Raw genomic sequence first — 115,343 nt, 5'->3', positions numbered from 1 at the left:
AGCAAAATAGATAGGTATTGCTCGCCAGTTAACGCATTTACACTAATGGAAGAGGCCGCCGTTGCACCGATAAGATTTCCTCTATTTGATAGAAATGAACGAAAGAACTCCAATAACCCATCAATTAATCCGATTCGTTGAATTAGACTACCAAGCAAAAGTGCAATGATGACGAGGGAAATGGACCACATCATTGATTGTAAACCACCAGCATCTACAATCGCATTAATTGCATCGTTTCCTGTTTCTAAGATGAAGCCATGCTGTACAACAGTGAACCATTCACTAATAAGCCAATTTCCTTGAACAAGACCTACCGTTAACAAACCGGTTAAAATCCCTACCACAAGAGCTGGCACTGTCGGAAAGCGAATGAACGCGAGAATCACAACAATTAGCGGTGATAAAAGCGTTAAAAAACTAATGGAAAAAGACGCATCAAGTGTTGTTAGCATTTCTTGAATCCCTTCTATAGTAGTCGTTGAGTAAGAACGACCAATAAAAAAGAAAATAATTAAGGTAATGATGAAACTTGGAATTGTTGTCCACATCAGATGACGAATGTGAACAAAGAGGTCTACCCCTGTTACGCCAGACGCCAGATTTGTTGTATCTGATAAAGGCGACATTTTATCTCCGAAACAAGCACCACAAATGATAGCACCTGCAGCCATGGCTGGGTTTACTCCTAACGCTAAACCAATTCCCATCATCGCTACGCCAACTGAACCGATCGTTGTAAAAGAACTGCCAGTAAAGCTTGATACGATCATGCAAATCATAAGCGCACTCACAGCAAACCATTCTGGTGTTATAAATGTAAGTCCATAAAACAAAATAGTTGGAACCGTTCCACTCATCATCCAAACAGCAATGACAATCCCGACTAACGACAAAATAATAATCGCTTTTGTTCCGTCTGTCACGCCTTTTATCATGGCTTTTTCAAGTTGATCCCATTTAATATTAAGAAAAAGACCAATAATACTTACAACAACGAGACAGATTAATAGCGGAATATGTGGCTCAGCTTGAAAAGCTGTCATGCTTGTAATGATAAGCGCCATCATCAACGCTAGTAACAAAACAGATGAGCCAATCGATATCTTCTTTTCCATCTATTGTATTCCTCCTACTTCCCTATAAACACTTTATCGCTTTTATGCTTTTATGCAATAAAGTTACTAAGTGTTTATCTTAACGAACCTTTTTCCATTCGTCAATAGCCTTTCTTCGGTACAGTTTTCCGCAAAAAGAAAGAAATCCCTGCTTTTCCTTTATAATAATCTAAGGTTCTCTTACTCAATAGAGCCTAACCCGATTAAATATAAAGGACAGAGGGTATAACAATCGTTAGCACATGTAAGGAGGAAACGAATATGGCAAACAAACCAGTCATTGCGATAAGTGGCGCTAGTGGCTATATTGGAAAGAACTTAATGAATCAATTGAAAGATAAGGCCCATATTATCGCTTTGTCTCGCTCCATAGAACACAAGGAAAATACTAATGATCTCACATGGAGACAAGCCGATTTATTTTCTCTTGGCGATGCAGAATCTGCTTTAGAAGGAGTGGATTACGCTGTCTATCTTGTACATTCCATGTTGCCATCCGCACGTTTAACACAAGCAAAATTTGAAGATATGGATTTTATCCTTGCTGACAATTTCGCTCAAGCTGCTTCGAAAAATAATGTCAAACAAATTATTTATTTAAGTGGCATTCTACCTGAAAACGAAAAAGAGCTTTCACGACATTTAGAAAGTCGTCGTGAAGTAGAGATGGTTCTTAACGCTTACAATGTCCCTGTTACGACCGTACGTGCTGGCCTCATCGTTGGACCTAGTGGCTCCTCTTTTCCAATTGTGAAGAAATTGGTGAAACGGCTTCCGTTTATGGCGCTTCCAAAGTGGACAAGACAAAAAACACAGCCAGTTGCGTTACCAGATGTTCTCCATGCTTTAGATGGATCCATTGGTAACGAAGACGTTTCTGGACGTTCGTTTGACGTTGCTGGTCCTGAAGTAATGACGTACCGAGAGATGATGATCGAAACGGCTGATGTAATGGGTAAAAAACGCTCTATGCTAAATGTTCCTTTTATGTCTGTTAAGCTATCAAGATTATGGGTATCAGTAACAACAGGAACGCCAAAAGAAATGGTGTACCCGTTAATTGAAAGTTTAGTTCATCCAATGGTTGCTGAAGCGTCACGTATGCATCCAGATCTTAGTTACGGTAAAACAACTTTTCGCGATGCTGCTCTCGCTGCAATTGAAGAAGAAAATAAACAATCAAAAAAGCCTACTACGAGAAAGAAAAAAGAAGCCAAAACGATTGCCGACGTCCGATCCATTCAACGTGTACCGCTTCCAGAAGACCATAGTGCTGAGTGGTTAGGTCGTTATTATTTACAATGGCTAGAAAAACAAGGCCGCCCTTTTCTCAGCGCCAAAAGTGACCAGCCCGACAAAACATCCATTTATTTACTGAATAAAAAACTGCTTGAGTTCACTTATGCTAAAGAACGAAGCCATAAACAACGCGCCCTTTATTATATAACAGGAGGCGCCTTCGCTAATGTTAATGCTGAACCCGGTAGAGGTCGAATGGAATTTCGCAAAATTCCATATAAAAATGAATGTATGATTGCTATTCATGAATACCAACCTTCACTCCCGTGGATCCTTTATACATTGACACAGGCGAAAATGCATATTTGGGTTATGTTTTTATTTAAACGGCATTTACAACGGATGATTAGAACAAATCTACTCCTTTCAGAAACACATGAGCAGTTTCTTTTAAATCGTCCTAAATGATTGCTATACTAGAAGTATACTGATTTCGGAGGTGTTTTTATGCCGACAGAACAAGAGTTAAGAGAAACAAAAGATCGTGTGATGGCTGAGCTCGAAAACGTCATCGACCCTGAACTCGGCATTGATATCGTCAATTTAGGTCTTGTATACGATGTTCATTTAGACGAACACGTTAATGCTGAAATTGAGATGACGCTAACGGCTATGGGCTGTCCCTTAGCAGGAACGATTGTATCAGATGTTAAAAACTCTCTTAAAGAACTTCAAGAATTAGGTGAGCTTGGCGAAGTTGAAGTCAACATTGTTTGGAGCCCACCTTGGACAAAGGATAAAATGTCTCGATATGCGAAGATTGCATTAGGCGTTACCGACTAACCGAACAAGCGTAGTCTCAATTCGACTACGCTTGCTGTTTATCCCCTTCTAAAGAACCTCTATTTGTAAAATGCGAGAGAGGAAGATGATTCCATCTTCCTGCAAGAATTTCTTTTATATCTTTCATCGCAGTCGAATGAGGTACCGTCTCTCCTTCTTTTTTCGTATAAAGCTCAGCAATATAAAACGGTTGAGTAAAGAAAGCCTCCAGTCGTTCACCTTTCTTAAAATTACTCTCTTCTTCCTTAGGTAAAAACTCGAACCCTTTTTGTGAATATAAGATACGCATCTCTCGGTATCGGCGTATGTATTTTTGAACTTGCTTTTGAACACTTAAATCTTTTGACTCATTTAAACTCTCATCGGAAAATGAAAATAGTGGATGGATAGCTGGATAATATTTTTTTGCAACTAGCTCCATATCAAAACTCCATATCATATCTAATGGTCCAAATGGCAAATCTTCATCAACCGCTTCTCCTCTTAAATCCACTAACACAACCGTTAAACTTTTTAAATTTTTAGCTGTGTCATGTTCTTTAATGTAAGTTAAATCACCAGCAAGGACATGTGCTCGATCCATAAGAATAATAAGATCTTCATCAACAAGATTTTCATCTATTAATTCAACCGCACTTTCTTTAGAAGATGCTAGCATTTCAGATTCATTATGAACTTCCATTAACCCAGGAACATTATCGGAGGAATGTAAAAGCATCGTCTTAAATCCTTGCTTTTTTAAACGTAGAAAAACTTCCGCCACTAAGATAAGCTGCCCCATCTCTTTACGAGCTAAAAGCCCTATTACACTCCCTTTTTTTAGAGGAGCAAAAAAATCAATAGCTTTTATTCCAGTTTCCACCAAATTTAATTTATCATCAGATAGTACTAAATCATCTAGAAGACAGTTTACCAAACTTGCTAACTTTACAAGGGTCTGAACTTCCGCTTTTTCAAGAGGAATTTTTCCAGTACATAAGTTAGATACCGTGGCAGGCCGTAAACCGACTTCTTTTGCAGCAACTGTTAAATTCGGTACTTTTTTTCGCAATAATGCAACATTTAAACGCAAATTCATATTCTCAGTTTTATACCTTCCTCAACTTTTCCTTTATTAACGATGCGTGAACACCTTTTTTGCCGTTTACAATTTGTGTAATGCTCAAATTAACGGCTAAAGATCCCCACAAACTTGCTTCAACTTTTGTCATCGAATATAGTTCTTGCATCCATTCTAACATATCATTCAATGCTAACCACATCGCTTCTTCTAGGTCTTCGTGAAATGCTAATGTGATATACTCGTCTTTCGTTACTATCCTAGGCCTTTTTAAAGATTGGCTTTTTAGTACATTTATTTGAAGGTGAATCTTGTCCATAGGACACTCTAGTGCCGGTCCACTAATTTCACCATTACCTTGAACTGCATGACCATCTCCAACAGATAAAAGTCCACCTTCTACTTCAATTGGCAAATATAACGTACTTCCTTTTCCTAATTCTTTACAATCAATGTTTCCTCCGGTTTCTCTAGGAATAAAGGTAGAGTGAAATCCTTTTTCTTTAGGGGGCATTCCAATAATACCTATGAAAGGAGAAATGGGGATAGCCCTATCGAATAACCCAAATTGGCTTTTAGCTATCATTTTATCAAGATCTAAGTGAAAGTCATATAAAACTTCTTTTTGTTCCTCAATAGCTAAACGTTTATTCCATTCACTTTTAAAGCCCCCTGCTGAAGCCCATCCCCAATCAGATGGTTTTAACTCAATAATTTCCAGTTCAAGCACATCCCCAGGCTTCGCACCTTCAATCCATACTGGATCAGTCAATGCATGTCCAAAAAAAGGTGCTTGTTTTTCTGGTAGTAAGTCTGTCCAGCGTTTCCTTGCATCTCCAGCTGATTTACGCTTTTCTTTTCCCCAACCAGAGTCTAATGTTTTAAAAACTATCTGGTCACCTGATTGAATCGACAGCACTGTTTCCAAATCGCGATTAAATGCATTATGAAGTGATTCTTTACTCGGGTTTACATAATGAACAGTCATAATAACCTCCTTTTACTTTATAGAGTAATTTTAATTACTTATAAAGTCAAATATTTTCTGAAAATAATAAGTTTTCATTACGTTTTTTGCTTGATCTCTTAATCGATTACCATTTATTATTAAATAAGCATCAAAAAAACTTGTTAATAAAACCTCTAATGAGAGATTCTACTAACAAGCTAGTCGTTTACGTGCATGATTTAGCATGTGTTACTGTTTTTTGTAAAAACTTCGCTATTTCTAACATCCCATATTGGTCTGCTCGCTCCTCGGCTTCTCCATTGTAGTTCGTATTAGTATTAATGTCATACGTATAGAAAACACCATCTTTATCTTTGATGCATTCAATCCCTGCTATTTGAATGCCATTACGCTGAAGAACGCGTTTATAATCTTTAATAAAAGGTTCAGAAAAAGTTGGATCGATCACAAATTTTGAACTTGGCTCTTCTCCCACTGGACAGTAAAGATTTTCAATAGAGCATGCATCGGCTGGACATAGTTCAAAGCCGTCAGACGTGTTCACTTTCACAGCATAAATGAATTCACCACCAACAAATTCACATCTAGTAATATACGGCTCTTCTGATTCAATATATTGCTGCAACAATGTGATGCCATCAACAGGTTCTTCAAATGCATCACTATCAAGATACGTTCTTAATGCTGCTCTTGATTGAAACAACTGCACACCAAGTCCTTTTCCAGCTCGATTGTGCTTTGTAATAAAGGGCTCATTTTCAAATGCTTTGCTTGCTTCAAATAACGGTTCTTTTCCTACTGCCACAATTGTTTTTGGTGTTTTTATGCCTTCCTTCTCCAATTCTACATACTGAACAACTTTACTTAATTCTAATCGCAATGCACGCGAATCGTTAATGACCGTTCGACCATACTGCTCTAGCCAGACGAGTACAGCGCTAGTTAGTTCTGGTGCAAATCGATGACCTCGTGTATGGGACGATGCGCTCATACGATTATAGAAAATCCCTTCAGGTGGTTCCTCTTGCAGGTTAATGGAACCAGAAGATAAGTTCCAGTTCTCGTATGGGGCACCTAATTCTTCTAGCCGATTAAACAATGGCGCTGACCATTCTTCATTTTCATGAATGACATAAATCTTCATCTAGTAGTCCCCTTGCTATTCAGGTTTAGTTTGTATACAGTTATGATAGCAATTACAACTAAACGTGACAATAAAAAGGTGCTGTATTCCGATGAATAAACAAGAAATTAGAGAACAAGTTTGGGAACAAATGATGGATGAAAAAGTAGCACGTTTTCCTTTTCCTATTAAAGGACGTATTCCAAACTTTAAAGGCGCTGAATCTGCTGCAGAGTGGATCCGTCAAACCGATCTTTATAAACAAGCATCCATTATTAAAGTTAATCCTGATTCTCCCCAACTACCATTAAGAGCAGCCATTTTGGCTGATGGGAAGATCTTATTTGTGCCCACACCACGATTAAAAGATGGCTTTATTCAAGTGAAACCAGAATGGGTTCCACCAAATGAATACCGAAAAGCAGCTAGTTTAACGCATATAAAATCGTATGGAAAAGTCATTCCCCTCAAGGATTTACCCCAAATCGACTTGATGGTAATGGGCTCTGTTGCTGTTGATCGAAAAGGACGTCGCATTGGCAAAGGTGCCGGATATGCAGATCGAGAATATGCTATCCTAAGAGAACTTGGTCAAAAAGAAATGCCTGTTTTTACAACGATTCATTCCTCACAGTTAATAGAATCGGACCTCCCACTCAATCCATATGATGTTACGATGGACTACATCGCCACAGAAAAAGAACTTATTCCAATCCACAGCACTCATCCTAAGCCGACTGGTATCTTATGGGATCAAGTACCTGATTCTGATTTATCCGATATGCCTATTCTACAAGAATTAAAGACGCTAAAAAACAGCTGACTATCGTCGGCTGTTTAATGCTTCATACCACTCATCTAATTGTTTATTTGACGGTGCATTAACGTAAATTTCTTGATCTTGAAACTGCAAGTGTAAGTAGTCTGACTCTGTTCCTTCTTTAAAGACTAATACTCGTTCTCTGTCATGTTGTCGTCGAAAATGGCCTTTCGACACATCTAGTGTACCGATACCATTTAATCTTGTCATAGATGGGCGCTCTTTTATTTTTTCAACACTGACAAGCTCAGTAATTGGCCATTCTGAACCGTAGGGACCAGTAATTTCAATTGAATCGTCATGTATGAGTAAATCATGCGTTTGTGCTCCTATGAAAAAGACGCTCCCGGCAATGATCATCGTGACCGTTGTGATCCCACCATTTATTAAAAAAGCACGCTTACGCTTTTCTTCCACTTCATATCGTGACAAATAAGTTAATCCACCAAGGAGAGACACTAAATAAATAAGCAATTGGAATGGGAACGCTCCTGGAACAGATAGCAAAACAGGAATGAGTAAGAGCAGAAGCAGTACACTCGTCCATAGCACGAGAATGACTTGCTTTCGCGGCAAACCGTTTTCTAACAATTTCTCCTGATCTTCTTTACTTCTCGTTCCAAAGCTTGATAAATACTGATATTTTTTTGTTTTTAGTAAAACGATACTAAAAACAATCATTAGGATTCCAACAACACCCATAATCGTTCCATACACTACCAACCTTCTCACCCCTCTTTTTAAACGTCTTCTACGAACGAATAGGCTGATTTGTTTCAAAAGTACCTTACAATGGGAAGCAATAGTTGTTTTTTACATTTTTGTGCCGCAAAGTCCATTCCCTTCCATAAGAAAAAACTCGTGAACACTTCGGTTACACGAGTTTTTTTATCATTAGTAAATGGCTTAGTCTTCACGTAAAGCGACGTTATGATAGACTTGCTGAACATCTTCTAAATCATCTAATGCATCAATTAATTTTTCAAGCTGTTTCTCGTCTTCTTCCTCTAAAGATAATTCTGTTTGTGGTAGCATAGAAGTCTCAACGAGGTTAAATTCATTCACACCTGCTTGTTTTAACGCTTCTTGAACAGCTTGAAGTTGATCTGGTTCAGCATAAATGATAATAAGATTGTCCTCTTCTATAATATCTCTCGCGTCTAGGTCTGCCTCAAGTAAAAGTTCCAGTGTTTCATCTGCTGTTTTGCCTTCAAATGCTATGACTGCTGTATGGTCAAACATATAGGAAACCGAACCGCTAACGCCCATATTTCCTCCATTTTTCCCAAAAGCAGCACGTACATCAGAAGCTGTACGGTTTACATTATTTGTTAATGCGTCAACGATTAGCATCGAGCCATTTGGACCAAAGCCTTCATATCTCAACTGATCATAATTTTCATCAGCGCCACCTTTTGCTTTTTCTAGCGCTCGCTCGATTATTGCTTTCGGAACATTATAGGTTTTAGCTCGTTCAAGTACAACTTTTAACGCTTGATTGGCTTCAGGATCTGGCTCTCCTTGCTTTGCGACAACATAAATTTCGCGTCCAAACTTTGCATAAACTTTACTCGTATTGGCATCTTTTGACGCTTTTTTTTCCTTAATGTTATTCCATTTACGACCCATGACCTGTCACTCTCTTTCTTCTTAAAGTTCCTTTTTATTATAACGCAAAAGTAGAATTGTGCGTAGATTGCTTTCTTCCTCCCTTTTTATCCTCTATAATCACTTTAAGAAGATAAATGGAGGCGAGAACATGCATGATCAGTCAGAAACAGCCAATCATATTATTAAAAGTTATCAGCAAGATGAGCAGATGATGATTCTAGTTTTCTCTCAGTGGTGTATAAATAATGACTACGATCCGGCTGCCCTTTATAGTGAGGCTTATCCAGAGCAAGGAAACAATCACGAACTGAAACAAGCACTGGCTTTAACTGTATCAAAAGAGGAATCAAGCCCTATCGCAACAGAAACAGTAATCAATCTTCTACAGGTTTTTGGCAATGAAGACCTCGCTTATCTCGTCCAAACTTATAGTGAAAAAGGAAGCTAATTAGTTGCTTCCTTCTTTTAATTCTAATCCGACTGGACAATGATCACTACCCATGATTTGTGAGTAAATAACAGCATCCTTTAATTGTGGAGCGAGGGTTTCATTGATTAAAAAATAATCAATCCGCCACCCAATATTCCGCTCTCTCACTTTTGCCATATACGACCACCATGTAAACGATTCATCATCTGTTGGGTAGAAATAGCGATAGGAATCAATAAATCCGTGACTTATTAGTTCTTCTAGCTTGCCACGCTCTTCCGTTGTAAAACCTGCGTTTCCAATGTTGGCACGATCATTTTTTACATCAATTCCTTCTCTAGCAACGTTTAAGTCGCCGCACAAGATCACGGGCTTCTGCTTCTGCAGTTGATCAATATAGGCATTTACCTCTTCTTCCCATTCCATTCGATAAGAAAGCCGGCTTAAATCCCGTTTTGCGTTTGGCGAATACATGGTTATTAAGTGAAATTGCTCATATTCAAGAGTAATAACGCGCCCTTCATCGTCTTGGAAATTCTCCCCTAATCCGTAGTGAACCTTTAAGGGTTTGTGCTTTGTAAAGATAGCAGTGCCAGAATACCCTTTTCTCTCAGCGTAATTCCAGTACTGTTCATAGCCCGGTAGGTCAAGCTCTAACTGTCCTTCTTGCATTTTAATTTCTTGTAAACAAAAGAAATCCGCATCCACATGATAAAAAAAATCGAGAAACCCTTTTTTTACACATGCGCGAATACCATTCACATTCCATGAAATAAACTTCATTCCTTAACGCCTCTCCTCTTCTATGTAAAAAAGACTGCTTTATTAGCAGCCATTTTATTCTGTTAATGCAATTTCCAAATCCTCTGCCAAGTCTTCTACATCCTCTAATCCGATTGACAATCGAATAAGAGAATCTTTAATACCTAACTCTTGTCGCCGTTCTTTCGGAATAGACGCATGGGTCATTTTTGCAGGAATTGAAATTAAGCTTTCCACCGCACCTAAACTTTCTGCCAACGTAAAATAACGTGTACGCTCGACCGTCTGTAAAGCAAGCTCATTAGATGTTGTTGTGAACGACACAATCCCACCAAACCCTCGAGATTGTAAGGCATGGGTTGCATGCCCCGGATGGTTTACTAATCCAGGATAATAAATCTCATCCACATTCGGATGACGTTGAAGAAATTTCACTAGCTGGCGTGTATTCGTTTCAATTTCCTCCATACGCACACCTAATGTCTTAATACCTCTCATTAAGAGATACGCATCATGAGGTCCAAGAACAGCTCCAGTGGCATTTTGAATGTACGCAAGTTTTGCTGCAAGGGTATCCTCTTTCACAACCACTGCACCTGCAATCACATCGCTATGACCACCTAAATACTTTGTCGCGCTATGAATAACAAGATCCGCTCCGTAGCGTAACGGATTTTGAAAATAAGGCGTTGCAAACGTATTATCAATGATAAAAAGCAGGTCATGTTCGTTTGCTACTTGACCTATTTTACTAAGGTCTGTAATTTTAAGCAAAGGATTTGTTGGTGTCTCAATAAAGACGGCTTTTGTTTCCTTTCGTATCGCTTCTTCTACTGCCGTCACGTCACTTGTGTCAACGAACGTAATGGAGATCGTTTCTTTTTCAAGAAACTGCGTAAAAAAACGATACGTACCGCCATAGACATCGTCCGTAATAATGATATGATCGCCAGGTGAGAATAACTTCATGACCGCCGTAATCGCTGCCATACCTGATGCAAATGCAAAACCATGGTCGCCTTCCTCGATATCCGCTAGTAATTGTTCAAGTGCTTCCCTGGTAGGATTGCCTGTTCTTCCATACTCGTAGTGAAATGTTCCGATTTGTGTTTGCTTAAACGTGCTAGAAAGTTGAATCGCTTGATTAACAGCACCAGTTGCTTGATCAATTCCTTTACCACCGTGGATCAGTTTTGTTTTCTGTCTCAAGTCGTATCCTCCTCATAAATCCCTCTACTTAAGTATCGATCTGAGCCATCAGCAAAGATCATCACAATATTTTTCGGAGTTTTCGCTTCTCTCGCCTCTTTTAACGCAGCTTCAAAAACAGCACCTGATGAACTTCCTACTAAAATCCCTTCTTGTTTTGCTAATTCACGGACGCGAAGAAATGCTCGGTCATCTGGAATCGTATGAATACGATCAAATAATGCTGGAACCACATAGTGTGGAATAAATTCCATCCCAATTCCTTCTGTTCGATGGGGTCCGATTGAGCCGCCATCAAGAATTGATCCTTCTGGCTGAACAACAACTGTATCAATGTCTGGGTTCTGTTCTTTTAAATATGCAGCTGTTCCTTGAAACGTTCCACATGACCCTGCACCTGCAAGAAAGACGTCAATTTGACCATTTAGTTGAGCATACAATTCTGGACCAAGTGTTTTATAGTACGTTAACGGGTTTTCTGGATTTTGGAATTGAAGCGGGCAATAGGCATCGCTTATTGTTGCTTCTAATTCTTTCGCTTTTTTTATAGCCCCTTTTATTCCTTCTTCGCTAGGTGTGTTAATGACAGTTGCACCTAAGCCGCGAATAAGTTGTTGCTTCTCTAGACTAAAGGATGTTGGGATGACCGCTATTACATTTACTTCTGTTCCAATTGCTGCTAAAGCTAATGCGATGCCTGTATTCCCTGCAGTTGGTTCAATAATGGTTCCTTTTGGACTAATCTTCTTGCTCTCCAAAGCAGCATTCAGCAATTGTTTGCCTAAGCGATCTTTAATACTTCCACCAGGATTATAGCTTTCTAATTTAGCAAACAAACGCACGTTTTGAGGAATAGGAAACGAACGTAATTCAACAATCGGTGTTTTTCCAATGAGTTCGTGAATATGAAAATGAACTTCCATCCTCTCACCTCATTCGCTCTTGATACTGTATCGTATGTTGGTTGTCTGTGTATGTGCCTATTTTTTCAATTTAATTTGGTACGTGAAATTATTAATTTCATTAAAAAGAACACTTGCCTTCTAGACAAATGTTTTACAATGAGACAAGTTGTGGATAAATTTCTGTAAGTAAGCGATAAGAGTGCAGGCGATCTCGAAGCTCTGGAGCGTGTGTTACGACCATTAATTCTTCTAATTGTAAGGCCTCTGAAAGTTCATCAAGCTTTGCTTTGACTGTAGTCTTGTCCCCAACAATTGTCGTTGAATCGCTTTTCTCTATTTGTTCTCGTGTTTTCGTATCTAGCTGGTTTAACAAATAAGCCGCTTCACTTTTAGTTGGAATAGCCCCAATAGGCTGGTTCATTGAGTGAAATGCTTGCCATACTCGTACGGAACGCTGCAACAATTCGGCTTCTTCTTGGGTATCCGCACATAGAACGGATACGCAAGCAAATGCTTGTCCATCTTCTTTCTTATTCCGATAAGCGTTTAACACATGCTTTCCATTTTCATTATTCATAAAATGACCGTAAACATAATTAAGATTATGTTTACTTGCTAAGTGTGCGCTCTTTTCAGACGTGCCTAGCATAAAGACCTGTGGCTTCTCATAAGGCACAGGTGCTGCTTTTAATGTAGAAAAGCGATGTGCTTCAGGAAAATCACGTCTTAAAAAGTGCATTAACGTTTCTGTCTTTTCATCCATTTGATGAACATTTTCAATGAAATTTTCAGACAATGCTTCTGATGCTTCCGCTGATCCACCAGGCGAACGTCCTAGGCCTAAATCAATTCTGCCTGGAAACAAATTAGCAAGCATATTGAAATTTTCAGCAACTTTATACGGTTTATAATGCGGTAATAATATCGCTCCAGCGCCTAATCGGATGGAATAGGTTTTTGCACCGATGTAAGCAATTAAAATCTCAGGCGATGGCGACAGGAGCGCATCTAAATCATGATGTTCAGCGATCCAATAGCGGTGATAGCCAAGGTTTTCAGCGGCTAATGCTAAATCAGCTGTTTCTTTTAGCGCAATCTCATTAGTTGATTCAGATGAACGTGGTACTTGATCGAGGATACTAAGTTTCATCCAATGGAACCTTCTTTCTAACATAGCTTAGTATATACCGTATCGAAATTAGTCGAATTTAGCAACTAATATCCCCTCACAAACCACAATTCATACAGAACCTCGGTCTTCTTTTACATCCTTTTTCCATTTATTGAATAATTGGATGGCTTCTTTATTCTTTTTTTGTAAATTCATTGTAAAAGGAGACGAGAAAAACGCCGGTAAAATACTCTCTGTTGACTTTTTTGCTGTTTTCTTCACTTGTATCACCCACTTAAACAAGTTTGTATACTTTACGATATTCTACTTTACATCAATTGGTGAGCCTTGTTCTCATCATCTTCATTGAAGGAAAGCAAATCATAAATAGCAACAAGAGAAGCAAATAATAACGCATCGTATTCAATAATTCGTTCCTCTGACGACAACTTAATAACATAGTGCTCTCCTTTTAATATAACTGGGATAAAAATTAAACGATCTTTTTCACCGTAATACACATCTTGCCTTTCAAGCGTTGCACTGACAACCGTTCGATTAGAAAAATGAAACAAAAGGTGATCTTTTTCAGCCTTTGTCATGAAAGGAAAAAGATTCGCTTCAATATCGGTTTTCTCTGCGAACTTCATTAAAATTTCTCGCACACCTGTAATATATGCATCATGCCCACCAAAATAGACGTTAATTGTGTCACTTTTTAAAAGGCGAAAGAAAGCTTTTAATCGTTTTTCCTGTAGCTGCAAGACTTCTTGATTTGTTTCAATCAGTTGTCCCGTATCGATTGTCAATAGATTCGACCCAAATCGTTGTACGTAAGCACTTAAAAAAACAAAAGCGTCAATGACAACAAACAAACAAGCAACGATAAGGTAGTGTAGCCAGTTTTCGAATAAGCTAGTTGGGAATAATGTCCAAGATAAAGCTGCACCGACTGTGAATAAGGAGTACCAAATTTTTCGTATAAAAGGAAGTTTTCTTTTTGTTGCATCTTCCCATTTCCAAGAAGCAAACACGTAAAAAGCTAGTCCACTTACGCTAACCCATACAAGAATTTGATAAAGTAACAGCATGCGAACTGCCCCCTTTTCCTTTTTCTGTATGAATATGTCGCATAAGCAATAAAAAGAGATCTTTTTTGTTGGGAAAATACAAAAAGGCGAACAAATTTTCACAATGCCATCATCTGCTGTAAACGAATCGCTCATATGCAATAACCCGATCCGTTTGTCAGCAGCACCCTTATCACTTCTTTTAATACCATTCGTATACTAGAATAAGGGTTTCGGATTCAAAAACGCTGTATGAAGAAAGGTTTAAATGAAAAACGACCTTATCATACAGCGCTAATTTTTTTAAAGTGCTTGCCAAGCACTCATTATACGATTGTAAGAATCAATTTGCTTCTCTTCATCAAAAATAGTCGTTTGTAACATGATTTCATTTACATGCAGATTCACAGCGAAATCATAAAGCTGTTGGGCGACTTTATTGGCTTCACCAATAAAGGATCCACTTAATTGTTCCATCACAAGCTGTTCTTCATGAGGTGTCCAAATATCGTCCATGTTTTCAACTGCAGGCTGTAATGTTCCTCGTTGGTTTCGAATCATAGAAAGAAACTGTTGGTAAAGAGAGCTAGCAAGTACGTGGGCTTCTGCCTCAGTCTCGGCAGCGATAGCATTCACGGCTATCATGCTGTACGGTTCACTTAACACCGCAGAAGGTTTAAACGTATCATAATAAAGGTTCAATGCTGGTACAATTTGTTTTGGTGAAAAGTGACCAGCAAACGCAAATGGTAAGCCTAATTCACCGGCCATTTGCGCACTGTAACCACTTGAGCCAAGAAGCCAAATAGGAACCTCTTCTCCTTCACCTGGTATCGCTCGTACATGAGGTCTTGACGATACTGGTTTAAAGTAATGACGTAATTCTTCCACAAGACTAGGAAAATCTTCTGCCTTTTGTCCATGTCGTCTTAATGCTTGCGCTGTTAATTGGTCTGTTCCTGGTGCTCGGCCAAGCCCTAAATCAATCCGATTTGGATGAAGAGCTGCAAGGGTGCCAAACTGTTCTGCAATAATTAATGGCGCATGGTTTGGTAGCATTATGCCTCCTGAACCGATACGGATCTGTGTTGTTTCCTGAGCAAGTTGTCCAATTAATACAGCTGTTGCTGAGCTTGCAACACCTTCCATATTATGATGTTCAGCAACCCAAAAACGATGATAGCCAAATGATTCAACAGCTTTTGCGCTACGAATTGTATGTTGTAATGCTTCTCTTACTGTTTTTCCTTTTCGAACTGGTGCTAAATTTAATGCTGAAAGTTTGATTTGCTTTGTCATTCTAAAGCCACCTTTCTTACTTTCGTTAGTGTAGCGATTCTTTCCACTTGTTTCAAATCAAACGATTTGACTGTTTGCATTGATTTTACTAGAATGAATGATAATCAGTCATTTTAATGAAAGAGGTCGAAATCACATGAGTCAGAATCGAAAAGATGACTTAGAACTGAAGGTTGTTACAAAAGAACATACGCAAGATTCTCTTGATTTGTTGAACTACGTGTTTCAAGTAACGAATCAAGACGTTTCCCAAATTGGCGAGTCGCAAATGGCGCTCTGGAAAAAACCAATCTTTGAACAAAGTTCGATTTTAGGATGGTTTTCTAAAAACAAGTTGATTTCACAAATGGTTGTGTACCCTTTTTCAGTTAACATTCACGGTCGTGCCTATAAAATGGGTGGTGTGACCGGAGTTGGAACGTATCCTGAATATGCAGGACTTGGACTCATGAATGATTTAATGAAAGAAAGCTTAACGTTAATGCGGGAAAAAGGACAAACTATCTCTTATTTGTTCCCCTACTCGATCCCTTATTATCGAAAAAAAGGCTGGGAAATTATATCGGATGTCATTACCTACACAGTGCGTGATACACAAATTCCGAAGCCTTATGATGTACCTGGACGTATTGAGCGAGTTTCATTTCATGATAAAGATATTCGTAAAGCTTACGAACAATTTTCAAAAAAAGAAAATGGAGCTATGATTCGTAATGAGCTTGCTTGGGATGAACATTTCAAGTGGGAACGAGATGATCTAATCGCTTGTGTTTACTACGATGCAAAAGAACAGCCAACAGGTTATATGTACTATAAGGTTGAAAATGAAACCTTTTTCGTTCAAGAAATGATTTTTAACAATGAAGAAGCTCGTCGTGGACTATGGAACTTTATTGGTGCTCATTTTTCGATGGTTTATTATGTAAAAGGAAAGATTTTTGCCAATGAACCACTCTCATTCTTTCTTGAAGACGGAGAAATTGAAGAAAAAATCTCTCCCTATTACATGGCGCGAATTGTTGATGTTGAAGAATTTTTACGTGGTTTTCCCTTTACTTCTTATGCAAAGCAAGCGATTGTTTTAAAGGTTAACGATCCTATGCTTGAATGGAATCAAGACGTATTTAAACTGACGTTTGAAAATGGTCAAAAAGTGGAACGAGTGAGTGAGGATACACCTGTTGATGCATCTCTTGATATTCAGACCCTCGTCACCCTTTTGCTTAACTACAAGCGAGCGAAAGACTTGAAAGAAATCGGGCGTATCGAAGCAACGAATGCAACGATTAGCTATTTAGAAGAGTTAATTCCAGACAATCAACCTTGGTTCTCTGACTATTTTTAATCAATGATTGACACGAATATGATCGAATGATAAAGTATATTTACTGATCATATTTGACCTAAAAAGTCGATAATGGTTGAACAATATCGTTTGATCAGTTATAATAAGTCTATATAAAACAGCTACTCCTTTGCGATAGCTGTTTCTTATACACCAAATGGTCAAATATAGTCAAAGTCAAAAATATTTGGGGGTAATGGAAGATGAAATGTCAACACTGTCAAACAAATGATGCCACGGTATCATTAAACCTTGTTGTAAATCAACACAAAAAACAGATGATCTTATGTGAAACGTGTTTACAAGAGTTACGACAAGTACATGGTCAGGCTGCCCCAACGCAATCCTTTTTTCAATCATTTATGGACGGGCAAGAACAACAGCCTCATCATACACAAATAAAAGAACAACAACATGAGAAAGATAGCTTTTTAACTCAATTTGGACACAATCTGACCTATGAAGCAGAGAACGGAAACATTGACCCTGTTATCGGGCGGGACCAAGAAGTAGAACGAGTCATTCAAGTTCTCAGTCGCCGAACTAAAAACAATCCAGTACTAATCGGTGAAGCCGGTGTTGGGAAAACAGCAATTGCTGAAGGCTTAGCACTACGCATCTCAAAAGGAAATGCACCTGCCAAATTACTAAATAAACAAATCTTTTCTTTAGATTTTGCTTCTCTCGTTGCTGGAACAAGCTATCGAGGTCAATTTGAAGAACGCATGCAGCAATTAATTGATGAAGTATCTCAACGTGAAGAGATCATTCTATTTATTGATGAGCTTCATATGCTCGTTGGTGCTGGTGCTTCTGGTGAAGGGAATATGGATGCAAGCAACCTATTAAAACCAGCACTTGCACGTGGGCAAATGCAGTTAATCGGTGCTACAACATTAAATGAATACCGTAAGATTGAAAAGGATGCCGCCCTTGAACGTCGCTTCCAACCAGTAACTGTTAAAGAGCCGACAGAAGAGCAAGCATACGAGATTTTAAAAGGCTTGAAATCAGTCTACGAAGCGTATCATGGTGTAGCCTATTCAGACGAGGTACTACGTGCAACAGTAAGCCTTTCAAACCGCTATATTCAAGATCGTTTCTTGCCAGATAAAGCAATTGACTTACTTGATGAAGTTGGATCTCGCTTGTCCCTTTCTATTGAACATGAAGATAAAGCGTCACTTGAAAAGCGCTTAAATGATGTTCGCGCACGTAAACACGCCGCTACTAAAAATGAACAATACGAACAAGCAGCTACGTTACGTGATGAGGAAAATGCCATTAAAGAGAAATTGAAAGAAACGGAATCAAACTTAACACCGATTAGCGTTAAAATCGAAGACATTCAAGCATTAATTGAAAAACAAACAGGTATCCCTGTTCAGAAACTCCAAAAAGATGAGCAGCAAAAAATGCGTGATTTAACAAGCCGTCTCGCTAGTAAAGTCATTGGACAGGAAGATGCAGTTTCAAAAACAGCGAAAGCGGTCAAACGTAGCCGCGCTGGTTTGAAGCAAGGCAATCGCCCTATTAGCTTTCTCTTCGTTGGACCTACTGGAGTTGGTAAAACCGAGTTAACGAAGCAATTAGCTGAAGAAGTATATGGAAATAAAGAAAATATGATTCGCCTTGATATGAGTGAGTTTATGGAAAAACACGCAGTCTCTAAATTAATCGGCTCACCTCCAGGTTATGTAGGACATGAAGAAGGTGGTCAATTAACGGAGCAAGTTCGCCGCAATCCGTACAGTATCATCTTGTTAGACGAAATTGAAAAGGCCCATCCTGATGTGCAACATATGTTCTTGCAAATTATGGAGGATGGTCGTTTAACAGACAGTCAAGGTCGAGTCGTTTCGTTTAAAGATACTATGGTCATTATGACATCCAATGCAGGCGTTGGGTCCCCTTCTCGTTCACTTGGCTTTAACGCTGAACAAAGTAAAACGATTGGCATTCTTGAGAGTCTGCATGACTACTTTAAGCCAGAATTCCTAAACCGTTTTGATGCATTGATTGAGTTTAATCAACTAACAGAAAACGATTTAATTCAAATTGTTGATGTCATGTTAGATGACCTTCGTAGTCGCTTAGATGAGCTAAACTTGACGATTCATGTAAGTGATGACGCAAAACGAGAACTAGCGAAAAAAGGCTATCACCCTTCTTTTGGCGCAAGACCATTACGCCGCGTTATTCAAGATACAATTGAAGACGATATTACCGAACTTCTTATTGAAGATGGCGACATTACGCATATAGACGTGATACTGAAAGAAGGAATGTTACAAGTAAATGCTACACATGAATAAACTCTGGGGAATTCCCCAGAGTTTATTTTGCTTAAAACCCTTCCATTTTTGCGGCATACTTAAACGGTGACCATGCAACTCGATAATAAGCATCTTCATCAAACAGTTTAAGCCCTTTGTATCCTGGCCGAAAGTTGACCTCGATAAGAACAAAACGCTTTTGCTTTACATCAAAAGCAAGGTCAATTCCTAATTCAGCAAAATGATCATTCCGATAAATCGATTCAATTTTATCCGCTATTTCTATACACAATTGTTCAATTTCTGCTTCCATTGCTTTTGTGTGTCCACCAAAAATGTCGCTAAGCGGAAGAACTCTCCCCCCTTTTGAAAAATTGGTAATAAGCTGCTTCGCTTGAGCTTGTCGACACTCAATTCCATTCACTTGCCAATTAGCCGTTTCTTTTTGTAAAAATACCCTGACATCAAATGGTCGTGACTCCCATCTCTTTAAAGCAATCCATTCCTGTATGATATAGTCTTTTGAACGTAATTTGCGCTTATGAAAAAATCGTATTAGTGCTTTTTTGGTTAGCTTTCGTTTAATTGCTTGATCGGTCTTGGCGTAATCATAAACGAGATACTGGTTCCCCTGTTTTAATTTCGAAATCATATAAATACCCCGACCTTGGGAATTTAAAATTGGCTTTAATACAAATTTCGGCTTTTCCTGTAACCAACGTTCTAACTGATCTTCCTTTGTCCACTTTTCTGTCTTAGGCAAAACACGCTTTAACGTGCTATCTTCATTAAAGTGGGCATGAAGTTCCCATTTATCTGGTCGATTTGAATTAAAGATCGTTCCACCTTTTTGTCTTATAGTCTCTTTGAATGAATGAAATTCCTCTTGTCGCAAATGACGTCTATAAATAATCTTAGGAATTGGTACTACTTCTTCTTTCCATTTTTTTGTTTCTACACAGTACGTTAGTGCCTTTGTTTTCGCTTGTTCTAGGTTGACCCATTTGATTGAAAAAGCAGCTACTCTTACGCCGAGTTGAGTTTGTAATTTCATTCTTTCTTCATAATGTTCTTTCATGAATGCAGCGGTATAATTCAATGGTTGATCGCCTAGTAATAATCCAATATAGGGACCAATGGTTAGTTCGCCCTGCTTCACCCTCACTTGATAACGCTCTTTTTTATGAAGAGCTAATTCTTTTTGTACATTTTTATGAACGTAGATGGAAGGCGAATCATTTTCTCTCTCATCAAAATAAGAGATTGTGAGATTACGAGACGCGAGTCCATATGTTAGCTGTACTTGGTTATGACTGAACCATTTTTTCAAAAAAGACGGTACTAGAATCGTTTCTTCCTTTTGTTTTATTTTTGAACGAAATACCACAGAGAATGTGGTTGACATCATTTCTTCACCTCCATACATTCTATGTAACTACTCTATGTGAGGTGGATAGAATTCGATTAGACGTAAGGAGCGCAGGAAACGCACATATTTAACGTTCTCCGCTAATTACTACTGTTCAATTGAATAGGATTTTGATACGTTTAACTAGAGTTATACATTTTGTGAACAAGGACGTGAATAGATGGACACTTCAAAGCAGTATGCAGCGAGACTCGATGCAACTGATGCCCTAGCTCCTTATCAAAAAGAGTTTTATCTTAATAAAGACACCATCTATATGGATGGCAATTCATTAGGGCTACTAAGCAAGAGAGCTGAGCAGACGGTTCTACAAGTGCTTGAAGATTGGAAAACATATGGAATTGATGGATGGACAGATGGTCAATACCCTTGGTTCACTCTTTCTGAGAAATTAGGTTCGTCAATGGCTCCATTGATTGGTGCATCAGCAGAAGAAGTGTTAGCAATGGGCTCAACAACGATCAATCTTCATCAATTACTTGCAACGTTTTATCAACCAACAGCTGACCGTTACGTTATTGTGAGTGAAGCCCTTAGCTTTCCGACAGATCTTTACGCCATTCATTCACATCTTGATCTTCATAGCATCTCTCATAAGGAAGGACTCCGTTTAATTGAGAGTCAAGACGGTCATACATTATCTGAGGAAGAGATCATTGCCTCATTTGATAATGACGTTGCAGTAGTTATTCTTTCAAGTGTACTCTATCGAAGCGGACAGCTATTATCTCTTGAACGATTAACAAAGGCAGCCCATGATAAAGGAATTTTAATTGGCTTTGATCTTTGCCATTCTATTGGCTCTGTCCCTCATCAACTCAAGCAATGGGATGTTGATTTTGCTTTCTGGTGCACGTATAAGCATTTAAATGGCGGGCCCGGTAGTGTTGGCGGTTTATTTGTTCATGAAAAGCATCACACCGCATTGCCTGGCCTTAGAGGCTGGTTTGGTTCTGATAAGTCAAAACAATTCGATATGAGCCCGCTGTTTCATAAAAGTGCATCTGTAGGATCGTACCAGCTGGGAACGCCTCACCTTTTATCCATGGCACCACTCATTGGCTCGTTAGACATGTTTACTGAAGTTGGCATAGAGGCCATTCGAAAGAAATCCTTGGCACTCACCCATTATTTACGTTATCTATTAAACCAGCTACCAGACACTCAGTCGTTTACAATTTCGACACCTGTGCATGATAAGGAGCGCGGAGGGCATCTTCTTCTCGAGCATCCAGAAGCTGCACGCATATGTAAAGCACTTAAATCCCATGGTATTATTCCTGATTTTCGCAGTCCGAACGGTGTCCGCATTGCACCTGTTGCCCTCTATAATTCATTTACAGATGTTTATAAGACTGCACAAACCCTTGCAGCCATCATGAAAAATAAAACGTATCTACAATTTGAAAACAAACGAGGAGTGATTGCATAGATGGGTTGGATTGATATTACAATGCCACTACATAACGGTATTGCTCATTGGCCAGGCGACACACCTTTCTCCTACACATTATCGGCACCTATGGAAGAAACAGGGTCGGTGAATATAGGTGAAATTACGACTAGTACTCACACAGGTACTCATGCTGATGCACCGTTTCATTATCACGAGACAGGGGCAACCATTGATGCACTACCGTTAGAGACGTATGTAGGACCAGCTCTTATGATTACTGCCATTGGGGTACAAACCATTAATCAAGCTTTACTTAAAACGTATGATTTAACCGGTGTCAGACGCCTACTTATTAAAACAAAATCGAAAACGGATTCAACTGTTTTTCCAACAGATATTCCATACGTTACAGAAGATGGAGCAAATTATTTACTGAAGAAAGGTGTTTCTTTATTAGGCGTGGATGTCCCGAGTGTTGACCCATTAACCAGTAAAGACTTAGTCGGCCATCATAGTCTCGGCAAAGCCAATATCGCCATTATTGAAAACCTGATGCTTGATCATGTGGAGGCTGGCTTATATGAATTTATTGCCCTACCTCTTCGCATTGTTGGCGGTGATGGCAGCCCAGTACGTGCCATTATTAAACCTTTGGAGAGTGATTGACCATGACAAACAATAGCCAATCTGCTTATACAGACTTTAAAGATAAAATGACCTACAGTGATTATTTGCAGCTTGAACCGATTTTAAATAGTCAAAAGCGACTGTCTGATCATCACGATGAAATGTTGTTTATAGTGATTCATCAAGTAAGTGAATTGTGGATGAAGTTAATGCTCCACGAAATACGTGGTGCGATTACCTCCTTGCAACAAGATCAATTTCAACCTGCCTTTAAACAGCTTGCTCGCGTTTCAAAAACCCAAGCACAAATTATTCAAGCGTGGGATGTTCTCGCTACATTGACACCAAGTGAATATGTTGAATTTCGAGATAGTCTAGGACAAGCGTCTGGCTTTCAATCCTATCAACACCGTCAACTCGAGTTCCTATTGGGCAAAAAAACGCCCCATATCTTAAAAATCTATGAAAATGAGCCGACCATCTTAGCAGGGTTACAAGCAGATTACGAGAAGCCTACTCTTTACGATGAGGCCATTCAAGCCCTTGCACGGGCAGGGTTATTTTCCGATAAAACCATACTAGAAAGAGATGTAACAAAAAGCCATCAGTCAACGGATTCGGTTCGAGACGCATGGCAAATCGTTTATCAACAATCGAACCGCTATTGGAATCTTTACCAGCTCGCCGAAAAGCTCGTTGATCTCGAAGACTGGCATCAGCAATGGCGATTTCGACATTTAAAAACCGTCGAGCGAATTATTGGAATGAAGTCAGGTACAGGAGGCTCCGCAGGCGTTCATTATTTAAAAGCTGTGCTCGACGACTACTTCTTTCCAGAGCTTTGGGAATTACGCACAACCATTTAAAACTATTAAAAAACGTACAAGCTCCATTTTTATGCAAAGCTTGTACGTTTTTTTATTTGTTTTCGATAAAGCGAAAAGGGAAGTACTTTGCTTGTCCTGTGTTCTCAATCCCAATTCGCCTCGTCGCTACTGGTACTCCATTTTTTTGCCCGTTATAACCAATATAAAGCGGACCATCTATAAACGACTCTCCATAGGCGTTCATTGAAATACCCATTGCTTGTGTTAATTTTCCTGGTCCATTTGCAAACTGTTTGTCCTGAGCAGATTTCCCTCTTAAAGATTCCATTTTTTTAATTCCGCATACAGGCTCAATGCCTCGAATGAGCACGGCTTCAGGCTGACCACTTCTTTCTGCAACGACATTTAATAGACAATGCGTATGCATCGTATACGTATAAACATGTCCCGGGTCCTCGTACAAAATACGAGTACGTTTGGTTTGCTTTCTGCCGTAACTATGACAGGCTCGATCCAAAACACCTAAATATGCTTCTGTTTCGGTAATTCTACCCACCAGAAGCTCTCCATTAAGAAAATGAACTAAATAATTTCCGATAAGTGCTTTTGCTAAATCGATTGTTGACTGAGCATAAAAATGGGCTGGCATTCTTTCAACAGACATAAAACCTTCCTTTCCTATTAACTAAGTCGAATGTCTGATGTTGGGACAATTGGTAGCAATTGACCTAGCGTATAACTCACACCAATGAAGACGACCAACAACAAAAGAAATTGCCCATCGACCCAACGGTACGACATAGGATAATAAAATGTTCGTTTTTCTTGGGTAAACTGCTTTGCTTCCATCGCCACCGCTAGTTTCTGTGCTCGTCGAATCGCCTGAGTTAGTAACGGTATAACATAAAAGGATACCGCTCGATACAGACGTTTTCCTCCTGGCTTTTGTTTTGCATTTCTAATTTGATAAGCATGACGAAGCGTTTGGAACTCCCCTACCATAATCGGTAGCATTCGCACCGCCGCTAAAAAGGCATAAGCAAACGTTGGTGGTAGCTTAAGCTGCTGCATCAGAGAATAAAATAAGAGTACAGGCTTTGTCGTTAGAAGAAATAGTAAACCAAGAGTTGCAAATAAAGTTGCTCGTATGCCTAGATGAAGACCTGTATAGAAGCTTTCCTCTGTAATATGAAGTAGCCCCCATTTTACCCAAGTGGTTTCACCTTGTCCAAAGAACATCATTGTTGTTGAAGCAGAGACAAATAACAGAACAAATGATGCAACATATAAAAGTACATATCGTTTAGGATGCCCTGAAAAAAAGACTGTAACGAGAAGGCCACATACCACCATAAAGAATAATACATTTGGATTGTGAATGAGCACAATGACAAAAAACAGCGCAAGCAAACAAAGAAGTTTAACTGTTGGATTAATGCTTGTGAGAAATGTATCATGTAGCGAGTACACCTTCAAGTTGCCTCCTTTCACTCGGAATAAGTGCTCCATTTTTTACATGCCATTCTTGTGTCGCAAACAGACGAACGAGCGTTTTATCATGTGTAACCATCACGATTGTGCCACCTGATTGACGAAAGTCCTCCATTAAATCGAGCAACGCAAACGTATGGTACGCATCCTGACCAAACGTAGGTTCATCAAGAAAAAGAAATGGTTTTGAATGAACAAACGCTGTCGCTACGCTTAGTCGTCTTTTTTGACCAACAGAAAGCCTGTATGGATGAACAGTACAGTATTCAGAAAGCCCGAACCGCTGTAGAATTGTCTTTACTAGGGCTTTTTCGTCGGCATTCGTTGCTGAAAAGAGCAATTCTTCTTCCACATTGGTTGTAACAAATTGAAATTCTGGATGTTGAAATACAAAGTTAATTCGATCTGATACATGCTCTTTCCGATGTACGAGTTCACCGTTTAATGTGTATTGACCTTTATGGTGAAGTAAATTCATTAATCCATAAAGCAGCGATGATTTGCCTGCACCATTCACCCCAGTTATACAAATCCAATCGTTCTCATATACAGTCGCTTCCTTAACGGTAACAAGTGGTTTTTTTTGTCTTAAAAGCTGCCAATCGTTAAGCGCTAGCACCTCTTTTGGCTGTTTGAAACGGCGAGTAACCGTTTTTTCTCTTGCGTAGTCCTCCCACGAATGTGGATGCCAGATCCCAGCAGCTATTACTTCTTTTCGATACTCGTTAAAGAAAACACTAGCCTTTGAATCCGCTACTAGCTGCCCTCGATGATTAAAGAGTAGAACTCGATCCATATGTGGGAGTGCCTCTGTAATTCGGTGCTCAACGGCTACAACGGTCTTTCCTTCAGCATGTTTCGCCACTTCATTCCATAATTGAACTGCCCCATCAGGATCAAGCAAAGCAGAAGGCTCGTCTAACAACATACATTCTTGATCATGGAGCATGGCTGAAGCTAAAGCCAATCGCTGCTTCATTCCCATAGATAATGTTTGGATCGCTGTATGAGGCTGATCCTTTTGTAAACCAACCGTTGTGAGCATTCTTTTTATAATGGCGAGCATGTCCTCTGAAGCGACTTGCTGATTTTCCAACATAAATGCAAGCTCTTCATCTACATAAGGCATACAAAACTGTGAGTCCGGATCTTGAAAGACGTAGCTGCACGGTGGGACTTGATACAAATCAGCATTTACTTCAAACTGGTTCGTTGTCTCGAGAAGTTTAGCAATTACTTGTAACAAAGTCGATTTCCCTGCACCACTTGGCCCTACAATTAAGACCTTTTCACCTGGTTTAATTGTGCAGGAAACTCGATCTAAAATGAGTTTCCCACTCTGTTGATCTCGTACAGTGAGCTCCTTTAATACAATTGGTTGATGCGCATTCATGAAAACGGCCTTCCTTTATGATGTGATCCAAACGAATCCAGAACCCCTGTCTTTTGCAATGCTTGTACCAGTTTAGCAGCTAAAACACCTGTAATGAGAATGGCACCAATCGTTCGTAAACTTATTCGCACAACGAGCGCCCACGTTGTCAGTTGACCAATGTTGGCATATAAGAAATCTAATCCAATTGAAGCAAAACTTGCAAACACACCACCTAGCATGGCAGTCCAAATGGAGTACACTTTATAACGGAAGAGTGCAAAGGCTAACTCCATACCGATTCCTTGGAGAATGCCATAGATAAGCAATATGCCACCATACGGAGAGCCTGCGATAAATTCTCCAGATGCCGCAGCCGTTTCAGCAATTAAAGCTACAAACGGTTTTTTAATAATTAAAGCCGCTATTGTCCCTGCAATAAACCACATCCCATAGATAAGCTGCTCCAGTTGTAAACCAAATAATCCAACAACGTCTGTAACAGGACTCCATAATCGGTAAACAACCGCAAACACTGTGGCAATCATAACTGTCACAATAATATCAACTAACGTCAGCCTATTCTTCTTTTTCATTTTGACTCCTATCCACCACTATGAACACAAAAAACGTTCCATCTAAACGACGGAACGACGCATGCAAATAAACTGGCTAGACTTTTAACAACCAATTGGTTTACATATCGCACTTCCCTTCGCTAGCATTATCTAGATCAGGTAAAGGGTTAAGGATTTATCCTCTCTCAGCTTTTCGCACCCCTAGTGGATTTTATAATTTTTGTTAAGCTAATTAGATCATATTCGTGAAGCTTTATCAAGGGAATGTTTCACTTTCTCTAAACGAACTAACTCTTCCAGCGATTCAATCATATAGGTAGCATGGATACTCGTTTCATTTGCTTGGTTCTCTCGATTCAGCCACACAGATGGAATGCCACTTGCATTTGCACCTTTAATATCTGTATGAAGGTTATCACCAACCATTATGGCTTCGTGGGGTTCTAGCTCCAGTCGATGTAAGGCTTCCTCAAACATTAGAACGTCAGGTTTCCCTCTTCCAAATGACCCAGATATAAGAATATGATCAAAATAGGGCACAAGCTCGGGTGTTAATTCTAGCTTTGTATTTTGTAAATCTGGTGAGCCATTAGTCAGTAACACAAGATGAACTTTATCCTTCAAAGCATTTAATGTGGAAAACGTGTCGTCATAGACAACCGGATGTTTACGACGCTCCACCGGAAATACATTTGCTAGATGTTGGGCAAACGCTTCGTTGTCAATGCCCACTTTTTTCAACCCTTCATGCCATGCTGCTTTTTGATAAACCGGTGCAATCTCTCTTAACGCTTTAAAGCCTTTCTCTTCATCACGAAAGCTGCCCCATAATCCTTCAAATGGATTAATCCCAATGTTTACTGTGAAAGGATACGTTTCATAGGACTGATAAAGTCTTCTTGCTTCTTCCCTTACACACATCTCGAGTTCGTTTGGATCGAGTTCTTTTTCAATAGCTGCTTGTAAACACGTTTGCTTAAATGCTAAGGCGATACTTTTTTTATCCCAAAGCAATGTATCGTCTAAATCCAGAAATACAGCTTTTATCATTGGTTCCCTCGCTTTACCCATTAATCGTTATCAATTTCAACAATCCAACCGAAACGATCTTCTTCTTTTCCAACGTGTAGATCTGTTAAGTAATTGTATAGTTTTTGAGCTAAAGGACCCGTTTTATTATGATGGATGGTAATGTTTTCATCGTTCCATTCTAATTGTCCAACTGGAGAAATAACCGCAGCAGTACCGGTTCCAAACACTTCTTCTAAGATCCCATCTCGATGAGCTCGAAAGATTTCTTCTATTTCAACTTGCTGTTCTTTTACAGTTAATCCCCAGTCTTTTAGCACTTGAATGACACTATTTCGCGTAACACCATCAAGAATACTATCGTTTAACTTAGGAGTCACAATCTCGCCATTAATTTTAAAGAATACATTCATGCTTCCGACTTCTTCGACGTATTTCTTTTCACTTGCATCTAGCCATAATACTTGCGCCTTTTGCTTAGCTGTCGCGCGCTCCTGGGCTTTATATGCAGAGGAGTAGTTGCCGGCTGTTTTTGCTGTACCGGTTCCTCCAGGTGCAGCACGAGTATAGCGTTCCTCGACTAAAATACTAACTGGTGACATCCCTTCTTTGTAATAAGCACCTACTGGGGATAAAATCACCATTAGTTTATACGACTGAGAAGGAGCCACACTTAAATTCGGTTCTGTTGAAATAATAAATGGACGGATATAAAGAGAAGTCCCTTCTTTTTCAGGAATCCACTTTTTATCAATGATCAACAATTCTTTTAAATAACTTAATAATTGTTCTTCATCAACAGGTGGAATCGTTAACCTTTCACTAGAACGATTAAGACGTTTAATATTCATATCCGGTCGAAATAAACGAATGGTTCCGTCTTCTTTCGAACGATACGCTTTTAAGCCTTCAAAAACAGTTTGTCCATAATGAAATACCATTGAAGCTGGATCAAGGGTTAAAGGCTGGTATGGAATAATACGTGGGCTATACCACCCCTTCTCTTCAGAGTAATCCATAATAAACATATGATCTGTAAAAACAGTTCCGAAAACAAGAGAATCTGGATCTGGTTTTTGCTTTTCGTGGGTACATTTCATAACTTCTAGCGTATGTTCTGACATAAAAAAGCTCCCTTTCTTACTCCTTATAAAATAAGTATCTTTGTCCATACTAAATCAAAATAGGATTTTTTATCATATAACTATAACATGAATTTGTATTTTCAAACAGTTTAAACATTACAAACAAACACTAAGTATGCACTAAAGAAGGGATGAAACATGAGACGATACGAGGAATTGCGTAAAGGTGAGGGTGGGGCATGGTTAAGTATTGGCACATACCTTTTCTTGGCTAGCTTAAAACTAATCATTGGTTACCTCTTTTTGTCACAAGCCCTCGTGGCAGACGGCTACAACAATGCTGCTGACATTATTGTTTCCGTAGCTGTATTAGTTGGTTTGCGTATCTCCCAGAAGCCACCTGATCATGACCACCCATATGGTCATTTCCGAGCTGAACATATCGCAGCACTCCTAGCTTCGTTTATTATGGCGGTTATCGGTTTACAAGTCTTACTAAGTGCCGGTACAACGCTGTTTGCAAATGAACGAGTTGAAGCACCTAGTTTAATTACTGCCTGGGTAGCTGGCTTTAGTGCAATTGTTATGCTTTTTGTCTATCGCTATAACCGGAAGTTAGCAGATAAAATTAATAGCCAAGCATTAAAAGCGGCTTCACAAGATAATAAGAATGATGCCCTAGTCAGTATTGGTGTTGTCATTGGAATTGTAGGGTCTCATCTTCATTTGAGCTGGATTGATCCTTTAATGGCTTTTTTAATTGGTCTTATTATTTGTTATACGGCCTGGTCCATTTTTAAAGAAGCAAGTCACTCGTTGACAGATGGATTTAGTGAAGAAGCACTCCAACCCTTTACATCAACCGTTTTAACGATTGACGGTGTGGAAGATGTATTGAACATTAAAGCAAGACAAGTTGGTTCAACCATTTACGTTGATGTAACGATTTCCGTTATGCCATCTATGACCGTTCGCACTAGCCATGACATTGCCGACCTTATTGAAAAAACGCTTCGAGATCATCATGATGTAACAGAAACAACTGTTCATGTTGAACCAGCTGCAATGTAAATCAAAAGAAGCTGCAGTCGTTTCTGCAGCTTCTTACTTGTTTAATTTAAGACGGTCACCTGTACGTTTTGACGTCCAAATTGAAAGGCTTCATCTTTCGTTTGCACGTATAAATCAATCTTATGACCTTTTATCGCTCCGCCTGTGTCTCCTGCAATAGCCTCACCATAGCCTTCTACATAAACCCTGCTACCGAGAGGAATAACATTGGGGTCAACAGCAACTACTTTTTGGTTTGGATTCGCCCGTAAATCAATACCTGTTCTCGTAACACCTGAACATCCTTCACAATAAGCTGTATATGCTGTCGCTTCCATGGTCATAGTTTGACCTGCAGACTCGTTGACAGACGTAGTCACTTCTTCCTCCACAGTCGTTGTCTCTTCTTCTACATTCGCAGTTTCTTGCTCTTGATGGTTTACTTCTGCTTCCGTTGTAACTTCTACTTGTTCGTCCTCACTACTAGTCGTATCTTCATTTTGTTCTGCTTGTGCAATTTGTTCTTTCTGCCCCTTAGAAGTCGCCGGTGATTCAACAACATTGGCTACCTTTGTTTGATTGTAATAAAGATGCGCATGTGTTTCTGGTCCTGCGATGCCGTCTACAAGTAAATGATTTGCTTGCTGGAAAGCAATCACTGCTTGTGTGGTAAGAGGGCCGAACTGACCATCAATTGAACTACTATAATAATTTAACTCTTGTAGCTTTTTTTGCAAAGCTTCCACCAGCGATCCCTCGCTCCCCTCTTGCAATACTTCTAAAGCACCTAGCGTTTGCTTACCAACAATGCCGTCTACACTTAAGCCATGCTCTTCTTGATAGGCTTTCACCGCTTCAACAGTTGCCTCATCTAAAATGGAGGAGATATGCTCTTCTTTTAAAAAATCTTGCTCAACTAATTGGTTTTGTAGCCACTCTACTCGTTCACTTTCTTCATATGATTCAAACGTTTGCACAGCTGTTGCATATGTATGTTCTGGCAGTAAAAATAGTACCCCCATTAGGAATGTAGCAATCATACTAATCATATATTTCATTACGAACCTCTCCTTATTTGCTTTTTCCTTATTTTCCATTAATCCACTTTTGTTACGGTGGCGAAAAGCCTCTGAAGTCTTCATAAACAAATGAACGCCTCCTTCTTGTAATCTGTTCCATACCTACTCGTTGTTGTCCTAAATTAATACCTATTACAGTCCATTTAATCTTTTTGTAACGTATTTGTAACAATATAACGGTCATAAAGAGCACGAAACCACTACCGGTTCATACGATATAAAAAACAAGAGGAGGATTCGTATGACCAACTACACCGATATGCTCGCCGCCTTTGGAATTGGTAGCGCCCACCCTGGTGGTTTTAAAAAATCGATCGCTATGATTATGGATATGAACATTGATGAAAGATCGATTGTTCTTGATTGCGGGTGTGGAACTGGTCAAACTTCTGCCTACATTAAACAACAATTTGATTGCGAGATGATTGCACTTGAATGCCATCCTCTAATGATTAAAAAAGCACAACAACGGTTTACTGACAGCCTTTTATCTATTGATTTACATCAAGCCTCTATAGAAGCGATTCCATTAAAGCCAAGCTACGTTGATTACGCACTAACAGAATCCGTATTAAGCTTTGTCTCTAGTGATCATGCTTTAGCCGAACTATATCGCGTATTAAAAAAAAGCGGCAAACTTTACCTGAATGAACTCGTTTGTTTCGCGCCTTTATCAGCTGATGAGCGATTGGTACTGCAAAACGCCTATGGGTTTACTTCACTCTTTTCACAGGATCAATGGATAGATCGATTAACAAAAGCGGGTTTTAGCACTATTGAAACAATGGAGATGTACACAGCAGAATCGATGCAGAATGATGAAACAGATAAAGGAAACGATATGCGACCGTCCGAATCGATTCACTCCCACTTCTATGAAAAAATGCATCAACACCAGTCATTGATGGCAAACTATAAAGATAAAATTGGTCACATTATTATAAAAGCATCAAAAACGGCAATGTAAGAATCCCCGCTTGCTCGAAATCGCTTTCATGTGGTATGGTCATAGCGAATCTTCGAGCATGATCGCTTTTTTTTGAGAATCATGCCTTGACTACAGGTAAGCAATAGAGAAAGGACGTACGAAATGACGAAGCAAAATATCGGTGTTATTGGTGTTGGCGTTATGGGAAGAAGTTTAGCCCTTAACTTTGAAAGTAAAGGGTATCGAGTATCTTTATACGATGTTTCCGAAGAACGAATAAACCAAATTATTTCTTTAGAGAAAAAGAAAAATTTAGTAGGGACTTATTCCCTCGAGGAACTTGTTGCTTCATTAGAGACGCCACGCAAAATTATGCTCATGGTTCAAGCTGGCGAAGTAACAGATTCTGTCATTGATTCATTGCTTCCTTTACTTGATGAAAAAGACATTTTAATTGATGGAGGTAACACGTATTATACGGATACCATTCGTCGATCTGAACGCGTCGAAGCGCGTGGTGTTCATTTCATCGGTGCTGGTGTATCAGGTGGCGAGGAAGGCGCACTAAAAGGACCATCTATTATGCCAGGCGGGCAAAAACAAGCCTATGAACTCGTTCGTCCACTGTTTGAAGATATTTCTGCCAAAGTAAACGGTGAACCATGTACAACATATATTGGACCTAACGGTGCTGGTCATTATGTAAAAATGGTGCATAACGGAATCGAATACGGAGATATGCAGCTCATTTCTGAATCCTATGCGCTATTAAAAGAGATTGTTGGCCTTTCAAATGATGAACTTCATCACGTCTTTAAAGAATGGAACGAAGGCGAACTTGACAGCTATCTAATTGAAATAACCGCAGACATCTTCACCAAACAAGATGAAGAAACAGGACAAGCACTCGTTGACGTTATTCTTGATTCGGCAGGTCAAAAAGGGACCGGAAAGTGGACAAGCAAAAGTGCCTTAGATCTAGGTGTTCCTTTATCTATCATTACTGAATCGGTTTTCGCCCGCTTCTTATCAGCGATAAAAGAAGAGCGTATTCAAGCGAGTAAAGTGCTTTCTGGACCTAAAACAACGCCTTATTCAGGCGACAAACAAGAGATAATTGAAGAGATTCGAAAAGCTCTTTTCTTTAGTAAAGTGCTTTCCTATGCACAAGGTTTCGCTCAATTAAAAGCTATGTCAGATGAGCAAGATTGGAATATTCAATATGGAGAAGTTGCTCGTATTTTCCGGGGAGGCTGTATTATTCGTGCTGCGTTCCTTCATAAAATTACGGAAGCTTTCTCAAATAATCCAGAATTAGCAAATTTACTGCTTGATCCTTACTTTGAAAACGTTGCTTCTTCATACCAAAGCTCATTAAGAAAAGTCATTTCTCTTGCGGTTGAAAATGGCGTTCCTGTCCCTAGTTTTTCAAGCGCTATTGCGTATTATGATAGTTACCGAAGTGAACGTTTGCCAGCTAATTTGCTACAGGCACAACGTGATTATTTTGGCGCTCACACGTATAAGCGTATTGATAAAGACGGCATTTTCCATACAAACTGGGTATAATCAACGAAGTAAGCCTTGGAGGTTGAATGTGTCCACTGTGGTTTTCACTTATACATGAAGCATATCGCCAACATCTTTTCTCCAAGAATGACCATTTCGTTCTGTCCATTACGATTCAAGCAAAAAAGCGCCGAGGTCGGCGCTTTTTTTGCTCTACTGCTGCATACTGATTTATCTGTCAAGAGTGTTACGCATCTGGTTCTGCATAATTTCCTCTTGCGCGTTCATCTCGGTCACGATTTTCTTTCGTTTGTTCCTGGGATTCTGTAAAACTACGCTCATTATTGGAGTCTGAATCGGTATTGTCCCTTGTTCCACTTGATTCAGGATTTGTATGATCGTCTCTTTCTTCATCGTCACGATCTCGATTTTCCATGGTTTCTTCTTGAGCCTCTGTATTGCTTCGTTCATTGTTTTCTTCCGTCTTCAACTCGTTTTCTTCTCTGAGTTTTTTGAAATCTGACCGCTCACCGTGCCAAATAAGGTCAAATATTGCACGACCATTTGTCGGTTGTCCATCTGGAAGATAAACAGGAATAACATCAAAAAGCATGTAGTAGAAGCAATAAAAAATAAAGGTTGTCCAAAAGATATTAGGTGGTAAAACGCTACCAAGAACGAGGGAATTTACAAGGAACGCAAACGTTCCCGTCGTAATAATAGGTGCAGCATAGATAAAACCATGCCAAAAGCGGTTCCCTGGCTTTAATTCATCGTATTCCATCCAGCTGTACATAAAGAAATAACGTCTAACCTCTACCGTTCTTAGCTTAATTAACGTAGGACCACTACCAATAATCAGTTTTTTATTTTCACCTCTAAGGAGCGAAGCAGCCAAATAATAACCCGATTCACGTATAACCGTGACAATCGGAAGGATAAACAGAGCTGCCATAAACAAGCGTAACCAATCAGTTGGACTAAACAAATGATCTCCTTTCTTATTCCATTTCAATTTATCTACTTCTTACTATTTTTTATAGTTGTATAAAATGACGGATGGACAATGCTACAGGAATAGAAAAAAAATTACAACCGATTTATTAAAGAGGAAGCAAAATCAGGATAATGTTCTCAGTTCTATTCCATATTTAGCCGCTTGTATTACGGATAATCGTAACCACAAAAAGAGAAGGGGCTTATCGTCCCCTTCTCACCATTTTGCTTATTTGCCTACATTTCTTCAACAGGCCACCATGCGTGATTTTCACCTGCAAGTAATTGATCTGCTTCTTTTGGACCCATTGTTCCTGCTCGATAATTCACCGGTTTACGAGCAGACTCTTTCCATGCATTTGAAATAGCGTCGACGAGTGACCAAGATAAACTTACTTCATCCCAGTGAGCAAAGTTTGTTGCATCACCCATCATGCAATCATAGAGCAAACGTTCATATGCTTCCGGTGTGTTAATACGGTCTTCACTATCATGACGATATTCCAAATGAACAGGCGTTGTGTCGGCAGAGCCAATCTTTTTTCCATTCAAAACAATCGTAATGCCTTCGTCTGGCTGAATGTGAATAATAAGCAAGTTCGGCCCTGTTGCTTTATGTTCCTTTGCATAAAGATTAAGGGGCATCTCTTTAAATTCAACAACGATTTTTGTTGATTTTACAGCCATTCGTTTCCCTGTTCGAATATAAAAAGGAACACCTGCCCATACGTGGTTATCAATCATTAGTTTAGCTGCTACATAGGTTTCTGTATGAGATTGAGGATGGACATTGTCTTCCTCCACATAACCCGGTACCTGTTGACCATTAATGGTACCTTCGTCATACTGCGCGCGAACAACAGTATCATCAATATTGTCATTTGTAATAAGTCGCAGTGCACGGAGCACCTTTATTTTTTCACTTCTTATTTCGTCTGTTGTTAATTGTAACGGTACGTCCATAGCCAATAAGGAAACCATTTGGAGCATATGGTTTTGTACCATGTCGCGTAAAGCACCGGATTTTTCATAATAACCACCACGGCCCTCCACACCAAGCTTTTCACTAGAAGTTATTTGCACATTAGCAATATGACGGTTATTCCAAAGCGGGGCAAACATAGCATTTGCGAATCGTATGACTTGTATATTTTGAACCATTTCTTTTCCTAAATAATGATCAATTCGATAGATTTCATCTTCAGCAAACGCTTCACGAATTTCATTATTAAGCACTTTGGCAGTTTGTAAATCTGTTCCAAATGGCTTTTCGATGACAAGTCTTGTCCACCCATTTGTTTCCTTTAAACCATAATTATGTATCGATTGAGCAATTTGACCAAAAAATTCTGGCGCCATTGCCATGTAAAAAATGCGGTTTCCAGGTAATTGGAAATTATTTTCTTTGTTCTCGATTTCTTGCTTTAAGCCTTTATAAGAATCTTTGTTCGTTACATCGAACGACAAGTAAGAAAAATGAGTAAGAAAGGAGTCTACCTTATCCAGTTGTTGATTGGATTCTTCCAGCGCCTCTTGAACGACACCTCTTAGTGTTTCATCGTTCCACTCTCTTCTTCCTAGTCCAATGACAGCAAATTTATTTGATAGCAAGCCCTTTACATACAAATTGTATAAAGATGGAAACAATTTTCGTTTTGCAAGATCTCCAGTTGACCCAAATATAACAAAAACAGCCTCTGACTGTCTATTATCTTCCATGAGTATACCCTCTTTCTAGTTCACAACGCTGATCATTTTCTATCCTTATACTAAGGTTAGTGCTTTTCATAATACCAGTTTATCATTGTTTTAGCTACAGTTTGAACTTTGAATCCATTGGTTTGTATCTGTTTTTCATTGTAACCGCTTTTTGTAATCGCTATCCTATTTCCACGTACATCTTTTTCATATTGTTCATTCAATTTAGTGAGGTAAACGAAAAAGGGCGATTGGTCTCGGTGAATCATCCAACCTTATTTCGACTTCTGCGAATAGTCTACAGTATCCTACAAAAAGGTGGTGGATTACTTGTCTCGTTCACACGATGAGAAAAAGAATGAAAAGCGAAATGATTGTGACTGTCAGTGTCAAAATCCATGTCGGTTTCCCTTCTTTCCGTTTCCAATTTCGAGAGGTTCCAACTGTCAATCTTTAGTGGCAATTGCAAATACCGTCCTAGCTTTACCAGCTAACACACCAGTAACAATTACAACAGCTACGAGCACATTCACAGGAATATTTATTGGGTTTAACCTTGCGAATGGTACGGTTGTGTTTACAGATGGTGTACAGACACGAACATTTACACTATCTCAAATTTGTACAATCAGCTAACAGTGCAAAAGTCGAGCTCAAGAAATCGAGCTCGACTTTTTTACGCTCGCAATACATATTCAACTTCAGACTTGAATACGATGATTTAAAGGAGTTGATAGAATGTTCGGAAATGGAGAATGGGTGATTTATAAAGCCGGTCGCACGAGTATATTAGGTTGGATTAGTGAAGCCAAAGTCATTGCGTCAAGCTCTTCAAATGAACCGATTAAAACGATGTATCAATTCTACACAAAGCAACGAGTATTAAATGGCAAACAACCACTTCTTGCAAATGAAGACGATTTGCAAACGAGCAAGGCTCGTTTAAAAGAATCTGATATAAGAGCTTTACAAGAACTAGCACTACTCACTAAGGACAAGCAGTGGTTCATGGAGTTAAGCCGTTTAAGAGATAAAATAGGAATTCGAAAAAACGTATCGAATTAATTGAATTGGTTATTCCTATACTTATTTCTCTATCATTACGATTTTATACTAAAGGCAACCATTCTTCATCTTTATCAACATAGTTGAAATCTGAGTAGCTAGATGGAGTGACCGGCTGAAGCGATATTGCCCATACGGTCCTCTTTCTAATAAAACTTCATCGCCTATTCTTATTTTCATAAAAATAGGTTTACTGTTCATAGAAAGTGGGTATAGACATTAGAATTAATTTCTTACTCTTTAGGGGGCTTTCCTTTGCCAACAGATGGACTGTATTCATATATAAAATCAAAAACCAATGATCTAACCGAAGAATGGTACAAGTCTTTAGACAAATCGCAAGACGGTGTGTACAGCACTTCTGATCCTCAACAAATTGAATTGCTCAAGGACCAAAATCGAGCTTTTCACGCTCTTTTTACTGAATTATTCAATCCGAGTAAAGCCGGTATTCACGATGACGAATTTTTAGAATGGATTGAATCAATTGCGAATGATCGCGCTCATCAACGAACGCCTTTTAACAATATTTTGAGTGAGTTTTTTAGAACACAGCAACAGTATATGAATTTAATATTATCTTATGCCGAATCAATGAAACAAGAATATGTTTCACTTAAAGATGTTTATCGCTGGAACGAAATTGTCGTACAAGGAATTAACGAGGTCATTTTAGAGTTTTCTAGGCAAAACAAAAAACAATCAGACTATCAATTAAATGCTCAGAAGCAGATGATTGATGAATTAAGTTCACCTATTATTCAACTGGCACCAAAAACAGCTTTATTGCCACTTGTAGGAGAAATTGATACCCACCGGGCAAAGGTAATGTTTGATCATACACTTCAACATTGCTCGGAGCAATATATTGATACCTTATTTATTGACTTATCAGGTGTACCCATTATAGATACGATGGTGGCACAGCAAATATTCCAGCTTATTAAAGGGTTAAAGCTTATTGGTGTTCAAACGTCTTTATCAGGGTTACGCCCAGAAATAGCACAAACAGCTGTTCAGCTTGGCATCTCTTTCTCCGACGTTACGATCCATTCTACTTTGGCTCAGGCTCTTGAACGAAAACAACTGATTTTCTAAAAGTAAAGGTGCCTGCTATTTGCTATCATTCCCATTCATTTAATCCAAAAAAAGAAGTAAAATCGACGTTTGCGATTTTACTTCTACTTTTTCGTTTTGCAACACTCAAGTGGTACCCGACGACCGATCGACCGCCTTATCAGCCGCTTGTGCATTTCTCACTGCTTCTCCCCGGTTTAGCATTAATTCTTCAATCGTTTTCGGCGTAAATCTTGCTGCTCCAGTTGATCCTTTTGTTTGAATTCTAGGCTCAGTTTGTTGTCTTTGTTTTGCAGCTACAATACTTTTTTCGTATTGTGGTAGCCATCTCTCTTGGGCAATTAATAGATCGTCAACAAGCTGCCAAATTTCCGGTGGTGTACAGACGGCTCCTGTCAGCGGGTCCATCATGAAGGCTTGCCGTAAAAGCTGGTCGTCTCCTGTTATAGCTGCTTTGACAGCTAAGCGTTGAACTTGAACGCTTGCGCTGCAGACAGCGGCGCAACCGAGGGGTAAATCCCCGACAATGGTCATATTGATTCCATTGCGATCAACATAGCCTGGCGCTTCAATCACACAGTCATCTGGGAGGTTGGTAATCACACCATTGTTCATCCGATTAAAATGACCACGGTAGATACGCCCTGTTTCAAGTGCTTCAATAATGTAAGAGCCGTGCTCCTCGCCGCGCTGATCGTTCCCGTATTCAAGGACAGGCTCCTTCATCCAGTTAGGAAAATCTTCTTTAAACTAGTTTCGCCCCTCGGTACAAACTCGCAGATAACCACCTGTCTCTCCGTTTATCCATGATCCTAAATCAATCCAATCAATGATCTCATCCGAACGTTTGCGATACCACGGCACGTATTCACTCAGATGTCCGTTGGATTCAGTGCTGTAGTAACCAAATCGCTTAAGCATATCGATTCTTACTTTTTCTGTGTGCTGGTATTCGGGGTGCTGTTCAAATGCTCCTAGTAGCGAAGTCGTTAAATCCTTTCCTTCGTGTTTAATTTGAACATACCACGTCTGATGGTTAATTCCGGCACAGACAATATCGACATCTTTTTTATCTAAATCGAACACCGTTGCAATTTGCCTATGTCCGCCTTGTACACCGTGACAAAGGCCAACAGTATTTACGCCTCCGTATGTTTGACACGCCCAAGTTAACATGGCCATCGGATTGGCATAATTCAATAAGAGACAGTTGGGCTCAGCTACGTCACGAATATCTTTACAGATCGCCAGCATTTCTTGAATACCTCTTTGACCGTACATAATTCCACCAGCACTTAAAGTATCGCCAACGCACTGATCAATTCCATAATTTAGCGGTATTGAAATGTCCTGTTCAAATGCTTCTAGTCCACCAATTCGCACTACTGAAAAGATATAACGAGCGTTCGTCAGGGCCTCTCTACGATCAAGGGTTGCTTTGATTTCAATATTTAAGCCGTTTCCTTTGAGATCTCGCTGACAAAGTGCCGTTACCATCTTTAAGTTCTCGGCATTGATGTCAGTGAAGGCAATTTCAATCCCTTTGAATTCTGGAACGGAGAGCAAATCCCGTAACAGTGTTCTAGTAAAACCAATGCTTCCGGCTCCGATAAAGGCAACTTTAAATGACATGGTTTGTTTCACCCTCGCTTTTTATTCATTATGTCAAACGCAACAGCAGCAAGGAGAACAAGGCCCTTAATCGCTTGCTGCCAATCAATTCCAAGCCCTAAGATTGACATCCCGTTGTTCATTACACCCATAACAAGTCCACCAACAACCGCACCAATGACGGTTCCAACGCCTCCGTAAGCAGATGCCCCACCAATAAAAGCAGCAGCAATCGCGTCTAGTTCAAATAAATTTCCCGCACGTGGTGTTGCCGCATTTAATCGAGCAGCAAAGATCAAGCCGGACAAGGCTGCGAGCACACCCATGTTCACAAACACCATAAAGGTTACGCGCTTCGTTTTAATGCCGGAAAGAGCTGCGGCTTTTTCATTTCCACCTACTGCATAGATGTGACGACCAAAGACCGTCTTCTTCGTTAGAAAAGCGTAAAAAGCAATTAACGCAATTAACAAGATGAGGATATAAGGAATTCCACGATAGCTGGCCAAGATATAAGTAAAGCCTAGAATAACGGCTGCGATACCAACAAGCTTCAAAATGAATAATGTCGGGTTTAGCACATCCGTACCGTTGTTTTGTTTTCTCTTCCGCCCGCGCAACTCAATAAAAATGAGAATGGCACAAAGCAACACACCAATTAACAAAGATAACAGGTGCAAAGAAGATCCATTAAACACATCTGGAAGAAAACCGGAACTTAATCGTTGAAAGGATGGAGGGTATGGTGCAATTGATTGCCCTTGCAACATGATTAACGTGATTCCTCTGAAGATCAGCATTCCAGCAAGCGTCACAATAAACGCAGGAATTTTCACATAAGCAACCCAAAACCCTTGCCATGCACCAACTAACGCACCAACCAATAAGCAAATTAACACAGATAAAATGGGGTCAAGATTCATTTGTATCATTAGGATAGCAGATAGTGCTCCAATAAAAGCAGCAATCGACCCTACTGATAAATCAATATGACCTGTAATAATAATAAGCACCATACCGATAGCAAGTATAAGAATATAACTGTTTTGTAAGATCAAATTTGTGATATTTAATGGCTGTAGTAAAATACCATCTGTTAAGAGTTGAAATAAAATCATAATAAGCAACAACGCAAATGTCATACTGTATTGACGTACATTATTTTGGATGACGTTCAATAGCGCTTTCATGGGGAAACCTCTCTTGTTTTCGTCATTAATTTCATTAATCTTTCTTGTGAGAGCTCATCTTTATCGAGCTCGCCTGTAATCTGACCTTTATTCATCGCATATACACGATCACACATCCCCATCAATTCTGGTAGTTCTGAAGAAATAAGGACGATCGCTTTCCCTGTCGCTGCTAGCTCTCTGATAATCGTATAGATTTCATATTTGGCTCCAACATCAATCCCTCTAGTAGGTTCATCTAAAAACAAAACATCTGGATCAGAAAAAATCCACTTACTTAAGACAACCTTTTGTTGATTTCCTCCGCTTAATTTACCAGTCTCTTGCAAAATTGTCGGCGTCTTTATATGCAATTTCCGTTTAAATTCTTCAGCAACCCTTACTTCATTCTGCTCATCAATGATGGCGCGTGAAGATAGCTTATTTAAACTAGCCAACGAGATGTTTTCTTTAATGTCGTTCATCAAAACGAGCCCGTATGATTTCCGATCTTCCGTTGCATATGCCAAACCCTGCTTAATTGCTTCACTGACAGACTGAATGTCTATTACTTTCCCGTCTTTCTTAATCGTTCCAGTAATTTGTGTCCCGTAAGCCTTGCCGAATATGCTCATGGCAAATTCCGTTCGACCAGCACCCATTAGACCAGCGATACCAACGATTTCTCCTCGCCTTACATGAAAAGTAGCGTCGATGATAATCTGTCTTTCTCGCTGAACCGGATGATACACATTCCATTTTTCGACTGAAAATACAGTATTGCCAATCTCTGATTGGCTCGGAGGATAGCGATTCGTTAGACTTCTACCAACCATTCCTTTAATAATGTCATCTTCACTAATCTCTTTTTCTTCTAGATCATACGTTTCAATTGTCTTGCCATCGCGTAAAATCGTGACAGCATCGGCAACTTGTCTAATCTCATTCAGTTTGTGAGAAATAATAATAGAAGTAATACCTTGTTCTTTTAATTCTACAAGCAGATTTAGAAGGTTTTCACTATCGGTTTCATTTAATGAAGCAGTTGGTTCATCTAAGATGAGTAGCTTTACTTTTTTTGCTAATGCTTTCGCAATTTCTACTAATTGCTGCTTCCCTACGCCAATGTGCTTAATAAGCGAATCATGTGGCTCCTCTAAATTCACTTTATTCAGTAAGGATTTTGTTTCTTTGGCAGTCGCATCCCAATCAATGACTCCAAACTTCTTTCGCTCATTTCCTAGAAAGATATTTTCCGCGATGCTTAACTCAGGAATTAAGGCAAGCTCCTGGTGAATAATGACAATTCCTTCCGCTTCACTTTGCTTCAAATCTTTGAATTGACACGTTTCTTTATTCAAAAAGATCTCACCGTTATATGTACCAAACGGATAAACACCACTTAACACTTTCATTAATGTCGATTTACCAGCTCCATTTTCTCCACATAAAGCATGAATCTCCCCTTGTTTTACGATCAAATTCACATGATCCAACGCTTTAACACCAGGGAATTCCTTTGTTATTTGTTTCATTTCCAAAAGAACGTCCGCCATTTGCGGTCACCTCCTATATAAAGGCGGTTCTCTCTCATGAGAAAACCGCAATAGCCCTTATTGATTTAACTGATCCGCCTCGTAATAGCCACTGTCTATTAAGATTTCTTCATAGTTATCGCTCGTCACAACAACGGGAGTCTCCAGGAATGAAGGAACCACTTTGGAATTATTGTCATATGTTTCTGTATCATTTACATCAGGCTCATCACCTTGCAGAACCGCCTCTGTCATTTCAACAGCTTTCTCTGCAAGAACTCGTGTATCTTTAAAAACAGTCATCGCTTGTTCTCCTGCAATAATCGCATTCACTGAAGGGATATCTGCATCTTGCCCTGTCAAAATTGGCATATCATCGGCTGTAAATCCAGAGTTTTTTAGTGATGCTAGAATACCAATACTTAATAAATCCGCTGGTGCTAATACAGCATCAAGGTCTTCGCCACCACCATAGTTAGAACTTAACAAATTATCCATTCTACTCTGAGCAGCTGCACCGTCCCAACGAAGAATGGCAATTTGATTAAAATCGGTTTGACCACTTTGCACATTTAATTTACCTTCATCTAGATAGGGTTGAAGGATAGACATCGCTCCATTAAAGAAGAAATGGGCATTGTTGTCATCTGGTGAGCCACCAAATAACTCAATGTTAAATGGTCCTTCTTCATTCTCTAGGTCTAACTCATCAACAATGTATTGACCTTGCAGAACACCTACTTCAAAATTATCGAAAGTCGCATAGTAATCGACAAACTCTGAATTCATAATGAGACGGTCATAGGAGATGACCGGAATTTCTTGTGCATTTGCTGATTCTAATACTGTTGTTAAGGCTTCTCCGTCAACAGAAGCGATAACAAGTGCATCTACACCACGTGTGATCATATTTTCAATCTGGGAAACTTGATTTTCTACGACATCCTCAGCATATTGTAGATCCGTTTCATAGCCTAGGTCTTCAAAATACGAGACCATGTGATTGCCATCAGCAATCCAGCGTTCAGAGGATTGAGTTGGCATAGCAATTCCAATCGTTCCTTTGTCTTCCCCTGATCCTCCTCCTGATCCTTCCTCAGAACATGCTCCTGTAAAAACAACACAACCAAGTACGACGAAACTCCCAATGTATTTTTTCATACTATTCCCTCCTCATTTTATTAGTAAGCGTTTTCATATTGATGTAGATACTTTATTACCTCTTTTACCGATTCTTCCGTTCCTATTGTTCTCTTTAACGATAAGACTTCTCGTTCCAGAACAACTCTTTGCGTATTTGCTCTGTACTCGACTCTTTTCCAATTACAAGGCATTCCACACCCATTAGACTTGACCAATCAGTCAGTTGTTCTTTCGTAATCTCGTATGACAACACTGTGTGATGTGCCCCGCCAGCATAGATCCATGCCTCCGTTGCTTCTGAAAACGAAGGAAGTGGTCTCCACAAGACACTTGCTACAGGAAGCAGTGGCATCTCCTGCTGATTCTCCACCGCTTCCACTTCGTTTGCGACAATTCGAAAACGAGAACCGACATCCATTATTGCTGCATTCAGGGCGCGTCCTGCTTTGCCTTTGAAAACAAGCCTTGCCGGGTCCGCTTTGTTGCCCATGGAAAGGGGTTCTACGACAATCGTCGGCTTTTCAGCTGCGATCGTCGGGCATACTTCCAGCATATGCGAGCCTAAGATCAGTTCATTCCCTTGCTCTAAATGATTTGTGTAATCCTCCATAAACGACGTTCCACTGTTACCTGCCATCACTTTAAGTACCCGCAAAAATGCGGCCGTTTTCCAATCCCCTTCTCCAGCAAAACCATACCCTTTTGCCATTAGCCGCTGTGCCGCCAGTCCTGGTAGCTGGCTCATTCCATGTAAATCTTCGAAAGTCGTTGAAAAAGCGCGATAATTTCCTCGTGCAAGAAAGGTTTCAAGCCCAAGCTCAATTCGTGCCTGTTCTTCAATCGCGCGAACGTCCGCATCTGGATGGAATGTGTACAGGCTACGATACTCTTCCATTAACGTGGCGATCGCTTGATCGTTAACGGCTTTAATTGTTTCGACTAAATCACCAATACCGTAACCGGAAACAGACCAGCCAAGTTGAATTTGCGCCTCAACCTTATCTCCTTCTGTCACCGCTACCTCTCGCATATTGTCACCGAAACGAGCAACCTTTAATTGCTTGCTTTCTTGATAGGCGCGAACGGTTTTCATCCAATCACCGACTCGATTGGCGACATTCGGATCCTGCCAGTGTCCCGCTATTACCTTACGGTTTATTCCCATTCTTGAAACCATAAAGCCAAATTCACGATCACCGTGAGCCGACTGATTTAAATTCATAAAATCCATATCAATCGTTGACCACGGAATGTCACGATTGTACTGGGTGTGTAAGTGGAGCATCGGTTTCGTCAATTCTTTTAGTCCCGCAATCCACATCTTTGCCGGCGAAAACGTGTGCATCCACGTAATAATTCCTGCACAGTTTTCATCCATACTCGCTTCCCGCAAGAGTGCAGTAATACGTTCAGGCGAAGTTGCCACCGGTTTTAAGATAAGCTGTTCTGGCAACAACTCATTCATGCCATTGACGATCTCTTCTGCATGAGCAGCGACTTGATCAATCGTTTTTTGCCCGTATAAAGGTTGACTACCAGCAATAAACCAATAGTGTGACGTTTTTTGTTTAAGCATGAACAACCCCTCCTTTTGTTTTATCTCTCAAGCTACGAAGTGTTTTCATCACATCGTTTTCTCCTTTTCCAAAATAATCATGAAGTTTACTGTATTCCTTGTAAATTTCTTTGTAGACTTGCGCCCGTTCCGCATTAGGCTTGTAGGACCTTTCCTGTACACGCGCCATCTTTTCTGCCGCTGCAAAAATCGTTGCATAGCCACCCACCGCTTCACCTGCTGCGACGCTTGCATACATGGCTGCTCCAAGCGCTGGCGTTTGTTTGGATGCTGCCACTTTTATTTCTAGATTCGTGATATCAGCAAAAATTTGCATTAACAAGTTGTTTTTCTGCGGTAAACCACCGCAGGCGACTAGTTCATTGATTTCAACACCCGCTTTCGTAAACGCCTCGATGATTTTCTTTGTTCCAAATGCCGTAGCTTCAAGCAACGTTCGGTAAATTTCTTCTGACTTTGTTTGCAGCGTCATTCCAAGTATGATCCCTGATAAGTTTGTATCAACCAATGTTGAGCGGTTTCCGTTCCACCAATCTAATGCGAGCAAACCGGTTTCACCTGGCTGATAAGCAGCCGCTTTTTCTTCTAATAACGCATGAAGCGGAATGTTTTTCTGCTTCGCCTCCTCAACTAGATCGGACGTGACGCCATGCTCCATAAACCAGGCAAAAATGTCACCAACTGCCGATTGCCCTGCTTCATAGCCGAAGTAGCCAGGGACAATTCCGTCTTCAACTACGCCACACATTCCCTCTACTTCTTTCTCTTCTTCTGCAAGAACGAGATGACAAATGGACGTCCCCATCGCCATCACAAGCTTTCCTGGAGTTACAACCCCTGTTGCCGGTACGGAAACATGTGCATCAACATTGCCAACAGCAACAGCGATACCGGGCAAGAGTCCCATTCGCTCAGCCATTTCTTTCGTCAAATTGCCCGCTGCCTCACCTGGAGCACGAATATCACCTCGTAACTTTGTTGCTGTTAGTCTCTTTAAATCAGGATGCAACGCTTCAAAAAAAACATCCTCAGGATAGCCGTCCTGCTTGTGCCACATCGCTTTATAACCCGCGGTGCAGCTATTTCGTACAATCGTTCCGGTCATCTGTGAGGTCACCCAGTCGGTGCCTTCAAGAAATGCATCCGCTTCATCAAATAATTGCCGGTCCTCATTAAAAATTTGCCATACCTTTGCGATCATCCACTCTGATGAATACTTGCCCCCATAGCGCTGAAGAAATGCTTCTCCTCTTTCTGCGCCGATTCGATTGATCTCATTTGCTTCATCCTGAGCTGCATGGTGTTTCCATAATTTCACCCATGCATGGGGACGGTTTGCAAAAGCTGTGTGGAAGCAAAGGGGCTCCCCATCCTCATCAATTGGCAGCATTGTACATGCGGTAAAATCGATGCCAATGCCGATTACATCGCTTGGATGAACCCCCGCCTCTGCCAGCACTTTAGGAACAGATTGCTCCAACACATCGATATAATCTCGAGGATGTTGAAGGGCCCATTCAGGCTCCAGCATCACCCCTCCTTTTGGCAATTGCTTAGTCATTACACCATGGGCGTAAGGCGTAACATGCTCAGCAACTTCTGCTCCATCTGCTAAATCAATTAATACCGCTCTGCCTGACTCTGTTCCATAATCGATTCCAATTGTATAGCGCTTGCTCATTCTATATCACTTCCCTTCTTGACCGTAATAGGCGTGTTCTCCATGCTTTCGCAAGTAATGACGATCGAGTAGCGTTTGTGAAATTCCAGATGCTTGAGGGTTTAAGCCGATTGTATTAGAGGCCATTTTTGCTACCTCTTCCAAGACAACTGCATGATAAACGGCTTCTTTCGGAGTGCGTCCCCATGTAAAAGGAGCATGACCGTGAACAAGCACGGCTGGCATCTGCATCGGATTTCCTAACTCGAACGTTTCCGCGATTACGTTTCCCGTTTCCCTCTCATAGCTTCCGCGAATTTCTGCTTCCTTCATTTCCCTTGTACAAGGGATGTCACCATAAAAATAATCGGCATGTGTTGTACCAAAAGCAGGTATCCCTTTTCCAGCCTGAGCCCAACCTGTCGCCCAAGTTGAATGCGTGTGAACAATTCCTCCAATTTCAGCAAAAGCTCGGTATAGGACCAAATGTGTTTGCAGATCGGAGGAGGGGCGGAGAGAACCTTCTATTTGTTCTCCATCAAGCGAGACGAGCACCATATCGTCAGGACGCATGTCTGCATAATCCAGTCCACTAGGTTTAATCGCAACAATATTTCGACTTCTATCAATACCGCTCGCATTCCCCCATGTCATTGTTACAAGTCCGTGCTCTGGTAAAGCCATATTCGCATCATATACTTGCTGTTTTAGTTCGGTAAGCATTGCTTCTTCCTCCCCTGTAGTCGTTGTACAAGCGTAAAAGCGTGTAACGATCTCTTAGCAAATGAGCTTCCTTCAAGCTCTGTTCAATCACGCTTTGTGGAATAGGCACAAGCTCCTTTGTCCAGCCTACTTGTTCAAGTTGTGATTGAATGAATTCTATGCTCGGCAATGCTTCAATCAGTTGGCGAATCTGTTTTGCTTCTTCACCGCTCATTAAACTGTGCAGTTCTGGCATAATCGTTTCTTTATAGAACTGGGTAATCACTAAGGTGGATAAACCAACTTTGGCACCATGCAGCAGCTGTTTCTCCTCATTCTCCAGCGCCTTCATCTCCCAATAATGAGACAGATGATGCTCAGCTCCTGAGGCGGGGTGAGATTGACCAAAAAGAGCCATTGCCAGCCCTGACAGCAACAATGCCTCCATCAAGCGCTGTACGCCCTCTTCTGTTCTTGCTTCAATTTTCCCAACATGGTCAAGACAAGCATCGAGCGCTTCTTTTGTACGTTCAGCAACAAAAGCTGAATATGGTTCATTAGCAACAATGGAGCCAACGTGCCAATCTAAAAGCGACGTATATTTGCCAATCATATCCCCGAAACCCGCGGCAATTAAAGCAGGTGGCGCCTTTTGCAATATGGTTATGTCAGCAAACAAAGCAACCGGAGCTACAAGTTGGTACGTCTTTTTCTCCCCTCTCACAACAATAGGTGCTCCGAGCGATGTAAAGCCATCGACTGATGGAGCAGTAGGTATGGAGATGAATGATTTTCCTGTCTTCCCGCTTATAAAGCGAACAAGATCATGAATTGTGCCTGAGCCGACTGCTAAAAGTAGCTCGGTTTCTTCATTAACGCTTAAAAAAACATCAATTAATGATTGTTCATCAGCAAGCACATCGCCATTTTTATTCGGCTTAACGAGATGAATATCAACAAAAGTAATTGCTTCCTCCTGTAGCAAATCGGTTAATTGTTTCCCTGCTGCCGCGTACGTCTGGCGATCAGCAACCAGCAGAATTCTTCGTTTGGCCCGACTTGCAACATATACTGCGGCTTTTTTTAGTGCATTCTTTTCCACAACGATTGTTTCAAGCGGTAAAGGATTGAGCTTTTCTTCTGTTCGACTAATGCGCTCTTCTATTGATCGTACATTCATACGTACCTCCTTAGCTCAGCAATACTTACGAGTGTAGAATCTTTAGCTCGCTGTACGTCATCTCATCATGGGTCGTGATGACAACAAAATCTGCTTCTTCCGATATTTTGGTTAGGAGAACGTCCTCTCCTAACCCTTGTGTTTTTATGAAGAAAGCAGTGACCGTTGATGAAAAAATAAATGATGATGGCTCTTCTACCATTCCATGGGACGCTAATTTATGACAGTCTTCTTGCTGCGACACATTTTAACGTTTGCTTACGTAAGCAAACGTTTTTCCAGCTGTCTGAAGTGCTTTAATTTTTCCTTCGCTTCCCTATCTATTGATCACTCTGAAAGATGGTTCCGTCGATATCAAACAGGATGGCTTCAATGTCTTTAAGGATTTGGAATCCTCACCTCATTTCTCTACTGAGTGTCTATTTTCAACACCTCAGAGTGCTATTGATAGGATCGTTTAAGTGGTTTTATCATACATCTGACCATATAAAAGCGCTTTCAATAATCGAACTTATCTTTCAATTGAATGTTTAATATCCTCACTTTTTCTTCTCAATTTATCGTTATATTGATGCGTTTTTCGATATGCACTAGGCGTACATTGCTCATATTTCTTAAACGTTGTACTGAAATACTGTTGAGAATTCATGCCGATATAGTGGGGGATATCCGTAATGCTGATGTCTGTTTCCGCCAGCATTGCTTTTGCTTTCTTCATTCGATAGGAGACGAGGAATTCATGAATCGATGTGCCTGTCGATACTTTAAAGACGCGCTGTAAATAACCAGGGTGTAGATGAACGGCATCCGCAATCTCTGCTACACTCACTTCCCTATCATAATTCTGATGGATATAAGAAATGACCCTACTCGTATACTGTTGATCCGTCTCTGTGTAGTTAATTTCTGCCAAACCTGCAACACGAATAATATACTCACTTAGCAATAGTTGCACCATAAAATCAGTTTGTTGGCTTTTTTTGTCTACTTCCATAATAAGTCTTCGTAAGCATTGATAGGTATCATCAGAATCGTGTAGAAGCATATGTGGTTTCTTGTTATCGATCATGAGTCGCAAGGCTTCATTTTCTTTATAAACCTCGCAAAACGGAGGGAAAGCTGTTCTACCCTGTTGAAAGGAAATTTCAATGTTAAACATTCTGCATTTTTCTTGAACAATAAGCCGATGACTTGTATTTGCATCTAAGAAAATGATTTGTCCTTTTTTAAGCTGATAGCTATCGGTTTTTGTTTCAACTTTACAACTGCCTGATAGCACATGCATCAATTCAATTGCTTCATGTGCGTGAGGCTTCATTTCGAATTGACTCCACTCTTTGTAGTAATAGAATTTCACGACTGGATAATAAGGCTCGCTTCTTAGGTCATTGTCATAGAAACTCATCTGAACTCCTTTCAGTTTAAGCGGAGGCAAAACGCCTCCGCTACGACTTGTTACTCATAGTACAAACGAAAAACCATGTCTTGATTGTAGTTGCCAAATGAGGAACCAAATAAAGTGACGCCACCAATTTTTCCGCCGTCCTCTACTGCCACTTTAAATGTCCATACTTTGTTACGAATAGCCACATCATTAATTGTCACCCTTGACAGCTGTTTGCCATCAATAAAGGTCCCTGCTTCAGTGATTCGGATCACTTTCAATAAACCATATTGATTAATTGTCCGCGGCCACCATGCGGGTGTATACTTACCTGGTTGGTCGCCAAAATCTCCAGGGCTTCTCCATTGACCGAGATTTGTCTCATTTAAATAAAACGAAATATCAGACGGCCAATTTTCATTCGTAAAAGGTGCCTCTGACGACAGCTCTAATGAGATTTGTAACTCTTTTGGATTTTCCCCAGCATGTATAAAGTTAGACAGCTTGTATTCAACAAATCCTTTATAAAACCACAAGATTTGGGCATTTACCCTCATTGGGTCAAGGAAATACCTCGGCTCGTCAAACTCCCCAATAATTGCTTCACCAGTCGCTAGTCCACATGTTGGTTCTACTTGAAAATCAGTGAAGTGACCAACGGATACATGGCTTTCATGATAAGAACGGACAGGGGCGCCGCCCTCTGGAAATAGGATCCCTGCATGTTTCACCCGAAGTTTACACACCTTCTGCATGCCAGCTCTTCCGCGCATTTGCTCGGTTTGAATTAATCCTGCTTTTTCTAGTTTTTGTACATGTTTCGTCATAATTGCGCTACTCACTTGCTGTGATTCAGCGAGCTCACGAATATTCATTGCTCGTTCCGCCAGCAGACATAATACGTTTAAGCGCACTCGACTTGCTAGCGCTTCATAGACAGGAAGCGATTGTTCTGTTAAATCTAATTCTAATTCCATTTCTCCACCCATTCTCTACTATCTGCTCATTAGTCTCAGTATAATGAATGGACCTAGACGCAACAACCCTAGCGCATTACCAGCCCTTGTTTGCAGGACAATGTTTACCTGCCAACCTTGCTCGAAAATGAATGTAACATCCGCACAACCCACATGTATCGTCATCAATCAACTGCTCACAGCTTTCACAGATCGCTAATCGACTTGCGGCTACTTCCTCACTCACTACATTGGTTTCAAGTGCTATTTGTTCAGCAATTTGCTGCTGGATCTCGCTTTTACCCCGTTTTTCTGGGCATCTATGGCAGCTCATACGAGTGAAAAGATAGCAACTGACATGGGTGGCATTGCTGCAAAAAGCTGATTATTTTCCATCTGAAAGTCTGTAAACGGTTCAGGACTGACTCGATCAGGCTGTTCAAACGTATTATGAGCATCTCGTCTGTCACCGGTTAAAATCGTTGCTTGCCACTGCTGACCTAAATCTACCTCTCCATTAATGGCTAGTTCTAGCGACACAGAATCCCATTGAGAGAGATTACAGACACTAATATGTGTCTTGCCCAAGTGATCAGAAGATGCCGATAGATGTAATCCTTCCCCGATTAGCTCAATAGGTATGACCTTTCCACCTTGATGGACTTTATAAAGATCAAACACATGGTAAGTAGGCGTTTTAAGCATCTTGTCGCCTTCTGTTAAAACAATCGACTGAAGCACGTTTATTGTTTGTGCTAAATTAGCCATATGGACACGGTCTGCATGGTGATTAAAAATATTCAAGGTCACACCTGCAACAAGCGCATCGCGAATACTGTTTTGCTGGAACAAGAAACCCGGATTTGTTCCCGGTTCCACATCGTACCAAGTGCCCCACTCGTCTACGATTAAGCCAACACGTTTTTCTGAATCGTATTCGTCCATTATCGCGCTATGTTTTGTAATTAATTCGTCCATATGTAGTGCTTTCTGAATCGTCTCATCCCATTCTTCTTCACTGAATCCTGTGGCAGCTCCTTTGTTCTGCCATGTGCCAGGCACCGTATAGTAGTGTAAAGTCAGTCCGTCCATGTACGCTGCTGCTTGTTTCATTAACACCTCTGTCCAGTTGTAATCATCGACATTTGCACCACAGGCAATTTTATAAATTGGGTAATCACCGTATTTTCGCACATAGGTTTGATAACGTCTGAATAAATCAGCATAATACTCTGGACGCATATGACCACCACAACCCCAGCTTTCATTACCGACACCGAAGTAAGGGAGCTCCCACGGTTCAGCTCGGCCATTCTTTGCCCGCTCGTCTGCCATCGGGCTTCCCGCTGAAGCAGTTATGTATTCCACCCATTCCTGCATCTCAAGCACTTCGCCGCTACCAACATTTCCATTAATATAAGGGGCTGCTCCAATCTCTTCACATAACAGCATAAATTCATGCGTGCCAAATTCGTTCGTTTCCACTGTTCCGCCCCAATGGGTATTGACCATTTTCTTTCTTTTTGCATAGGGACCAATGCCATCTTTCCAATGATACTCATCAGCAAAACACCCTCCCGGCCAGCGTAAAACCGGGATTTTTAGTTCTTTCAACGCTGTTAATACATCCGTTCGCAGTCCCTTTTTATTCGGAATAGGAGAGCCTTCTCCAACCCAAATCCCCTCGTATATACATCTCCCCAAATGCTCAGCAAAATGCCCGTAAATAGCTGGATTAATCTCAGCTCCAGCTTTCTCTAAATCAATTGTAGCTCTTACACTGTTTGTCATATTGTTTCAGCCTCCTCCGTTGTATCGATTAATTGATTTGTACGTTCAAATGCGCGTAAGCTCACGTGTGTTGTAATCCAAGCGAATAGACTACCACCAAAGCATACTGCTGCTGGTGGAACAAGTATGAATAAAATCAAACATACGCTTAAAAAAAGTCCCATTATAAGCGCATATGACAGCGAAGCGACGGCGTACAGCATGATATTTTTTAAAAATGGATAGAGCGATTGTCTAGGGTAATGGACGAAAGCAGGACCGATAAACAGCAACATTAATCCGTACACAATTAGGCACAAAATAAGAAATGCCGCTACTGCTTGAGAGCCGGTAAACGCCAGCTGCATTACGATAACATAATCGAGAACAAGAACAGCTCCTATGCTTAAAACCGTGTAGCCAAGTTTGTTCGCCTGCCAAAAAAAGCGCTTCCATTCTGTAAAAAACAAAGGAACAAGTGAAAAATCTTCCTCATTCATGCACCATTTTCTCATGACCACAAACATCGCTCTCAGTGCTGGAAAAAAACCTAAAACCACGCCACCTAGTAAGGAAAAACCAAGCCAGAGACCATTTACATAAGCTAAGCGCACAATCCAGTCGCAAATACGCAAGGCAATTCCTCTTAAACCACCATCCTCCATAAACCATCACCCTCTTTCTTTGATTTCACCCTTTTATTCCTGAGAAACTTACCCCTTTTACAATCTGCTTCTCAAAAAAGAGGAATGCAATAATGACAGGTAGTGATGCAATGGCGTTAACAGTCATCGGCAAAATATACGTTTCTGAATAATTTGAGTTAAACATTGGTATACCGACTGGTAGCGTATAAAGCGCCTCAGAAATAATCGCTAAATATGGCCAGAGAAAATTGTTCCATGAACCGATAAAGGTTAAAATTCCTACTGCCGCCACCGCCGCTTTTGCAAGGGGCAATACAATACTCCAATATAGGCGAAAATCGCTACAGCCATCTAGCCTAGCACTTTCAATTAGCTCGTTTGGAACTCCGTCAAAGAAGCTCTTTAAGATAATGACACCTAGAGGAGCAGCAATACCAGGAAGAATTAAGCCCGCATACGTATCAAGCAAACCCATTGATCCGACTATTTCATAAAGGGGGATAATCATTGCTTCTCCCGGCACCATTAGCCCAGCAAGAAAGAATAGATAAAGTGCTTTTCGATAGCGAAAGCGCATTTTCGAAAAAGCGAATGCTGCCATTGATGTTAATACAAGCGTCAGTAAGGTCGTGACCGCGCCAACAAAGAAGCTGTTCCAAATCCATAAAAACACGTCACTCCCGGCGATGATGTTGACGTAGTTGCTAAATGTATAAGGCGGCAAAAACCAATCAATGGCTGAGCTTGCTGCCGTTCCTTCTGGCTTCATTGACACAAAAAACATCCAAACGATAGGGAATAAGAAGGCAAGCGCAGACAGAAAAGCAATAGACACCTTTAACCAGCGAAACGGATCACGTTTTGTTGTAAGCACAGACTGGCTCATAGCATTCTCCCCTCTTTTCCGCCTAAGCGCAATTGAATAACAGACAGCACCAACAACACCATAAACAACAGATAAGACATCGCTGCTGCGTATCCTAGATCATAACGTTGGAAGCCCATTTCATAGATGTACAAGATGATTGGCCGTGTTGTTGTCCCGGGTCCTCCATCGGTAATCAAAAGAATTTGTGCAAAAACTTTAAACGAAGCGAGAACTTGGAGCAATAAAATTAAGCGACCAATTGGCAGAAGCTGTGGCAGTGTAATCTGCCAAAACATCTGCTGTCTTGTTGCCCCGTCAACTTCAGCAGCTTCATATAGTTCATCAGGAATCCCTTGGAGCGCCGTTAAAAATAAAATCATATTAAAGCCGACCGTCCACCAAAGCGTGACAGCGATAATACTGACCCAAGCAAGTGAAGGTGTTGCTAGCCAAAACGGTTCAGCATTGAGACCGACGGCCTGCAAGAGATTATTGACAACGCCAGTGTAAGGCTGAAGCATGAAGATCGCGACAAACGAGATAACCGATACGCTCAAAATGCTCGGGATAAAGAAGGAGCCTCTTAAAAAGGTTTGCAACCGCGTATTTAAATTCGCCATCAACGCTAGCCCTAAAGCAAGAATGACCATTGTCGGCGTTGATAACAGAACGAATAAGGAGGTGTTGCCAAACGCTTCCCAGAAGTTTGGATCACTTAACACATTGATGTAATGGGTGAGACCAATAAACTCTTGCTGTTCAATCAACGTCCAATTAAAGAAGCTCATCTGCATTCCTTTAAAGATTGGGTAAATCGTAAAAAGCACATAAGCAACAAAGAAAGCAAGCAAAAACGGAACGGGACGAAGATCGTCTTTCCACGTTAACTTTTTCATGTCATGCCCTCCTCAGCGGGTACTTGCTACAGCTTATTGTCTTGTCGTCACAGCAAGAGCCTTTAGCATTTTATCAATTCCAGCTTCTGGCGTAAGGCGATTGCTCATAATCTCATCTAGCGCACGAATCATGTCCGTTTCAGCAGGATTTTGATAAATGGTTTTGTTTGTAAACACAACCTTTGATGCGACCTCGGCATAATCTGCACGGAACGGCTGGTCTTGGAATTCAGGTGACTCTACCACATCGGTTCGAGCAGGTATATGACCTGCCTTCGCCCACTCAGCCCCTTCATCGCTAACGAACGCAATAAACTCAGCAATCGCTTCTTTTCGCTCAGAAGATTGTTCTTCTTTAATCGGAACAATCAATGTATGTGCGTCACCTTGGGCAGCTTCAACATCAAATGATTGCGGAATCGGCATCGCCGTAAAATTTAGATCGGCAGCTTCCCAGATGCCCGTTGCCCATACGCCAGTCATCATTCCAACGGCGTTTCCAGCCTGAAAGGTTTCATAGAAATCACCAATATGCATCGGGATAACATCTCCGAAGAAATTATGAATGTATTCCGCAGCTTGAATCGCTATGTCTCGATCTAACGTAATTTCCGGTTCACGCAAATCATCTGAGAAGATTGGTGTTCCCCCCATTTGGAAGTAGACTGTCCACCACCATCGATACGTATCAACACCACCTGTAGATATGGCTAGTGGCGTCTTATCAGGCAGCGCTTCTTTTGCTGCTGCAAAATAATCCGTTAACCCCGTCGGAGTCGAATCGATCTCCGGCAGTCTTTGCCCATTTAGCAAGCCCGCTTCTTCTGCTAGATCCGTGTTGATATAGAGGATAAATGGGTGCGTATCAATTGGAACAGCATAGAGTTCATCCTCTACTTCAACGGCATCACGAATATTTTCAGGGAATCGATTAAAGTCTAACCCAGCTCCCGTCATCATCTCCTCAACCGGCTGCAACAGTCCTTGATTCATTAACTGTGGCAAGGAAGCCGCATGGGAAATGCCAATATCCGGTCCACGATCAGCTGCTACGCTCGTCACAATCTTGGTGTAATAGTCATCCCAATCCTGTAAGATGATGTCAACATAGACTTCATCTTGACTGCTGTTATACTCGTCAACAATCGCTTCCATGTAGGACAAATCCCCGCCTGACAGGAACACCCAATAATCCAGCTTCATTCTTCCATCTGCCATTGTGTCTGCTGAGCGTGTACACCCGCTCAACAGGACAACCGCACATGCTGCAACGATCCAGTACTTGGAATGCTTCATTGAAACGACCTCTTTTCTTCATCATTTAAAAAAAGATAGCGCTTACAATTAAAGAAATGCGAACGAGCTGCTACTTATGACCTTTTTTCTAGACGTATCACATGCCACGAAGCAGAAGAGAAATGAGCGGTGACCTTGCCTTGATCAACTTTAGCGTTTCCGTTCGTATGAGGCTTCACTCGATCATCATCTTTCGTATTGACTGCTTTTACATCATTGTTTTCAAGTACAATATGCTCTTTAATCTGATAGGATTCAAATCCGCGAATATCAATCGTCACAGTTAGATCATCCTCTAAATGGCGGTTCAAGCCAAAAATGGTTAGTTGCTCACTCTCTTCGTTATACACAACGGCTGTATCAAGCTGCGGAACATCCGTATACGCTTTTGTATCATAATATGGCGTCTTCACAACTGGCTGAAGGGAAACACCTCTGCCAAATACAGATACATGCATGTATGGATAAAAAATGGTTTGACGCCATGCCGGTCCGCCGTTTTCTGTCATAATGGGCGCGATAACATTGACGAGCTGAGCCAAGCAAGCCATTTTGACTCGATCTGCCCGTTTTAAAAAGCTCATTAACATTGAACCTACTAACAATGCGTCTTCAAAATTGTAGACATCTTCCAACTGTGGCGGAGCGACTGACCAAGGTTCCATTTTGCTGTCTGCCTCACGTGAATGGTACCAAACATTCCATTCATCAAAGCTGAGATACATTGTTTTTTTGCTACGCTTCTTCGCTTTTATATAGTCACATGTAGCAATAACCGTTTCAATAAAGCGATCCATTTCCAGGGTTTTTGCTAGGTAACTGGCGGAATCGTCAGTTGGATTACCATAATATTGATGTAAAGAAATATAGTCGACTTCTTCGTACGTATGTGCAAGGGTTGTTGCTTCCCACTCCGGGAACGTTGGCATATCGACATTTGAACTACCGCATGCAACCAATTCAATTGACGGATCAACCAGTCTCATTGCCTTTGCTGTTTCATTTGCGAGCCTACCATACTCTTCTGCTGTTTTATGACCAATTTGCCAAGGTCCATCCATTTCGTTTCCTAAACACCATGTTTTAATTGCGTGAGGTTGCTTGTATCCATGACTTATACGGAGATCACTGTAATAACTTCCTTCAGGATGATTGCAATATTCAAGCAAATTACGTGCGGCATCAACGCCTCGTGTTCCAAGATTTACAGCCATCATAACCTCAGCATTAGCTTGCTTTGCCCACGTGGCGAATTCATTCGTACCTACATAATTCGGCTCAAGCACACGCCAGGCAAGCTCCAGCTTTTTTGGTCGATTTTCAAGTGGTCCAACACCGTCTTCCCAGTTGTAGCCTGAAACCATATTTCCACCTGGATACCTGACAATCGGTACATTTAATTCTTTTACTAAATCCAATACATCCTGGCGAAAGCCTTCTTTCGTTGCAGAGGCATGATCAGGCTCATAAACACCTCCGTATACAGCACGACCTAAATGTTCAATAAATGAGCCATAAATCCTTGGATCAATCTTCCCTACAACAAATGAAGGATCGATTGTCATGTTGGCTTTTTTTGTTCCCATATGCACACTCCTTATAGTTAACTTTTTTGTTAATTAAGAATAGATACATTACTTATAGAGGATTATACTTCGGTGTGATTATTCAGTCAACTCATTCATGTTTAATTTTTCGAACTATTCTATCTCTATAAACCAAAAAAAGCATGCCCGTATAGAGCACGCCAATTACCAAGAGTACTTTATTTCTTTTTAAAAAAGCTCGTTTCGTTGCGAAACACACCTAGTCCATTTTCTATTGCACTGCGTTCCGTTTGTTGTTGCTTTGCTTACTCTTGAAAAGGAACTCGTTCCTTTTTACCGTATTCATCAGTCGCTTTTAAGGCTTGAATTGCGGCTGAAATATAGTTAGTGAACTGTTGCTCTTTATCTTGACCTAGTTGCTTTTCTATAGCAGCTGGAATCCGCTCAAAATTATCTATGAGTAAGTACGTCGTCATGCCGTGTTTGGTTAAAATACCATTTAACCATCTAGCATAATCAACAAACACTTGCGAATCACGAATCGCATACGCTGCTTCTAAATGACGAAAATGATGTTCATTGTCTTCAAGCGTATGCTTCCATCCCTTTTCACCATAGCGCTCCACTAAGCTTGGAAAATCACGATAAATAGATTGTGCAATCGTTTGAACGATCGGCTCATAATAGTGAGGCAGGCGCTCATTCATTGATAATCACCTCAAACTGACGCACTGTTGGAACAATGCTAGCTAGCTCTTGATCTGGGTATTTCTTTTCCAAATCATGAATGTCTTTAAACTCTTGACTCCGCACCCATTGAAGATAATCTTCTTTCGTTTCAAATTGCAGCTCTACCGTTAGCTCTCCTTGTCGCTTATGATGCTGTAGCAGACGGAAGGAAACAAACCCCTTAGCAGTATCCACTTTTCTAGAACGATTGCGGTAGATAGCAATGACTTCATCTGCCTTATTATCTGGTGCTTTGAAAGTAGAATGAACAACGTACATGTTAAATTCTCCTTTTATTCATTTAATAATGTCTTTGCAGCAAACTCAATTGTTTGATCGTCCATTGGTGGATTGTGTAAGCCAGCACGAACATTGCGATAGTACCTTGAAAGCGGTGAGGCATGGGCTAAACTTTGTGCGCCAACTACTTTCATCGAAAGATCTACCATGTTAATCGCATGTTGAACAACACTTTTCTTCGTCATCATAAAAGGCAAACGCATCGTTTTTCGTTCGTCTTTAGATGCTTCATCCCACTGCTTTGAAACACCATAGAGAATGCTTTGACTTTGTTGGTAAAGTAGCATTGCTTCACCTAATCGTTGGCGAACAGTTGGAATCGTCGCAATTGGCTTCCCTATACTATTTGGTGCATACGTACGTGCGTACGTAGCAGCCTCTTGAATGGCTGCGTAACCAATGCCTAGGTAGCATGCCGGAATGTGCAACAGCCATGCTTGGGGCAACTCCTGCCGCATTTGGACTTTTAAAAGCGCATCTTCTCGCACCTTCACACGATCCAATACTAAATCGTGACTTCCTGTTGAGCCCATTGCCATCATATCCCAAGTTGGATTGACTCTTACACCCTCTGTGCCTTTTTCTATGAGAAATAACCCTGTTGTTCCATCCTCTTCGATGGTTGCAAGTACAAGATAATAATCCAGATGCTCAGCAAGTGTGTAGAACGTTTTTTCACCATTGATCATCCAGCCTTCAGTCGTTTTCTTAGCTGATGTTTGAAAAACGCCGCCTCTCGTTGGGCTTCCTGTAGCTTTTTCAGTTGCGGCAGTATTTAATAGCATGCCCTTGTTCACAACAGCTTTAAGCACGTGCAGACGATGGCTTTTCGGCCAGCTTTTTTCTTGCGCTTCTTGATACATCGTTCCCATATGCCAGCCTATGCTTAGGGCCGTCGGACCATCTTCTCTAGCAATCAGCTCTTGGAGACGAAGCCATTCCGATAGCGGTACTTCTAAGCCACCAAATTCTTTCTCTACCGCTAAAGCAGCATAGCCAGAGTCTCGCAAAACTTGTATGTTTTCAATCGGTACCGTTTGCGTTCGATCATGCTGCGCCCCTATTTTATAAAACGGTTTTATCAGCTTTAACAATCGTCTCTCTCTTTCGACAGCTGACGTCGTGTTTAATAAGTCCACTCCTGTACACCCCTTTTCTACTCTGTTGGCAACTTCGTTTTACAAACATCCATCTACTGTTAAGAAAAAAATGATCGAATGATGTTTGATCCTCTCCATCCTCGGCTATGATCACTAAAAGGAGTGTGAAGAAAATGCCTTGGGACATGAAACAATACCCATCTGCTTTTAAACAGTTAGAAGCACCTATTAAGAAAAAAGCAATCGAAATTGGAAATGCCATGCTAGACGACGGTTATAAAGAGCATGACGCTATACCCATCGCGATTTCACAGGCAAAAAGCTGGTACGAGGATACACCGAAGAAAGATATTGAACAGTTTTACAAACACGGTCAAATGAAACCATCCAAAAACAGGGAAAAACAATCCTCTCCAACGTTAAATGAACGCAACCAGCTTGTTAAAGAACGAACGGATGGCTGGGCTGTACAAGCGGAAGGTGCACAAAAACCTAGCCACGTATATAAGACAAAAAAAGAAGCTGTTCAGCGTGCAAAAGAAATAGCTAAAAATAAAGGCACAGACGTTAAAGTTCAATGATCAAGAAATGGGAGGACTTGCTGAATTGGGATAGCAAGTCCTTCTCCATGAGTTCTCTCCTCTAAAGAGCGAGCATAAATGATACCAATGACTTCTCCTTCTTGAGAGAGAACTGGCGAACCGCTATGCCCAGGATAGACATCATTGGTTATCGACAATCGTTGGTAACTGCCTATTTCTTCAGACACGTGCCCTTCATTTGCAATAAAGGAGTGAGTCTGCGGATGACCGATGACAATCACCCGTTCATTTAAAAAGGATGTTGGTTCAGCAAGCCTTAACGGTTGAAACGATTCATTTTCAGCGTCAACACGAACGAGCGCGAGATCTTTTTCAGTGTCGTGTTTTATTGATTGTGCTGAATATCTTTTCCCATCTGCCGTCACAACCCATAAGGGACCTTGCTCGTCACTAACATGATGATTCGTTAACACCTCACCTTTTTCACTCACAAAAAAACCCGTTCCGTGACCTAAATTGGTTTCAACGACGACCACGCTGCTTTGCCAAGCTTCAATTGCTTCATCCTTAAATAGAGAATCGCTTTCTTGGATAAATTGCCAAGCGTTTAAAGAATAGTGTTCAAACAAAAAGGATACTGTTTGAACAAATAATGCTAAGGCGACTAACAAAGCAATTATTTGAAAGAAACGCCTTCTCCCTTTCTTTTCCTTTTTCGGTTCATCCTCTAAAAAATCACTCAACGGCGGCTCTTCATCATAGTTAAAAGAGTCGTTACTCAAATTGCTCAAACGCTTCTTTTAATATTTGCTTAACTGAGCTAGCTGTTTGAATGGTTTCCAATTGGTTTCCTCCTTTGAGAACCGATTGAATGGCCAGACCAGGCGCCATTCCACATAAAACAAGTTCAGCTCCAATAAGCTTTAAAACATCTCTCAATTGAAAAATTCCTTCAACAACAAATGCGTCATAATGCGTTAGTCCAGATAGATCAATGACGAGTTTTTTTATGCCTAAGCGAACGGTTTCTTGTGTGACCGTATCAAACATTAGATCAAATCGTTCTTTATTCATCTCGCCGATTAGAGGTAGAACTGCTAATCCATCCAATAATGGTACAATAGGTGTTGAAATAGACTGAATCCGTTGTACGGAACGCTCATATTCTTTTTTAGCCATAACTTGTTCCGTAATATCCCTTTGCACACCTACAAAATAAAGCTTGTCTTGGTCTTCTATATAAACTGGATCAATCGTTAGTTCATTCCAGAATAACGTTCCGTCTTTCGTATAATTGGCTACTTCAATTAAGACTGGTTTTCTATCTTTAATCGCTTCACGCAGTAAATCAATCTTGTTACGATCAGTGTCTTCGCCTTGTAAGAAACGGCAGTTCGTTCCCAAAACTTCTTCTACTTCATAACCAGTCATTTTCGTAAAACCCTCACTTACATAGACAATAGGATTGTCCTCTAGATCTGGGTCTGTAATTAAAATCCCTACTCGTGTATAGTCTAAAACCTTTACTAATAGTTCCGCTTGTTTAGCAACCTCTTCCAACATGTTCTTCATGCCTCCTACAACGCATACGTTACCACTAGTATAACATTTATCAATATGAAATTCTTTTTATAACATTTATTCAACACTTTTAAGCCACCTTCATTGAAGCAAAAGCGTGATGGGATTATAATGAATGATAGCATGTCGCTGTTACTTTACTATGGAGGCTACTTATGGAACGAATAAATAAAGAAACCGTCCAACTGCATATAAACGAATTTGCAACACAAGAGGTTTACTTACATTTAGAAACAACAAATGGTGCTTACGCTTCTCACTTTGATGAATCTTTCTTCTCGGCGAGCGCCTATATTCGAAACGCAAAAATCACGTATGAAAATGGAAAAATTGCTGGTGATGGCCCCTATCGTGTTGGCTTAAAACTTGATATTGGCTGGGTTTATGGAGAAGGCTTAACTCATTTTGAACTCGATGACGAAGGTAGACTGTTGCTTGCTGGTCACGGACAAGACGGAAAGTTAGCTATCGCTATGGAGCTATCGAAAACCCCTTTCCGCTAAAATTCATTAGGAGTGAACTATTATGAACAAACAAAGTCATGTACTCGTTGTTTTTCCTCATCCTGATGATGAGGCATTCGGCGTTTCTGGAACAATTACCAATTATATTCGCCATGACATCCCTGTCACTTATGCATGTCTTACATTAGGAGAGATGGGACGTAATTTAGGAAATCCGCCTTTTACTACAAGAGAATCACTGCCCGACATTCGGAAACAAGAATTGCAACAAGCCGCAATAGAGATGGGAATTTCTGATTTAAGAATGCTTGGTTATCGCGACAAAACGATTGAATTCGAAGCACCCGGTAAACTCAAACAAGATATTTTAGACTTGATAACAGAATTAAAGCCAACCCTTATCATTTCGTTTTACCCTGGCTATGCCGTTCATCCTGACCACGATGCTACTGGAGAGGCAGTAGTTGCGGCGTTGGAATCATTGCCTGAGAAAGATCGACCAACATTCCATGCCATTGCCTTTTCAAATGGGCATGAGGAAGCGATTGGGAAACCGGATATTTTGAATGATGTTCGTCCCTACGCTCAAATAAAACTGGATACACTGCGTGCTCATGCCTCTCAGCTTGCTTGGACATTACCGAGCTTAGAGAAGGCCTACCACGAAGGGAACAAAGAAGCGGTAGAACGTTTAACCATTGAGCGATTCTGGACCTATCCACTTAAAGCGAGTCACTCTTCATGACAGAGAAATGCCTACTCATTATTGATGGCTTTAACTTACTTAGCCGAGCCTATTTTGCCACAAGTTACAATCGACCTGTCGAATCATTAGAAAAAAACGAGAACGGCATACCCGTTAATGGAATGAATGTCTTCTTAAGAAAGCTTCATTCATTACTAAGCCAATACAATGCTACTCATTGTGTTGTAACCTGGGATATTCCGCGAGAAGAAACCTTTAGGCGTCAACTCTATCCACCTTATAAACAAACGAGAAATGAATTACCAGAACCGCTCATTCAGCAATATGAATTAGTAAAGAAAGAGTTGGATTCCTTATCCATTGCACAATTAACACTTTCACCATATGAGGCAGACGACTTAATGGGAAGTATTAGTAAAAAATGGACAGAGGAAGCCCCCCAAGCACCTGCTTATATTTATTCAAATGATAAAGACTTGTTTCAACTAATTGATAAGAAAGTATCTCAAATCATTGCTGCCAAAAAACAAGACATTGTAATGGATTATGAACGATTTATCCAAACATACGAAGTGAGACCTGAACAATGGGTTGATGTTAAAGCCTTGCTTGGTGATTCAAGTGATAATATACCCGGATGCCCTGGTGTAGGTGAAAAAACCGCTTTGCCTCTTATCCAAGCATACACCACACTTGAACTGTTGTTTCATCAACTAGATGATCTCGACCCCCGTTTTAATCGTGTGAAAAAGAAGCTAGCTACAGGCAAAGAAATGACACTGTTATCAAAAGAGCTTTCAGCCATTAAATGCGACATCGAGTCGTTACCAGCCATTTCCTCATTCGAGCGTTCTCAAGTTAGTCTTCTATAAAGCACTTACAATCAATGCTTGCACGTTGTGCTCAGCATTGATTTTTTTCTTCTATTCATTTCCATTGCAAATTACGTTCGCTTCTTCTATAATGGATCACGGATTTCCTAAGGACGAGAAGGAGTGTTTAGATGTCAGTCTCTACTCTACCAAAGGCAGATAAACGAGATATTCAATTAATTCGTATGCAACAACAGGTGAAAGAAATTGCAAAAGAAGACAAGAAGGAAGTTATAGGCATTGAGCAAATAGATGAAGAAGAATGGGTCATTGTCTCAAAGTCTTATTACAATGATGCGTTTCAAGTGATGATCAATGATTGCAGTCAACCTTATGACGGTAAATGGGATTTCGTTTTAGAAGCCGAATACAAAAAGGCCAATACGCTTTTTATTGATGATATAAAAGGAGAGCCATGCAGAGGTTATGGCTCTATCTGTATGCATTATCTCAAAGAGATTGCGTGGAAAGAAAACTGTGATATCCAAGGACATATTGTTCAACGCGACTGGGATCACGTTGACCGACTTACTCACTTCTATAAAAAACATTCTTTCTCTATTACGCTTAATAAAGAGGAAAAAAACGGAAAAATTCAGTGGTGCGGTGACGAACCTAGTTTTTAAGTAAACTAGGTTTTTGTCGTATTTTTTTTGTTTATATCTATTTTTATATGGGTACGGGAACGTTATAGAAACGATTTATATGTTGAAGGAGCGTTATGAATGATTGAACAATTGTCTGATTCCGTATTACTAGAAGCGTATAACAAAGCAAAACAAATTCAATTAGAAGAAGATTTTCTTGCTATTTTAGAAAAAGAGTTAGTGAGACGCGACATACATATAAACAAATCAACTATGTAATTCTACTCATAAACCTCTCTTATTTTCCACATTATAATCCTACAGACATGTTTAGATAGTTTATCTTAAGCACATAGCTAAGCCAAATGGGCGGTAAATCCACAACCGCCCATTCAGTATAGTAGGGAAAATCTTCTTACTCTCTATTCTTCTTCCTCTTCATCAAGTCTTGCTTCAATGGCTGCTACACGCGCACTTAACTCAATGACATAAATCACTAGAAAAGAAAAAGCAGCTACACCTAGCCACGATAAAAAATAAGCACTTCCCAATCCAGAAAGCAGCGAGAACACTGCTCCAAATACGCTTGTTAAACCGACTAAGATTGATACAAACAAGCTTATCGCATAAACTGCTAGATTCACAGAATCACCTCCATGCTTCTACGTTATGCAATGCCCGCATGACATTCTTGTTTGTTTGCCTGAAGGCTATAAAAATAGAGTAATGTACTAGTTGCTTTTTATTAATAGAGAAGCCTTCTTCTTTTTAGGCATTTCACGTATAAACAATAGATACGTTGAGAATAGTAATCGTATGAGGTGATGATAGTGACTTGGTTTGAAATCATACAGCGTAGCGCATCCATTCTCGTTATACTACTTGTTTTATTTACTTATCGCTGCATTTTTAAGCAAGATCAACAAGCAAAACAAAAAAACGAACGATAGCGCAAGCGCAGAATCGTTCGTTTTCGTTTAATCAGACTTGTTCTGCAATCGCCTTGTTCTTAATGTTCCAGTGAGATTCAGTCCAATGAACTTGGCCATTTTTTAATACAAACAGCTGAGGAGATTTATGAACGGTGTCTAAATCCTCCGCAATTTGGTTTGAAACAGGTCGTGATTCAATTACTTTTACAAACGCCGTTGCATAAGTAGGGTTATCGCTTGTGAACGCTTGAAATTCCTCAAACGCCTCTGCACTGACAGGACACTGTGTGCTATGTTTAAAAACTAATACGGTTTGTTCAGTAGCTTTCTCTTTAAACGTTTCCCACTCTTGAACGGTTTTTAATTCTTCCATTATTGTCACCTCATTTATTCTTCTCATTCCTAGTGTAACATATGCGCTCAAAACGATTTAAGCCAATTCTTAATTTAATTCCATGTGAATGAGACGATCATCTTCACTTTCTGGATTTCCTCTACCGTCAGTATTATTCGTGATAAAATAAAGATCGTTTCCTTCAATCATCACATCTCGAACACGACCATAATCTGATACATATTCTGTCCATTCTGTTGGTTCTTCAGGGTTAAACAAATAAACAGCTTCCCCTCTCAAACCTGCCGTATAAATCACGTCTTCATCTGTCGTGATTCCTGAAGGCGCCCACGTATCTTGGCCAGAATGGATAATAGGTGTCTCCATTCCTTCTTCTTCTTCATCGCCTTCAATCACAGGCCAACCGTAATTATTGCCGGCTTCAATAACGTTAAGTTCATCATGACCCGAAGCTCCGTGTTCCGAACTATACATTGTTCCATCCTGTAACCATGTTAGCCCTTGCGGATTTCGATGGCCATATGAATACACAAGTGAACCATCAAACGGATTGTCTTCAGGAATAGCACCATCTAACTCCATACGTAAAATAGACCCTGCCAAGCTCTCTTGATCCTGTGCCAAGTCTACTTCTTCCGCATCACCTGTTGTGGCATATAAATATCCATCTGGTCCAATCGCTAGCCTACCCCCATTATGCGTTGGGGCACCAGGAATCCCGTCTAACAAGACCGCGTTTTCTGTCCACTCATCTTCAGCTTCATTCCATTCCAGTCGCACAATTCGATTCTCAATCGCTGTGCCAGCACCTTCATAAGAATGATACGCATACGCGTAGCCATTCGAGGTAAAATCGGGATCTAACACCATACCAAGTAAACCAGACTCCGCTTCCTGAATAACCTCTTCATTTAGTTGTACCGTTTCTTCGGTAATCTCTTCATTCTCGTCTATTCGATAAATGGTTCCTTCTCGCTTAGGAATAAAGAAACGACTTTCATCCTTTACGATGGTCCATGGACTTTGAAGATTCTCCGCCATAACCGTCTCTTCTACTTCTACGACGCTTTCAGTCCTATCGTTATCGTCTGAGGCATCACCTGTTATATCAGTCATTTCTTCATCGTCTACCGTATTACAAGCCACTAAGAGAAAACTTCCTCCAAGTGTCATCATGATCTTCTTCAATTGAGACACCTCCATCCATTCTACCCTTTGTATAAACGATTTTCACTTTGTTAAAACCTTCTGCTTTTCCATAAGCCTTCATTTAGCGTATAATCAAGTTGAAAAAGGAGTGATAAAAATGAAAATGGTTACATTAAACAATGGCGTCGAAATGCCGCAACTTGGATTTGGTGTATGGAAAGTGAAAGATGAAGAGGCACAACCAGCCGTTTCAAAAGCACTAGAAACCGGCTATACATCAATTGATACTGCAATGATTTATCAAAATGAAGCAGGCGTGGGAAAAGCCATTGCAGAGTCGACTATTGACCGAGAAAAACTCTTTATCACAACAAAAGTATGGAATTCCGATCAAGGGTATGACCAAACACTTGCTGCTTTTGAAACGAGCATAAAGAAGCTTGGTCTTGATTACGTAGATTTGTATTTAGTCCACTGGCCAACACCCGACTTTGATCAATACATTGATACGTACAAAGCATTAGAAAAACTATACAAAGATGGTCGCGTTCGTGCCATCGGTGTCTGTAATTTTCATATTGAGCATTTAGAGCGCTTGTTAAATGAATGTGATGTTCCTCCAGTGCTGAACCAAGTTGAATGCCATCCATACCTAGCTCAAAATGAGCTCAGAGCTTTTTGTGAAAAGCACAATATTTATGTGGAAGCTTGGAGCCCTCTTGACCAAGGACAAGAGCTCTTGCAGGATGACGTAATTGTACAGATAGCGGAAGCACATCAAAAAACACCTGCTCAAGTCGTTTTAAGATGGCACCTTCAACGTGAAACCATTGTCATTCCAAAGTCCGTCACACCAAGTCGAATTGAAGAGAATTTCAATGTATTCGATTTTGAGCTCACTGATGAACAAATGAACGCAATCAATCAGCTTGACCGAAACCAACGTCGAGGCGCAGATCCGAACGAGATGCATGCTCGCTAATGAAACAGACGCTCGTTAACGCAGAATGCGGACGAGCGTTTTTTTGTTGTAAGCAAGGAAAAACCTAATTTGGCGAAAGAATTTATCTTTTGCCGTTTACACCTCTACACTTTGAAGGTAAACTAGAGAGTGGATTAAAAATCGAACATTTGTTACGACTCTTAGGAGGTTACACAATGATTACTGTTTCTAACGTCGGTTTACAGTTCGGCGGACGTAAACTATTTGAAGACGTAAATATACAATTTAACCCTGGAAACTGCTACGGCTTAATTGGCGCAAATGGTGCTGGTAAATCGACTTTTCTAAAAATCCTATCTGGAGAGATTGATTCGCAGCAAGGTCATGTTTCAATGAAACCAGGATCCCGTATGGCTGTATTAAAGCAAAATCACTTTGAATATGAAAATGAGCAAGTACTGCAAACAGTTATTATGGGTCACGCTCGTCTCTATCAAGTTATGCAAGAAAAAGACGCGATTTATATGAAAGAAGATTTCTCTGATGAAGACGGCATGAAAGCAGCCGAACTTGAAGGAGAATTTGCTGAACTAAACGGTTGGGAAGCAGAATCGGATGCTGCTGTTCTTTTAAAAGGGCTCGGTATTGGTGAAGACGCTCATTATAAAACACTTGCAGAACTATCTGAGTCAGAAAAAGTAAAAGTGTTGCTTGCACAGGCACTATTTGGTCAACCTGACGTGCTTCTTCTAGACGAGCCAACAAACGGCCTCGACTTAAAAGCCATTCAATGGTTAGAAGACTTCTTAATTAACTTTGAAAATACGGTCATTGTTGTATCCCACGATCGTCATTTCTTAAATAATGTTTGTACTCACATTGCGGATCTTGATTTTGGAAAGATTCAGCTTTACGTTGGAAACTATGATTTCTGGTATGAGTCTAGTCAATTAGCATTAAAAATGGCACAAGATCAAAATAAGAAAAAAGAAGAAAAAATTAAAGAGCTTGAAAGTTTCGTTGCACGATTTAGTGCGAACGCATCGAAATCAAAGCAAGCCACTTCCCGTAAAAAACAATTAGAAAAGATTACACTTGATGACATTAAACCATCATCTCGTAAATACCCCTATATTCATTTCACCCCTGATCGTGAAATCGGGAATGATTTGTTGTTAGTTGAAGGTTTAACAAAAACCATTGATGGGGAAAAAGTGTTAAACAATGTTTCGTTCCGCATGAGCAAAGACGATAAAATTGCGTTAGTTGGTTCAAATGATCTTGCCAAAACAACGCTATTTAAAATTTTAACAGGCGAGTTAGAAGCCGATAGTGGCTCGTTCAAGTGGGGCATTACAACAAGTCAATCGTATTTCCCGAAAGACAACGCAGAATTTTTTGAAGGCTGTGACCTAAACCTTGTTGACTGGCTACGTCAATTCTCACCTGAAGACGACAGCGAATCGTTCCTACGCGGTTTCCTAGGACGGATGCTTTTCTCTGGTGAAGAAGTATTAAAGAATGCAAGTGTTCTTTCTGGTGGAGAGAAAGTTCGTTGCATGCTCTCAAAAATGATGTTAAGTGGTGCTAACGTTTTATTACTAGACGAACCAACGAACCACCTTGACCTTGAATCCATTACTGCACTGAATAATGGACTCATTAACTTCAAAGGTTCAATGATCTTTAGCTCACATGACCAACAGTTCATTCGTACGATCTCAAATCGAGTGATTGAGCTAACGCAGGAAGGCATGATTGATAAAGATTCTTATGAAGATTATTTAAAAGCAGCTGTTAAATAAAAAAGAGTGGTCGAAAATCGACCACTCTTTTTTTGTGTTAGTTAAACCAACGTTCCGTTACAACTTTTTTCCGCGTGTAAAACTGAATGCCGTCTTTGCCATTTGTCCCTAAATCACCGAAGAAAGATGCTTTATTTCCAGCGAATGAAAAGAATGCCATCGGTGCCGGTACATTTACATTGATACCAATCATGCCAGCATCAATTGAATTCCTAAAATACTGTGCCGCTCTACCACTTGATGTATACAGAACAGCACCATTTGCGAAACGAGATTGATTCGTTAGCGCAATCCCTTCGTCTAAATCCTTCACTCGAACCACACTTAAAACAGGCGCAAAAAGCTCTTCCTGCCAAATGGTCATATCTGGTGTGACGTTGTCAAATAGGGTTGCACCAAGATAATAACCATCATCTTCAACGACTGGATCACGGCCATCAATAACAAGGTTCGCTCCTTCTTCTACACCTTTTTCAATGAAACGAACGACTCGATCTTTGTGACTCTGTCGAATGAGTGGTCCAACAAAATGTTCATCTCTACTACCGTTTCCAGCGGTTAATTTTTCGGTTTCACGTGTTAATATACTCATAAACTGATCCGCACACGACTCTTCAACTGCAACAACGGAACAAGCCATGCAACGTTCTCCGCTCGAAGCAAAAGCTGCGCCAATAACACCTTGTACGGTTTTTTCCATCTCACAATCCGCCAGAACCACAGCGTGATTTTTTGCCCCTGCTAATGCTTGGACTCGCTTTCCATTTGCTGTACCTGTTTGATAGACGTGTCTTGCAACAGGTTCTGAACCAACAAAAGAAATGGCTTCCACATTCGGATGCTCAAGCAAACCATTAACGACGTCTTTTCCACCATGAATTAAATTTAAAACACCATTTGGCAAACCGGTCTCGTGCATGATTTCAACAAGTCGTTCAGCTAAAAGTGGCGTTCGCTCCGACGTTTTTAAAACAAACGTATTACCAGCAGCAATCGCTAATGGGAACATCCATAAGGGCACCATCATCGGAAAATTAAATGGCGTAATTCCAGCTACAACCCCTAATGGATAACGCCATATTGACCCGTCAATTCCACCTGCAATATTCGGAAGTGCATCCCCCATCATCATGGACGGTGTAGACGTTGCAAGCTCCACACATTCTATACCCCGCTGTACTTCACCACGTGCATCTTTAATTGTCTTACCATTTTCTTTCGTTATAAGTTGAGCTAATTCTTCTCGATGTTCTTTTAATTTTTCTAAATAAACGAACATGTAACGTGCTCGTTCAGGAACTGGAACAACCTTCCACTCTTCATACGCACGCTTTGCCGCTACCACTGCATCATGAACATCTTCTACTGTTGAAAGAGGTACTGTCGCAATGGTTTCACCTGTCGCTGGATTCGGTACAGTCTCTTGCGTAGTTGCCCTTGAATCTACCCAACTACCATCAATCCAATTTTTTACCGTTTTCACTGTTGTCGTCATGCTTCTGACACCCCTTCTGCTTTAAAAGTGATCGTTTGATTTCCAACACGCTTAAACAGTACCGACATATCTTTCTCACCTAGGCCAGACTTTTCTGCATCCTCATATAAGTCTACAAGTGCCTGACTAATAGGTAACTCAAGACCGTGCTCTTTTGCTAAATCCATAGCAAAGCGTAAATCTTTATTTAAAAGTTTTAACGCAAAACCAGGTTCGTAATTGTCGTCTACCATAAAAGATTTATAGTTTCGCTCATAAATACGACTTTGACCATACGAAACATTCAGAACATTAAAGAGGAAATCAAGGTTTAGACCACTTTTTTCCGCTAGTTTTAACGCTTCTGCCACTCCAGCTGTATAGAAGCCAATTAATAAATTGTTAATCAATTTTGCATTCGTACCACTATCGTATTGCTCGCTTATGTGGAAAATATTGCTTCCAAGGATCGCCAAATGACTGTGAACCTCTTCTAGCAATGCTTTTGGTCCACCAACCATAAATGTTAACGTACGATTCTCTGCACCAACAACGCCCCCACTAACTGGTGCTGCGAGAAAGGACACGTCTCGCTTTTCTGCTTCTTCACCAATTCGACGTTCAAGCTCTGGTGAAACGGTGCTCGTATCGACTAACACAAGCCCAGTAGGTACTTTACGTATCAAACCATTTTCACCTAAATATACATTTTCACATGTTTCAGATGAAGGTAAGCTTGTAAAAATTAATTCAGCGTAATCAACAACATCATCAACAGTCAAAGCGGCTTTTCCGCCATTCTTTTCAAGCGTTTGTAAAGCGCTTTCATTTATATCATACCCTATTACGTCATACCCAGATTCTAGCAGATTAAGAGACATCGGTTTTCCCATATTTCCAAGACCAATAAATCCTATTTTCACTGTTAGCCCTCCTTTAGAGAAGAGCCTGCACTTTGGTAAAAGTACAGGCATGATGATGCTTTTTATTGATGTTTTGATAGCACCGTTTTTGCTACTGATTGATCTAGGTCTTCAAAATCTTGATAAGAGATGGTTTCGTAAAGCTCACTTCGTTTCTGCATATGGTCGAGGCTAGCTTTTTGTGTTCCATTCTCTAGTATATCTTGAAAAACACGCTCATATGCTTTTGCAGCAACCCGTAAAGACGTCACGGGATAGATCACCATATCATACCCCATATCTTCAAATTCAATGGCTTGATAATACGGTGTTTTACCAAATTCGGTCATATTAGCAAGGAGTGGTGCTTCAATTGCACTCGCAAACGCTCTAAACTCTTCCTCGCCTTGGAGCGCTTCTGGAAAAATAGCATCTGCTCCAGCCTCTACATAAGCTTTGGCCCGGTCAATGGCTTCATCCAGTCCTTCTACGCCTCTTGCGTCAGTCCGCGCAACGAGCAAGAGTGACGGAGCTGCTTTTTTAAGTGCCGCAATCTTTTGCACCATTTCCTCTGTAGTAACAAGCTTCTTGCCGTTTAAATGACCACATTTTTTCGGCAAATCTTGATCCTCCATTTGTACTGCTGCAACACCCGCTTCGACCATTTCAACAGCTGTACGCGCTACATTTAGAACACCGCCAAATCCTGTGTCGATGTCAACTAAAATAGGTAGATTTGTAGCACGAATAATTTCTTTAGCCCGATCCGCTACTTCTTTTGAATTCACAATTCCAAGATCAGGCAACCCAAGACTTGCTGTAAAAGCAGCACCTGAAAGATAGAGGCTTGTAAAACCTGCTTGTTTCGCCATTAAACCTGCCATGGCGTCATGAGCGCCGGGAATTTGCAAAATCCCTTTTTCCTTTACTTGCTTAAGAAACTGTTGTGCCAGTTCTTTTTGTGACAATGGTTGATCAACAATCCAAGGCATCTTCACACGCTCCTTTCTTTATTCCTGTGCAAATAAGTCTGTAAATGCAGGTACTGGAACTTTTTCTAGTTCTTTATAATCATTCGTCATGTCTAGAATCGCTTGATGCTGCTTACTAGCGTAATGAGTTGCTAGATTGTCTGTAAATTTTTGTTGGATTGCTGGAACTGCTTCTTCTCTTCTAAAACGATGACCAAGTGGATACTCCACTGCAATTTGATCTGTCGATGATCCATCTTTAAAGAAAATCTGAATAGCATTGGCGATTGAGCGCTTGTTCGGATCTAAATAGTCTTTTGAATACTGCTTGTTTTCACTAACAACCATTAAATCTCTTAACGCGTCCACTCTTGGATCATTCGCCATATCATCTTCATAGTCGTCAGCAACAATGTCACCTTTCAATAACCCTATAGCAATAATGTACTGTAAACAATGATCACGATCAGCTGGATTGTAAAGAGGTCCTTTTTTATCAATGATCCGAATGGCTGACTCATGTGTACTCACTTCAATTCGATCAATCTCGTCTAAACGATCTTTAATGGATTCGTGTAAAGTAACAGCACATTCTGCAGCTGTTTGAGCATGAAATTCTGCTGGATACGATACTTTGAATAAAATATTTTCCATTACATATGCATCAAGGTCTCTTGCTAGTGTTAGTTCTTGATTATTGAACAGCACATCTTGAAAACCCCAACCTGGAGCTGTTAGTGCTGTTTTGTATCCCATTTCTCCTTTAAGTGCTGTCATTGCAAGAAATACACCTCTGCTCGTTGCATCACCAGCTGCCCATGATTTTCTTGAGCCTGTATTCGGTGCATGACGATACGTTCGCAATGCTGAATTATCAATCCATGCATGAGAAACAGCATTAATGATTTCTTCTCTTGTGCCTCCTAGCATCCCTGCAACAACAGCAGTAGAAGCCACTTTAACAAGTAAAACGTGATCTAAGCCAACTCGATTAAAACTATTATCTAAAGCGAGCACCCCTTGAATTTCATGAGCTTTTACCATCGCAACTAATACATCTTTAACGGTTAATGGTTCTTTACCTTCAGCAATATTTGTACGACTGATATAGTCTGCTGTTGCTAAAATACCGCCTAAGTTATCTGAAGGATGTCCCCACTCAGCAGCGAGCCACGTGTCGTTGTAATCAAGCCAGCGAATCATCGTACCAATGTTAAACGCACCACGAATTGGGTCTAATACATGTGAGGTTCCTGGTACTTTCACGCCATTTGGAACGGTTGTACCTGGCACTACTGGTCCCAGCATTTTGACACATTCAGGATAGCGAAGTGCCAATACACCACAACCTAAAGTATCAATAAGAACATGAGCAGCTGTCGTTAGCGCTTCCTCACTTGTAATTTCTTTATCTAGGACATAATCTGCAATATCCTCTAGCAATTGATCTGTTTTTCTTGTATCTGTTGTTAACATAAGCGTAACCCTCCATAGTCACTATTATTTGATTGTATGTCTTGGTCCAGTATATTTCACTCTTGGGCGGAATAATTTATTGTTCTCATGTTGTTCAATTACATGGGCGCTCAAACCAACCGTTCTGGATGAAAGAAAAATAGGTGTATATAGGCCAATTGGAATACCAAGCATCCAATAAACAGGGGCTGCATAGTAATCAAGGTTCGGATAAAGCCCTTTTTCCTTTGCTATCAATGCTTCTCCTGCTTCACACATCCGCAAAAGGCGGTCGTCTCCTGCTGCAACGGATAACTCAGCCAATGCTTCTTTCATAATTTGAGCCCGAGGGTCCATTTTTTTCATGTAAACCCGATGACCGAAGCCCATAATTTTCTCTTTTTGCTTCAACTTGTTCGCAAGGAGTGTTTCGAATTCTTCTGGGGTATTCGCATCAAGAAGCATATACATGACAGCTTCATTTGCCCCACCATGAAGATGCCCTTTTAGAGACGCGACTGCTCCTGTTAATGCACCATACATATCCGATAATGTAGAAGCAATAACGCGCGCGGTAAATGTCGAATTTGGCATTTCATGTTCAGAATATAGAACGAGTGACTGATCAAAAACCCGTTCTTCAAGTTCCGTCGGTTCTTTTCCAGTAATCATATACAAGAAATTCGCGCTATAAGAAAGAGATTCTTTTGGACGCATAACGTCTTTTCCTTCTAGGACGCGATAGCTATTTGCGACGATGGTTGGTAACTTCGCAAGTAACTGATACCCTCTTTCTCGATTTACTTCTGGATCTCGGTTTAACAAGTCGTGATCATAGCTTGCTAATACAGAAATACCTGTGCGCAATGCATCCATTGGATGAGTCGAAGCAGGTAAGAGTTTAAACACATCAAGAATCACTTCTGGAACATCGTACGAATCACTTAGTCGCTTTGCCAAGTCCGTTCGTTCAGTTGACGTAGGCAATGTGCCTTGCAAAAGCAAGTGGACAATGTCTAAGTATCCGTGTGATTTTGATAGTTCAATTAAATCGTATCCATGAATCACAATTTCTCCTTGTTCTGTATCAAGAAATGATAAATCTGTTTCTGCTGCAATAACGCCATCAAGACCAGGGTAGTAGCTTTGTTCAATTGCCATTTCATCCCTCCGTTACTCGTAGTGTAAAACATGCATACTAAAGATAAAGCGCTTACAAATTTCAGCATATTCCTACAAGAGCATATACTGTGAATTCACTTCTTTTTTAGATTACCATAATTTCGTAATCGGTGCCAATGTTGATTTATTCTGTCTATTCAACCTTGTGATAGAGATTGAGAACGATTACAATGTAAAGATAGATTCGTAAAAAGGATGATTGCAATGAGACTTGACGATGATGAATTAATTGTTGCTTTAGATGCTGCTGGTACGATTCGGGGCGCCGCCAAACAACTATACTTATCACAACCAGCATTGAGTCAACGACTTAAACAAATTGAAGAAAAATGGGGTGAAGCGCTATTTATTCGCACTCATAAATCACTCATCCCCACACCAGTTGGAGAAGAAGTAATTCTATTTGCAAAAACACGTATTCGCGAAGAAAAAGAATTTATGAATCGGTTAAATACGTTAACAGGTCATGTTCGTGGTACCCTTTCTCTCGCTGTATCATCTGTTATCGCCCAATACTATCTTCCCCCACTCTTAAAGAACTATATGGAGCAATACCCTCAAGTGAAAATTGACCTACAAACTGGCTTCACCACTGCTATGTATGCTCAACGCCACAATGTGCACGTAAGCATCTTACGAGGAGAGCTTGAAGGAGAAGATGTAAAACAGAAATTATTCTCTGAAAACCTCTATTATGTTGCCAACAAGCAATATGAAGACACGAATACTTTAATTGAATTCCAAAGTGATGCTACTTTTCATGCAACACTTGATAAATGGTTTCTTACTGAACCGTTCCCTTTACCGAAACAAACGATTAAGGTCGACCAAATTGAGACTTGCAAACAGCTAATGTTAAACGGCATTGGTTCCTGTATTTTACCTGAAATTGCTACTCAAGACCTTGACGAAATGACATGCCGTTTTACACGCTTACATATGAATGGAAACGAACTACGACGAGATACATGGACGTATTATAATGAAAAAAACGCTTCTCTACCTCAAGTAAAAGCGTTTTTAGCATTGCTTCATGAAAAATCACTTTCTCATTAGTTCACGCCCTAAAAAACTGTTCAGCTTCAATCATGTGCAACTAAATGACCTTCACTGTCTGATTGCTTTGCATATGGCAAGAAGCTGAAACACTGTGCTTGCCTTTTTCATTTTTAAAAGGATATTACTTGCTTAAACAATTAAGTACGCAAACTACTTTCATTATACAAAAAGGAATAAGGATCATGCAGAACCATTGCTAAACAAAGATTTTTATACAACTTACTTTTTAATCGTTGAAGACTTGATCATTAAACAAAACTCATTTTCACGACTTCCTATGCAAAAAAAGCATGCAGAGCTTTTCACCCGCGCATACTTTTTTTGTTTATTTTATTCTTCCCAAACTTTTACTTCTTGCATAACGTCGCCTTGATTAATGCGATAGACGCTGTCAAGGCCTTCAACAACTTGTCCGAATACAGTATGAACGCCATCAAGATGTGGTTGTGGCTCATGTACGATAAAGAATTGGCTACCGCCTGTATCTTTACCAGCATGTGCCATAGATAATGTACCTGCTACGTGCTTATGTGGGTTACCAGCGGTTTCACATTTAATCGTGTAGCCAGGACCTCCTGTACCGTTTCCGTTCGGGTCGCCGCCTTGTGCTACGAAACCAGGGATAACGCGGTGGAATGTTAGTCCGTCATAAAAACCTTTTTTCGCTAGTGTTTCAAAGTTTTCAACTGTTCCTGGTGCCTCGTTCTCAAAGAAATCGATAACGATTTTTTCGCCGTTTTCAAACGTGATGCTACCTTTTTTCATCTTTATCCGTCCTCTCACTACTCGTAATTGCGCTTCCGCACTTCATCTATTGTACACACATTGTCATTAATTCTCAAATGGTGCGACTGCTTTTTGCTGATAGGGCAAATCAAGCTTTACTAAGTCTTCATAGGTTTCTCGTTTTACAACAAGCTGCGCTTCACCGTCTTCAACAAACACAATAGCCGGGCGAGGAATACGATTGTAGTTATTTGCCATTGAATAGCCATACGCACCTGTGCACGAAATCGCTAATATGTCGTTTGCGGTAACATCAGGTAAGGGCAAATCCCAAATTAACATATCGCCGCTTTCGCAACATTTTCCAGCCACAGAGAACGTATCCTCTGGCTTGTCATTTGCACGATTTGCTAACATTCCTTCATACTTTGCTTCGTATAGAGCAGGACGTAAGTTATCACCCATCCCTCCATCGACAGAAAGGTAGCGGCGTACATTCGGAATATCTTTTTGCGAACCAATAGTATAAAGGGTTGTACCAGCATCCCCAACAATGGAGCGTCCTGGTTCAATCCAAATCTCAGGCATATTCATTTCTAATTTGGTTGTATGCTTTATCGTTTCATCAACGATTTTCTCAACATATACACTCGGATGAAGTGGCGTATCTCCATCTACATAACGGATGCCAAACCCACCACCGAAGTTAAGCACGGCAGGCTCATAGTTAAACGTTTGTTTCCAGAGTGCGAGATTTTCAAATACTTTTTCTATTGCAAGTACGAAACCATCTGTTTCAAAAATTTGTGATCCAATGTGACTGTGAACGCCTAACAAATGAAGATATTCATCGGCTATGCAAATGCCTATTGCTTTTGTAGCTTGACCACTTGCTAGATCAAAGCCAAATTTAGAATCCTCTTGACCTGTTGTAATATACTCATGGGTATGAGCCTCGACATTTGGCGTTAGTCTTAATAGAACAGGAACTGTTTGTCCACGTTCTTCCGCTAAAGTCTGAATCGTTTTTAATTCGTAGAAATTATCGACAACAATGCATCCAATTTGTTCATCTAAGGCCATCTTTAATTCATCGATGCTTTTGTTGTTACCGTGAAAATGGATTGTAGATGCTGGTACACCTGCTTTTAGAGCTGTAAATAACTCACCGCCAGATACCACATCAATACTTAAACCAGCTGAATGGGCCAGTTGATACATTCCTACTGTGCTAAATGCTTTACTAGCATAAGCTACTTGGTAAGCTACTTGCTTCTTTTCAAACGCGTCTTTAAATGCATTCATTCTCTCTTTTATAAGTGCAACATCGTAAACAAATAGAGGGGTACGATAAACGTTTGCTAGTTCAACGGTATCTACACCACCAATCTCTAAATGTCCACTTGCATTGATTTCCATTGTTCCATGCAAATACACGCCACTCTCACTCCTTTAATAACAAAAGAAAAGCAACTTCAGGCGAAGCCATAAAGCTACTTTCCGCAATTGCTATCTAGTTTATCAGAAGTTAAAACGTTTGACTACTATTCACTTTTTGGTGATTGCTTAATTTTATCCACGGGGTGAACAATACTTGGTCTCCAACGAACGCTTGGAACAGATGTACGAACAAGAATTTGATACATCGCTGGTGGATCAAAAGGTAAAAACGGCCATAGATAAGGCTTTGCAAGCGGAGACAGCCGAATAAGCGAAATAAGTAGTAAAAACAACGATACAACAAATCCTACTGGTCCAAAAAGTGCAACCGCAAGAATGATAAGATAGCGGCTCATCCTTAGCGCCACACCTAACTCATAACTTGGTGTAGCAAACATTCCAATCGAACCAAGCGCCACATAAAGAATGACTTCTGTTGTGAAATAGCCTACATCGATAGCCATCTCCCCAATTAAAAGAGCGGCTACGAGACCAAGAGCTGTTGCTAATGGTGACGGGGTGTGTATAGCGGCCATCCGCAACAGCTCGATACCAGCTTCCGCAAAAATAATTTGGACCGCAATCGGGATATTGTTATTTTCTTCTACACCGACAAAATCCAAAGCTGGCGGCAGTAGTTCTTGATGTGTTGCAAGTAATAGCCAAAACGGAACAATTAATAATGAAAAGAGAATGCCGATAAACCGCATCCATCTTAAAAACGTACCAACTGCAGCAGCTTGTCGATACTCCTCAGCATGTTGAACATGGTGAAACAGTGTTGCTGGTGTAATCACAACCGATGGTGATGTATCAATAATTAGAACAATATGACCTTCTAGAATATGAGTGGCGGCAACGTCTGGACGCTCTGTATAACGCACGAGTGGAAATGGATTAATGCCTTGTTTCACAATGTATTCTTCCACCACTTTATCCGACATTGTTAGTCCATCAATATTGATAGCTTTAAGCTCTTTCTTAATAATGTCGACGAGCTTAGGGTCGACAATCCCTTCTATATAGCATAAACATACATCGGTTTTAGAACGCACGCCCACTTGCATAATTTCTTGGCGTAATCGTTCATCTCGTATTCGTCTCCTCGTTAAGCCGGTATTAAAGATAATGTTCTCTGTGTACCCGTCTCGTGAACCACGTACCACACGCTCTGTATCTGGTTCTTCCGGTCCCCGACCAGGATACGATCGAACATCTACAATTAAACTGTTTGCCTCACCATCGACCACAACACAAATTAATCCTGATAACACTTGGGTAATCGCATGATCAATGGACTCGGTTTCTTCAACTTGAATATGCGCTAAATGATTTTTCACAGATTGAAAAGGATGTTCCGCTCGCCGCATACGACTCTCGGTATCCATAAGCTCGCGCAAGATATCAATAATATATAAGTTATCAACTAATCCAGTTAAATAATAAATATAGACATCTTTACCGAATACATTGAGCTTCCTAACGCCGACATCGAAGGATTCGCCTATTCCTAAACGTTCATTCATAATATGGTCATTTTCTGCAATGCTTTTTCTAAATATCATCGGCTTCGAAGTTGGGTTCACTATAGCCACTCCTTTCTAATATAATCTCAATTGCTTTTCTCGTAATTGGCGCACCTTTTTTAACATCATCAAAGCGCGCCATTTTTCCAATATCTCCTATACCGACAACACAGGGTAAGTTCAAATCATCTAATATGGAGACTGTATCCCCATTAATTCTGCCAATTTCCATATCAATTAAGCCTTCTTTATCTACACCGTATTCGGATAAATGACCAAATCGATCAACGCTTACGTCCACATGAGTCCATTCTTTTGCATGTGTTTGCGAAGCAACAGCTACTGCACCAATAACCTCAATATCCTCTTGACTGACGATATAATGCATGGCTGTTTCACCAAAACCTACATCGCGAATGCCACAATCATCGAACATGATGATAATGGGGATATCTTCTTTTTCCAGTTTAATAAGATCGACTAATTCTTCAGGGTCAATAGTTGTTGGATTCCCATAAGATGCACTAAGAACGGTACATTGTAAGTCTTGAGCAATGTGTTCAAGTGCTTTTTTACTAGCCAAATCACCATCTGTAACAAAAATGACTTTTTTCATCACGTCACCCCTTTTGGCTTAAAAATAGCCGCTACAATCAGGCTCAAGAGAATGGAGAAAACAATGGTAGTAGACGCAAGTTCAAATACTCCATCGCTAATATAAAATAGCCCGTTTTCCCCATTTAACATGGCACCATGTACAAGTGAATAGCCAAAACCTGTAATGGGAACCGTTGCCCCCGCCCCTGCAAAATCAATGAGCTGTTCATATAAACCAAACCCATCCAATATAATGCCAATCAGTACGAGAGTTACTAACATTTGAATGGAAGTAAGCTTGACAATATCTAAAAGAAACTGTCCAAATAAGCAAATGCTTCCTCCAATAACAAACGCCCATAAATAAATCATTTAATTCCCTCTCCTCTCAAACACAACTGCATGGGCAATACAAGGAATCGTTTTATGCTGTTGAACGGTGTTCGCACTATGCAACGCCCCAGTGGCGATTACGAGCACTCGCTTTAGTCGATTAGCAAGTATTTCATTGAAAATGTGTCCAAAGACGACAGTCGCGCAACAACCTGCCCCACTGCCCCCCGCTAACACTTGTTGATTCGTTCCGTACATCATGACACCACAATCGTCGTAATTCTCGCTTACAATCACACCATGTTCACGTAAGAGTTTTTTAAAAATCTCGCTACCAGACCTTGCAAGATCTCCTGTCAAAATAAGGTCAAAGTCAGATGGTTTTTGTTCTGTTTCCTGTAAGTACGTAAGTAATGTATCTGCGGCAGCTGGGGCCATTGCTGCACCGAGTTCATAAGGATTGTTAATCCCCAAATCAATCACTTTACCGAGAAGACCTTCTGTCATTTGAATCATCGATTGATGTCTCCCGAGAATGATGGCACCTGCACCAGTAACGGTGGTCTGTGCTGTATCTGGCTTTTGTTGTGCAAACTCTATAGGAAAGCGAAACTGCTTCTCACATCCTCCAATATGACTACTTGATGCACACAATACATGTCGAGCTCCGCCACCATTAATCCACATTCCTGCAACAATACAATTTTCGATCGCTGTTGCACACGCAGAGTAGCTCCCAATAAAAGGAACGTGTAAATTTCGCGCAATCTGGCTTGATACTGTACTTTGATTTGTTAAATCACCAGCAATAAATAAATCTAAGTGATTGTCTTTTAGCCTCTGTTTATGTAGACAATAGGTAATTGCTTTTTCTGTCATCTTTTTTTCCGCTGTCTGCCAATCCTTCTCACCACATAATAAGCTAGGAAATACATAGTCAAATCCATGACCGAGAGGGCCACTTCCTTCTTTTGGACCAACAGCTGTACCTCGTTCTTCTACATATACTGGCGTCTTAAACTGAATGACCCTCTTTTTATTTACCATACCTTCCGCCTCTCCTTATTTCAGGATCATATGAATGAATAAACGTGAAAAACTAACGAGATAAGCAGCAGTGATGCCAACTATAAAGATTGGACCCACGATGCGAAACAAATGAACGCCTATCCCTGAAAGAAAGCCCTCTGAGCGATGATCAAGTGCTGTTGCTGTCATAGCATTAGCAAATCCAGTAATCGGCACAATCAATCCCGCGCCAAACAACTGTGCTCCTTTTTTATAGATTCCGAAGCCTGTACCAAACGCCGAAATTGTAAGCAAAATGACAATCATATAGCTTGTTGCCATTTGCGGATTTAATGAAAAAAAGAGCCTTAGTCCGTCATAGATCAATTGACCAGCTACACTTATAAAACCGCCTGCTAGGAATGCAAGTGTACCGTGTTTAAGAAAACGGGTTTTCGCTGTAAACAGACGAATGTTTTCTTTATAATTTTCTCTTTCCTCTTTTTTTAACATACGTCCTCCTTTTACTGCGATTTGGTAGTAGTATGCTGCAATGAGTTCCATTCAATTCGCACAAAAAAAAGACTTCCTACCTATTGGTAAAAAGTCCGGCTCCATTTATCTTCATTTTTGCTAATCAAAAACTATGTTTCTGACATGATTTCTTTCATTTGATCGAGAATTTTCTTTTCTAGACGAGAGACTTGAACTTGAGAAATCCCTAACCGCTCTGCTACTTCCGACTGTGTCTGGTCTTTATAATAGCGTAAATAAACGATTAATCGTTCGCGCTCTTCCAAATCTCGTATTGCCTCTTTTAATGCAATCTTGTCAAACCATTTTACTTGGCTAGTATCTGCAATTTGATCCATTAGCGTAATCGGGTCCCCATCATTTTCATAAACAGTTTCATGAATGGACGTTAAACTTCGATTCGCATCTCCAGCAAAGACGACTTCTTCTGGCGTAACGCCTAAGTGTATAGCAATTTCATTCACAGTCGGTGTGCGCCGGTACTCTTTTGTAAGATCATCTTTAGCTTTTCGAATTTTGTTGCTCAATTCTTTAATAGACCGACTTACTTTTACGGTGCCATCATCTCTTAAAAACCGCTGAATCTCACCAATTATCATCGGTACCGCATAAGTCGAGAACTTCACATCATAGGATAAATCGAACTTATCAACTGATTTAATTAAGCCAATACATCCTATTTGAAACAAATCTTCTGCTTCATAGCCTCGGTTCATAAATCGCTGGACAACCGACCATACGAGACGAGTGTTCTTGTTAACAATTAAATCGCGAGCTTCTGTATCACCTTGCTGACTTTTCGCGATTAAGTCTTTTAATTCTTGATCAGTCAACATCTTTTTAGTTGTTTTCTTTAGCTCAGCGCTCATTAGCAAGACCCCTTATCTGCATATGGCCTTTGATTTTGTTAATTGCTTTTTCAGATATACCGTTGTTCCTAATAACGGTTCAGAGACGACTTTCATCTCATGACAGAAGTTTTCCATTATGGTAAAACCCATCCCCGAGCGCTCAAGTTCAGGTTTTGAAGTGAATAATGGTTCGCGCGCTTCATCGATATCAAGAATGCCATTTCCTTCATCGCGAATGACAATTTCAATTTCGTTATCACGCAATACGGCTGAGATGTATACCATACCACTCTCATCATTGTCATAGCCATGAATGATTGCATTTGTCACTGCTTCTGAAACAACGGTTTTAATCTCCGTTAATTCTTCCATAGTTGGATCAAGTTGAGCTAAAAATGCGCCTACTGTTACTCTTGCAAATGATTCATTTTCACTTTTTGCACTGAATGAAAGATCCATTTTATTTTCCATTGCTTAAGCCACCCCTAACTTTTGCAAAGCAAAATCTTCATTTTCTTCAAAACGAATGATCTTAAACATCCCTGACATCTCAAATAAACGGCCTACCGCTGGAGAAATAGCGCAAACGACCATTTCTCCTCCTGCGGCTGTAATTTGTTTATAACGCCCTAAAATCACACCAAGACCCGAACTATCCATAAATGATAACCCTTCAAGATTTAACAAAATATGCTTTGTGTTCGGTAAATGAGCTTCTACTTCCGCTCTTAATGTTTTAGCTGCATGATGATCTAATTCTCCTGCCAGTCTTACAAGTAACACATTGTGTTTTTGTTCCATTTGAATTTGTAATGTCATGAAAACACCTCCATCTAAACTTACTCCATGCTATCATTCCATACCAATCTGCTGAAATCCTTGTTACTGACAAAAGTAGTGCGTATTAGCGAAAAGTTCTACTCATTCTTTATTTCCCTGCAAAAGTAGACAAGGTTCGTTTAAACAATTGCCACCACGAAGCCGTATCAATCGTTTCGGAAGCGACTAAATCTGTCGAGACAACTGTCTTTCCGTCTATTTCAACAGTTAAACTACCGACTACATCACCTTTTTGAATTGGCGCAGCAACGGACTCATCAAAGGACGTATTCACAACAGGCTCTTTTGAATCTTCGCCTTTCTTTAATAAGATTGATACTTGGTCCTCTGTTATTGCTTCTATTGTTTTTTCCGATCCTTTTACAACGGTTGCTGCACCTAAAACATCACCCTTTTTATAAAGTGTTTTAGTAGAGTAATTGTTAAATGCATGATCTAATAACGATGTGACCTCTGCATTTCGTTCCTTCGATGTCGGTGATCCCATAACAACGGTTATCACACGCATCCCGTCTTTTTCAGCAGTAGCGGTTAATCCGTATTTCGCTTCTTGAGTGAACCCTGTTTTTAACCCATCCACACCGGGATAAAAGCGTACTAATTTATTCGTATTGACTAGCCAAAACTCTTTATCTGTCCCTTTGCGTAAATAGTCTTCATAAATACCAGTGTATTCTGTTATGTTTTCGTACTTTAACAGCTCTTTTGCAATCATTGCCAAATCATGAGCAGATGAATAATGGTTTTCTATTGGCAGTCCATTCGTATTTTTAAACGACGTCTGTTCTAAATTTAGTTCACTCGCCTTTTCATTCATCATTTTGACGAATCCCTCTTCAGAACCAGCTATATGCTCTGCCATCGCTACTGCTGCATCATTTCCGGATGCTACCGCAATTCCTTTTAACAGATCATCTACACTCATTTGTTCTCCAGCTTCAAGAAAAATTTGCGATCCACCCATTGAAGCCGCGTATTCACTTACAGTTACTTGCTCATCAAACGACAGCTTTCCTTCATCAATCGCTTCCATTACGAGCAACATCGTCATGATCTTTGTCATACTTGCTGGGGGTAGCGCTTTATCGCTATTTTTCTCAAAAATAACTTCACCTGTATCCCGTTCTATAACAATAGCAGAAAGGGTTTTCTCTCCAAGTGGGGTTTTTTTCACCTCCGCTGCCTTTGCCGTAAGCGGTTGTGTTGCAAATAGCGCTAATAATAACCAAACCACGATTAAATGTAGACCTTTTTTCATACATTTCCCTCCATAACCTTTATGTAATAAGCTATCAGTTAGTCTTTCCATTCCAGATTTTTCTATACACAAGGAAAGGAGGTCAACGTAAAAAAAAGATGAATCGTGAATACCCACGACTCATCTTTCTTTAATACTTGATTTAAAACGTTTTGATTTCTTGTTGCTTGTGATACTCATCGAAAATAATAAGTCGACTTGGCTGGTTTTCTTGTGCTAGCTTCTCGCCTGCTTCAATGGCTTTCGATTGTTTATCGTATTCTTCTAATGGCGCAACATCTTCTACTTTTACAAACCACGTTGTTGCATCTTTATTTGGCGTCACTGTATATTCCTTCATCTCGATCTCTCCTTCTCTATCTGTTCTACTCTTTAAATACCCGAATGAAAAAGAGAGAAAACGTCTTTTCAAGAATACTTTACCGTTGAGGGGTTTTCTTTATAAAAAACGCCATGATAAAACTAATAAACGCTATAACCGTGGCAACAATAAAAGCATTGTTTACCCCTTGTATCATTGATTCACTTTGTTCGACTGAAGCAGATGCGGTCATAACAGAAACAAGGATTGCCGTTCCAATCGAACCTGACACTTGCCTCATTGTATTATTCATTGCCGTTCCATGGGGGATGAGTTCTCTTGGTAATACATTTAAGCCAGCAGTGGTTACTGGCATTAATACAAGCGATAACCCGAACATCCGGACCGCATAAACAATGGTTAGATACGTTAACGATGTGTCTACTGTTAAATTAGTATAAAATAACGAAGACAAGAAAATTAAGGTTAAGCCTATAATCGCCAATGTCCTTGCTCCGAATTTGTCAAAAATCCTCCCTGTTATTGGCGACATGATTCCCATCAACACGGCTCCAGGTAAAATGGTTAACCCCGTTTCAAAGGCAGAGTAGCCTTGCATGTTTTGCATATAAATTGGCAGGATTGTAGCTGGTCCAACGAGAGATACGAATACAAGCATCCCCATCACCGTTGTTAATGTAAAAACAGGATACGTAAACACACGAAACTCTAAAATCGGGTGACTGAGCTTTAATTGCCGTGTCACAAAAAGATAGAGTGTAACAACGCCAATTAGTAATGGCACATAAACAAGGGGACTACCCCAGCTTGCTTGCCCTGCATTCGAAAATGCAAATAATAAACCACCGAAACCAAAGGTGGAAAGAATGATAGACTGAAGATCTAGCTTAGGATGACGCAACGTTGTAACATTCCGCATAACAAAGATCGCCGCAACAATATCAATGACAACAATTGGCATAAGAATCCAGAATAAAATACTCCAGTGATAAGATTCTACTAACCAACCAGATAGGGTAGGTCCAATGGCAGGCGCAAACGAAATAACAAGCCCGACCATTCCCATCGCCTGTCCACGTCTTTCTTTAGGAAAAATAAGAAGAAAAACTGTTTGCATAAGGGGCATCATAATTCCTGCACCTGAAGCCTGAATGATTCGACCTACAAGCAGCATGCTAAAATTGGGAGACACTGCACAAAGCAATGTACCTAAACCAAACAGCGTCATTGCCGTCAAAAAAAGTGATCGCGCTTTAAATTTTTCAATTAAAAAAGCCGTTATAGGAATCATTATCCCATTAACTAGCATAAAAATCGTGGTAACCCACTGGGCAGCATTTTCATTAATGTCTAAGTCAGCCATTAAATGCGGCAAAGCTGTTGTTAGCAACGTTTGATTTAATATTGCTACAAACGCTCCAATTAACAGAACGGCAACCAATGGTTTTTTATTAAATTGAGGCAGTTCCTCTTTTTCCTCACTCATTGCATAACCTTCTTTTCGCCATCTATGTATGTCCCATCATTATAGCGATCTATTTTTTCATTTGTCAAAATTGTTGCCTAGTTATCCATCAATGAAAAGCGCCTCGAATGGGGTTCGAGACGCTTTCTAGAAGGAGTTAAACGACTTCTTCGTTTAGCTCTTTTATAATTTCATGTGATTTTAGTTTTGCCAAGTTACGCTTTGAAATTTTAGGATCGTGGGTTGACAATTGTTTAGCAAATTCACTCGTTTGATCAGGTGAGCCGACTAGATGCAACGTTGACCACTGCTTTTGCTTTGATTCTTTTTCAATCTTTTGAGCAATTTTCTTAAACCACCGCTGTTGATTCGCATCAAATCGATCTGCATACTGTTCACGGTGTAACGCGGCTCCTGTCTCCCCTTGCGGCCTTGCACCTACATACTCTTTCCAATCCTCAGACTCAACGTCCCAACTATATTGCTTTTCTTCAATAACTTCACCAAGACTCGTTTCAACCGTATGTACATCGGTTTTTTTAATCATAACGATCCCTGATAACGGATACTTCTCTTCTAATGTTTCAAGTTGATCAATAACAGGGTGCTTTTCCCACCGAAATTCATTCTCCACTGGGACTTGTAACTTCTGTAAATGAATGTCCCCGTTAGAGGAACCAATGAATACAAGGCTTTTTGGCATATTGGTTGATAAGGCCAAAATCTGTTGCTCCGCCTGTTTTTTCAGTTTTTTAAATGCCTGAAACTCGGTTTGATTATCACTAACCTCTAAGTATTCTTCAAGCTTCTTTAGCCCATTCTTAAGGCGAATTTTCCATTCTCCTTTTTGTTGATCCGTGCTCGTTTTACCAGTCTGCAAATAGATTGTTAAACAGCCGTTCTCACATTGAATTTGCTTAAAGCGTTCCAAATGTTTTGCTAGTGACAATGTACACCCTCCTTATTATTGTGCTTTCGCCGTTAACTTCACTTGAATATTTCCTCTAGTGGCTTTTGAATACGGGCAAAATTGATGTGCCTTTTCAACTAATTCTTCAGCGTCCTCTTGTGAAACACCATTAATTTCGACCACTAATTCTGCTCCAATTTGGAAGCCATTGTCCGATGGGTCTTTAACAAGAGAGACATGTGCTGTTGTTTTTGACTCAATCTCTTTTTTGTCGTTAGCAGCCATTAAATTTAATGCACCATCAAAACAGGAAGCATAACCTGCAGCAAATAACTGCTCTGGATTTGTCCCTTCCTTCTTTGAACCTGGTTTAACTAAATTCAAATCAAGAAATTGATCATCTGAAGTTACTTGACCTTTCTTCCACCTTGTGCCGTTGCATGCGATGTATAGACGATATCTGCCATAATCAAACACTCCTCTATAAAAACTTCTTACATTGACTATATAGACGTTTTCTCTATGAAGTAAACATGAAAAGTGGTTTTATTTTTTCACAGTGAGGAATACTACGTGTAGCTCATAAAAAGGAAGTGTTACTTATGGATGATTCGAAAGTAAAACAACAAATTTTAGCTGTGATGGAAGATCATAAGATTGGATCTCTATCAACTGTAAAAGAAAATCGCCCCCATTCTCGTTACATGACGTTTTATCACAAAGACTTCACGCTGTACACACCAACGGATATCGATACGTATAAGGCTAAAGAAGTCGAAGAAAACCCGCATGTACACGTTCTCCTAGGTTATACAGGTGAGGGCTATGATGACGCATTTATTGAATTTCAAGGAACAGCTACGATTCGGGATGATCAAGAAACGAAAAACGAATTTTGGCATGACACCCTTACCCATTATTTTGACAGTGCCACAGACCCTTCATATATTTTGCTAGAATTAAAACCAAAAACCATTCGCCTTATGAATAAAGGTGATCACACACCTTATGAGATTTCGTTTGATTGAGTTTATTCATCAAGATGAAAAAAAGACCAGTTACCGTATAGGCAACTGGTCTCTTTTATGCTTTTTCAGGATAAATTTCCTTATAAATAAGCGTCGTTGGAGCTGGTTCTCCTTCTTGCATATGGTAACTCTTTTGAACGAGGTCTTTAATATCTTCTACTTCTTCTCGGTTTGCATATAGCGTAACGAGGATATCCCCGACGTCGACGCGATCCCCAATTTTTTTCTTCAACTTTAACCCAACAGCAAGGTCGATTTGATCCTCTTTTGTTGCTCGACCTGCACCTAATTGCATAGCGGCAACACCTATTTTATCTGTCGCAATTTCGTACACATAGCCTGCTTCTACTGCTGGAACATCAATTTGATAGCGAGCTTGTGGAAATAATGTCTCATCGTCTATTACAGCTGGATTTCCACCTTGACTCTCAATAAAGACTTTCATCATTTCGACTGCTTTTCCATTTTCAATCACTTCTTCTAGCTGTTTGCGCGCCTCTTCAACACTGCTTGCTTTTTCCGCTAAGTAAACCATGTGACTGCCTAAGACTAGACACAGCTCAAGCACATCTTCTGGTCCATTTCCTTTCAAGACGTCAATCGCTTCTTGAATTTCAATAGCGTTTCCAACTCCTTCACCTAAAGGCTGATTCATGTCTGAAATAACCGCCATCGTTTTTCGACCAACGTTTGCACCAATATCAACCATTGCTTTAGCAAGCCCTGTTGAATCATCAAGAGTTTTCATAAATGCTCCAGAACCTGTTTTCACATCGAGCACAATGGCGTCTGAACCGGAAGCGATTTTTTTACTCATAATAGAGCTTGCAATAAGCGCCATTGAGTTAACAGTTCCAGTCACATCTCTTAAACCGTACAGTTGTTTATCCGCTGGTGTTAAATTACCTGTTTGTCCAGCAACGGCTAGGCCTTTTGATTGCACTTGATGTAAAAAGTCTGTCGTCTCCATATCACATGAAAACCCTGGAATTGCCTCCAGTTTATCAATGGTTCCCCCTGTATGACCTAGACCACGACCTGACATTTTTGCAACGGGCACGCCTGCAGCCGCTACTAATGGAACGAGTGCAATAGTGGTCTTATCGCCAACACCACCTGTTGAATGCTTGTCTACTTTTATGCCATTAATGGATGTTAAGTCAATTTGGTCTCCTGATTCAGCCATAGCCAAGGTGAGTTCGGCACGCTCCAGTTGATCCATATCTTGAAAGTAAATGGCCATAGCCAGAGCTGATACTTGGTAATCCGGAATACGATTAGCAGTATATTCACCAATGAACCAGCGAATTTCTTCTTTCGTTAAGCTTAAGCCGTCTCTTTTTTTCTCAATAATGTCAACCATTCTCATTGTTTTTCCTCCTCTATGATTACAAATTCTTTGGTGTGAGCTCGTTTAAAAAGCTTTTTCCGTATTCTGGAGCCGTTACATTAAAATTGTCAGCGATGGTTGCGCCAATATCCGCAAACGTCTCACGATGACCTAAGTGAACAGGTTCCAATGTTTTACCGTAAACCAGTAGAGGGACAAGCTCTCTCGTATGATCAGTGCCTATATGAGTCGGGTCGTTTCCGTGATCGGCTGTAATGATTAACAAATCGTCATCAGTTAACTTTGGCAAAAGTTCTTTTAGTTGCGCATCAAATTCATTTAAGGACTGACCATACCCTATGACGTCGCGACGATGACCAAACAGTGCATCAAAATCAACTAAATTCAAGAAACATAGACCCGTAAAGGCTTCGTCCATTTGTTTAATCAGCTTATTCATACCATCTTCATTTGAAACTGTTCGAATGGAAGCTGTTACTCCTTCACCATCATAGATGTCAGAAATTTTCCCTAATGCAATCGAATCAAGCCCTGCATCTTCAAGCGTATTCATAACCGTCTTTCCAAAAGGTTTTAACGCATAATCATGACGATTGGACGTTCGTTTCCAACCTGAGGCATCCCCTATAAACGGCCGCGCAATAATGCGTCCGACCATATATGCTGGGTCCAGCGTTAACTCACGTGCAATCTCACAAATACGATAAAGCTCGTCCACTGGAACAACGTCTTCATGGGCTGCAATTTGTAGAACAGAATCGGCAGAAGTGTAAACAATTAATTTCCCTGTTTCAACATGTTCGCTTCCTAGTTCATCGAGGATTTCTGTACCTGATGCTACTTTATTTCCAATGATGCCACGACCTGTTTTTTCCTCAAGCGCTTGTAGTAAATCATCAGGAAATCCGTTTGGAAAAACACGAAATGGCTCATCAATTCGAAGGCCCATAATTTCCCAATGACCAGTCATTGTATCTTTTCCTACTGATGCTTCTTGCATGATGCCATAGCTCGCACTTGGATTCGCAACGGGCTCAATCCCTTTAAGGGGAGCGATTCTTCCAATACCTAATCTTTCTAGCTCCGGAATATGCAGTGCATCATACTGTTCAGCAATGGAGCCAAGGGTATTTGTTCCTTTATCTCCAAATGCCTCTGCATCTGGTGCTTCACCAATTCCTACAGAGTCCATTACAATAACAACGACTCGTTTAAATGCTTGTGTCACGTTTGTTTCCTCCTCATTCTTGTTAGTACATGCTAGTTATGCGCGTGGATGGTGTTTCAAATAAACATCTTTCATACGCGTTTTCGTCACATGGGTATAAATCTGTGTTGTGGAAATATCAGCGTGCCCAAGCATCTCCTGAACAGAACGCAGGTCAGCCCCGTTTTCTAGAAGATGTGTAGCAAAAGAATGGCGCAGCGTATGTGGACTAAAGCTTTTTTTTATATTTACTTGTTTAGCACGCTGTTTTAAAATTTTCCAAAACCCTTGTCTTGTTAAGGGTCTCCCATAATGATTGACAAAAAGATAAGCATGGCGCTGTTTTTTTAGCAACTGTTGTCTTCCACTTTCTAAGTACGCCGTCAATGCTTTTGACGCTTGTGATCCTAAAGGAACAATTCGTTCTTTATTCCCTTTGCCAATTACTCGCAAAAATCCCATTGCTAAGTGAACATGATCCAGTTCTAATGACGTTAACTCGGTTACACGTAAACCTGAAGCATAGAGCAACTCAAGCATCGCTGTATTTCGAAGCTCTAAGGGTACGCTTCCTATTGTTTGATGCTGCAATAAGAGCTCTACTTCATCTGCACTTAGAAAATCAGGTAATCGTTTTTCTTTTTTTGGTGATTCAATTAAAGAAGAAGGGTCACTCGAAGTGAATTGTTCCCTATATAAGAAACCATGCAGTGAGCGAACCGATGTGAGAATTCGTGCCAATGTTGCAGCTGATTTATCTTGTAGCTTTAGCTCGTACAAAAATGATTGAATCGTATGGTGCGTGACATCTGAAAACGCCTCCACATTCTCTTGTTGCAAATAATGGACATACTGTTTTAAATCTCTTCCATACGATTCTAATGTATTAGGCGATAAACCTTTCTCAACTTTAATAAAGTGGACAAATTGATGAACATCCTTTTGCAAACCCATGTTGTACTCCTTACTTCTTATTCGCCATCTAATAAAAACAACGTTAACCGCTGTAGCAAACTTCGATCTTCGTCACTAACAGCAACAGATGACGCTTTTAATGCATTTCCTTCTGGCACGTCATAGCGATGGAACTCACTTAATTCATCCGTCACCCATAGAATACCATAGTAGAAGATCGCTGTGCATGCTACAAACAAAATTGCTGCTTTCATTGTATGAAAGAGAATTTTCATTCTATTCCCTCGCTCTCTTTTTTCACTCTATCTTCTACACTATGCCAAGTTCGTGCAAGTCTATACATGAAATAGCGAGAATCCTTGTTTTTCTATTGCGAGGTAACAGTGGCATTCGAAAAAGGCTAAAACCACCTATTCTTATTGAGTAAGAACAGATGGTTTCCAAAACAGGTAGATTAATGATAGAGCGTTTGTTTTTGGTAGGCAACTAGTTTTTGCTTATCCTTTTCTAATACTGCAAACGGATGGTGACCGAACCATTCAAGGGAAGCATGAAAGGAGCTTAAATCATGATTTGAAAGAAATTGATGATAATCAATCTGCCCTGTAAACAAACTTGTCATCCCTTGTCTTGATGCAGAAGCATGAAAAACGTTTTCAGGATGGAATACATGTAAATGCTCACGATCAAGTACGTTTTTCAGATGAAGATGCTCTATAAATGGCTGTAGCTGCTCAAATGCTTCATCGACATTCGCACCGCTTTCCCATGCATGAAGCACATCAAAATTTACTCTTAGCGAAGGATGATTCACTTCAGACAGCAGCTGCAATGTAGAAGAAACTGTATCACAAAGAGTGCGCGGATGAATTTCAACTAGTATTTGTTTATTTTTTTCCATTGCCATCTTACACACTTCTCTAAGTTGGTTAACGAGGTGCAGACGTTCCTCCTTTTGAATCAGTTGACTACCTAATTCCCCAGCGAATACTCGAACTTTTGATGTATTCCAACGACCTGCAAGGTGAAGCATATTATTGGCAGCAGACTGGATTTTTGTCCATTCTTCATGTAACGGTAAGTAGTCGCTTAACATCGATACTGTTAAGCCTTGTGTTTCTAACCATTCTCCATTTACGTGGGCATGTGGCTTCAGATGACGTGCATGGGTACCCCAAAGCTCAATACCATCGAAACCATGCGTTGTAGCCCATTTCGCAATGTGTTCAATGGACTGCAAACCATGTCGAAATGAAATGGTACATACAGAAACATTCACATTCAAATCCCCCTTAACGTTGGTGTAGAACAAGTGGCTTTTCTATTAGAAGCCATTCGTTAAAGTACAAAATCAGTTGTGCTTTAATTCTCCGTTCTCGTTCATTTTGGCGTTTAAGTTGGTTGCACAATTGCTCATAGTCCGCTTCTTTTTTCGTTTTCGCCACTTTCATCGCCTGATACTGAACGATTTTAAAGCCTTTCTCTAACGACTCAATTTCATCGCACCACTGCTCAAATGTATTTTCACTAAATTGGAGTGCCTTCCAAAAAAACGCAAAAGCATGCTCATAGGCATATTTCCGAATAGCTAGAACAGGTAGTTGTTTCATCACAAGTCCAAGCTCATTAAGTCGATGGCGCTGACTTCCAGACCAAAACGTTTCTACAAGTGATTGAAGCGTTTCTGTTAATGGGTTTTCACGACCTTTCATACAGGTTCGAAAATAGGCTTTTATCGTGTCATCAGAAGGAGGCTGAATGGTTTTTCCATTAAAACGATAGCCTCCTGCCACATCATGGGAACGAACTGCATTCAGAATTTGAGCCTTATCCATTTCCCCTTCCCAACGAAAATCCGGATCATACATCATCCAAACGTCGTTATCTTGTGTTTTCTCCAGCATGACATAATGAGGAAAAGGCGCATGATGAAATTTATTTTCTCGCTCAGGAAGCAATGCAAGATCAAGCATGACAATAACATGCGTATCGTCATCTTTTTCTTCGATTAACTGAATGAGGTTCTCTACATTTTCCTCTTTACTAGCTGTATTTTTATACCATTCAGTTAATGTAATGCCGTAAAGAGTTTCGTACCAGTTTTTAAAGAACGTATGATCAACGTTTTCCTTATGGTAAGTCAACCGATCATGTTCATCTAGAAAAAAATCCGCATCCCATACACCAAAATAATAAGGACGGTGGTCAATGCCATTTTTCTTTAACACCTCACACACACAACTAACAAAGCAATGCACTTTAATCATAGGTAACGGTTGTCTTTTCTTGACGCTGAATAAACTGAGCTAAGCGATCAACGGTCTCAAATATGGCCGGATCAATAGACTCGTCCGGGATCGCAATCTCATATTTTGTTTCTAGTTCTAGCAAGATGTGCAAGATCATAACTGAATCAATAGCTAACTCTTCATTTAGCCTTGCATGGGGATGAAAGGCGTCCATTGTTTGTAAAGCTAGATCTTCTTTCATAATTGTGTAAAGAATGTTTACAGCATGTTCATACGTCATACAGGAACATCTCCAATCTGTTTTCTATTTACTTTTCCATTGGCTCCTTTTTCAATTTTCTCGACGAAATAAACTTCTTTTGGTATTTGATAAGGTGCAAGATAAGATGTGCACCATCCTCGAAGAGCGCTTATATCTAAACCTGTCCCTACAATCTGGGCACAGACCCGTTCGCCTGAAAATGAATCTTCTCTTTTATATACAACTGCATCTTCTATATCTTGATGTTGGAGTAAAATCTGTTCAACCTCGTGGGGCAATACATGAATTCCGGCTACGTTAATAACGTCGTCTACTCGTTCAACAAAGTATAAGTTACCGTCTTTTCCGAAATAACCAAGATCTCCTGTATGGCAGTAGCCTTCAGTTGATTCAACATAAACAGCCGCCGGAGCCGAAACTACGCCGGCTTTAACATGATGATGCGTTAAAGGTTTTCCTAAGTCATTCGATTCGCTTATGGATGTCGCTATACTAATACACCCTACTTCTGAGCAGCCGTACTGCTGCATCACAAACGTACTGGCTTCTTTAATTTCTTTAAACCATTTATCAGGTAGCCGCGTTCCTGAGGTCATTAAGCCATACAATTTTTGATCTGTTCGTTTTGCTATATAATAGAGTAATGGCGGAGAGGCATACAGCACATGTTGTGGATATGCCTTCGTCTTGCTTAAGACATAGTTTGGATTTTGCGTGGTCACAACTACAACTGTTTTTCCTTGATCGATACCTGCCATGACGCCACTAATTAAACCGTATGAATGCGTTATTGGGCAGGCAACAATGACTGTATTGGCGTCAATGGAATGCCACATTTCACGGTAAGCACGTAATTCATCGTCGATAGAGGTCCAACTACGTACAATTCGTTTTGGTTTTCCTGTTGTTCCAGAACTGAATTGAATGAGGCCCCCTTCACTACTTAATTCGGCTTGACTTAACGTGAGTGGAGATTCAAGAGATTGATAGAATAAGTAAAAACAGCCCGCTTCATTAGCAATCCGTTTTGCTGCCTCAACAGGTGTAGATGGGTGAATTGGTACAATACTCGCTTGTTTTTCTTTGACATAGTAAAGAAGCATGACCCACTTACCTAAGTCTTCTGGGCATATTGCAATACGCCACCTATCCGCTTTTCGCCAAATGGGGTGGTCATTAAGATGTTGTTTAAAACGGTTAAAATCTTCTCCTGTGTACGATTGATCGTCAACGATAAGCATACATACCCTCCAACTGAATAGGATTTCTTATCAAATGCCTGCACTCTTTCTCCCCAGTCCATTTCTTTTTAAAAAGTGATTCTGTTGTCATCTTTTCCTTATGGAGATGAAAAGCATGTAAGCGTTCATTCATTTCGTTCTCTCTTTGCAAATAGCGCATCAGTGATACAGTAACAAAGTTCCAAAACCGGTCCTCTTTAAAATCAAGCTCACACTCTAACTGCCACGACAATTCAGTTAGGTTGTAAACAAATAGTGTGTCGACTATGAGTTCACGAAGCGCTTCTGGAGAAGACATCCAATAATAATCGTCCACTGCACCTTCCTTAAAGCTTGAATGAATTTCGTGGAATTGAGGTATAGACTTTTTCTCTTTCACATAAGGTTCGTAATATTCCAAACTCTCATGGAAGTCTCTTAAGAGCACACCAATCGGCCAATTTGTATCGGAAAGAATCAGAATCATGTTTTGCCCATGAGCTTCTACTGCAATACCATGTATTAAACAGAGGTGAACAACAGGAGTAACGACTACCTCAATAAGCTGCTTTAGCCAAGCTTCTATCCCGAAATCCTTAAGAAAAGGAGCGATAAATAAAGAGCCGTCTTTCTCTTTTAGAGAAAGTGCATTTAATGGGACAGCACGCTCGCCACTTTGCAACTGACTTTGAACAGATTCTCGAAAAATCACATTGACATTCCCCATTATCCACGGATAACGACTTGGCTCATACGAAGCGCCAGCATATTCTTTTAACAAACGGACATCGTGTTGTTTACAGAGAAAAGGATCTTGTGCAACAACTTCTTGAAGCCATCGCGATAAATGGGGAGCAGCTGCAACACTTTCTGACTGAACCGTACGCAAGGAAGAAGTATTGATCATTTGCAAGGGTAATTTCAACTGAGCTTGGAACGGGTTGTCTTTGTTCATCACCGTTCGAATGGATTGTGATGCACCATAACAGTCACCGAAAGCACCAAGATAAAGAACATCTTTTGTTTCAACTGCTTCTTTTAACTCATTGTTTTGTAGTGTCTCCCATTGCCATGGATGTATTGGAAGTATACGATAGTCATACAACTGTCCTCCTGCTTGACACAACGCTTCTACAACTTTCTTCCATGTGTCATAGCCGAATTCTTTTTGGAGAAAACTCTGCTCTTCCTCAGGATAATACGTGTGCACATCTTCTTTTTTTACGCCTAACCATACAAGAGAAAAGCCGGCTCCTGCTTCATTTCCAAACGCTTGATGGTCTTCAAGGGAAAATCCTGTTCTAGCTTTAAAACAAGGGTGATAAGGGTGACCTTCTCCAATAGCCTCTTCCAACTGTTCATATGTAAGCATTCGTCTTGAGGGTGTCCCTCTTATGTATTCCTCATTCCAATTTGATAGGAAGACGGTTTGTGATAATTCAGCATAGAGGGCCTGACTTTTTTCAACTGATAATGCTGCATCTTCGACAATATCCTTTATTCTAGGAAACGCTTGTCTACCAGAACGGGCGGACAAAAGCGGCATTCCCTGTATTCTGACTCGATCAAAGGCAGACCGTTTTCCAAGACATTGATACATATGCTTTTTTCCTCTAATCGTAAAGATCTTCCATCCATTTTGTGCCGGTCTTTCGTCATAAGGTAACAACTGCTCGAACAAAATGGCTTCAAAGCATTGCCGAATAACACGTTGTTCCGCCTTACTTGGTAGATTAGATGGTTTCTGCATGTTGTACCTCCAAACTCGTCACCGCTTGAAACGGATTCTGAACTTTCACATAAACAGCTTGTTCTAGTTCTTCTGCCAATTCATCCACATCATGAAAACGAGTAAGTAAATTTGCTTTAAATGCAAGCTCTGTTTTTACGAGTAAACCTTCTATAAATAAGCGTCCAGCATCGGAACATCTCTGACAACATTGTTTCAATGCCTCTTTTAGCACCTTTAAGAGCTGTCTCTCACACATTAAGCCATCCGCACCAAAACGGTGGATCACGGCAAATGCTTGATTCATGATCAAGTAATACGTAAATCGATTTTGAATAACCTCATCGTCATAAAAGAGCCCTTCTGTTTTTTGCAACTCTGGTACTAGCGAAAGTAAGCTTTGTCTATATGATTCTGCTAAGTAATAGCCTTGATTGTCCCGGTAATAATACATTGTTGGGTAGCCATTGTGGATATCAAGCAAACTATTTTGCTGATGAGCTTCTAGGGCAATTCCAAGTTCGTCATACAGCGAAATGAGTGGAAAAATGGCCCTTTCAACATAAGCTTGAAACCATTTCTCACTTATCATGCGGTAAGAGGATCGTTCTTTTAGAGCAAGTTCCTTAATGATTGTTGCTAATTTTGAATCACTTCCTGGTAAAGGATCTTGAACAAGTGCCGCGATCGTCGTAACGCCCCTACCACCATTTTGAAAAGGATTAGAGCGAACAATGGTTTCAAATCCTGATTCTTTCACTCCTGGCAGATGAACGGCTAAGTATGCTGGATCATGAATAAATCGGCATGTCTTGCTTTTCCATCTTGCTTTTTGTAGTACTTTTCCAACAATAAGACCTGCTCGTAGTTCATGCTGCTTATTCACTCTAAGAGAGTTGGTTACTTTTACTGGTATAGAGAATTTAAACATCCAGTTACTTTCTTCGTTAAACACCGTTCTGATTGAAGATGTAGCAGTGTACCATTTACCACAAGGTCCTTTGTCTTGAATAAGACCTGTTTGGATTGCTTTACGAATATGAGGCTGTTCTAATAAATAGTGTGCTTGTAATGGATGCATCGGAAAAGGAAACCATTTTTCATCAATCCTTTGCACATCTGTTTCTTCATAGACAATGTCCCATACACTTTTATCTAAAATGGACTCATATTGCATAATCGTATGATGCACATAAAAGTAATACAGTTGAAAGCGACCTTTTAACTCAGGTGCATAAGCAGCATGCTGCCAATAAGCCATTCCTTGTCTACTTTTAGGCGTTGGGTGTAGCCAATGACCAAATAATAGCGACTGCTCTGCATCGATAAATGTTTGATTTGGATCATGAACGTCCTCACCTGTTGCGAGCCGTTCTTCTAAATATGTACACATCGAGTGATAACTTTCTAGCATGCGAACGAGGCACTCATCAAAACAAGATCGTTTTGACTCTCCACTATGAACCGCTTGCAAATGTAGCTCTTGAATAAGGAGGATTAAAACAGACAGCGGCTCTTCTTGATCCCATCCGGTCTCATCATCCCCCTTCAAAATTGTTCCAAACGAGTGGCGCCCTACGAACGAACGATACAGAATCTCCATTCGTAAACTAACACGCTGGTGGGGAAGATTAATTTCTAGCATCTGTTCCGTTTGTAATTTCGTCCTGTGCCTTGATTGGCCATTTTTGGAAACCGGCAAAAGCTCCCCACTTGACGTTTCCTTTATATAACTGTTTACAAAAGCTTTCAAAGAGGCATTTTCAGCAATACGCTTTGCAGAATGCTGCATGAAGGTTTCCTTCCTCTCTAATTAATTGAAATTGATTCTCAATTAATTCCAAAAATAATGATCGCATATAATGTTCAAGCGATCTATTTAGTTCCATTATAATGAAAATGATTCTCATTATCAATATTTTTTTGAATATCCTTCCATATCCCTATTTCTATGTAACGATATAAAAAGAGAACCACCCGATCTATGGGCAGTTCTCTTACTGATTTATGCGGAAGATCGATTGGCAGGATTTAAGCGACGCTCAATTGAACCTAATACAATATCGGCCAATATAGCCATCACAGCTGTGGGAATAGCACCTGCAAGAATGATAGCTGTACCATCCGTTGCATTTGTACCACGGACAATAATAGCTCCAAGCCCTCCTGCCCCTACGAATGTACCCACAGCTACAATGCCAATACCAATGACAAGCGCTGTTCGTATTCCTGCCATGATAACACTTATGGCGAGAGGAAATTCTACTTTCCCTAGTAATTGAAATTTGGTCATTCCCGATGCATAAGCCGCTTCAATCACACTTTTATCTACCCCTCTAATTCCAACATACGTATTTTGAATAATCGGTAGCAACGAATAAAAGAAAACGGTTGTAATTACTGTTGTCGTCCCAAGCCCCATAACCACCATTGTAATGGCCATGAAACCTAATACTGGAATCGTTTGAATAATACTACCAAACGATAGCACCCAGCCGCTAATCCTACCATACTTCGCAATGAGAATGCCGACTGGTATTGCTACGATCGCAGCAAACAAAACACCATAAGCAGCCATTAAGAAGTGACGATAAAATTCCTCCCAAATATAAAAACCATTTTGAGAAATATACGTAACCAACTGGTCAAAAAACGCCATCACGCACCCTCCTCTTGAACTGCTTTGTCTTCGTAATAGTTGTTTTCTTCTAATAAATCCTTCGCAATTGTTGCAGGACCAATCAGTTCAACATCTGCTAAATAGTTCATTTCCTGCATATCTTCCGTTGTAACAATAGTTGCTAACTTGTCTAGAATCGTTAATAGTTCTGGGTGATCTTCTATAACTTCATTACGAATAACAGGAGACGCATCATACGGTGGAAAAAAATCATCTTCTAATACAACTAAATCGTAAGCCGCAATTCGTCCATCAGAAGAATACGCAAGTACGGCATCCATGTTACCTGATGCAGCTGCATCATAAACGAGTCCTACTGACATCGGATACACATTCCCAAATTCAAAATGAGTTTCGGTAAAAGCTTGGTAGCCATCTCCTTGACGATTCACCCATGAATTGTCGACACCAAAATTCATTTCCGCCGCAAATGGTCGTAAATCTTCTACATGCTCAATGCCATGCTCTTCCGCAAAATCACTTGTGATGGAAATGGTATAGCTGTTTTCAAAACCGTAGGAGTCGCCCCACGTCTGGTTAAATTGTTCCTGAAATTCTCTTTGGACAATTTCCATTGCTTCATCAGGATCTGTAATATCTGGCATGTTAAGGGCACCAGCTATATCTGTTCCTGTATAGCGTGTTGCCGTAATATCCACTTCCTCTTGTAACATAGCTTGGTGTTGCACAATGGATGATCCTAAGTTTGTAATTAATTCTGTTTCAAGATCGGTATAGTGCTCAATCATTTGCGAAACAACATGCCCCCATATTTCTGATTCCACTGTATTTATTGTTCCAATCCGTATCGTATTTTCAGAAGGTCCACTTAATCCTGGTAAGGAACAACCTGAAAAGACGAGTAGCGGGGCAAGGAACAAAGAGACTCTATGCTTCTTCATCTTGCGTTCTCCTCTCAAGCAGTTTCTTTTTCTCGGTATGCTTTTGGTGTTAGTTTTTTTTCTAAAGCAGACAGTCCCCAGCTAGCAAGCAATGCTAAAATCGTGGCAGGAACCGTTCCTAAAATAATAAGCTCCGGTTTGTAAAGGTTTAAGCCATCAAAAATCAAATCACCTAAACCGCCACCACCAATAAAGGCCGCTAACGTTGCCCAACCAATTAAGTAAACTGTTGCAAAACGGATTCCAGACATAATGACAGGTAGAGCAATTGGAAGTTCAATTTTTCGTATTAGCTCCAAGTTGTTCATTCCCATTCCTCTTCCAGCCTCTACTAGCTTTGAGTCAACCTCTTTCACACCCGTATACGTATTCCGTAAAATTGGCAAAACAGAATAGATAAACAAAGCGACAATAGCAGGTGCTGTTCCGACGCCAAGAAAAGGCATAAGAAAAGCTAAAATAGCCAAACTAGGAATTGTTTGTAAAATCCCGACAAACGAAATGATTCGATCCGCCACTTTAGGAATTCGCGTTAACAAAACTCCAGCTGGCACGGCAGCGATAACGCCTAGTAGAATTGCAAAAAATGAAATATAAATATGTTCGCCTGTTTTCTCAAGTAATTCCCAACCGTAAGAAGACAGGGTTGATGTGATTGCGTCAATCATGTTCTATTCTGCCTCCCTTAAAGTACGGTTTCAGTGTGATCCGGTGATGTGTCTAAATTCGAACCTTCACCCCAAATCGTGTCATAGACCATATCGGCTAGTGTAGCGCGTGTAACGATGCCAACTAAAGTCTGGTCATCTGCTATTACTGGTACATATTTACTACCCCGTCGTAACATTCTCCGCATTGTGTCACGTAGTAAGCTACCTTTCATCACCGAATAGATGTCACTTTCCATTGCCTCTGATACGTACGTTTTCTTTCTAAAGCTCGCGTCAATCATCTCAATATCCACATAGCCTTTTAAACGATAGGAACCGTCAACAACTAATACCGAATCAACACGTGACTCGCGCATTTTTTGAATGGCATCCTTCAGTGTTGTATCTTCTGTTACCGTAACGGGATGTTCATTAATAATTTGTTCTACTCTGGTTACATCAGGTCGACTCTGTAGTAAACGATCCTTACCAATAAAGTCTTCAACGAATTGATTTACTGGATTTCTCAAAATGTCATCTGGCGTTCCAACTTGAACAATTTCTCCTTGGTTCATAATCACAATTTTGTCAGCAAGCTTAATCGCTTCGTCCATATCATGGGTAACAAAAACAATGGTTTTATCCATTTCTTTTTGGAGCTTTTTAAATTCATCTTGTAGCGCATCTCTTGTAATCGGATCAAGTGCACCAAACGGCTCGTCCATCAAAATGAGGGGAGGGTCCACAGCTAATGCTCTTAAAACACCAATTCGCTGCTGCTGTCCTCCACTAAGCTCATGGGGATAGCGCTGCAGAAAGCTTTCCGGCAAGTCAACGATTTTAATTAGCTCTTCTGCTCTCGCTTGTTGCCGTTTTTTATCCCATTTTAGTAGAGAGCCAACAAGGGAGATATTTTCGCCTACTGTCATATGAGGTATGAGCCCAATCTGTTGAATGACATACCCGATTGAACGACGGAGATGCACCGGATCTTGATCTAACACATTCTTTCCATTTAAAAAGATTTTGCCTTCAGATGGCTCTTGTAGCCGATTAATCATTTTCATTGTTGTTGTTTTACCGCATCCACTCGGTCCAATAAACACAACAAACTCGCCTTTTTCAACTTTTAAATTCATGTTTTGTACTGCAGGTTTTCCATTATCGTTATATTTCTTAACAACGTCTTTGAATTCTAACACGTTTCATACCTCCATCTATTTCCGCTCTAGTTGCGCGCTTCTAAATTATAGGCAAGGTGCAAATAAAAAAGAAAATCCCATAATAGTGAAAAACAGCGTAAACTTTGTGCAATTTAAATTGCACAAAGTTTACAAAGGGATCTATCTTACAATAACTCTTTTTTTCTCCCAAATGCTCTATCACTTGTCTTTTTAACTTTTCGTTTGACTATGGTACAGTTGTATCTGATTTGATAGGAGGAGGTTGGGCTGTGTCAGAGTCTAAAGATCAAGAGCTTCTTAATGAACTGCAAGCATGTGAAGATTTAATTTCTGATCGTGTTGCAAATAACATGGAAACCTTTGGCGTTTCGTCTACCGTTGGTCGGTTACTTGGCATTATTTATATGAATCGACAGGCAATGACCCTTGATGAATTAGCTGCTAAAACAGGAATGAGCAAGACCAGAATGAGTCAAGTTATGCGTCAAATGATTTCTTTAAATATTGCTGAAAAAGAATTTGTAAAAGGAAGCCGTAAAGAGTATTACAATGTGGAAAGTGATTATGTACAAACCTTTATCTCCCTTTTCACCACTAGTTGGAAAGAAGTAATCACACGAAACATGGCCCTTGAACGGCGCTTGCGGGACAAATTAAGTGCGATTGAGGAAGACATGGAACAGCATGCATCAGCCGAAATCCTGAAAAAGCATCAAATGATGGAAAAAGAACTAGATGATTGGACGAATTATTATAATTGGATTGACCGCCTTGTTGACTTTTTTGAAACAGGCGAGATTTTTCAATACGTACCAATTCACCCATACTCAAAGGAGGCAAAAAAAGATGACATCTAAACGTATTATTACGGCAGCACTGACAGGTGCTGGCGATACTACAAAAAAAAGCTCTCATGTACCAATTACACCGAAAGAAATTGCTGCATCTGCGATTGAATCTGCAAAAGCAGGTGCTGCCATTGCTCATATTCACGTTCGTGACCCTAAAACAGGAAAGCTTAGCCACGATATAGCTCTTTTCCGCGAGACTGTACAACGGATAAGAGAAGCTGATACCGATGTCATTATTAATATTACTGCCGGTGGTGGCGGGGATTTTATCCCTAATTTAGACGATCCTACACGGGGTGGCCCAGGTACAGACATTCAGACGCCTCAGGAACGACATGAACCGGTTGGCGAACTACTCCCAGAACTATGCACTTTAGACTGTGGTAGCTTAAACTTTGGTGATCAAGTCTATCTTGGCCCTGAAGCGTGGCTTCGTGAACATGCCTTACTTATTAAAGAGAGTGGTGTAAAGCCGGAGTTAGAGGTTTTTGATACGGGTCATATTCGTCTCGCCAATCAATTAATCGCAGACGGTTACATTGAAGGAACACCAATGTATCAATTTTGCCTCGGTATTCCTTGGGGAGCAGATGCGGATCGTGAAACAATTGAATATATGCGCGGTCGAATTGTGGAAGGTGCTACATGGTCTGCTTTCGGAATCGGTCGACAGCAGCTTCCGATTTTGCTAGAAGCAGCCAAATTAGGCGGTAATGTTCGAGTTGGTTTAGAAGATAACCTTTATTTAGAGAAGGGTGTCCTGGGTACAAATGAACAACTCGTCGATAAAGCTGTTCAAGCGCTTCAAAAAGAAAACTTAGAACCCGCAACGCCAGATGAAGCACGTAACTATCTGGGATTAACGAAACGAGCACACTAAAGGAGGTAGATTTCAATGTCACAACGAACAATGGCTGTTGTTGGTACAGGTGTCATTGGTAACGGTTGGATTGCCCGGTTCCTTGCTAACGGACACCGTGTGTTTGCTTATGACCCGGCTCCAGAAGCCGAAGCAAATACGAGACGTATGCTAGATGATAGTTGGTCAACATTAGTGCAATATGGTATACACAAAGATGCATCTAAAGATAACCTTACATTTGTGCAAAACCTAGAAGATGCCGTAGCACATGCAGACTTAATTCAAGAAAACGTTCCAGAACGTGAAACATTAAAGAAACAAGTGCTCGCCTCTATTGATCATCATGCAAAGCCGGATGCTATTATTGCTTCCTCTACATCTGGTTATATGCCGTCTGTTTTGCAGGAAGCTTGTGTTAAGAACCCTGAACGAATTATCGTGGCCCACCCTTTTAACCCTGTTTACCTCATTCCGCTTGTAGAAATTGCTGGAGGAAAACAAACTGCAATCGCCACCATTAATGAAGCAAAACAGATCTATGACGAATTGAACATGAAGCCGCTTGTTATGTCAGGAGAAATTGATGGACATATCGGTGATCGTTTAATGGAGGCTTTATGGAGAGAGGCGCTGCATATTGTAAATGACGGTGTTGCAACAACAGAAGAAGTTGATAAAGCGATCGTGTATGGCCCTGGTTTACGTTGGGCATTAATGGGACCGTTCCTCACATTGCATCTTGCTGGTGGAAACGAAGGTATGAAACATATGTTAGAACAGTTTGGACCAGCGCTTAAGTTGCCGTGGACTCGTCTGATTGCGCCTGAGCTAACAGAAGATTTAAAGAAAAAAGTCATTGATGGTACTTCTGCTCAGTGTGGAGAAATCTCCATAGCAGACATGGAACATCGTCGTGATCGCTTTTTAATTAAACTAATGGGCTTATTAGAAGAAGAAGGCTTTTGGCCATCAGAAAGGGTACTTGCTTATGAACGAAACATTGACGCTGTGGACCGGTAATGTGTTGCCTGAATGGGTTGATTATAACGGCCATATGAATGATGCGGAATATGCACGTGTTTTTAGTAATGCAGTTGACGCATTGATGGAACACATTGAATTAGACGAAGCAGGTCGTCAACACCACCAATACACCCTTTTCACATTGGAAAATCACATTAAGTACTTGGCAGAAGCTCATCAGGGGGCACCACTTCAAGCATCCATTCTTATTCTTGATCGTGATGCGAAGCGCGTTCATCTATGGGTTGAATTAAAAGATGACTCTAACCAGCTTCTTGCAACGAGCGAACAGATGATCATGGGAATGAGCAACGAGACGCGCCGTCCAGCACCTTTCCCGCTTATCGTCGAAGAAAAGCTAGCAAACATGCCACACGCTTCATTCAACCAATGGCCAAAAGGTTCCAATACTCTCATTGGCATCCGTAGGAAAAATCAATAACGGCTTTGTTAGGATTGAACGAATAAGCCTATATTATAGGCTTATTCGTCATTCCTTCCTCTATACGTACCTTCTAAAGAACTTTTGCCCGTGCTAGTCGCTCCATTCGTTCCCCTACCTCTTTTCCAATTTCTAATGCGGCAGTTGCTGCTGGTGAAGGAGCATTGCAGATGTGTAGACTTCGCTTCCCTGTAACAATATGAAAGTCATCTACAAGCTCTCCATTCACCGTTAAACCTTGAGCACGAACCCCGCTAGAAGCTGGTATTAAGTCATCTTCTCTCACAGCCGGAATTAGCTTTTGCAGGCTTTTGACAAATACTTTCTTACTGTAGGAACGGTGCATTTCTTCCATACCTTTTTGCATGTATTTACTCGCAATCTTCCAAAACCCTCTATAACCTAAGGTTTCTGCTAAATCCCTTACATTTAAATCGGTTTTTTTATAGCCTTCTCGCTTAAACGATAGCACAGCATTGGGTCCTGCATCTATTTCCCCATTTGTCATACGAGTGAAATGAACACCTAAAAAAGGAAAATTTGGATCAGGCACAGGGTAAATTAAATGGTTTACTAAATATCGTTTTTCCGGCTTTAATTTGTAATACTCTCCACGAAACGGAATGATTTTCATGTCTAGATGGTAGCCAGCTAGGTTGGCAATTCGATCACTATGTAGGCCAGCACAATTAATGACGAATTGAGTAGAATAGGTTTTCTTATCTGTTGAAATACTAACATGATCGTGGCGCTCCTCGATGGATCGAACCTCTTCTGAAAGCGTCAACGTTCCCCCTTTTTGCATAAACAATGCTGCTAACGTTTCTGACACTTGTTTGTAATTCACAATGCCGGCAGTCGGTACACGGATACCAGCTATGCCGTTAACATGAGGTTCAATTTCAACTAATTCTTGTTTTGATAACAGTTGAACGTGGAGACCATTGTCAAGTCCACGTTGATAAAGTGTATGCAGCTGTTCCAGTTCTTTTTCTTCCGTCGCCACAATAACTTTTCCACAAATATCAATAGCTAGATTGTGTTCCAAACAAAACTTTCGCATCGATTCACTACCTGCTTTTGCAAAACGAGCTTTAAAACTACCCGGTTTGTAATAAATTCCTGAATGAATGACGCCACTATTGTTTCCTGTTTGATGGCAGGCTACTTCCCTTTCTTTTTCAATAATTTGAATGCGCGCTTCAGGTTGTTTTTGTTGTAACGTATACGCGACAGAAAGACCAACAATACCGCCACCTATAATGCTGTAATCAAACATCATTCCTTACCCCTTCCGTTACCTCTGCAAGGACCTCGACTAGGTGCTTAACTTCAATTTTTTCGGCTAAACCAGCCCGTTGAATTCCCAGTTTCATTTGCAAATGACAACCTGGATTTGTTGTAATAAGTAAATCAGGCTTTGCCTTTTGGACATAAGGCATTTTCTTATCTAGTATAGCGGTTGCTTCTTCATAATGAAGCAAATTATAGATGCCTGCAGACCCACAGCACATCTCCTGTTTATCTATTTCGACATACGTTAACCCTGGAATTCCTTGGATGAGCGCTAAAGGCGCGGAAGTATTTTTTTGGACATGAGTCATATGACAAGAAGGTTGATAAACCGCAGTTTTATTCAATGTTCCACTAAATGGTAGGCCGTTTTTCTCTAAGATGATGGAAACATCAACATGTTTATTTGCAAACTGTTCAGCTCGCTCATGCCATTCGCTCTCCTGTCGCAACAATTCACCATACTCCATGAGCATTGCCCCACACCCACCAATACTAGAAACGATGTAATCATACTGCTCTTCTTCAAACGCGTCGATGTTCTTTTTCGCCAGCATCTTGGCTGTTTCGATGTCTCCAGCATGATGCTGTAAAGCACCACAACAGCTTTGACTAGGAATGACGTGAACGTCGCAACCGACTCGCTCTAATAAGGCGATGGCTTGTTCATTAATGCTACCAAACATCGTATCCATTAAACATCCTGTAAAATAAGCGACTCTATCCTTAGTCGATGTAGGCGTGATCTGTTTTTTTCGCTTACGCCTTTTAATGGCAGGCATCATTGCTTCAAATTCAGCCATTCCCTGTGGGAGTAACTTCGGTAAGATTCCACTTTTTTGTACCAGTGTTTGCGCACCCGACTTTTGATATGTTTGTAAGCCAAACTCGAGCACACGCAACATTTTATCTGATGGAAGCAAGCCTTTAAAGACCGTCTTTTCAACCAACCTTTGGGCAAGAGATGGTTGGTGAGATTCGGCCAGTACCTCTTTTGCCGATTCAAGAATACGTCCATATTGAACATTGGTTGGGCAAGCAGTCTCACAAGCGCGACAGCCTAAGCAAAGGTCAATCGGTTCTTTCAGCTCATCTGTACTAATTTTACCTTCTGCCGCCATTTTTACGAGATTAATACGCCCACGTGGAGAGTGTGTTTCTTTCTCCATTGTCTGATAGGTTGGACAAGCCGGTAAACAATAGCCACATTGCACACAATCAAAGGTTTCCTCATAAGCAAGTTTAGCCATTTGATAACACCAACTTTTGATCTTTCTCAGGGAAAATCTTTCCCGGATTTAAAATGTTATTTGGATCCCAGCTTTGTTTAATTCGCTTCATTAAATCAAGCCCGTCTTTTCCTACCTCCATCTCCATAAATGGCGCTTTCATTGTGCCGATGCCATGCTCTCCTGAAAGCGTTCCACCAAGATCCACAGCAGCTTTAAAAATGGCCGCAACGGCTTGTTCAACTCGTTTCATTTCTTCTCGGTCTCGAACATCTGCAATGATGTTTGGATGTAAATTTCCGTCTCCAGCATGGCCAAAAACAACTAAATCAATCTGATACGTCTCTTTAATTTCTTTTAAAGCAGCGAACATGTCTGGTATTTTGCTCCGAGGCACTGTGGCATCTTCGGAAATTTTAGTCGGCTTTAGCCTTACAATGGCAGGAGAAACTAGCTTTCTCGCTTTCCACAGTTCGGCCGCCGCTTCACTTGTTTGTGCGACAGTTACTTCTCGGGCGTTCATCTCTAGGCACCACTGTTCTACTTCTAAAATTTCTTCTTCGATCGCGGCAGGATGACCGTCTAATTCAATCAGTAACAGTGCATCCACATCCGTTGGTAAACCAATTGATTCATACGCTTCTACAGCGACAATGGACGCTTGATCCATTAATTCTAATTTTGCCGGGACAATACCGTTTTTCAGTAAAGCGGAAATGGCTTTTCCTGCATCGACAATGTCTTCAAAGAGTGCTAACAATGTTTTACTCGCTTTTGGTTTTGGTACTAACTTCAAGGTGGCTTCTGTAATAATGGCGAGAGTCCCCTCAGAACCAACAATTAACTTAGTTACATCATAGCCTGTCACATTTTTCACGGTTCGGCCTCCGGTTTTGACAATCTTGCCCTCTGGCGTCACAACTTCTAGACCAAGTACATAATCTTTTGTCACACCGTATTTTAACCCTCTTGGGCCACCAGCATTTTCAGCTAAATTACCACCAATTGTTGAAACATGTGCACTACTTGGGTCAGGTGGATACATAAATCCGTACTCGCTTGCTTTTTCGTTAATGGCAGCAGTTAGCACTCCTGGTGACACAATCGCTACCATATCATCCGGCTCAATCACCAGTTTATCTCGCCATTGCGAACAATCAAGTACAATTCCTCCTTGAACTGGTAACGGGCCGCCACTTAAACTCGTCCCTTGTCCCCGTGGATAAACAGGGATATGGTGCTCGTTTGCTACTTTCATAATCTCTACGACTTCTTCTTTTGACTGAGGCTGAATAACGAGATCTGGCATATAGGCACCAAAAGAAGCATCGTATCCATAACTTGCACAATCCGCTGGTGAGGTCAAGATTCGCTTTGCATCAATGGGTATTCGTTGTGTTAAATCTTGCAGAAAAAGCATGTCTTTTTTTGTCTGTCTGTCTTTCTTTTTCGGCATGGTTCCTCTCCCCTTTGTTAAATACGTGAGTCTCCTAACTTTTTTCTTACATTGACAAGATGGGTATTCATAGCTTCTCTAGCCGCTGTAGCGTTTTTTGCGGCAATAGCTTCATAGATCGCCTTATGTTCTTCATATACGTTTCTTCTTTTTTCTACTTTCCCCATGTTAAGTCGTAGTGAAAACTCAATAGCGTGGTCAAGAAGCTCTTTCATATTTTCTAGCGTTGCCGTTAGAAATGGGTTTTTTGCTGCTTTTACGAGAATGAAATGAAAATGAGAATCGGCTTCGTTCCCGATCGTCTCTTTTGAAACAACGGTTTCAGAAAAAGCGATTAGCGCTTGCTCTAAAGCGAGAATCTCATCAGGAGTAGCTCGACTCGCTGCAAGTGCAGCCGCCTCCGTCTCAATAATATGACGCATTTCAAGTAAGCTGTGCACTTCATCAATGGTTACCATTCCAAGTTTAATGTGCTCCATCATTGAAAGTAATGTGTGATCTTTTACCCATCTTCCACCACCTTGTTTTGACTCAATCACATCCATTGCCGTTAGTACCGTTAAAGCCTCTCGTATGGGAGCTCGACTAACTTGAAACCGTTCTACCAATTCCATTTCAGATGGAAGCTTTTCACCATTGACATAAGGTTCCTGCTGGATCATTTCTTTTAAATAGTCTAAAACTTGCAGCGATACTTTTTTTCGCTCAATAAGCCCACTCATCGAACTCACCTTTCTGTTTATGAAATAGGTGGTACTACTTGGTTCGTTCCTTCAACCTTTTTTGAACGTATGATGTGCAATATGGTTACAGCTAGTAGCACCGCTAAACCAATAGCGTTGGAAACCATACCTGGTGTAATTAACAACAAAGAACCAATAAAGAAAATCATGCGTTCATAGATACGTAAAGGCACAGATAAGAATCCACTTAACGCGACAGCAATTGCAAACACCCCAATTACTGACGTTGCAAGGGTCACAATAACGGTGACAACGGATAGTGAACTTCCTTCTGTTGCTTGTAACACCATCGCCGGATTATAGGCAATCATAAATGGAATAATAAAACCGGGAAGTGCTAATTTCACCGATGTCCAGGAAGTCTTCATCGCATCAGCACCTGCTATTCCAGCTGCTGTATACGAAGCAAGTGCAACTGGTGGAGTAATGTTGGATAAAGCCCCAAACCAAAATACAAAGAAATGAGCAGCAATAGGATTTACGCCAATTTCAACTAGTGCTGGTGCTGCCGTAACAGCAACAACAATATAAAGTGCCGTTGATGGAAGTCCCATGCTTAAGACGATACATGTAGCCATAACAAGAACGAGTGCAATCCATAAGACGCCATCAGCGGCATTTAAAACATTATACGCAATTGCCGACCCAAGACCTGTCATTGTCACGACAGCAATGATAATACCAATGGACGCACAAGCTAACCCAACTTGAATTGTACTCTTTGCACCTTCAACAAAGGCTGTCTTCACCTTTTTAAACGTCACTCGTGTTTCTTTACTTTTAGTAAGCCAGCTTGCGACAATGACGATAAGAATGCCAGCAAATCCTGCAAACAATGGCGTGTATCCAGCTAATAACGTTCCGATAACAACAAGAATTGGTAGTAAGAGCAATCCCCGCTCTTTTAAAACATCCCAGACTTGTGGAATTGATTCTTTACTCATACCTTTCAGGCCTTGTTTCTTTGCCTCTAAGTCAATCGCAATAACAAGTGCAACAAAGTATAGAAATGTTGGAATTAACGCTGCAAAGACAATGGTTGAATAAGGCACGCCTAGAAAACCAGCCATGATAAACGCCGCAGCTCCCATGATTGGTGGCATCATCATACCACCTGTCGATGCTGTCGCTTCAACTGCAGCGGCATAATTTTTCTTTAAGCCAACTTGTTTCATAAGTGGGATTGTAAATGCGCCAGTTGTGGCGACGTTTGCCACAGCACTACCGTTTAATGAGCCTGTGAGTGCACTAGAAATGACAGCCACTTGCGCAGGACCACCTCTTCGTTGACCAGCAACCGCTATCGCTAAATCATTGAATAATTTTGAAGCGCCACTGACACTTAGAAATGCACCAAACAAAATAAATATAACAATATACGTTGAGGCAATGGACAATGTAATTCCAAAAACCCCCTCTGTGGTCATGTATACACGATAAAGTAGTCTTTCAAAGGAAAACCCTGCATGACCAAACATTCCTGGAAAATAAGGACCGAATACAGCATACAGCATCGCAACTGCGGCTAAAATTGGTATAAATGTACCGAGCGTTCTTCTTGTTGCTTCAAGTAACAATAGAACAGTTAAAATAGCAAATACATAATCAAGTGTCACTGCTTGAGACATTCGGTCAACGTGGATCGTTGTATAAAAAAGCAACAAATAACCCGTTCCAATAACACCCATACCCGCTAACGTGATGTCTAAAATTGTGAATCTCTTGTGCGAATTTTTTTTCGTCGCAGGATAAAGCAAGAATGCAAGAATAAGAAGTAATAGTAAGAAGATAATATTTCGATAAATCTCTTGAATATTCATAAAGCTGTTCACATAAATAGCAAATGCAGATAAGAGAATGGCAAATACAGACATCATGCGATATTGCCAACCGCTTAATTGTCTACCAATCCCAGCCTGCTCTCTTGTTCTTTCATCTAACACGTCTTCTTTCATCGTCATTCTTGCTCGTCCTCCTCTGCCTCTGGTGGAATGAGTTCGTTTGGAATATCAATACCTTGTTCAACAAAATAGCGATATGCTCCAAGATGAAGCGGAACCGATACACCAACTAATGCGGTTTCTAGCGTCATCTCTCGAGCTGAATTATGTACTTCATACATAGTCTCTAAATTTTCAAATAAAATTTTTGTTAGTAAGTAGATTTGATCCGCATCTTGCTGCTTGTCAACGCCTAATACATTTGATTGAGCGATTGTATAAATTGGTTCCTCTTGTCGTGGATACGTGCCTGCATCAATTTCATAACGAAAGAAAACAGGATACAGTTCATTAATGGAATCCAATTGTTCATCAGTTACATCTAAAACCGTGGCACGAACCCCACTGGCATACATGTCTGTAATGGCAGTTACTGGCACACCTGCTGGTAAAGAGCCGCCATCTAAGCGCCCATCTCGCATGGATGATATTGTATCATCGTACCCAAGATAATCTGGTGATACATCCTCCACACTTAAACCAATCCCATTAATTAAAGCTCTTGTTGATTGCTCTGTCCCACTAGCTTGTGGACCAATTGAAAAAGAGGTTCCTTCAACATCGGAAATGGTACCGCTTTCAATTTTATTGTTCATTAAAACAAAGTGCTCCACGTTTGACCAAAGCATCGTAACGGTTCGCAAATCTTCATATGCACTTCCTTCATAAATCCCCGTACCTCGATAAGCTTGATCTGCAATAAGACCTTGCAAAATGCCAAATTGCGCTTCTTCTTTACGAAGTAAATCAATGTTTTCAACCGATCCTGCTGACGATTGCCC

At 40.5% G+C, this 115,343-nt stretch carries 116 protein-coding genes, 2 pseudogenes and 1 riboswitch (2 of these 119 running past the window's edge); of the genes and pseudogenes, 29 read left to right on the top strand and 89 right to left on the bottom strand.

Annotated elements, in window-relative coordinates:
- Nucleotides 1–1,118, bottom strand: the 5' portion of a protein-coding gene (gene nhaC / locus E2L03_RS14725) for a Na+/H+ antiporter NhaC (protein ID WP_038479473.1). The gene continues 256 nt to the left of window position 1, outside the view; only the first 1,118 of its 1,374 coding nucleotides appear in the window; it begins with the start codon at nt 1,116–1,118; its stop codon lies off the left edge, out of view.
- Between the two features lie 261 nt (nt 1,119–1,379).
- On the opposite strand from nhaC, the gene E2L03_RS14720 reads away from it, so the two are divergent.
- Together E2L03_RS14720 and E2L03_RS14715 are read left to right on the top strand one after the other, a co-directional pair.
- Entirely contained in the window at nt 1,380–2,825 is a 1,446-nt protein-coding gene (locus E2L03_RS14720; protein ID WP_055735887.1) for an NAD(P)H-binding protein, read from the top strand.
- Between the two features lie 39 nt (nt 2,826–2,864).
- Nucleotides 2,865–3,200, top strand: a complete 336-nt coding sequence (locus E2L03_RS14715) for a metal-sulfur cluster assembly factor (protein WP_095150156.1) — start codon at nt 2,865–2,867, stop codon at nt 3,198–3,200.
- Nucleotides 3,201–3,225: 25 nt separating this feature from the next.
- On the opposite strand, the gene E2L03_RS14710 is transcribed toward E2L03_RS14715, so the two are convergent.
- The 3 genes from E2L03_RS14710 to E2L03_RS14700 form a co-directional block, all read right to left on the bottom strand.
- Nucleotides 3,226–4,278, bottom strand: coding sequence for a P-loop NTPase family protein (locus E2L03_RS14710; protein ID WP_134259491.1), 1,053 nt, complete (start codon nt 4,276–4,278; stop codon nt 3,226–3,228).
- A 10-nt stretch (nt 4,279–4,288) separates the two neighbouring features.
- Entirely contained in the window at nt 4,289–5,248 is a 960-nt protein-coding gene (locus E2L03_RS14705; RefSeq protein WP_134259489.1) for an acetamidase/formamidase family protein, read from the bottom strand.
- 187 nt (nt 5,249–5,435) lie between these two features.
- Entirely contained in the window at nt 5,436–6,374 is a 939-nt protein-coding gene (locus tag E2L03_RS14700; RefSeq protein WP_038479458.1) for an ATP-grasp domain-containing protein, read from the bottom strand.
- Nucleotides 6,375–6,465: 91 nt separating this feature from the next.
- Here E2L03_RS14700 and E2L03_RS14695 point away from each other — a divergent pair, with 91 nt between their 5' ends.
- Nucleotides 6,466–7,176: a 5-formyltetrahydrofolate cyclo-ligase gene (locus tag E2L03_RS14695; protein WP_055735892.1), complete on the top strand. Its 711-nt coding sequence runs from the start codon at nt 6,466–6,468 to the stop codon at nt 7,174–7,176.
- Here E2L03_RS14695 and E2L03_RS14690 read toward each other — a convergent pair whose 3' ends face one another.
- Together E2L03_RS14690 and E2L03_RS14685 are read right to left on the bottom strand one after the other, a co-directional pair.
- Nucleotides 7,177–7,890, bottom strand: coding sequence for a DUF3784 domain-containing protein (locus tag E2L03_RS14690; protein ID WP_243839539.1), 714 nt, complete (start codon nt 7,888–7,890; stop codon nt 7,177–7,179).
- A gap of 189 nt (nt 7,891–8,079) precedes the next feature.
- Entirely contained in the window at nt 8,080–8,802 is a 723-nt protein-coding gene (locus E2L03_RS14685; RefSeq protein ID WP_055735894.1) for a YebC/PmpR family DNA-binding transcriptional regulator, read from the bottom strand.
- A gap of 130 nt (nt 8,803–8,932) precedes the next feature.
- Here E2L03_RS14685 and yxiS point away from each other — a divergent pair, with 130 nt between their 5' ends.
- Entirely contained in the window at nt 8,933–9,232 is a 300-nt protein-coding gene (gene yxiS, locus E2L03_RS14680) for a protein YxiS (protein ID WP_038479446.1), read from the top strand.
- Here the strand turns inward: yxiS and E2L03_RS14675 are convergent, their stop codons facing one another.
- The 7 genes from E2L03_RS14675 to E2L03_RS14650 form a co-directional block, all read right to left on the bottom strand.
- On the bottom strand, nt 9,233–9,997 hold the full coding sequence (locus tag E2L03_RS14675; RefSeq protein WP_134259488.1) for an exodeoxyribonuclease III: 765 nt from the start codon (nt 9,995–9,997) through the stop codon (nt 9,233–9,235).
- 54 nt (nt 9,998–10,051) lie between these two features.
- Nucleotides 10,052–11,185: a bifunctional cystathionine gamma-lyase/homocysteine desulfhydrase gene (locus tag E2L03_RS14670; RefSeq protein WP_038479440.1), complete on the bottom strand. Its 1,134-nt coding sequence runs from the start codon at nt 11,183–11,185 to the stop codon at nt 10,052–10,054.
- Nucleotides 11,182–12,108: a PLP-dependent cysteine synthase family protein gene (locus tag E2L03_RS14665; protein ID WP_134259487.1), complete on the bottom strand. Its 927-nt coding sequence runs from the start codon at nt 12,106–12,108 to the stop codon at nt 11,182–11,184. Before E2L03_RS14665 ends, E2L03_RS14670 begins: the two co-directional genes overlap by 4 nt.
- A gap of 133 nt (nt 12,109–12,241) precedes the next feature.
- Nucleotides 12,242–13,240, bottom strand: coding sequence for an LLM class flavin-dependent oxidoreductase (locus E2L03_RS14660; RefSeq protein ID WP_166740322.1), 999 nt, complete (start codon nt 13,238–13,240; stop codon nt 12,242–12,244).
- A gap of 90 nt (nt 13,241–13,330) precedes the next feature.
- Nucleotides 13,331–13,483 (bottom strand): hypothetical protein, encoded by a 153-nt coding sequence (locus E2L03_RS20520; protein WP_158318519.1) that lies wholly within the window; start codon nt 13,481–13,483, stop codon nt 13,331–13,333.
- A 47-nt stretch (nt 13,484–13,530) separates the two neighbouring features.
- Nucleotides 13,531–14,427, bottom strand: a complete 897-nt coding sequence (locus tag E2L03_RS14655) for a type II toxin-antitoxin system SpoIISA family toxin (RefSeq protein WP_078440165.1) — start codon at nt 14,425–14,427, stop codon at nt 13,531–13,533.
- A 147-nt stretch (nt 14,428–14,574) separates the two neighbouring features.
- Nucleotides 14,575–15,570: an LLM class flavin-dependent oxidoreductase gene (locus E2L03_RS14650; protein WP_134259484.1), complete on the bottom strand. Its 996-nt coding sequence runs from the start codon at nt 15,568–15,570 to the stop codon at nt 14,575–14,577.
- Nucleotides 15,571–15,706: 136 nt separating this feature from the next.
- Here E2L03_RS14650 and E2L03_RS14645 point away from each other — a divergent pair, with 136 nt between their 5' ends.
- Nucleotides 15,707–16,915, top strand: coding sequence for a GNAT family N-acetyltransferase (locus E2L03_RS14645; RefSeq protein ID WP_038479428.1), 1,209 nt, complete (start codon nt 15,707–15,709; stop codon nt 16,913–16,915).
- A 203-nt stretch (nt 16,916–17,118) separates the two neighbouring features.
- Nucleotides 17,119–19,230 (top strand): ATP-dependent Clp protease ATP-binding subunit, encoded by a 2,112-nt coding sequence (locus E2L03_RS14640; protein ID WP_134259482.1) that lies wholly within the window; start codon nt 17,119–17,121, stop codon nt 19,228–19,230.
- Between the two features lie 31 nt (nt 19,231–19,261).
- Here E2L03_RS14640 and E2L03_RS14635 read toward each other — a convergent pair whose 3' ends face one another.
- Entirely contained in the window at nt 19,262–20,599 is a 1,338-nt protein-coding gene (locus E2L03_RS14635; RefSeq protein ID WP_055735901.1) for a YheC/YheD family endospore coat-associated protein, read from the bottom strand.
- Between the two features lie 181 nt (nt 20,600–20,780).
- On the opposite strand from E2L03_RS14635, the gene kynU reads away from it, so the two are divergent.
- From kynU to kynA, 3 genes are read left to right on the top strand one after another with little or no spacing between them, the layout of a single operon-like run.
- Nucleotides 20,781–22,052, top strand: a complete 1,272-nt coding sequence (gene kynU, locus E2L03_RS14630) for a kynureninase (RefSeq protein WP_134259481.1) — start codon at nt 20,781–20,783, stop codon at nt 22,050–22,052.
- A complete protein-coding gene (gene kynB, locus E2L03_RS14625; protein ID WP_134259480.1) occupies nt 22,053–22,682 on the top strand; it encodes an arylformamidase in 630 nt (209 codons plus the stop codon).
- A 2-nt stretch (nt 22,683–22,684) separates the two neighbouring features.
- Nucleotides 22,685–23,509, top strand: coding sequence for a tryptophan 2,3-dioxygenase (gene kynA / locus E2L03_RS14620; RefSeq protein WP_038479415.1), 825 nt, complete (start codon nt 22,685–22,687; stop codon nt 23,507–23,509).
- 52 nt (nt 23,510–23,561) lie between these two features.
- On the opposite strand, the gene E2L03_RS14615 is transcribed toward kynA, so the two are convergent.
- The 6 genes from E2L03_RS14615 to E2L03_RS14590 all read right to left on the bottom strand — a co-directional run bounded on the left by E2L03_RS14615 (nt 23,562) and on the right by E2L03_RS14590 (nt 29,064).
- Entirely contained in the window at nt 23,562–24,134 is a 573-nt protein-coding gene (locus E2L03_RS14615) for a DNA-3-methyladenine glycosylase (RefSeq protein ID WP_134259478.1), read from the bottom strand.
- 17 nt (nt 24,135–24,151) lie between these two features.
- A complete protein-coding gene (locus E2L03_RS14610; protein WP_243839538.1) occupies nt 24,152–24,940 on the bottom strand; it encodes an energy-coupling factor transporter transmembrane component T family protein in 789 nt (262 codons plus the stop codon).
- A complete protein-coding gene (locus E2L03_RS14605; RefSeq protein ID WP_124741972.1) occupies nt 24,924–26,354 on the bottom strand; it encodes an ABC transporter ATP-binding protein in 1,431 nt (476 codons plus the stop codon). The genes E2L03_RS14610 and E2L03_RS14605 overlap by 17 nt, the downstream gene beginning before the upstream one ends.
- On the bottom strand, nt 26,351–26,929 hold the full coding sequence (locus E2L03_RS14600; RefSeq protein WP_038479404.1) for an ECF transporter S component: 579 nt from the start codon (nt 26,927–26,929) through the stop codon (nt 26,351–26,353). The genes E2L03_RS14605 and E2L03_RS14600 overlap by 4 nt, the downstream gene beginning before the upstream one ends.
- A gap of 97 nt (nt 26,930–27,026) precedes the next feature.
- Nucleotides 27,027–27,124, bottom strand: a riboswitch (TPP riboswitch).
- Between the two features lie 24 nt (nt 27,125–27,148).
- The gene (locus E2L03_RS14595; protein ID WP_134259475.1) at nt 27,149–27,961 is read right to left on the bottom strand and encodes an HAD family hydrolase; all 813 of its coding nucleotides are present in this window, start codon (nt 27,959–27,961) and stop codon (nt 27,149–27,151) included.
- A 20-nt stretch (nt 27,962–27,981) separates the two neighbouring features.
- The gene (locus E2L03_RS14590; protein ID WP_038479401.1) at nt 27,982–29,064 is read right to left on the bottom strand and encodes a branched-chain amino acid aminotransferase; all 1,083 of its coding nucleotides are present in this window, start codon (nt 29,062–29,064) and stop codon (nt 27,982–27,984) included.
- 159 nt (nt 29,065–29,223) lie between these two features.
- Between E2L03_RS14590 and E2L03_RS14585 the strand changes: the two genes are divergently transcribed.
- Entirely contained in the window at nt 29,224–30,096 is an 873-nt protein-coding gene (locus E2L03_RS14585; protein ID WP_055735907.1) for a cation diffusion facilitator family transporter, read from the top strand.
- Between the two features lie 41 nt (nt 30,097–30,137).
- Here the strand turns inward: E2L03_RS14585 and E2L03_RS14580 are convergent, their stop codons facing one another.
- Complete coding sequence (locus E2L03_RS14580; RefSeq protein ID WP_134259473.1) at nt 30,138–31,217, bottom strand: peptidoglycan-binding domain-containing protein; 1,080 nt, start codon at nt 31,215–31,217, stop codon at nt 30,138–30,140.
- A 178-nt stretch (nt 31,218–31,395) separates the two neighbouring features.
- Between E2L03_RS14580 and E2L03_RS14575 the strand changes: the two genes are divergently transcribed.
- A complete protein-coding gene (locus tag E2L03_RS14575; RefSeq protein ID WP_134259472.1) occupies nt 31,396–32,121 on the top strand; it encodes a class I SAM-dependent methyltransferase in 726 nt (241 codons plus the stop codon).
- Nucleotides 32,122–32,244: 123 nt separating this feature from the next.
- Nucleotides 32,245–33,651, top strand: a complete 1,407-nt coding sequence (gene gnd, locus E2L03_RS14570; RefSeq protein WP_038479392.1) for an NADP-dependent phosphogluconate dehydrogenase — start codon at nt 32,245–32,247, stop codon at nt 33,649–33,651.
- Nucleotides 33,652–33,838: 187 nt separating this feature from the next.
- Here the strand turns inward: gnd and E2L03_RS20670 are convergent, their stop codons facing one another.
- Together E2L03_RS20670 and zwf are read right to left on the bottom strand one after the other, a co-directional pair.
- Entirely contained in the window at nt 33,839–34,606 is a 768-nt protein-coding gene (locus E2L03_RS20670; RefSeq protein WP_197196521.1) for a hypothetical protein, read from the bottom strand.
- A gap of 218 nt (nt 34,607–34,824) precedes the next feature.
- Nucleotides 34,825–36,306, bottom strand: coding sequence for a glucose-6-phosphate dehydrogenase (gene zwf, locus E2L03_RS14560; RefSeq protein WP_134259471.1), 1,482 nt, complete (start codon nt 36,304–36,306; stop codon nt 34,825–34,827).
- Nucleotides 36,307–36,615: 309 nt separating this feature from the next.
- Here zwf and E2L03_RS14555 point away from each other — a divergent pair, with 309 nt between their 5' ends.
- From E2L03_RS14555 to E2L03_RS14545, 3 genes are all read left to right on the top strand, one after another.
- Nucleotides 36,616–36,921, top strand: a complete 306-nt coding sequence (locus E2L03_RS14555; RefSeq protein WP_055735911.1) for a hypothetical protein — start codon at nt 36,616–36,618, stop codon at nt 36,919–36,921.
- A 102-nt stretch (nt 36,922–37,023) separates the two neighbouring features.
- On the top strand, nt 37,024–37,350 hold the full coding sequence (locus tag E2L03_RS14550) for a hypothetical protein (RefSeq protein WP_134259469.1): 327 nt from the start codon (nt 37,024–37,026) through the stop codon (nt 37,348–37,350).
- A 255-nt stretch (nt 37,351–37,605) separates the two neighbouring features.
- Entirely contained in the window at nt 37,606–38,448 is an 843-nt protein-coding gene (locus E2L03_RS14545; RefSeq protein WP_038479377.1) for an STAS domain-containing protein, read from the top strand.
- Between the two features lie 105 nt (nt 38,449–38,553).
- Here E2L03_RS14545 and E2L03_RS14540 read toward each other — a convergent pair.
- From E2L03_RS14540 to E2L03_RS14450, 21 genes and pseudogenes are all read right to left on the bottom strand, one after another.
- Nucleotides 38,554–40,059: pseudogene (locus E2L03_RS14540) on the bottom strand (alpha-glucosidase/alpha-galactosidase).
- An 8-nt stretch (nt 40,060–40,067) separates the two neighbouring features.
- Nucleotides 40,068–41,228: a multiple monosaccharide ABC transporter permease gene (mmsB, locus tag E2L03_RS14535; protein WP_038479371.1), complete on the bottom strand. Its 1,161-nt coding sequence runs from the start codon at nt 41,226–41,228 to the stop codon at nt 40,068–40,070.
- A complete protein-coding gene (mmsA, locus tag E2L03_RS14530; RefSeq protein WP_038479368.1) occupies nt 41,225–42,763 on the bottom strand; it encodes a multiple monosaccharide ABC transporter ATP-binding protein in 1,539 nt (512 codons plus the stop codon). Before mmsA ends, mmsB begins: the two co-directional genes overlap by 4 nt.
- A gap of 57 nt (nt 42,764–42,820) precedes the next feature.
- On the bottom strand, nt 42,821–43,903 hold the full coding sequence (gene chvE / locus E2L03_RS14525; protein ID WP_055735914.1) for a multiple monosaccharide ABC transporter substrate-binding protein: 1,083 nt from the start codon (nt 43,901–43,903) through the stop codon (nt 42,821–42,823).
- A gap of 94 nt (nt 43,904–43,997) precedes the next feature.
- Nucleotides 43,998–45,461, bottom strand: coding sequence for an L-arabinose isomerase (gene araA, locus E2L03_RS14520; RefSeq protein WP_134259467.1), 1,464 nt, complete (start codon nt 45,459–45,461; stop codon nt 43,998–44,000).
- Nucleotides 45,454–47,142: a ribulokinase gene (locus E2L03_RS14515; RefSeq protein WP_134259466.1), complete on the bottom strand. Its 1,689-nt coding sequence runs from the start codon at nt 47,140–47,142 to the stop codon at nt 45,454–45,456. The genes araA and E2L03_RS14515 overlap by 8 nt, the downstream gene beginning before the upstream one ends.
- 6 nt (nt 47,143–47,148) lie before the next feature.
- Nucleotides 47,149–47,844: an L-ribulose-5-phosphate 4-epimerase gene (locus E2L03_RS14510; protein WP_134259464.1), complete on the bottom strand. Its 696-nt coding sequence runs from the start codon at nt 47,842–47,844 to the stop codon at nt 47,149–47,151.
- Complete coding sequence (locus E2L03_RS14505) at nt 47,813–49,003, bottom strand: sn-glycerol-1-phosphate dehydrogenase (protein WP_124741960.1); 1,191 nt, start codon at nt 49,001–49,003, stop codon at nt 47,813–47,815. Before E2L03_RS14505 ends, E2L03_RS14510 begins: the two co-directional genes overlap by 32 nt.
- 25 nt (nt 49,004–49,028) lie before the next feature.
- Nucleotides 49,029–49,247, bottom strand: a complete 219-nt coding sequence (locus E2L03_RS20515; RefSeq protein ID WP_166740321.1) for an HAD family hydrolase — start codon at nt 49,245–49,247, stop codon at nt 49,029–49,031.
- 267 nt (nt 49,248–49,514) lie between these two features.
- On the bottom strand, nt 49,515–50,408 hold the full coding sequence (locus tag E2L03_RS14500; RefSeq protein WP_051667497.1) for a helix-turn-helix domain-containing protein: 894 nt from the start codon (nt 50,406–50,408) through the stop codon (nt 49,515–49,517).
- A 50-nt stretch (nt 50,409–50,458) separates the two neighbouring features.
- Nucleotides 50,459–51,364, bottom strand: a complete 906-nt coding sequence (locus E2L03_RS14495) for an ArsR/SmtB family transcription factor (protein WP_095151143.1) — start codon at nt 51,362–51,364, stop codon at nt 50,459–50,461.
- 76 nt (nt 51,365–51,440) lie between these two features.
- A complete protein-coding gene (locus E2L03_RS20510) occupies nt 51,441–51,677 on the bottom strand; it encodes a DUF6171 family protein (protein WP_124741958.1) in 237 nt (78 codons plus the stop codon).
- Nucleotides 51,674–53,134 carry an alpha-N-arabinofuranosidase gene (locus E2L03_RS14490; RefSeq protein WP_134259462.1) on the bottom strand — a complete coding sequence of 487 codons (1,461 nt, stop codon included), beginning with the start codon at nt 53,132–53,134 and terminating at the stop codon, nt 51,674–51,676. The genes E2L03_RS20510 and E2L03_RS14490 overlap by 4 nt, the downstream gene beginning before the upstream one ends.
- On the bottom strand, nt 53,131–53,778 hold the full coding sequence (locus E2L03_RS14485; RefSeq protein WP_038479348.1) for a YesL family protein: 648 nt from the start codon (nt 53,776–53,778) through the stop codon (nt 53,131–53,133). The genes E2L03_RS14490 and E2L03_RS14485 overlap by 4 nt, the downstream gene beginning before the upstream one ends.
- Before the next feature lie 25 nt (nt 53,779–53,803).
- Complete coding sequence (locus E2L03_RS14480) at nt 53,804–54,646, bottom strand: carbohydrate ABC transporter permease (RefSeq protein WP_035394021.1); 843 nt, start codon at nt 54,644–54,646, stop codon at nt 53,804–53,806.
- Nucleotides 54,643–55,524 carry a carbohydrate ABC transporter permease gene (locus tag E2L03_RS14475; RefSeq protein WP_038479345.1) on the bottom strand — a complete coding sequence of 294 codons (882 nt, stop codon included), beginning with the start codon at nt 55,522–55,524 and terminating at the stop codon, nt 54,643–54,645. Before E2L03_RS14475 ends, E2L03_RS14480 begins: the two co-directional genes overlap by 4 nt.
- Nucleotides 55,525–55,557: 33 nt before the next feature.
- Complete coding sequence (locus E2L03_RS14470) at nt 55,558–56,820, bottom strand: extracellular solute-binding protein (RefSeq protein WP_134259460.1); 1,263 nt, start codon at nt 56,818–56,820, stop codon at nt 55,558–55,560.
- A 74-nt stretch (nt 56,821–56,894) separates the two neighbouring features.
- On the bottom strand, nt 56,895–58,406 hold the full coding sequence (arfA, locus tag E2L03_RS14465; RefSeq protein WP_134259458.1) for an arabinosylfuranosidase ArfA: 1,512 nt from the start codon (nt 58,404–58,406) through the stop codon (nt 56,895–56,897).
- A 266-nt stretch (nt 58,407–58,672) separates the two neighbouring features.
- Nucleotides 58,673–59,074 (bottom strand): hypothetical protein, encoded by a 402-nt coding sequence (locus E2L03_RS14460; RefSeq protein ID WP_095150133.1) that lies wholly within the window; start codon nt 59,072–59,074, stop codon nt 58,673–58,675.
- Entirely contained in the window at nt 59,067–59,375 is a 309-nt protein-coding gene (locus E2L03_RS14455) for an antibiotic biosynthesis monooxygenase family protein (RefSeq protein ID WP_038479336.1), read from the bottom strand. Before E2L03_RS14455 ends, E2L03_RS14460 begins: the two co-directional genes overlap by 8 nt.
- Before the next feature lie 14 nt (nt 59,376–59,389).
- Nucleotides 59,390–60,535 (bottom strand): acyl-CoA dehydrogenase family protein, encoded by a 1,146-nt coding sequence (locus tag E2L03_RS14450; RefSeq protein WP_134259456.1) that lies wholly within the window; start codon nt 60,533–60,535, stop codon nt 59,390–59,392.
- Between the two features lie 146 nt (nt 60,536–60,681).
- On the opposite strand from E2L03_RS14450, the gene E2L03_RS14445 reads away from it, so the two are divergent.
- Nucleotides 60,682–61,077, top strand: coding sequence for a DUF2188 domain-containing protein (locus tag E2L03_RS14445; RefSeq protein ID WP_243839533.1), 396 nt, complete (start codon nt 60,682–60,684; stop codon nt 61,075–61,077).
- Here E2L03_RS14445 and E2L03_RS14440 read toward each other — a convergent pair.
- Complete coding sequence (locus E2L03_RS14440) at nt 61,071–61,820, bottom strand: S1 family peptidase (RefSeq protein ID WP_166740320.1); 750 nt, start codon at nt 61,818–61,820, stop codon at nt 61,071–61,073. The genes E2L03_RS14445 and E2L03_RS14440 overlap by 7 nt on opposite strands.
- Nucleotides 61,813–62,610 carry a YtvA family blue-light photoreceptor gene (gene ytvA / locus E2L03_RS14435; protein WP_038479326.1) on the bottom strand — a complete coding sequence of 266 codons (798 nt, stop codon included), beginning with the start codon at nt 62,608–62,610 and terminating at the stop codon, nt 61,813–61,815. The genes E2L03_RS14440 and ytvA overlap by 8 nt, the downstream gene beginning before the upstream one ends.
- 164 nt (nt 62,611–62,774) lie before the next feature.
- Here ytvA and E2L03_RS14430 point away from each other — a divergent pair, with 164 nt between their 5' ends.
- From E2L03_RS14430 to sda, 5 genes are all read left to right on the top strand, one after another.
- Nucleotides 62,775–63,122: a YojF family protein gene (locus E2L03_RS14430; RefSeq protein WP_038479323.1), complete on the top strand. Its 348-nt coding sequence runs from the start codon at nt 62,775–62,777 to the stop codon at nt 63,120–63,122.
- A gap of 22 nt (nt 63,123–63,144) precedes the next feature.
- Complete coding sequence (gene bshB2 / locus E2L03_RS14425; RefSeq protein ID WP_038479320.1) at nt 63,145–63,828, top strand: bacillithiol biosynthesis deacetylase BshB2; 684 nt, start codon at nt 63,145–63,147, stop codon at nt 63,826–63,828.
- Nucleotides 63,825–64,661 carry a 5'-3' exonuclease gene (locus E2L03_RS14420; protein ID WP_134259454.1) on the top strand — a complete coding sequence of 279 codons (837 nt, stop codon included), beginning with the start codon at nt 63,825–63,827 and terminating at the stop codon, nt 64,659–64,661. Before bshB2 ends, E2L03_RS14420 begins: the two co-directional genes overlap by 4 nt.
- 131 nt (nt 64,662–64,792) lie before the next feature.
- Nucleotides 64,793–65,287 (top strand): hypothetical protein, encoded by a 495-nt coding sequence (locus E2L03_RS14415; RefSeq protein ID WP_055735929.1) that lies wholly within the window; start codon nt 64,793–64,795, stop codon nt 65,285–65,287.
- A 99-nt stretch (nt 65,288–65,386) separates the two neighbouring features.
- Nucleotides 65,387–65,527, top strand: coding sequence for a sporulation histidine kinase inhibitor Sda (sda, locus tag E2L03_RS14410; RefSeq protein WP_078440168.1), 141 nt, complete (start codon nt 65,387–65,389; stop codon nt 65,525–65,527).
- A 143-nt stretch (nt 65,528–65,670) separates the two neighbouring features.
- Here the strand turns inward: sda and E2L03_RS14405 are convergent, their stop codons facing one another.
- From E2L03_RS14405 to E2L03_RS14395, 3 genes are all read right to left on the bottom strand, one after another.
- Nucleotides 65,671–65,892 carry a hypothetical protein gene (locus E2L03_RS14405; protein WP_038479314.1) on the bottom strand — a complete coding sequence of 74 codons (222 nt, stop codon included), beginning with the start codon at nt 65,890–65,892 and terminating at the stop codon, nt 65,671–65,673.
- A 337-nt stretch (nt 65,893–66,229) separates the two neighbouring features.
- Nucleotides 66,230–66,553, bottom strand: a complete 324-nt coding sequence (gene ytxJ / locus E2L03_RS14400) for a bacillithiol system redox-active protein YtxJ (protein WP_055735930.1) — start codon at nt 66,551–66,553, stop codon at nt 66,230–66,232.
- Nucleotides 66,554–66,622: 69 nt separating this feature from the next.
- Nucleotides 66,623–67,732, bottom strand: a complete 1,110-nt coding sequence (locus E2L03_RS14395; RefSeq protein ID WP_236702382.1) for a PQQ-dependent sugar dehydrogenase — start codon at nt 67,730–67,732, stop codon at nt 66,623–66,625.
- 109 nt (nt 67,733–67,841) lie between these two features.
- Between E2L03_RS14395 and E2L03_RS14390 the strand changes: the two genes are divergently transcribed.
- Together E2L03_RS14390 and E2L03_RS14385 are read left to right on the top strand one after the other, a co-directional pair.
- The gene (locus tag E2L03_RS14390) at nt 67,842–68,666 is read left to right on the top strand and encodes an aldo/keto reductase (RefSeq protein ID WP_038479305.1); all 825 of its coding nucleotides are present in this window, start codon (nt 67,842–67,844) and stop codon (nt 68,664–68,666) included.
- A gap of 176 nt (nt 68,667–68,842) precedes the next feature.
- Complete coding sequence (locus E2L03_RS14385; protein ID WP_038479302.1) at nt 68,843–70,432, top strand: ABC-F family ATP-binding cassette domain-containing protein; 1,590 nt, start codon at nt 68,843–68,845, stop codon at nt 70,430–70,432.
- Between the two features lie 37 nt (nt 70,433–70,469).
- On the opposite strand, the gene E2L03_RS14380 is transcribed toward E2L03_RS14385, so the two are convergent.
- From E2L03_RS14380 to mmgD, 5 genes are all read right to left on the bottom strand, one after another.
- Nucleotides 70,470–71,927 carry a CoA-acylating methylmalonate-semialdehyde dehydrogenase gene (locus E2L03_RS14380; protein WP_134259453.1) on the bottom strand — a complete coding sequence of 486 codons (1,458 nt, stop codon included), beginning with the start codon at nt 71,925–71,927 and terminating at the stop codon, nt 70,470–70,472.
- A complete protein-coding gene (locus E2L03_RS14375; RefSeq protein WP_276324731.1) occupies nt 71,924–72,829 on the bottom strand; it encodes an NAD(P)-dependent oxidoreductase in 906 nt (301 codons plus the stop codon). The genes E2L03_RS14380 and E2L03_RS14375 overlap by 4 nt, the downstream gene beginning before the upstream one ends.
- Nucleotides 72,830–72,891: 62 nt before the next feature.
- Complete coding sequence (prpB, locus tag E2L03_RS14370; RefSeq protein ID WP_038479296.1) at nt 72,892–73,800, bottom strand: methylisocitrate lyase; 909 nt, start codon at nt 73,798–73,800, stop codon at nt 72,892–72,894.
- Nucleotides 73,801–73,818: 18 nt separating this feature from the next.
- Nucleotides 73,819–75,255, bottom strand: a complete 1,437-nt coding sequence (locus tag E2L03_RS14365; RefSeq protein ID WP_038479293.1) for a bifunctional 2-methylcitrate dehydratase/aconitate hydratase — start codon at nt 75,253–75,255, stop codon at nt 73,819–73,821.
- Between the two features lie 24 nt (nt 75,256–75,279).
- Nucleotides 75,280–76,395, bottom strand: coding sequence for a citrate synthase (mmgD, locus tag E2L03_RS14360; RefSeq protein ID WP_038479290.1), 1,116 nt, complete (start codon nt 76,393–76,395; stop codon nt 75,280–75,282).
- Between the two features lie 225 nt (nt 76,396–76,620).
- On the opposite strand from mmgD, the gene E2L03_RS14355 reads away from it, so the two are divergent.
- Nucleotides 76,621–77,472 carry a LysR family transcriptional regulator gene (locus E2L03_RS14355; RefSeq protein WP_166740319.1) on the top strand — a complete coding sequence of 284 codons (852 nt, stop codon included), beginning with the start codon at nt 76,621–76,623 and terminating at the stop codon, nt 77,470–77,472.
- A gap of 333 nt (nt 77,473–77,805) precedes the next feature.
- Here the strand turns inward: E2L03_RS14355 and E2L03_RS14350 are convergent, their stop codons facing one another.
- From E2L03_RS14350 to E2L03_RS14280, 15 genes and pseudogenes are all read right to left on the bottom strand, one after another.
- A complete protein-coding gene (locus tag E2L03_RS14350) occupies nt 77,806–78,240 on the bottom strand; it encodes a peptidylprolyl isomerase (protein ID WP_035394036.1) in 435 nt (144 codons plus the stop codon).
- A 66-nt stretch (nt 78,241–78,306) separates the two neighbouring features.
- On the bottom strand, nt 78,307–79,638 hold the full coding sequence (gene lysA, locus E2L03_RS14345) for a diaminopimelate decarboxylase (RefSeq protein ID WP_095150128.1): 1,332 nt from the start codon (nt 79,636–79,638) through the stop codon (nt 78,307–78,309).
- 107 nt (nt 79,639–79,745) lie between these two features.
- Nucleotides 79,746–81,206, bottom strand: a complete 1,461-nt coding sequence (locus tag E2L03_RS14340) for a spore germination protein (protein WP_038479278.1) — start codon at nt 81,204–81,206, stop codon at nt 79,746–79,748.
- Nucleotides 81,196–81,783, bottom strand: coding sequence for a stage V sporulation protein SpoVABEA (gene spoVAEA / locus E2L03_RS14335; RefSeq protein ID WP_038479276.1), 588 nt, complete (start codon nt 81,781–81,783; stop codon nt 81,196–81,198). The genes E2L03_RS14340 and spoVAEA overlap by 11 nt, the downstream gene beginning before the upstream one ends.
- Nucleotides 81,783–82,136, bottom strand: a complete 354-nt coding sequence (gene spoVAE, locus E2L03_RS14330; protein ID WP_055735942.1) for a stage V sporulation protein AE — start codon at nt 82,134–82,136, stop codon at nt 81,783–81,785. Before spoVAE ends, spoVAEA begins: the two co-directional genes overlap by 1 nt.
- Nucleotides 82,137–83,144 (bottom strand): stage V sporulation protein AD, encoded by a 1,008-nt coding sequence (gene spoVAD / locus E2L03_RS14325; RefSeq protein ID WP_095150126.1) that lies wholly within the window; start codon nt 83,142–83,144, stop codon nt 82,137–82,139.
- Nucleotides 83,145–83,159: 15 nt separating this feature from the next.
- Nucleotides 83,160–83,618: a SpoVA/SpoVAEb family sporulation membrane protein gene (locus tag E2L03_RS14320; protein ID WP_038479267.1), complete on the bottom strand. Its 459-nt coding sequence runs from the start codon at nt 83,616–83,618 to the stop codon at nt 83,160–83,162.
- 131 nt (nt 83,619–83,749) lie between these two features.
- Nucleotides 83,750–84,508, bottom strand: a complete 759-nt coding sequence (sigF, locus tag E2L03_RS14315; RefSeq protein WP_038479264.1) for an RNA polymerase sporulation sigma factor SigF — start codon at nt 84,506–84,508, stop codon at nt 83,750–83,752.
- A gap of 12 nt (nt 84,509–84,520) precedes the next feature.
- The gene (gene spoIIAB / locus E2L03_RS14310; RefSeq protein WP_038479261.1) at nt 84,521–84,961 is read right to left on the bottom strand and encodes an anti-sigma F factor; all 441 of its coding nucleotides are present in this window, start codon (nt 84,959–84,961) and stop codon (nt 84,521–84,523) included.
- Between the two features lie 3 nt (nt 84,962–84,964).
- A complete protein-coding gene (gene spoIIAA, locus E2L03_RS14305; protein WP_038479258.1) occupies nt 84,965–85,309 on the bottom strand; it encodes an anti-sigma F factor antagonist in 345 nt (114 codons plus the stop codon).
- A gap of 109 nt (nt 85,310–85,418) precedes the next feature.
- Entirely contained in the window at nt 85,419–86,588 is a 1,170-nt protein-coding gene (locus tag E2L03_RS14300; RefSeq protein WP_095150125.1) for a D-alanyl-D-alanine carboxypeptidase family protein, read from the bottom strand.
- Nucleotides 86,589–86,730: 142 nt separating this feature from the next.
- Nucleotides 86,731–86,928, bottom strand: coding sequence for a DUF2188 domain-containing protein (locus E2L03_RS14295; protein ID WP_035394053.1), 198 nt, complete (start codon nt 86,926–86,928; stop codon nt 86,731–86,733).
- A 79-nt stretch (nt 86,929–87,007) separates the two neighbouring features.
- Entirely contained in the window at nt 87,008–88,396 is a 1,389-nt protein-coding gene (locus E2L03_RS14290; protein ID WP_055735946.1) for an MDR family MFS transporter, read from the bottom strand.
- Between the two features lie 136 nt (nt 88,397–88,532).
- Nucleotides 88,533–89,324 (bottom strand): VLRF1 family aeRF1-type release factor, encoded by a 792-nt coding sequence (locus tag E2L03_RS14285; RefSeq protein WP_038479249.1) that lies wholly within the window; start codon nt 89,322–89,324, stop codon nt 88,533–88,535.
- 15 nt (nt 89,325–89,339) lie between these two features.
- Nucleotides 89,340–89,752: pseudogene (locus E2L03_RS14280) on the bottom strand (organic hydroperoxide resistance protein).
- A 135-nt stretch (nt 89,753–89,887) separates the two neighbouring features.
- Between E2L03_RS14280 and E2L03_RS14275 the strand changes: the two are divergent.
- Nucleotides 89,888–90,313: a pyridoxamine 5'-phosphate oxidase family protein gene (locus tag E2L03_RS14275; RefSeq protein WP_134259449.1), complete on the top strand. Its 426-nt coding sequence runs from the start codon at nt 89,888–89,890 to the stop codon at nt 90,311–90,313.
- Nucleotides 90,314–90,368: 55 nt separating this feature from the next.
- On the opposite strand, the gene E2L03_RS14270 is transcribed toward E2L03_RS14275, so the two are convergent.
- The 14 genes from E2L03_RS14270 to E2L03_RS14205 form a co-directional block, all read right to left on the bottom strand.
- On the bottom strand, nt 90,369–91,682 hold the full coding sequence (locus E2L03_RS14270) for a pyrimidine-nucleoside phosphorylase (protein WP_095150122.1): 1,314 nt from the start codon (nt 91,680–91,682) through the stop codon (nt 90,369–90,371).
- A 19-nt stretch (nt 91,683–91,701) separates the two neighbouring features.
- Nucleotides 91,702–92,892: a phosphopentomutase gene (gene deoB / locus E2L03_RS14265; protein WP_038479237.1), complete on the bottom strand. Its 1,191-nt coding sequence runs from the start codon at nt 92,890–92,892 to the stop codon at nt 91,702–91,704.
- 36 nt (nt 92,893–92,928) lie between these two features.
- Nucleotides 92,929–93,819 (bottom strand): site-specific tyrosine recombinase XerD, encoded by an 891-nt coding sequence (gene xerD, locus E2L03_RS14260; RefSeq protein ID WP_371836644.1) that lies wholly within the window; start codon nt 93,817–93,819, stop codon nt 92,929–92,931.
- A gap of 23 nt (nt 93,820–93,842) precedes the next feature.
- The gene (locus E2L03_RS14255; protein WP_055735951.1) at nt 93,843–94,061 is read right to left on the bottom strand and encodes a DUF4227 family protein; all 219 of its coding nucleotides are present in this window, start codon (nt 94,059–94,061) and stop codon (nt 93,843–93,845) included.
- 179 nt (nt 94,062–94,240) lie between these two features.
- Nucleotides 94,241–95,065 (bottom strand): sugar phosphate isomerase/epimerase family protein, encoded by an 825-nt coding sequence (locus E2L03_RS14250; RefSeq protein ID WP_166740318.1) that lies wholly within the window; start codon nt 95,063–95,065, stop codon nt 94,241–94,243.
- 13 nt (nt 95,066–95,078) lie between these two features.
- On the bottom strand, nt 95,079–96,053 hold the full coding sequence (locus tag E2L03_RS14245) for a DUF6005 family protein (protein ID WP_124741939.1): 975 nt from the start codon (nt 96,051–96,053) through the stop codon (nt 95,079–95,081).
- Nucleotides 96,046–96,315 carry a phosphopantetheine-binding protein gene (locus E2L03_RS14240; protein ID WP_038479222.1) on the bottom strand — a complete coding sequence of 90 codons (270 nt, stop codon included), beginning with the start codon at nt 96,313–96,315 and terminating at the stop codon, nt 96,046–96,048. The genes E2L03_RS14245 and E2L03_RS14240 overlap by 8 nt, the downstream gene beginning before the upstream one ends.
- A complete protein-coding gene (locus E2L03_RS14235; protein WP_134259445.1) occupies nt 96,312–97,538 on the bottom strand; it encodes an AMP-binding protein in 1,227 nt (408 codons plus the stop codon). The genes E2L03_RS14240 and E2L03_RS14235 overlap by 4 nt, the downstream gene beginning before the upstream one ends.
- A complete protein-coding gene (locus tag E2L03_RS14230) occupies nt 97,525–99,267 on the bottom strand; it encodes an IucA/IucC family protein (protein ID WP_134259443.1) in 1,743 nt (580 codons plus the stop codon). Before E2L03_RS14230 ends, E2L03_RS14235 begins: the two co-directional genes overlap by 14 nt.
- Nucleotides 99,251–101,038, bottom strand: coding sequence for an IucA/IucC family protein (locus tag E2L03_RS14225; RefSeq protein WP_134259442.1), 1,788 nt, complete (start codon nt 101,036–101,038; stop codon nt 99,251–99,253). Before E2L03_RS14225 ends, E2L03_RS14230 begins: the two co-directional genes overlap by 17 nt.
- A gap of 213 nt (nt 101,039–101,251) precedes the next feature.
- Nucleotides 101,252–101,905 carry an ABC transporter permease gene (locus tag E2L03_RS14220; RefSeq protein ID WP_055735958.1) on the bottom strand — a complete coding sequence of 218 codons (654 nt, stop codon included), beginning with the start codon at nt 101,903–101,905 and terminating at the stop codon, nt 101,252–101,254.
- On the bottom strand, nt 101,905–102,828 hold the full coding sequence (locus tag E2L03_RS14215) for an osmoprotectant ABC transporter substrate-binding protein (RefSeq protein WP_038479207.1): 924 nt from the start codon (nt 102,826–102,828) through the stop codon (nt 101,905–101,907). The genes E2L03_RS14220 and E2L03_RS14215 overlap by 1 nt, the downstream gene beginning before the upstream one ends.
- A gap of 14 nt (nt 102,829–102,842) precedes the next feature.
- Entirely contained in the window at nt 102,843–103,493 is a 651-nt protein-coding gene (locus E2L03_RS14210) for an ABC transporter permease (protein ID WP_243839537.1), read from the bottom strand.
- 20 nt (nt 103,494–103,513) lie between these two features.
- On the bottom strand, nt 103,514–104,680 hold the full coding sequence (locus E2L03_RS14205; protein WP_038479204.1) for a betaine/proline/choline family ABC transporter ATP-binding protein: 1,167 nt from the start codon (nt 104,678–104,680) through the stop codon (nt 103,514–103,516).
- A 332-nt stretch (nt 104,681–105,012) separates the two neighbouring features.
- Here E2L03_RS14205 and E2L03_RS14200 point away from each other — a divergent pair, with 332 nt between their 5' ends.
- The 4 genes from E2L03_RS14200 to E2L03_RS14185 are packed head-to-tail and all read left to right on the top strand — an operon-like array spanning nt 105,013 to nt 107,840.
- Nucleotides 105,013–105,519 carry a GbsR/MarR family transcriptional regulator gene (locus tag E2L03_RS14200; protein ID WP_371836645.1) on the top strand — a complete coding sequence of 169 codons (507 nt, stop codon included), beginning with the start codon at nt 105,013–105,015 and terminating at the stop codon, nt 105,517–105,519.
- On the top strand, nt 105,509–106,393 hold the full coding sequence (locus tag E2L03_RS14195; RefSeq protein ID WP_055735961.1) for a beta-keto acid cleavage family enzyme: 885 nt from the start codon (nt 105,509–105,511) through the stop codon (nt 106,391–106,393). Before E2L03_RS14200 ends, E2L03_RS14195 begins: the two co-directional genes overlap by 11 nt.
- Before the next feature lie 15 nt (nt 106,394–106,408).
- Nucleotides 106,409–107,395, top strand: coding sequence for a 3-hydroxyacyl-CoA dehydrogenase NAD-binding domain-containing protein (locus E2L03_RS14190; RefSeq protein ID WP_051667486.1), 987 nt, complete (start codon nt 106,409–106,411; stop codon nt 107,393–107,395).
- A complete protein-coding gene (locus E2L03_RS14185) occupies nt 107,364–107,840 on the top strand; it encodes a thioesterase family protein (protein ID WP_134259441.1) in 477 nt (158 codons plus the stop codon). Before E2L03_RS14190 ends, E2L03_RS14185 begins: the two co-directional genes overlap by 32 nt.
- A gap of 73 nt (nt 107,841–107,913) precedes the next feature.
- Here E2L03_RS14185 and lhgO read toward each other — a convergent pair whose 3' ends face one another.
- The 6 genes in view from lhgO to E2L03_RS14155 are tightly spaced (at most 53 nt apart) and all read right to left on the bottom strand, a layout consistent with a single transcriptional unit that may run on beyond the window.
- Nucleotides 107,914–109,119 (bottom strand): L-2-hydroxyglutarate dehydrogenase, encoded by a 1,206-nt coding sequence (gene lhgO / locus E2L03_RS14180; RefSeq protein WP_134259595.1) that lies wholly within the window; start codon nt 109,117–109,119, stop codon nt 107,914–107,916.
- Entirely contained in the window at nt 109,112–110,383 is a 1,272-nt protein-coding gene (locus tag E2L03_RS14175; RefSeq protein ID WP_124741933.1) for a (Fe-S)-binding protein, read from the bottom strand. The genes lhgO and E2L03_RS14175 overlap by 8 nt, the downstream gene beginning before the upstream one ends.
- On the bottom strand, nt 110,376–111,782 hold the full coding sequence (locus E2L03_RS14170; RefSeq protein ID WP_055736072.1) for an FAD-binding oxidoreductase: 1,407 nt from the start codon (nt 111,780–111,782) through the stop codon (nt 110,376–110,378). Before E2L03_RS14170 ends, E2L03_RS14175 begins: the two co-directional genes overlap by 8 nt.
- 53 nt (nt 111,783–111,835) lie before the next feature.
- The gene (locus tag E2L03_RS14165; RefSeq protein ID WP_055735966.1) at nt 111,836–112,540 is read right to left on the bottom strand and encodes a FadR/GntR family transcriptional regulator; all 705 of its coding nucleotides are present in this window, start codon (nt 112,538–112,540) and stop codon (nt 111,836–111,838) included.
- 17 nt (nt 112,541–112,557) lie between these two features.
- On the bottom strand, nt 112,558–114,522 hold the full coding sequence (locus E2L03_RS14160; RefSeq protein WP_051667482.1) for a TRAP transporter permease: 1,965 nt from the start codon (nt 114,520–114,522) through the stop codon (nt 112,558–112,560).
- Nucleotides 114,519–115,343 carry the 3' portion of a TAXI family TRAP transporter solute-binding subunit gene (locus E2L03_RS14155; protein WP_038479187.1) on the bottom strand. Its footprint extends 189 nt past the window's final position, so the window shows 825 of its 1,014 coding nt (coding positions 190–1,014); the start codon falls outside the window, past its right edge — the gene reads right to left on this strand; it ends in the stop codon at nt 114,519–114,521. The genes E2L03_RS14160 and E2L03_RS14155 overlap by 4 nt, the downstream gene beginning before the upstream one ends.

Origin of the sequence: Shouchella oshimensis (assembly GCF_004375095.1) — a bacterium.
GTDB classification, from domain to species: Bacteria; Bacillota; Bacilli; order Bacillales; family Bacillaceae_D; genus Shouchella; species Shouchella oshimensis.
The sequence above is the reverse complement of the archived record's forward strand: the minus strand, read 5'-3'. Positions and strand labels throughout refer to the sequence as shown.

Excerpts from the sequence above, each read along its gene's own strand:
- E2L03_RS14720 (WP_055735887.1), top strand. The coding sequence starts at position 1,380 with ATGGCAAACAAACCAGTCATTGCGATAAGTGGCGCTAGTGGCTATATT.
- E2L03_RS14715 (WP_095150156.1), top strand. The coding sequence starts at position 2,865 with ATGCCGACAGAACAAGAGTTAAGAGAAACAAAAGATCGTGTGATGGCT.
- E2L03_RS14710 (WP_134259491.1), bottom strand. The coding sequence starts at position 4,278 with ATGAATTTGCGTTTAAATGTTGCATTATTGCGAAAAAAAGTACCGAAT.
- E2L03_RS14705 (WP_134259489.1), bottom strand. The coding sequence starts at position 5,248 with ATGACTGTTCATTATGTAAACCCGAGTAAAGAATCACTTCATAATGCA.
- E2L03_RS14700 (WP_038479458.1), bottom strand. The coding sequence starts at position 6,374 with ATGAAGATTTATGTCATTCATGAAAATGAAGAATGGTCAGCGCCATTG.
- E2L03_RS14695 (WP_055735892.1), top strand. The coding sequence starts at position 6,466 with ATGAATAAACAAGAAATTAGAGAACAAGTTTGGGAACAAATGATGGAT.
- E2L03_RS14685 (WP_055735894.1), bottom strand. The coding sequence starts at position 8,802 with ATGGGTCGTAAATGGAATAACATTAAGGAAAAAAAAGCGTCAAAAGAT.
- yxiS (WP_038479446.1), top strand. The coding sequence starts at position 8,933 with ATGCATGATCAGTCAGAAACAGCCAATCATATTATTAAAAGTTATCAG.
- E2L03_RS14675 (WP_134259488.1), bottom strand. The coding sequence starts at position 9,997 with ATGAAGTTTATTTCATGGAATGTGAATGGTATTCGCGCATGTGTAAAA.
- E2L03_RS14665 (WP_134259487.1), bottom strand. The coding sequence starts at position 12,108 with ATGGAAGTTCATTTTCATATTCACGAACTCATTGGAAAAACACCGATT.
- E2L03_RS14660 (WP_166740322.1), bottom strand. The coding sequence starts at position 13,240 with ATGAAACTTAGTATCCTCGATCAAGTACCACGTTCATCTGAATCAACT.
- E2L03_RS14655 (WP_078440165.1), bottom strand. The coding sequence starts at position 14,427 with ATGAGCGATTCGTTTACAGCAGATGATGGCATTGTGAAAATTTGTTCG.
- E2L03_RS14650 (WP_134259484.1), bottom strand. The coding sequence starts at position 15,570 with ATGACAAAGCAAATCAAACTTTCAGCATTAAATTTAGCACCAGTTCGA.
- E2L03_RS14645 (WP_038479428.1), top strand. The coding sequence starts at position 15,707 with ATGAGTCAGAATCGAAAAGATGACTTAGAACTGAAGGTTGTTACAAAA.
- E2L03_RS14640 (WP_134259482.1), top strand. The coding sequence starts at position 17,119 with ATGAAATGTCAACACTGTCAAACAAATGATGCCACGGTATCATTAAAC.
- E2L03_RS14635 (WP_055735901.1), bottom strand. The coding sequence starts at position 20,599 with ATGATGTCAACCACATTCTCTGTGGTATTTCGTTCAAAAATAAAACAA.
- kynU (WP_134259481.1), top strand. The coding sequence starts at position 20,781 with ATGGACACTTCAAAGCAGTATGCAGCGAGACTCGATGCAACTGATGCC.
- kynB (WP_134259480.1), top strand. The coding sequence starts at position 22,053 with ATGGGTTGGATTGATATTACAATGCCACTACATAACGGTATTGCTCAT.
- kynA (WP_038479415.1), top strand. The coding sequence starts at position 22,685 with ATGACAAACAATAGCCAATCTGCTTATACAGACTTTAAAGATAAAATG.
- E2L03_RS14615 (WP_134259478.1), bottom strand. The coding sequence starts at position 24,134 with ATGTCTGTTGAAAGAATGCCAGCCCATTTTTATGCTCAGTCAACAATC.
- E2L03_RS14605 (WP_124741972.1), bottom strand. The coding sequence starts at position 26,354 with ATGAATGCGCATCAACCAATTGTATTAAAGGAGCTCACTGTACGAGAT.
- E2L03_RS14600 (WP_038479404.1), bottom strand. The coding sequence starts at position 26,929 with ATGAAAAAGAAGAATAGGCTGACGTTAGTTGATATTATTGTGACAGTT.
- E2L03_RS14595 (WP_134259475.1), bottom strand. The coding sequence starts at position 27,961 with ATGATAAAAGCTGTATTTCTGGATTTAGACGATACATTGCTTTGGGAT.
- E2L03_RS14590 (WP_038479401.1), bottom strand. The coding sequence starts at position 29,064 with ATGTCAGAACATACGCTAGAAGTTATGAAATGTACCCACGAAAAGCAA.
- E2L03_RS14585 (WP_055735907.1), top strand. The coding sequence starts at position 29,224 with ATGAGACGATACGAGGAATTGCGTAAAGGTGAGGGTGGGGCATGGTTA.
- E2L03_RS14580 (WP_134259473.1), bottom strand. The coding sequence starts at position 31,217 with ATGAAGACTTCAGAGGCTTTTCGCCACCGTAACAAAAGTGGATTAATG.
- E2L03_RS14575 (WP_134259472.1), top strand. The coding sequence starts at position 31,396 with ATGACCAACTACACCGATATGCTCGCCGCCTTTGGAATTGGTAGCGCC.
- gnd (WP_038479392.1), top strand. The coding sequence starts at position 32,245 with ATGACGAAGCAAAATATCGGTGTTATTGGTGTTGGCGTTATGGGAAGA.
- zwf (WP_134259471.1), bottom strand. The coding sequence starts at position 36,306 with ATGGAAGATAATAGACAGTCAGAGGCTGTTTTTGTTATATTTGGGTCA.
- E2L03_RS14550 (WP_134259469.1), top strand. The coding sequence starts at position 37,024 with ATGTTCGGAAATGGAGAATGGGTGATTTATAAAGCCGGTCGCACGAGT.
- mmsB (WP_038479371.1), bottom strand. The coding sequence starts at position 41,228 with ATGAAAGCGCTATTGAACGTCATCCAAAATAATGTACGTCAATACAGT.
- mmsA (WP_038479368.1), bottom strand. The coding sequence starts at position 42,763 with ATGGCGGACGTTCTTTTGGAAATGAAACAAATAACAAAGGAATTCCCT.
- chvE (WP_055735914.1), bottom strand. The coding sequence starts at position 43,903 with ATGAAAAAATACATTGGGAGTTTCGTCGTACTTGGTTGTGTTGTTTTT.
- araA (WP_134259467.1), bottom strand. The coding sequence starts at position 45,461 with ATGCTTAAACAAAAAACGTCACACTATTGGTTTATTGCTGGTAGTCAA.
- E2L03_RS14515 (WP_134259466.1), bottom strand. The coding sequence starts at position 47,142 with ATGAGCAAGCGCTATACAATTGGAATCGATTATGGAACAGAGTCAGGC.
- E2L03_RS14510 (WP_134259464.1), bottom strand. The coding sequence starts at position 47,844 with ATGCTTACCGAACTAAAACAGCAAGTATATGATGCGAATATGGCTTTA.
- E2L03_RS14505 (WP_124741960.1), bottom strand. The coding sequence starts at position 49,003 with ATGAATGTACGATCAATAGAAGAGCGCATTAGTCGAACAGAAGAAAAG.
- E2L03_RS14500 (WP_051667497.1), bottom strand. The coding sequence starts at position 50,408 with ATGAGTTTCTATGACAATGACCTAAGAAGCGAGCCTTATTATCCAGTC.
- E2L03_RS14495 (WP_095151143.1), bottom strand. The coding sequence starts at position 51,364 with ATGGAATTAGAATTAGATTTAACAGAACAATCGCTTCCTGTCTATGAA.
- E2L03_RS20510 (WP_124741958.1), bottom strand. The coding sequence starts at position 51,677 with ATGAGCTGCCATAGATGCCCAGAAAAACGGGGTAAAAGCGAGATCCAG.
- E2L03_RS14490 (WP_134259462.1), bottom strand. The coding sequence starts at position 53,134 with ATGACAAACAGTGTAAGAGCTACAATTGATTTAGAGAAAGCTGGAGCT.
- E2L03_RS14485 (WP_038479348.1), bottom strand. The coding sequence starts at position 53,778 with ATGGAGGATGGTGGTTTAAGAGGAATTGCCTTGCGTATTTGCGACTGG.
- E2L03_RS14480 (WP_035394021.1), bottom strand. The coding sequence starts at position 54,646 with ATGAGCCAGTCTGTGCTTACAACAAAACGTGATCCGTTTCGCTGGTTA.
- E2L03_RS14475 (WP_038479345.1), bottom strand. The coding sequence starts at position 55,524 with ATGAAAAAGTTAACGTGGAAAGACGATCTTCGTCCCGTTCCGTTTTTG.
- E2L03_RS14470 (WP_134259460.1), bottom strand. The coding sequence starts at position 56,820 with ATGAAGCATTCCAAGTACTGGATCGTTGCAGCATGTGCGGTTGTCCTG.
- arfA (WP_134259458.1), bottom strand. The coding sequence starts at position 58,406 with ATGGGAACAAAAAAAGCCAACATGACAATCGATCCTTCATTTGTTGTA.
- E2L03_RS14460 (WP_095150133.1), bottom strand. The coding sequence starts at position 59,074 with ATGAATGAGCGCCTGCCTCACTATTATGAGCCGATCGTTCAAACGATT.
- E2L03_RS14455 (WP_038479336.1), bottom strand. The coding sequence starts at position 59,375 with ATGTACGTTGTTCATTCTACTTTCAAAGCACCAGATAATAAGGCAGAT.
- E2L03_RS14445 (WP_243839533.1), top strand. The coding sequence starts at position 60,682 with ATGAAACAATACCCATCTGCTTTTAAACAGTTAGAAGCACCTATTAAG.
- ytvA (WP_038479326.1), bottom strand. The coding sequence starts at position 62,610 with ATGAAGAACATGTTGGAAGAGGTTGCTAAACAAGCGGAACTATTAGTA.
- E2L03_RS14430 (WP_038479323.1), top strand. The coding sequence starts at position 62,775 with ATGGAACGAATAAATAAAGAAACCGTCCAACTGCATATAAACGAATTT.
- bshB2 (WP_038479320.1), top strand. The coding sequence starts at position 63,145 with ATGAACAAACAAAGTCATGTACTCGTTGTTTTTCCTCATCCTGATGAT.
- E2L03_RS14420 (WP_134259454.1), top strand. The coding sequence starts at position 63,825 with ATGACAGAGAAATGCCTACTCATTATTGATGGCTTTAACTTACTTAGC.
- E2L03_RS14415 (WP_055735929.1), top strand. The coding sequence starts at position 64,793 with ATGTCAGTCTCTACTCTACCAAAGGCAGATAAACGAGATATTCAATTA.
- sda (WP_078440168.1), top strand. The coding sequence starts at position 65,387 with ATGATTGAACAATTGTCTGATTCCGTATTACTAGAAGCGTATAACAAA.
- ytxJ (WP_055735930.1), bottom strand. The coding sequence starts at position 66,553 with ATGGAAGAATTAAAAACCGTTCAAGAGTGGGAAACGTTTAAAGAGAAA.
- E2L03_RS14390 (WP_038479305.1), top strand. The coding sequence starts at position 67,842 with ATGAAAATGGTTACATTAAACAATGGCGTCGAAATGCCGCAACTTGGA.
- E2L03_RS14385 (WP_038479302.1), top strand. The coding sequence starts at position 68,843 with ATGATTACTGTTTCTAACGTCGGTTTACAGTTCGGCGGACGTAAACTA.
- E2L03_RS14380 (WP_134259453.1), bottom strand. The coding sequence starts at position 71,927 with ATGACGACAACAGTGAAAACGGTAAAAAATTGGATTGATGGTAGTTGG.
- prpB (WP_038479296.1), bottom strand. The coding sequence starts at position 73,800 with ATGCCTTGGATTGTTGATCAACCATTGTCACAAAAAGAACTGGCACAA.
- E2L03_RS14365 (WP_038479293.1), bottom strand. The coding sequence starts at position 75,255 with ATGTTAACAACAGATACAAGAAAAACAGATCAATTGCTAGAGGATATT.
- mmgD (WP_038479290.1), bottom strand. The coding sequence starts at position 76,395 with ATGGCAATTGAACAAAGCTACTACCCTGGTCTTGATGGCGTTATTGCA.
- E2L03_RS14355 (WP_166740319.1), top strand. The coding sequence starts at position 76,621 with ATGAGACTTGACGATGATGAATTAATTGTTGCTTTAGATGCTGCTGGT.
- E2L03_RS14350 (WP_035394036.1), bottom strand. The coding sequence starts at position 78,240 with ATGAAAAAAGGTAGCATCACGTTTGAAAACGGCGAAAAAATCGTTATC.
- E2L03_RS14340 (WP_038479278.1), bottom strand. The coding sequence starts at position 81,206 with ATGATATTTAGAAAAAGCATTGCAGAAAATGACCATATTATGAATGAA.
- spoVAEA (WP_038479276.1), bottom strand. The coding sequence starts at position 81,783 with ATGAAAAAAGTCATTTTTGTTACAGATGGTGATTTGGCTAGTAAAAAA.
- spoVAE (WP_055735942.1), bottom strand. The coding sequence starts at position 82,136 with ATGATTTATTTATGGGCGTTTGTTATTGGAGGAAGCATTTGCTTATTT.
- spoVAD (WP_095150126.1), bottom strand. The coding sequence starts at position 83,144 with ATGGTAAATAAAAAGAGGGTCATTCAGTTTAAGACGCCAGTATATGTA.
- E2L03_RS14320 (WP_038479267.1), bottom strand. The coding sequence starts at position 83,618 with ATGTTAAAAAAAGAGGAAAGAGAAAATTATAAAGAAAACATTCGTCTG.
- sigF (WP_038479264.1), bottom strand. The coding sequence starts at position 84,508 with ATGAGCGCTGAGCTAAAGAAAACAACTAAAAAGATGTTGACTGATCAA.
- spoIIAB (WP_038479261.1), bottom strand. The coding sequence starts at position 84,961 with ATGGAAAATAAAATGGATCTTTCATTCAGTGCAAAAAGTGAAAATGAA.
- spoIIAA (WP_038479258.1), bottom strand. The coding sequence starts at position 85,309 with ATGACATTACAAATTCAAATGGAACAAAAACACAATGTGTTACTTGTA.
- E2L03_RS14300 (WP_095150125.1), bottom strand. The coding sequence starts at position 86,588 with ATGAAAAAAGGTCTACATTTAATCGTGGTTTGGTTATTATTAGCGCTA.
- E2L03_RS14295 (WP_035394053.1), bottom strand. The coding sequence starts at position 86,928 with ATGAAGGAATATACAGTGACGCCAAATAAAGATGCAACAACGTGGTTT.
- E2L03_RS14290 (WP_055735946.1), bottom strand. The coding sequence starts at position 88,396 with ATGAGTGAGGAAAAAGAGGAACTGCCTCAATTTAATAAAAAACCATTG.
- E2L03_RS14275 (WP_134259449.1), top strand. The coding sequence starts at position 89,888 with ATGGATGATTCGAAAGTAAAACAACAAATTTTAGCTGTGATGGAAGAT.
- E2L03_RS14270 (WP_095150122.1), bottom strand. The coding sequence starts at position 91,682 with ATGAGAATGGTTGACATTATTGAGAAAAAAAGAGACGGCTTAAGCTTA.
- E2L03_RS14255 (WP_055735951.1), bottom strand. The coding sequence starts at position 94,061 with ATGAAAATTCTCTTTCATACAATGAAAGCAGCAATTTTGTTTGTAGCA.
- E2L03_RS14245 (WP_124741939.1), bottom strand. The coding sequence starts at position 96,053 with ATGATTAAAGTGCATTGCTTTGTTAGTTGTGTGTGTGAGGTGTTAAAG.
- E2L03_RS14240 (WP_038479222.1), bottom strand. The coding sequence starts at position 96,315 with ATGACGTATGAACATGCTGTAAACATTCTTTACACAATTATGAAAGAA.
- E2L03_RS14235 (WP_134259445.1), bottom strand. The coding sequence starts at position 97,538 with ATGCTTATCGTTGACGATCAATCGTACACAGGAGAAGATTTTAACCGT.
- E2L03_RS14230 (WP_134259443.1), bottom strand. The coding sequence starts at position 99,267 with ATGCAGAAACCATCTAATCTACCAAGTAAGGCGGAACAACGTGTTATT.
- E2L03_RS14225 (WP_134259442.1), bottom strand. The coding sequence starts at position 101,038 with ATGCAGCATTCTGCAAAGCGTATTGCTGAAAATGCCTCTTTGAAAGCT.
- E2L03_RS14220 (WP_055735958.1), bottom strand. The coding sequence starts at position 101,905 with ATGGCGTTTTTTGACCAGTTGGTTACGTATATTTCTCAAAATGGTTTT.
- E2L03_RS14215 (WP_038479207.1), bottom strand. The coding sequence starts at position 102,828 with ATGAAGAAGCATAGAGTCTCTTTGTTCCTTGCCCCGCTACTCGTCTTT.
- E2L03_RS14200 (WP_371836645.1), top strand. The coding sequence starts at position 105,013 with ATGGAAACCTTTGGCGTTTCGTCTACCGTTGGTCGGTTACTTGGCATT.
- E2L03_RS14195 (WP_055735961.1), top strand. The coding sequence starts at position 105,509 with ATGACATCTAAACGTATTATTACGGCAGCACTGACAGGTGCTGGCGAT.
- E2L03_RS14190 (WP_051667486.1), top strand. The coding sequence starts at position 106,409 with ATGTCACAACGAACAATGGCTGTTGTTGGTACAGGTGTCATTGGTAAC.
- E2L03_RS14185 (WP_134259441.1), top strand. The coding sequence starts at position 107,364 with ATGAACGAAACATTGACGCTGTGGACCGGTAATGTGTTGCCTGAATGG.
- lhgO (WP_134259595.1), bottom strand. The coding sequence starts at position 109,119 with ATGTTTGATTACAGCATTATAGGTGGCGGTATTGTTGGTCTTTCTGTC.
- E2L03_RS14175 (WP_124741933.1), bottom strand. The coding sequence starts at position 110,383 with ATGGCTAAACTTGCTTATGAGGAAACCTTTGATTGTGTGCAATGTGGC.
- E2L03_RS14170 (WP_055736072.1), bottom strand. The coding sequence starts at position 111,782 with ATGCTTTTTCTGCAAGATTTAACACAACGAATACCCATTGATGCAAAG.
- E2L03_RS14165 (WP_055735966.1), bottom strand. The coding sequence starts at position 112,540 with ATGAGTGGGCTTATTGAGCGAAAAAAAGTATCGCTGCAAGTTTTAGAC.
- E2L03_RS14160 (WP_051667482.1), bottom strand. The coding sequence starts at position 114,522 with ATGACGATGAAAGAAGACGTGTTAGATGAAAGAACAAGAGAGCAGGCT.